Source organism: Paraburkholderia sp. WS6 (genome assembly GCF_030464835.1).
Classification (GTDB): Bacteria; Pseudomonadota; Gammaproteobacteria; order Burkholderiales; family Burkholderiaceae; genus Paraburkholderia; species Paraburkholderia madseniana.
Map to the genome: position 1 here is coordinate 1 of NZ_JALQCK010000031.1, position 113,218 is coordinate 113,218.

Consider the following 113,218-nt stretch of genomic DNA (forward strand, 5'->3'; position numbering starts at 1 on the left):
CGGTGGCGCACTCACATTCCTGCGGACGATGGCAGGCGTCGAACAACCCTTAACGGAGAACAACCCTTAACGGACCCGGAAGTTCGAAGCGAGGCAGCGAATCAGCGCTACTGAGTCGATTCGGATTTCCGTGATCGACCCTAAGCGGGCATCCATTCTAAGCGGCTTCCAATGGCCGCAATTCGACCAGAAACAGCCATTCTGATCGAGAGCGAAGCTGTCCCAAGCCATTGACGGGCTGGAGCATAGCTTGGCTTGACTATGTCGAGGCTAATCAATCTCGGGCCTACGCACGCGAGATTTTGTACCGGAACTGCGCCGGTCATTCGACGCGTCACTGCCCGGCCGTCTGAGGGAATTTCAAACCGCGTGGGCTCAATTTCAAGCCTGCGTTACAGGCGTCGAGCAACTGAGCCCTCGACAGGGCGTGGAAATCGGTACGGCCGGAGCTGAGGTCCAGCCTACTACTACGCCGCCCAGTTGCCCCGTTACTCCACCGAAGCCCGCCTTGGTATGTCGCTCCGTGTGCAACACGTCTGCTCCCGCCTGGCAATCGCCAGGCTCATTCAGTTTCCAGGCGCCGTGGTCCCAACCAGCAACCCGATGCAAATCAGCACCATCCTTCGTTGGATGCTGCGTGTTTTTTCCGTGTTTGTTGTCGGAGCCAAAACTGTAAGCCAGTCGGCAATATCCTCCATTATCAGGCTTAGGCGCAGAGCTCCTCCGCCCTAGCGTTGCGCCGTGATGAGGCGCTACCAATCCAACAAGCGGCTCGTCTGTCTGGCTGGCATCGATATACGGGTAATCGCAGTCGCCGGTAAGAAGCCATCTCTTGCTCGGGAACATGGATTTATCTTCAGCCATTAAAATAATGCCCGTGTTGTTTCTATCTCCGCCATTACCAAGAGTGACGGTCAGCTGTCGAGATGACGCAATATTCACGCTTACAGGAGATCTGGTTGACGGCTTATAGATGAATACGTCACCGCCGTTTGCCACAATGTCATATGCGAACGCTAAATGCACCGGACCCGCTTTCTGTTCCGGAGCTAACCAGGTTTTGGATAGGGCGGGGTAAGTGCCGGCTCCAGGTGCACCCGTCGAGGTGGGTACCATCATTGCATATGCACCCGCCCAGTGGTCTGCATCCCAATGCGAGAGGATGACTGTATCCACTTGGCTGAAACAAAAAATAAGATTAGCGGGTGTCGTAAAACTGTTTCGATATACCCCTGCACCCAGGTCGTAGTACAGCGTCGCGAACGCTGATGGTGCAAGGTCGCGCAGGAACGAATTGCAGTTCCCTTGGCCGACGTCGTAAACGGCGAGCAGGTCTGCGCAAACTCTTCGCAGACGAGAAGTAAGAAAACCTTCACTCTTTGTAGGAAGGTGTGCGAAAGAAAAGGTCTGAGCCAGCAACTTGCCTGCTTTCGGAGAAGGCATAGTACCTTGTACATAGACCGTCGTCGGTGGCCCGAACAGATTGGAGTACACGCTCGCAGGCATTGCGCCGGGCACTGGTGTCTTCGAGAAACTCAAGTGAAACCACGCTCTTTCGAAACTTTGATACCAGCCATTTGGTTCGCCCTTAGACTCGTAATCAGCTGCGTGCGGATATCCGAAGGGATGGCTGTAGGCTGTGCCGTCCGTGGGGGACAGCGTGACCTCGACTCGATACAAGGATGCGTCTTCGAACGGATTCGCCCTGCGCGAAGGCGTCAGTATCTGCTCTAACACCCTCTGGTGCCGATAGTCACTTGAACCATCCTGTTGCCAGAAAGAACTGCTCTCGAACCAATCGCTACCAACTGCATCTAGGGCAATGATGACATCGCCTCTCGGAGATACCTCGACGTGGTCTACCGTGGCGTAGCCAGCCGGAGGCAAGTCCGAGTTCATCTCCTCAAATTTTCTGAAGTGCCTGTTCATCGCTTTGTTCAGTCTCTGTATCGTCGGGCGTCAAATTCGAAAAATTTCACGTTATTTTGGGCAAGTTCTTTGAAGTACTTTTCTGACTGCACAACGGGCAGGGCAGGCTTCAACCTGAACCGCGCCGGGAATCGTGGAGGCCGGTTGGTTTAAGTTAATGCAGGCACGTCAGCGGTATTTCTGAGTTGCCTGTAGTAGTTTGCCTCAGCCTCAGCGGGCGGGATATAGCCGAGCGGTTCCATCAGCCGATGATGGTTGTACCAGGCCACCCATTCCAGCGTTGCCAGTTCGACGGATTCCCTCGATTTCCAAGGGGCGCGGCGATGAATCAGTCCGTCTTGTATAGGCCGTTGATCGTTTCAGTCAGCGCGTTGTCGTAGCTGTCGCCCCGGCTGCCGACAGAAGTCTCGATGCCCGCTTCGGCAAGCCGCTCGCTGTAGCGAATGCTAACGTACTGCAAACCCCTGTCTTCGCAAGTCGAATGGCTACTAACTGAGAGGAAGAGATGTCTGAACGTCCGCGTAGCACCAAGTGCGAACGACGCTTCATGGCCGGGTACAGCCTAATGCAATTCGCATACGCAGCCTGAGCCTCGCAAGACTGCGATCGGGAGCACGCATCCCAAAGCGGCCACCCAATCGACATCTCAGGTTGCAGTCTCTGGCTGCCGTTGGGAACGGCACCGTAGTAAGGTGTCGTGTCAGTCGCATCGCACGTCGTCAGCCCTTCGTCAGGGTGACTGACGGCATCGACCTCGCGGGGTCCCCCCGCGCGTGTCGCATGCTGATGACGATCGGCGACAGGCCCATCGAGGCCACCACGACAACATATTGAGCCATACGGGGTCCCACAACCATGAAGTTCGTTCACGGCAGCGACATTCAGCGCGGGCTGCGCGAGATTTCACCGAGCCAGATTGCAGTCGCCTACGTCGGCATCGATTGGAAAACCTATATCGTTCCCGAGAAGCTCCAAGACATCGTACTGTCGCCGACTGTCGGCACCAATCCTGCCGCGATCGTCGAGATCGCCGAGGCGATCGGCTGGGAACACGTCCATTTCCTCGACAACTTGCATGCCAAGATTTACCTCGGAGAGCGCGGCGCGGCGGTCGGCAGCTTCAACCTGACGGCTAACGGCCTGAGCGCCGAAGGCCTCCAGGAAGCCGGGTTCCTCGTCGATGATGCGCGGGCGCTAGCCGAGCTGCGCGCGCGGCTGGATGACTACCTGCGGCAGGCGGCCATGGCCTATCCGACCACTGCGACCAAACTAGCGCGCCTGGCTGAACTGCGCGCGATTTGGGATCGCGCGATCAAGCAGGGTGTGATTCGCAACGATGCGCAGGCCATGGCTCTGGACGCTTACCGACCGGTGTCCGCCGATGAAATTTACGTGTGCTGGGTGCTCGGCGACATCACTTACACCGATCAGATCGTCTCGCCCAGGACGGTCAACAACACGCTGTCGTTCCTCGAATCCGATATGGTGCGGCCCGACCGCTGGATTCTCTGCTGGACGCCGCGCGGCGACGGGCACCCGGACGAACGCTACCGCCCATACTGGCTGCATGTCGACGAGGTGGTCGAGGGGGGCGCGCAGGAAGCGCCCTATACGAAGGTCGCTGTCGAGCGAACCGGCCGGGCCGAGCTCCCTCCGCCGTTCGAGATCACCGACGCGGCGGTGCATGCGCTGTATGCCGTGCTGAACTCGGGCGAATTCCCGGAATTTCTCGACAATCATGAAACCTGGTCGGTCGATCGCACGCTGCCGCGCCTACCCGCGTTCCTGCGTGCGCTGAGCGAGGCCGCTCGGCAAGCCGCCACCGCCGCCCGCACACCCGAATCGGCTGAGGCGCCCGGCACGGCCACCGTCTCGCCCGACGCGCTGGTCCGTGAATTCGGCGCGCGCATCCGTGAGGCGATGAACATTTCGCTTTCGAAGAAGTACGTGAAGACAACGATTGAGGGCCTGCTAGAGACGTATCCGCCCGTCACTCTGGCCAAGCGGCTCGTGAAGCCCGGCTCCGACATCAAGAGCGGCCTGAAAAGCCTCGCGAAGCACGGTGCGCTGCGCCTGTCGTTCGAAAGCATCATGCTCGAACCGTGTTTCGCACCCCTGTTCAACAAGAACGACCTCGACTGCGCGCGCTTCAACCTGTTAGAGGCCGATCCGTCCTACCGACCGCCATCGGCGTAACATGGCCGGGCTGGGGCGGTTCCCACAGCTGGCCCCAGCCTTCGCCGGCGCTCCTGCGATTCCCGTGTATTGACGGTCGTCAATACCGACCAGCAAAACAATGTCATGTGGCCGCTGCACTCCGATCACTGCCTGATGGCGATCGGCAGCACGCGCCCCCTTCACGGCCACTGGATTTTTCACTACTTTAGTGGCAGCTTGCTAGGGTAAACGGCCATCGCTCGAGCCACGCGAACACGAAGCCTATATGTTGTCCCACGATGTCACCGCGTCATCAAGCGGCACCTCGAGGGTTTCGAGGAAACGGGCCGTCATCATGTAGTGGCCGATCAGGAGCGTTAGCTCTGCCATCTGTGTCTCAGAGAAAAATGCACGGACGGCGGCAAAAGTCTGTGTTCCAACCTTGATGTCGCGCACGCACTCGTCGACGAATCGTAGAATCGCCAGGGACCGTGCGTCTGAACTGTTTCCCGCTTCGATCGCCGCGATTTCGGCATCACTCCAACCGGCCTGACGTGCAAGTGGCAGGTGCTGCATCCGCTCGTATGGGCTGCGGCTGAGCGCGCCCACCCGAAGGATGATCATCTCGCGGTCCTTGTTGCCTATCGCGCCACGCGGGAACGAGCCGCCGAGCGACAGGTAACCAGACGTAGAGCCAGTCGTGCGCAGTAATGCCAGCGTCAGGTTCGCGGGGAAACGGTAATATTGCCGCTTCTGATCTTCCGAAAGGGAGGAAACTGCGGGTAATTCAATCCGAGACATTTGGTTTCCCCTGTTCCCGTTGAAACAGAACCAATGACTTCCGGTGTCGCACCTTATTCGGGCAGGCCTACGATATAACTCACACAAGCGATACGCGAATGACCGAAATTTTAGTATATGCGACGCCCGAAGATCTTCATCGATACACGTACAAACGACCGTTGTTGGCCGCCTGCTGCCTGTCGCCCATGCGGCCCGTTCTCAAAACTAACGCCTTCGAATAGCGGCGGGCGACTTGCCATTTCGAGGTCTAATGTGACGCCATGCATTGCATCGGTGATGTCGGGCGCAGCTAGGTGAGAACGCTGAATTGCTGCTGTTCAAGCGAAACCGTCTCGACAATCGTTTCGAACTCTGCCAGCAGGTCTGGTTGACGCTGCCGCAGGTATTGAGCTACCAGTTCATTCTCCAGGAGCCTGGCAAGATATCCCTTTGCGAGCACCAGGTTCAGCACATCCTGTCCGTAGGTCTGCTCGACAAGTTTGTATTGGCCCTGGAGGTTGCTCATCTCCCGCTCCATCTTCGCCATCTGTTCAGGTGTCACGCCGGTCAGCTTCGGCGGCTTCTTTCCGTCAACCAGGCGTGCTGCGGGTGTTGCGACAAGCAGCGCTTCGGCATAAGGCACCGTCACGTTGTTCGCCGCTATCATCAGCTCGACGCATTCGACCTGCCGCGTCGGCTTCATTTTTCGAATTGCGCGAGCAAGGTCTACTGAGAACTGGCGATCTCCCAGAAGTTCGGCGGCTTCAGGACATATGCCGTCCAGCAGCGAAAGCTTCTTGAGGATCATGGACACGTCCATAGCGAGGGCCTTTGCCAGCCTCCCCGGCGACACGCCCCGTTCGACGACGCGCCGGATCATATAGTGCTCCTGGATTGTGGACAGCCGATTGACACGATTGTTGTACGTGTAGCTTTCGTCGTCGGTTGCAACCAGGCACGATACCTCGACAAGTCCGAGCTTCTGCATCGCAATGAGGCGTAGGTGGCCATCAAGCAGCACATGTTGACCCGTACTCTGGTGTACTGCGGTAACCGACAGTGGCTCAATCAGGCCGATCTCCTCGATTGAGGCCTTGATCTGTTTGAACTTGCGGGAATCGATGATCGTCGCCGGCGTCTTGCGCGACGGCAAGATGCACACTACTGGAACGGATAGAGGTTCGGGAATGAAACCGAGCGTCACGCCTGTCATGCGACGCTCCCGCCAGACCACACGCGCTCGGCGAGATATTTCGGCAATGTTGCAAGTCCTTCTGCGCGCAACAGATTGACGAAGTTCTCATCGGCGAACATTTGCCGGAGCGCACCCACGACGAACAGGAGCCGCTGCTGCGCAAATTCGGCCTTACGCACCATCGACTTCTGGCGTTCGACTTCATGTTGGTAGGTCCGCACCAGGCTCGATGTCGTCACATCTGCGAGCTTGCCCGACATGTTGCGGGCAGCGGAGCGCCCAAGCGTTTTACGTCGCTCGATAATCCGGCGGGCATCCATCAATTGCTTGCCACGTAACTTGCCGGATTCGTAAGCTTCCTGCAGAGCAGCCTGCATTGCCGTGTCGTCGTCACCAGCGCTGACAATAGACAGTGCGGCGTTGAGTGGAATTCGTCCCTTCTCTACTGCTATGACCAGGCGCTCCTCACCGTGATGCAGTAGCATCAGGATACCTTGGACATATGATTGCGTGAGCCCCGTCTTTTCCGCGATCACCTTCGACGTATATCCCTGCTCCTGCAATTGCCGGATGCCAGCGAGGAGTTCGAGCGGCCTGCACTGACGACGCGCAATGTTCTCCGCGAGACTCATGATGAATGCGTCTTCGTCGCTGACATTCACAACCATCGCAGGAATGGTCGTCTCGCCGAGTGAACGGAAAGCCTTCAGGCGACCTTCGCCACACACAAGCAGATACTTCTCGATGCCATCCGCTGTAGCACGCGGCGTAACCTTGATCGGTTTTTTCAGGCCGATCGCCCTGATGTTGCCGACGATTTCGTTGAAGACGCGGTTGTTACGCTCGCGAGGATTAATGACCTCGATCTGGTCGACCGGAATCATCCGTACCTCGCCCGCCTGTTGCTGCTGGTTCATGCCACCCTCCGGAGGCGGGCCCGCTCAGCCATGCCATAGAGATAGTCAAGCGTGTCAAAACGGTAGCTCTCGAACTCAATCCTGTTCTGGTCGGCAAGGCTGATACGCGGCTGGCCGAAATCCAGGCGCGGCAGGAGGTAATAATCGAGCGCCGCGGAATTCGCGTGGTCGAGCCTAACGGCTACCGTAATGTCCGGCAGCAGGCTCGTGTCAAACCGGACCTTCCAGCGATGCCGCCCATTTTCGTGTGTCTGGCAACGCGCGAGAACGAGGCAGGTAGTGAACTCATGGTTGACGGTGAGCATATCTGTGGCTGGATCGCGCAGTACCGTGCCACCGAGATCGGCGATCTTCTTCTCCGTCTGCGCAATGATTTCCGGGTGAAGCTGACGGAGGAACCGGTTGGTTTCGAGATAGCGGTAGTCGCGACCAGGCGTGAAACCCACGGTCTGGTATGCGCGGATCAGGCTGCCGAATCGGTACATGTAAACGGAGCTTGATGGCATGCCATCAGTTTCGTCGATAACAAGGCCGGACAGGAAACCACGGTTGCGGTAGAGGTTGCGCAGACGCTCGATGAGCTCCTCATTCGAATAGCGCCGGGCGCGCGCCCGCATGACGCCCTGTGCTGTGTAAAACGTCTCACCTGGTACGATAGACTGGAATGCTCCTTCCTTCCGGATCCACATGTCCGGTGTATTGACGACGCGCATTTTCTTGAGTTTGAACGACACGCGGTTGTAGACGTTATTGCCGATGTATTTCTCGTTGGTCAGTACCTCCCGTACAGTCGCCCGTGTCCATTCCCGGTCGAGATTTGTGCGAACACGCATACCATTTAACCGGGCTGCAATCTCATATTCATTTAATGACCCGTCGATAAACCAGTTGTAGATGAGATTGATAATGCGGATTTCGCTCTCGGGCCCTGGCATAAGGATCACCCGATCGGTCTGCAGGCTCTTGTGCTCGCCTCGCTGAAGTTCTCCTTTCATGATTCCGTGCTGATCGATGAGGACGCGGCGTAAACCGTAGCCAGCCGGTCCACCCTGCCGGAAGCCGAGCTCGATCAGCCGGCACTGGCCGGCAAACACCTTGGCCGACAATTCCCGGCTGTATTCGCCGGCCATTGCCCGCTTCACTCCTTTCACGATGGTGGAAACCGGCGAGCCGTCGTTTTCGAACTGTTCGGCGCAGTAGGCAACCTGGATGCCGACGCGCCGGCAGACATACTCGTAGTACGCACTTTCGTCCGCGTCCTGGAATCTCCCCCAGCGACTCACGTCATAGACGAGGATCACCTGAAAATCCGCGTGGCCGCTTTCCACGTCCTTGATCAGTTGCTGCAGCGCCTGCCGTCCGTCGATGCGCAGACCGCTTTTACCCTCGTCAGCGTAGGTGCGAACGATTTCGAGACCGCGCCGCACGGCGTACTCCCGGATCCTGTCGCGTTGGTTCTCAGTCGAGTACTGCTGGTGCTCAGTCGACATCCGAACGTATTCGGCCGCCCGTACCGAGGGGGTCTGCGCGACGACGGTATCGCCTATGTGATCGAGTGACACGGTCCTGCTCCCGCTGCTTCGAATCCTCGCTCCCCTGAGCTCGCGTGTCCGGCATCGCGTCGGACACGTAGATCGTCACGTTCGAAACGCAACCGCGTCGCAACTGCGGTGGCGTCTGATTCAGAGCGGGTACAAGGCAAAGGTAGCAGGCCTAGCGCGGAAGTCGATCACGTCATCTCTTTGCAATCACGTATGCGTGGCCCGTTTGGTGCCGACAGCACGGCGATATGGACGGTGCACGCGTTCATCTTTGCAATGCCCGTTTCGACGGCACGACGCAGTATGTAGAAGCCCGACGCGAGCGGGTGTAAAGGCGGTGACGCGTCCATGTTTGCAACTGGACTGGAACTTCGTCGCGCATTCCGCTCCCGTTGCATCGCGCAATTGCGCTCCCGATAGGCCGGGTGCGTCGCGCGGTATTGACGCCAGTAGTCCGGGCGACGAGCGCGCCATTTGGCCTGCGCCCGCGCCTGGTTGTCGCGGTAGTCGGGATCACTTCGAAGTCGCTGCTGTTGCCAGCGTCGGCGTCGCTCTCGCTGACAGCCCAGGGCAGAACAGAATCGTTGATCTGGGATGTGAGAAAAAGGATGGAAGAGGCTGCCACAGGCAACGCAACGGCGAGCGTTATTCATCACGCGCTCCATACGTAAGGTAGCAATCTGGAGCACGTTGGCAGCCGGGCATCCAACCCGCCTGAGAAACGCTGATGTGCAATCGGCGAAGGCTGCGAGCGCTCAATCAGCGTGTTTTTTGGGTGGGCGACTCAGTCTAACGAATTCGCGACACAAATCCGGGTAGTCCAACTAATTCGGTTCGGGTGCTGAAAACAATTGGACGGAAAAAGTTAGCAAGTTATTGATTAATAAGGGATGCCAGTCTAACGAATTCTGTCTCCCTTCATCTCGTAGGGCGCCAAAGTAATTGCTGCTGGCACCACAGTTCTGCTACTGGGAGACAAAATTAGTGCTACTGCCCTACGAGGGGGTGTCTGGGGCGCAAAGAGACTGAGCGACAAAGTCGATGGAACCAGCCTCCCTGTTGAGGGCAACCGGCCGATCAATCGCATGCACAGGGCACTAGCGCCAAACCGCAGACAACAGTCACCGCTGCCAAACCGACTACAGGCTCTGCCACGCACGCTAGCGGTACGGCGGTGAACAGCGCCACGGGAAGTAATCTGCCTGCGGCAACGCCGCAGGTGGCGGCGCCGGCCAGCACCGGTAGCGCGGCGAGTAGTGGATCGAGTGCGACTCCGCATCCGTCAGCCAGCGCAGCGCCTTCCAGTTCGGCCGCCACCGGCGCTTCCGCTGCCGCTCCTGCGGGCGTTGTACATCAGCACGCTCCAAACGGCCATCCCCAGACCGTAGTGAGCTCCCCCACGCTTGAGCCAAGTGGCGTGGCGTGGTGCAGCAAGTTTCCAGGCAGTGCGTCGCTCAGTTCACTGAACGACTCTTTCAAGGCCAGCGCCAGCGCGTTTATCGGCGCAATGCGCGATGCGAACATCTCAGTGAGGATCAATGCCGCGCTTCGACCCATCCAGCGCTCATACCTGATGTTCCATGCCTTTGAAATTGCCAAAGGGCGCGAGCGTCCGGACCGGGTGCCGCCATATTCGGGTGTTAACATAGATTGGGTGCACCGCAATGCCGACGGCAGCATGGATCTGGACGCGTCGGTTAAGGCCGCAAAGGAGATGTGCCGGGGCTATGGCATCAATGTCAATTCGGCGATGCAAGCCGTTGGGAGGCCTGGTCGGTCTCGCCATAATTACGGCGCGGCAGTCGATCTGAATATCACCGGGTACGCGGGCAAGCGGGTCAAAGATGCGGCAGGCCATGACGTCGAGGTTAGGTCATTTGCCGACCTGAAGCACGTTGGCGACGGCTATGGGGTGACTTATTATCCCCACGAAAACATGCATTGGTCTGACACGGGTCATTAATAGGGAAAATTATGCGAAGGATCGCAGTATCAGTTTTTGTCGCTTTGATTTGCAATTTTGCGAATGCCCAACAAGCCCCGATCGTTGGCGTGTGGGAGCAACTTCCTGTTGCCGATGCTAACGGCGGAGCCAATGCGGCGCGCCACAATATTGTTTTCGTCGATCAAAAAATTGCCGACGATACGGTGTTCAGCGGGCTGGTTGATGCCGGCACAAAGAACAGCGTGCTTTGTTGCGTGAAAGTCAGCAGGAATTCGTCTATCACGCTGGCGGAGTTGCTGAAAAAATATCAGTGGGATGACGACATCGCGGATCATCTCAAGAAGATCACCGGCTGGAAATATATCTACGAAGCGAGCCTTGTCGATCAGTCCGCGCAGAATCCGAAGATGCGCAAATTGGTGAAAGACTTGAGCATGCCCCCTGCTCTGTCGCCGTATTCTGCCGCTATTGTTTCGGGAAAAATCGCAGGCGAAGAGGTCGATAAGAAATTTTCGACCGGAGGCGCCGCAATCTCTTTTTCCACGTTGGAGAACAAGAACGTCATGCAGTACAAGTTTTCTGTCAATGGCGAGCCGGTAAAACTGACGGAAGGGATGTTTGCCGATTGATTGGTGAAACTGATTCAGCGCGCGAGGATGGTAGTCGATGACATCGGATAAAGGCATCTGAAATGCACGATTGGATATCGCGCTGCAAATTCAGCACCGAGAAACATTACGATTCGCTAGAGGCTGAGTTGAAGGCATTCAACTCAGCAGCAGGAGGCTAAGGCGTGGACGAGCGCTTGATGAAGAGGTGTATTGGGAGTCCGGTGCCAGAGTGGGATATGGCTCACCGTTTGTCCATCGAGGGTGCGGTTGGCCCTAATATTCAGGATTTTGGAACGATTTTCAAAATCAATAGTACTTATATGGACGTGACCGAGCCGTCGCTTCTGGAGAAGCAGTGGTCTGCTGCTGCGATTCTAATTGGTATAGCAGGCATTTGTATCGGACCATATATGTATTGGCTCACGGAGGTGCGTTATCCGTATGCGGCGAGTACGGTGGGAGATTTATTTGCACTGGCTATCTCGCTGATATTCGTATTTATTGTGTGGAAATTTGGGCGAGATCTGTTTTTTGCTCTTCGTCGCCGCCCGATTCGTTTCCAGAGAGGCGAGCGCAAACTCTACGCCATCCGCAAGCGGCGATTCTTTGCCAAACCCGGGCAAGGTGATGTCGTCTGGGAGATTCCCTGGTCGAAGGATTCGATCTTTTGCCTGCACCGCGAGAGGTCGACGTTCGGGGAACTATTCCACATCCGCCATTACACCGTCGACGATCGAGGCAACGTGACGCAGGTCTTTTCGATCGGCCGCGAATGGATGCCTGAGGCTGAAGTGGAACTGGCGCTGGCGCAGTGGAACTACTGGTGTTACTACATGAACGACGGACCGAACGGCCTGCCCAAGCCAATGCTGTTCCACACCGAGGACGAAACACCGCGTGAATCGTTTCTGTTCTCGCTTTATGGCGTGGGGATGGATGCACCCGCGATCTGGCGGATCATCATGATGCCGTTTGTGCTTGTCTTTACGGTGATGCGGATTCTCACGAATGCGACCTGTCGGGACCCGGTGTGGCCGGACGCTATCCAGCGGGTCAGTGCGGTGGTACCAGACGATCCGTATGCGGAACCACGCACGGGTACCCCTGTTGGTTGGGGGGAAACTGTGTTGGCGAGACGGCGGGGCGACTACCCGATCAATCCGAAGGCGCGGGTCGATGGCTGGACTGGAGAGCAGGACGGCGAGCGCCATGCGGCAGTCTGGCTTGAGAAGCCTGGCATCGAATCGCGCTCAGCGGCGCGAGTCTGAAGATGAAGAACGAAAACGGACGAAGCATGATGCAAACAAGCGTTAAGCCGATACGCAGTAGCTTTGCAACTGACGCTATCGCGGCCCTATTTATTGCATTTGCTTTGCTCGCCGGCTGCACGCGAAGCAACGCCTCGACAGACGACGTTGTGGAGACAGCAGTCAGATCAGCGTTGTCCAATGAAAAGGATATCAAGTTTGACGGATTGTATGAAACCACTCCCGATTTGCACGGATCCAGCGAAACGCCGAACTACAAACGCAGGTTCACCTGCGGGTATGTTACCTATAGGAATGAGGCAGGGAAATCCATCAGGGCGCGCTTCATTTATCTTTCTCATTCGGACGATCCATCGCAGGCCGGTCAAAATTTTCTCAGCGTGGAGAACCGTCTATCTGAATCACAGCCCGTACCTGACGCTCATAAGGAGCGAATACACATTGAGCTGGCGCTTGCTCGCGCTGCTGTCCCTCGTGCTGGCTTTTTTCGCGGGACGTTGCGTCTGGTACGGCGACTTTCGCGGAGCGTTCACGCAGCGTGCGCGCTGGCTAATGGTTGGCTGGATGCTGGGCCTCGGCTTGCTGATCGTCGAGATCGAACTGGCGTTGAGAGGCGATATGCCACTGGTCACGCGCATTTCCGGGTGGAAGTTGTATGTGTTCTTGTTCGCGTGGATGATTTCCGGCAACTATTTCTGTGTATTTTGGAGCTGGCTGATGCGTCGTTGGGGTGTTCCTAAAGAAGACGAGTTCACCAGCGATACGCGGTGACGAGTAGTGTCATATCTCCGATTGAAAAAACGGCGGCTTTAATAGATGAATGCGCGGCTAAGCTGTGTGAAGGGGCAAGTTTCCAGCCTGAGATATTCGCTGGAGGAGCGCCAATCGAAGGCCGGGGAGTTCGAGCGGAAACCCGATCGAGCAAACCGTGAAGCACTTTCCTCTGCAAGGCCCGCAAACGCGATTTAGGCACTTCGATAATCCGACACCGACCGTCGCGCTTTTCAATCACCTTGTACGAATAATGATGAAGCGGCGTCACCGCACTCTGCGCCGACACACGCCAGCGATCGGCAAACCAGTCCAGCTCGTCCGGCTCAACTTCGAGCCATGCAGCCAGATCACCAAGCGTCGGCAACTGCGGCAACACCACGTCGTGCAACCAGGGCGGAGGCGGCCGCTGAACAGGCGGGCGAGGCAGTACACGCACAACCCTCGGCTGATTCTCACCCCTCCAGGCCGCGACAAACCCTGTGTTCTCAGCAACAACCTTCGACAACTCTTTACTGTCGACACTGTCCCACCGCGCGCCAAATCGCTTCGCAATCCCGCGCGCCAATCCATTCATCCAATCCGCGCGTTCGCCCAACACAAGCGTCATCCGCTCGACCATCGAGGCGGCCTCGGGCGGCCCCGCCAGCATGGCATCGGCGATCGCGTAGGTGACAAATTGCGGGGAAAATTGCGGCATAGGGCAGAGATAGGGGCGGGCCAGCCAGTCAACGCGTCTTGTGCTGCGCGAGCCGGTTTGCGCAACGCGCAAGTGACGCTCATGCGACGAACTGCGGAGGTCATTCTGATCCACGGGGTAGCCCCGTAGTGCCCGGAACGAATACTGCCCGTAACTTGGCAAGCTTGACCAGCCGACCCGCGAACCGAAGATAAGCGACGCGCCCAAGTCTTGTCAACGCATTGGCAGTGCGAATTAATTTTGCGACAAGGTGCCGCCGAAGCGCCTGATCGAGAAATCAGTCACTCGCGAGGGACCCCACGGTCCGAGCGGAGAATAGCGCCACTATTCTCCGCATTTTCTGCGGAGAATAATTTGCGTCCGCAGGGAAAATAGCCCGGATCAACGTCGGATCCGGCGTGTTGAAAAAATCAGCAGCAGGTGGCCGCAGCACGTCCTACGAGTTAGCGGATTGAGCGCTCCATAAGTAGCCGCACTTATCCACAACCCCCTCTGGACAACTTTTGTACAAACCACCTGATACGTTGTGGGCGAAACTTTGATAAACCAGCAACCTCGCCAGGTCAGCCAAAAGTTTTCCCTGGCTCCTCCGTCCTGTCCGCCCACCCCCCGCAGGGTTATCGATTCCGTATCCCCTTGATCCGTAAGCGAAGATCCAAGTTATCCACAGAAACGCGAGGTGCTTGTTAACTATTACTACGTATACATATACAAAGACTATAAAAAACAGAGAAGCATCCCCGAACCCCGCTGCGTAAACATGCACAACGCACGCACAACAACCAAACCAGAACCAAACCCATCAAACCAACGGCAAACAAATCTCCGTCAGCAGCTCAGCAGGCGCAGTCTCCTTCGGACTATTCAAATACTCCTCAAACACCGGCGCATCCGCAGCCTCACGCCCCGACTGCACAAGCCACGTCCCATACAACCACTCATAAGCCGCCCGCATATCGCTATACGGCCCCTTATGCCGCAACACCGCGTACTCCCCACCTTTCACACGCGCCACCGAAACCGGCGGACTCACCGTCACCGAAGTCTGCACCGGATGCGGCAGCAACACCCCAGCCTTCGACCTCAACTCATCCTCCGCAACAACACCAGGATCGTCGTAGTAAATCCCGATCATGCGCATCTGTCCTGCCAGCAAATTGTGTTTCGCCAACCAGCCGAACAACCCATCGAACGCCTTGCCGATCTGCATATACGGCCCAACGTGATCCACCGACAAAACCTCCATCGGCTCCACGTTACGAATCACCACTTCACGCATCGTCATTTGATCGTCTCCTGAAAGTGCCGGACGAAACCGGCTATGCGTACCCTGCTTGCGGTACTGCGCCGGCGGAATGCCGAACACCGCGCGAAAGGTGCGAGAGAAAGACTGCAAACTGCTATAGCCCGAGCGTTCGGCAATCTCAGCGATCGGCATCGAACCATTCGCCAGATATCCCGCGGCGCGATGCAACCGCAAACGCCGCACAGTCGTCGCCACCGTCTCGCCATACATCGCCTGAAAGATGCGATGCCAGTGATACGGCGACATGCAGGCGATTTGCGCGAGACGATCGATATCCAGCGGTTCGTCGAGATGATCGTAAATATGGTCCAACACGCGGCCCAGCCGCGTTTCGTAGCGCGCCCGATTGTCCGATTGGTTCATAACTAAGTGACCAACAAAGAGAAGATTGCCGAAGGGATGCGAATCAAAGTACCACGTCCCCATTTACCAAATCCTGCGAACTTCGCCAAAGCACCCGTGAACAGAATTAAGCGTCCACTGACACAATCGCGCCCGAACTTTGCCGAATTTCGATAACACGTTGAATAATGGCTTACTACCATCGGCTGAAGCCTGTCCGCCCATGCACCGCAAAGCCTTGCGGCGTCGAGCAAGCGAAAACATCAGGAGCACCCGATGAAATCAGAGTCAAAAAGTCAGCACGTCGGTAAAGTCACGCATCACGAGTTGAAGCAGACGCTCGGCACGTGGCAACTGTGGGGGATCGCGGTCGGTCTGGTCATTTCCGGCGAGTATTTCGGCTGGAGCTATGGCTGGGCGAGCGCCGGCACGCTCGGCTTCGTCATCACGGCGGTTTTTATTGCCGCGATGTACACCACCTTCATTTTCAGTTTCACCGAACTCACCACGTCGATTCCGCATGCAGGCGGCCCGTTCGCCTACGCGCGCCACGCTTTTGGCCCGACCGGTGGTTATCTGGCGGGCGCGGCGACGTTAGTCGAATTCGTGTTCGCACCACCGGCGATTGCACTCGCGATCGGCGCTTATCTGCACGTGCAGTTTCCGGGGCTCGAACCGAAACACGCGGCAATGGGCGCGTATCTCGTCTTCATGGCGCTGAATATCGTCGGTGTGCAGATCGCCGCGGCTTTCGAGTTGTGTGTAACGCTGCTCGCGATCTTCGAATTGCTGGTGTTCATGGGCGTCGTGTCGCCGGGATTCCAGTGGTCGAATTTCACGAAGGGTGGCTGGTCTGGTGCGGACACCTTCAGCATGGGCTCGTTCCACGGCATGTTCGCGGCGATTCCCTTCGCGATCTGGTTTTTCCTCGCGATTGAAGGCGTGGCGATGGCTGCTGAAGAAGCCAAGAATCCCAAGCGTTCGATTCCGATTGCTTACGTCGCCGGTATTCTGACCTTGGTCGTGCTCGCCATCGGCGTGATGGTGTTCGCAGGCGCCGCCGGCGACTGGACCAAGCTGTCGAACATCAACGATCCGCTGCCGCAGGCCATGAAATTCATCGTCGGTGAACATAGCGGCTGGATGCATATGCTGGTGTGGCTTGGCCTGTTCGGGCTCGTCGCGTCGTTTCACGGCATCATCCTCGGATACTCGCGGCAGATCTTCGCGCTGGCTCGCGCCGGTTATCTGCCGGAGTGGCTCTCCAAGGTGCATCCGCGCTTCAAGACGCCGCATCGCGCGATCATCGCGGGTGGCGTGGTCGGTATCGCCGCGATCTATAGCGACGAGCTGATCCAGTTCGGCGGCCAGACGCTGACGGCGAACATCGTGACGATGTCCGTATTTGGCGCTATCGTGATGTATATCATCAGCATGTTGTCGCTGTTCAAGCTGCGCCGCTCGGAGCCGAACATGGAGCGCCCGTTCCGCGCGCCGCTGTTTCCGTTCTTTCCGGCGTTCGCGCTGGTGGCCGCGGTGATTTGTCTGGCTACAATGGTCTACTTCAATTTCCTGGTGGCCATCGTGTTCGCGATCTTCCTCGCGCTCGGCTACGTCTACTTCCTGTTGACGCGCCATCAACGCGAAGCAGCACCGTCGGACGCTTTGCTCGAAGAGTGACGGATCGAGCCGCTGCGCAAGCAGCGGCGATGGAGTCGTAAACATGAGCTACACCGAGACAATCGGCAGCCGCACGTATCGCTTTGCCGACCTGAAAACCTTGATGGCGAAAGCCAGTCCGCTGCGTTCCGGCGACCAGCTCGCGGGCGTCGCGGCGGCAAGCGAAGAAGAGCGCGTCGCGGCCAAGATGGCGCTCGCGCAGGTGCCGTTGCGCACGTTTCTCAACGAAGCGCTGATCCCGTACGAAAGCGACGAGGTCACGCGTCTCGTGATCGACGATCATTCGCCGCAAGCGTTCGCTGAGATATCGCATCTGACGGTCGGCGATTTCCGCAACTGGCTGTTGAGCAGCACGACCAATGGCGACGCGCTCACGCGCATCACCGCCGGACTCACGCCGGAGATGATTGCGGCTGTCTCGAAGCTGATGCGCAATCAGGATTTGATCGCGGCGGCGCGCAAGCGTCCGGTGATTACGCGCTTTCGCAATACGATCGGCTTGCCCGGTCACATGTCGGTGCGACTGCAACCGAATCATCCGACCGACGACGTCAAAGGCATCGCCGCGTCGATGCTCGATGGCCTGATGTACGGCTGCGGCGACGCGATGATCGGCATCAATCCCGCCAGCGACAATCTTGCCGCGATCACCAAGCTGCTGCTGATGATCGACGACTTCCGCCAACGCTATCAGGTACCCACGCAATCGTGCGTGCTGACCCACGTCACTAACACCATCGCTGCGATCGAAAAAGGCGCGCCGGTCGATCTCGTGTTTCAATCGATTGCCGGGACAGAGAAAGCGAACTCGGGTTTCGGTATTTCGCTTGCGCTGTTGCAGGAAGCATATGAAGCGGGGTTGTCGCTGAATCGCGGCACTGTCGGCAATAACCTGATGTATTTCGAAACCGGGCAGGGTAGCGCCTTGTCGGCCGATGCCCATTTCGGTGTCGATCAGCAGACATGCGAAGTGCGCGCCTATGCAGTCGCGCGCAAGTTCAATCCGTTTCTGGTGAACACGGTGGTTGGCTTCATCGGACCGGAGTATCTGTACGACGGCAAGCAGATCACGCGCGCGGGCCTTGAAGACCACTTCTGCGGCAAGCTGCTCGGCGTGCCGATGGGTTGCGACATCTGCTACACGAATCACGCCGAAGCCGATCAGGACGATATGGATAACCTGCTCACGCTACTCGGCGTGGCGGGTATCAATTTCATCATGGGCATTCCGGGTGCGGACGACGTGATGCTCAACTATCAAAGCACGTCCTTCCACGATGCCCTTTACGTGCGCGACGTACTTGGTCTGCGCCGCGCACCGGAATTCGAAGAATGGCTGGAGTCCATGCAGATCACTGACTCTCGCGGCGCTTTGCTGAGTGCATCGTCACAGCAACCTCTGCTGGCAGGCGCGAATGACTGGATGGGCATCGCATGAGCGACTTCCTCGAAAAGAATCCATGGAACGCATTGCGGCAGTTCACCAACGCACGCATCGCGTTGGGCCGCGCGGGCAACAGTTTGCCGACTGCACCGTTGCTGGCGTTCAACCTGTCGCATGCGCAGGCGCGCGACGCGGTGCATCATCCGCTCGATACGGACGTGCTGCACGAACAGTTGCGCGCGCAAAGTTTCAGCACACTGGATGTGCATAGTGCCGCGCCCGATCGCGAGCATTATTTGCGGCGTCCGGATCTCGGCAGGCGCTTGAGCGATGAGAGCCGCGCAGCGCTTGGACAACTCAAGGTGGATTCACCCGAAGTGGTCTTCGTCATCGCAGATGGTCTCTCCGCATTCGCTGCATCGAAGCAATCGATTCCGCTGCTGCAAGCCGTTTGCACGAAACTCACGGATTGGAAGATCGGCCCGGTAGTAGTCGCACGTCAGGCCCGCGTCGCGCTCGGTGACGAAATCGGAGAACTGCTCGATGCCAAACTGGTTGTGATGCTGATCGGCGAACGACCAGGTTTGAGTTCGCCCGATAGTCTCGGCATCTATTTGACTTACGCGCCGAAAGTGGGCTGCAGCGATGCGCAACGCAACTGCATTTCCAACGTGCGTCCCGAAGGTCTTAACTACGAATCAGCCGCGCACAAGTTGCACTATCTGCTGACGCACGCAAGACGTTTGGGCATCACGGGCGTTGGTTTGAAAGACGATAGCGATGCGCTGCTAGCGAGTACGCCGACAACACCCGCAGTCGGCGACGACTCAAACTAGACACGACATAGAGACACTAAGCATCCGCCCGTTCCACCGGATGCGTCTCCAACCACGCGTTCTCCTCGTCCTCGAAAAGTCGCGAGCGCGTCAAAAACCGCAACCCGCTCGGTCGCTCCAGAGAAAACATCCCGCCATTCCCCGGCACCACATCGATGATCAGTTGCGTGTGCTGCCAGTATTCGAACTGCGATTCGCTCATATAAAACGGCACGCCGGCAATCGTGCCGAGTTTCACGTCGGACGAGCCGACCATGAACTCATTCTGAGGGAACATCATCGGCGCGCTGCCGTCGCAGCATCCACCGGATTGATGAAACAACACGGCCCCGTGTTCGGCGCATAGCTTGTCGATCAAATCGACCGCAGCAGGCGTCGCGATCACACGGGCTACTTCCTTCTCATCAGCCATCACATGCCCTCGTTGAAAAAGAGCGAGCCGCGTAATGCGGCTCGCTCGTACAGGGTCGTTACACTCAGAAGAAACCGAGCGGCTTATCGCTATAGCTGACGAGCAGGTTCTTGGTCTGCTGATAGTGATCGAGCATCATCTTGTGATTTTCGCGGCCGATACCCGATTGCTTGTAGCCACCGAACGCAGCATGTGCCGGATACGCGTGATAGCAGTTGGTCCACACGCGGCCCGCCTGGATTTGCCGGCCGAAGCGATAGGCGCGCGTACCGTCGCGTGTCCATACACCGGCGCCCAGACCGTAGAGCGTATCGTTGGCGATTTCGAGCGCTTCGTCTTCGTTCTTGAAGGTCGTCACGGAAACGACCGGCCCGAAGATTTCTTCCTGGAAGATGCGCATCTTGTTGTGGCCGCGGAACACGGTCGGCTTCACATAGTAGCCCTTGCTCAGTTCGCCGCCGAGCGTATTGCGCTCACCGCCGATGAGACATTCCGCACCTTCCTGCTTGCCGAGATCGACATACGAGAGGATTTTTTCAAGCTGCTCCTGCGAGGCTTGTGCGCCGATCATCGTCTTCGTGTCGAGCGGATGGCCTTGCGTGATCGCCGCCACACGCTTCAACGCGCGCTCCATGAAGCGGTCGTAAATCTTTTCGTCGATCAGCACACGCGACGGACACGTGCACACTTCGCCCTGATTCAGCGCGAACATCGTGAAGCCTTCGAGCGCCTTGTCGAAGTAGCTGTCGTCCTCGTTCATCACGTCGGCGAAGAAAATGTTCGGACTCTTGCCGCCGAGTTCGAGCGTCACCGGAATGATGTTCTGGCTTGCGTACTGCATGATCAGGCGGCCGGTCGTCGTCTCGCCCGTGAAGGCGATCTTCGCGATGCGCTTGCTCGACGCGAGCGGCTTGCCGGCTTCGAGGCCGAACCCGTTCACCACGTTCAGCACGCCCGGCGGCAGCAGATCGTGGATCAGTTCGAGCAGCACGAGAATCGATGCAGGCGTTTGCTCGGCCGGCTTCAGCACGACGCAATTGCCGGCGGCCAACGCAGGCGCGAGCTTCCACACGGCCATCAGGATCGGGAAGTTCCACGGAATGATCTGGCCGACCACGCCGAGCGGCTCATGGAAGTGATACGCGACGGTGTCGTCGTCGATCTGGGAGAGCGAGCCTTCCTGCGCGCGCACGGCGCCGGCGAAATAGCGGAAATGATCGATGGCTAGCGGGATATCGGCCGCCATCGTTTCGCGTAGCGGCTTGCCGTTGTCGATCGTTTCAGCCACGGCAATGCGCTGCAGATTCGCTTCCATCCGGTCGGCGATACGGTTCAGGATGTTCGCGCGATCGGTGGTCGACGTCTTGCCCCATGCTGCCTTCGCACGATGCGCGGCGTCGAGGGCGAGTTCGATATCGGCTTCGCGTGAACGCGGGATCGACGTGAACGGCTCACCGGTGATCGGCGACACGTTGTCGAAGTACTCACCGCCTACGGGCTTCACCCATTCACCGCCGATAAAATTCCCATACTGCTTTTTGTACGGGAATTCGGTAGTCAGAAACTGCATCTCTGCGTGATTCATCTGTGTGCTCCTCACATGTTTGAATGGGCTATATTCGGCGCGATATTTCGCTGGCCGCGACAGACTAGAGCCAGAATTGTGCCAATGCACCGCGCTGGTGAGCTGTGCACGCGCAGCAGGCACGCCAGCAGGCTTGGGGCGCAGACCTGTTCACCTTGTCAAACGATGAGCGTCTCGTTTCTGATCAGTGTGCGCAGCCCTGTTCATGAATTGAACAGGGCGTGAGCATGTGCTGTCGCGATCAAAGCAAGGTAAGCGGAGAATCCGTTCGGCATGAGAATTGCGTTCCAGATCTCCTCAATACTTCGATTTCGTAGATCCGGTATGACGATTGAACCCCGAAGCGACAGCCTGACAGCACCGACACACGCGCAGCAGCCGAGCTTTTGCGTGCAGACCTGTGTCGCCTACGACGCCGACGAGCAGGCGCGCAACCTCCACGGCTGGAGCCAGACCTACGACCAACTGACCGCGGGCCGCTTCGTCGGCGGTTTGACGGAGTTGTGCCTCGACCACATGCAGGTGTTCGTCGAAACCACCAGCCACACGCTGCGACAGACCTGCGAAGTGCAGGAGGACGCGTACTGGTTCGGCATTCCGACTTGCCCCGAGGGTTCCGGTCGTATCGATACACAGGTGATCGCGGGCGATGCGCTCGCATTTCGTCCGGGCGGGATCGAGTTCGAATTGCTGACTTCGGCGGGCTACGAGATTTTCGGTGTGGTGGTGAAGGGTGAAGTGCTGCGCCGCTATGCGGCCGAAGTGGAGCGGGTCGGTCTGGCCGACCATCTGCCGAACACGGAAGTCGTGTCGATCGGTACGGCTCGCAAGGAGCGCTTGTGCGGATCGCTGCGCCAGCTTCTCGACGACGGGGCGGCGAACGGCGCGCCGCTGTCCTCGTTCGCACGGAACAATTTGCAGGCGTCGGTGCTGGCGTCGCTATTCGATGTGGGCGCGTTGCCCGCCGCTGAGCAGGTTGCGATGCCTGCGCGTGGGCGGCGTCAGTCGATCGTGTCGGAAGCGCGCGAGTATGTTCTGGCCCATCGCGACCGAGCGATCAATGTGCCGGAGTTGTGCGAGCGCTTGCATGTGAGCCGACGCACGTTGCAATACTGCTTTCAGGACGTGTTGGGCATGGCGCCCGCCACGTATCTGCGCACGATCCGCCTGAATGGCGCGCGGCGCGATCTTTGCAACGCGTCGCGCGAATCGCGTTCAGTTCAGGATGTCGCCGCGGCGTGGGGTTTCTGGCATTTGAGCCAGTTTGCGACCGACTACCGGAAGCTGTTCGGCATGCGGCCTTCCGATACGTTAAAGGCCGCCCTTGGCGCTCATCAGGTAACGGGTCGCCGTTCGTTCGCTCATTAGCGCTGCGCCGCCGCGCCGCATTGCTGGCAAAAAGGTGCGCCGGCTGGCAGCAAGGCTTGGCACCCTTTGCATGCGGCCAGCGCCAGTGACGCGCCGCATTGCTGACAGAAGCGGGCACTTGTCGCGTTGACGGCTTGGCAACCTGGACAGGTTGCGCCGGTCGTCAAGGTCGATGCGGGCGGCGGCCTGCCGCCACTACCATCGTCCCGCAAGCCGTAGCCGTCTCCGCGCCCCCAGTCGCCATGTCCGCCACTCCGATGTCCACCGCCGTGGTGACCGCCGCCGCGATGCCCGCCCAACATCTTTTCCCAGAATCCCATGTCAACCTCCCATTTCCAGCAATTGAATCGGGCCTGCTGCCGCACACTTAACTGCGCAACAGCCGCAAGCCATTCGCCACCACTAGCAGGCTTGCGCCCACATCGGCGAATACGGCCATCCACATCGTGCCCAGACCCATCATCGTCAGCACGAGGGAGACGCTCTTGATGCCCAGCGCCAGCGTGATGTTCTGCACCAGCACCGAATGCGTCGCCTTCGACAGGCGGATGAACTGCGGAATTTTGCGCAGATCGTCGTCCATCAGGGCGACGTCGGCGGTTTCGATCGCGGTGTCGGTGCCCATCGCGCCCATCGCAAAGCCGATGTCGGCGCGCGCCAGGGCGGGGGCGTCGTTGATGCCGTCACCGACCATGCCCACCGTCGCGCCTTCCTGCGACCACTGCGTCACTGCGTTCAGCTTGTCTTCGGGCAACTGATTGCCGCGTGCTTCGTCGATACCGACTTGCTGCGCGATCGCGGCGGCCGTGTGCGGGTTGTCGCCGGTGAGCATGGCGGCCCGCACGCCAAGGCGCTGCAACTCGGCGATGGCGGCGCGGCTCGTGTCCTTCACCGTATCGGCGACGGCGAACAGTGCGAGCACGCGTTCGGCATCCACCAGCATCACGACGGTTTTGCCTTGTCCCTCGAGCGTATCCAGCCGCGCTTCGAGCGATGCCGAGCAGCGCCCGAGCTCTTCGACCAGCCGATGATTGCCGAGCCAATACGGCAAGCCGTCGATGTCGCCGCGCACGCCGCGACCCGCCAGTGCCTCGAACGCATCGACCGTGGTGCTGGCGCTAACGATGCCGTCGTTTTTCGCCGCCGCCGCGATCGCCATCGACACCGGATGATCCGAGCGGCCCGCAAGGCTCGCCGCGAGCGTCCTGCAACGAACGACGTCGACGTCGGCCAGCATCTCGAACTCGGTTTGCACCGGCTTGCCGTGCGTGATCGTGCCGGTTTTGTCGAGCGCGACCCGGCTCAGCTTGCGGCCCTGTTCGAGATAGGCGCCACCTTTGATCAGGATGCCTTTGCGGGCGGCAGCAGCGAGGCCGCTGACGATCGTTACCGGCGTCGAGATCACCAGTGCGCAGGGACAGGCGATCACCAGCATCACCAGCGCCTTGTAGACCCATTCGTGCCACTGTCCGCCGAACAGCAGCGGCGGCAGCACCGCCACGGCGAGTGCGGCGGCGAACACGATCGGCGTATAGACGCGCGCGAACTGATCGACGAAACGCTGCGTCGGCGCTTTGGTGCCTTGCGCTTCCTCGACCGCGTGGATGATGCGCGCGAGCGTCGTGTTGCTGGCCGCGGCCGTGACGCGATAGTCAAACGATCCGGCCTGATTGATCGTGCCGGCGAACACCGCGTCGCCCATGGTCTTGTCGACGGGCAGGCTTTCACCGGTGATCGGCGCCTGATCGACGCTCGAGCGGCCCGCGACGATTTCGCCATCGAGCGCGATCCGCTCGCCGGGCTTTACGCGTACCAACGCGCCGAGCGCGATTGTCTTGAGGTCCATGAGACGCCAACTGCCGTCCGCTTGCTGCACGCTCGCCTGTTCGGGCGTGAGCTGCATCAAGCCTTGGATAGCATTGCGGGCGCGGTCGAGCGACTTCGCTTCGATCAGTTCGGCAATCGTGAAGAGCACCATCACCATCGCCGCTTCCGGCCACTGCTGCAGGATCAGCGCGCCGGTTACGGCAATGCTCATCAGCGCGTTGATGTTGAGGTTGCCGTTGCGGATCGCGAGCCAGCCCTTCTTGTACGTCGTGAGGCCGCAGGAGGCGATCGCGAGGAGCGCCAGACCCGCTGCCAGCCAGACGGGAGCGCCAAGCCAGCCGGCAGCCTCTGAGCCCACCGCAGCGATGCCTGCGAGCGCCAGCGGCCACCACGGCTTGGACGGCGCACGAGGAGCGGCAGTTGCCGTGTCCGGGTTCGCGTCTGCCAGTTCAGGCGTGAAGTCGAGCGAGCGGATCGCGGCGAGGATCGTTTCGAGGGCGTCCGGCGCGTGGACGACGGTTAGCACGCGCTGCATCAAGTTGAAGTCCATGCTGCGCACGGACGGCATGCGGCTGAATTTCTTGCGGATCAGCGCTTCTTCGGTCGGACAGTCCATCTGCATGATGCGAATTGCGGTGCGCAGGTCGCTGCCGACGGCTTCCGATTGCGGGAGCTTGACCGGCGCGGCTGCAGCGTGCGCCGTTCCGCAGCAGGCTGCCTCGGCGTGGCTGTGGGCGTGACCGTGCCCGTCAGCGTGTTCGTGCGCGTGGTCAGAGCCATGCGCTTGATGGTCATGACCGCAGCTTTCACCGTGCTCGTGGGCATCTTCACGAGCACCCGCTTCGTGGCCGTGACCGCAGCTTTCGCTATGACCGTGACCCTCCGCGTTTTCATCCGGATGGCCATGGACATGCCCTTCATGCCCATGGGCACAGGCTCTGGCCCGTTCCGGACGGTCGGCTTCGGCAAGGTTGGCGTGAGGCATGGGTGGCTTCCTGGTTCGATTTGTGGTCTAGTAAACACCTTGAAGCCACTACAAGGTCAAGGCCGTATTCCGGAGGGACCATGAAAATTGGCGAACTGGCGAAAATCGCCCATTGCACGACCGAAACCATCCGTTTCTACGAAAAAGAGGGCCTGTTGCCCGAAGCGGAGCGCACCGAAGCCAATTACCGCAGCTATTCGGCCCGACACGTCGAGCGGCTGCGCTTCATCCGCAACTGCCGCGCGCTCGACATGACCCACGACGAAATCCGTGCGTTGCTGCGTCTAACAGACGCACCGGCAGATGGCTGCGGCGGCATCAATACCCTGATCGACGAGCACATTGCGCACGTCGACACGCGTATCGACGAATTGAAGCAACTGAAAGCGCAACTGACCACGTTGCGCGAGCAATGCCACGGCGAGCAGGCCGTTGAAGACTGCGGCATCGTCCAGGGCCTCACCGAAATGGACGTGAGCGCAACGCGCGCGCGGCATACGCATCTGGGTTGAAGCGCTCTGCCCATGCTGCCGGCGCCGCCGGCCATGGCAGTGACAGCATTCCCGGCTGGGCCATTTATCCGGCCCACCCAATAAACAATCGAATCCAGTTGGAGAATCAACGTGTTTACCTGTAGAAACCAGCCCTGCGGCGAGCAGTGGGAAATGTCGGACGTCGTCATCAAGAATGAAGGGCAGGGACTCCTGTTCCGTTGCCCGATGTGCGGCGCGCGTAATTACGTCGAACGTTTCGACGGGGAAGATGGCTCGGTGCTGTACGAGCAGATCGAAGGCCGTCCCGCCACCGGCCCCATGGCCGAATAGTCCCTGGCCTTCAGTCTGTTCAGCCTCTTCCGTCGATAGCGAGCCCTCACCCTATGAACACTCCCACTCAAGCCGGCGCGCCGTTTAGCCAGCTACCGCTTCCGCCCGCCACGCTCGCCAATCTGACGCAGCTCGGCTATGTCGAGATGACGCCGATTCAGGCCGCGAGCCTGCCGATCGCGCTGGCCGGCAACGATCTGATCGCCCAGGCGAAAACCGGCAGCGGCAAGACCGCGGCGTTTTCGCTGGCGCTGCTCAACCGCCTCGACGTGCGCAACTTCGCTGTGCAGGCGATGGTGCTGTGCCCGACGCGCGAACTCGCCGACCAGGTCACGCAGGAAATCCGCCGTCTCGCGCGTGCCGAAGAAAACATCAAGGTGCTGACGCTGTGCGGCGGCACGCCGATGCGTCCGCAAACGGCCAGCCTCGAACACGGTGCGCACATCGTCGTCGGTACGCCGGGCCGGATCATGGATCACCTCGAGCGCGGCAGCCTGCCGTTGCAGTCGCTCAACACGCTGGTGCTCGACGAAGCCGACCGCATGCTCGACATGGGTTTCTTCGACGATATCGCGACCGTCGTGAAGCAATGCCCGAAAGAGCGGCAAACGCTGCTGTTTTCCGCGACGTACCCCGAAGGCATCGTCAAACTCAGCCAGCAATTCCTGCGTAATCCGAAGGAAGTGAAGCTCGCCGAGCGGCACGACAACACCAAGATTCGTCAGCGCTTCTATGAAGTGACCGAAGACCAGCGTCTGCATGCCGTCGGTCTGCTGCTGAACCACTATCGTCCGGTGAGCACGCTGGCGTTCTGCAATACCAAGCAGCAGTGCCGTGATCTGCTCGACGTGCTGCGCGCGCAAGGTTTTCATGCGCTCGCGCTGCACGGCGAACTCGATCAGCGTGAACGCGATCAGGTGCTGATCCAGTTCGCAAACCGCAGTTGCTCGGTGCTGGTTGCCACCGACGTTGCCTCGCGCGGTCTCGACATCGCAGAGCTAGAAGCGGTGATCAACGTCGACGTGACGCCGGACCCGGAAGTGCACGTGCACCGCATCGGCCGCACGGGTCGTGCCGATCAGGAAGGCTGGGCGCTGAGTCTCGCCAGCATGAACGAGATGGGCCGTGTGGGCAGTCTCGAACAGGCGCAAAAGCGTGAGGTCGAGTGGCACAAGCTGGCCGATCTCAAGCCGGCGAGCAACGAGCGGCTGCTGCCGCCGATGGAAACGCTGCAGATTCTCGGCGGCCGCAAGGAAAAGATCCGTCCGGGCGATGTGCTCGGCGCGCTGACCGGTGAAGCAGGTTTCGCTGGTTCGCAGATCGGCAAGATTAATGTGACCGAAATGTCGACTTATGTGGCCGTGGAGCGCAGCGTCGCGCGCGAGGCACTGCGCAAGCTCAGCGGGGGCAAGGTGAAGGGCAAGAAGGTCAAAGTCCGCATGATGGACGACGCCTGATCGTCGATTAGTTTGCTTTGGACGGCTGCGACCGCCCGGTCGCAGCCGGGTTGTTCTGCAGCACTACTGCGCGCCGTCGTAGCAAATAGCAACAAATCGCAACTTCGCATCACCGCCCCGCATCACATTACGTCATACCTCTGCGGTTTTCGGCGCTCCCCGCGCGGCCGCATTTCCCCCGCTAACCCCCCGATTTCATTGCCTTAGCCTGCCCCAGCACGGCATTGCGCGAGCCATGACGTAAACGCATGCCGCGCATGACAAAGTTTCGATTGTGACCGTTCTTTGGCTGATGCCTAATCATCGAACCGGATGGGACCGCCGCGCTGTGGGCAGTCCGCGAATCCGCTGCCGGATGGAGAAAGGGAGAAAGCCTTATGCAGAGCGCCATGCAAGCCCGCTCGAAACTGCCTGATGTAGGCACGACGATTTTTACCGTGATCGGCCAACTGGCCGCGCAACACGATGCGCTGAACCTGTCGCAAGGTGCGCCGAATTTCGCGCCCGACGCGAAGCTGATCGACGGTGTCGCGCAAGCCATGCGCGCCGGTCATAACCAGTACGCGCCAATGGCCGGCATCGGCGCCCTGCGCGAAGCACTCGCCGACAAGGTCGAGACGCTGTACGGCGTGCGTTACGACCCGTCGAGCGAAGTCACGGTGATCGCCAGCGCCAGCGAAGGCCTGTATTCGACGATCAGCGCCTTGGTGCATCCGGGCGATGAAGTGATTTACTTCGAGCCGTCATTCGATAGTTACGGCCCGATCGTTCGCCTGCAAGGCGCAACGCCGATCGCGATCAAACTGTCGCTCACCGATTTCCGCGTGGACTGGGACGAGGTCGCCGCCGCGATCACGCCGAAGACGCGCATGATCATCATCAACACGCCGCACAACCCGACCGCGACTGTGTTTAGCGAGGCGGACATTGCGCGTCTGAAGGCCGTGACGCGTAACACCGACATCGTGATTCTTGCCGACGAAGTCTACGAACACGTGGTGTTCGACGGCGCTAAACATCAAAGCATGGCCTGCGATTCTGAACTCGCTGAACGTAGCGTGATCGTGTCGTCGTTCGGCAAGTCGTATCACGTGACCGGTTGGCGCGTCGGCTATTGCCTTGCCCCCGCCGCGCTCATGGACGAGATCCGCAAAGTCCATCAGTTCATGGTGTTTTCTGCCGATACACCGATGCAGTACGCGTTTGTCGATGCGCTGGCCAATCGCGAGAGCTATCTAGGCCTGTCCGCGTTCTATCAGAAGAAGCGCGATCTGCTCGCCCATGCGCTGCGCGAGTCGCGCTTCGAGTTGCTGCCGAGCGAAGGCAGCTTCTTCATGCTCGCGCGTTTCCGCGGTTTCTCCGAGGAAAGCGATAGCGACTTCGTGCTGCGCCTGATTCGCGATGCACGTGTCGCGACGATTCCGCTGTCGGCGTTTTATACCGACGGCACGGATTCCGGCTTGATCCGCCTGAGCTTCTCGAAGGACGACGCGACCTTGATCGAAGGCGCACGACGTTTGTGTGAAATCTGATTCACCGCTTGTGCGAGGCTGTCACGGCGAGCGCATGAAGACCTGATCGGATCGCAGAAGAACGCAATGAGATCAACGGCCGCGTGAACCGGCAGCATTTTTGACAGCAGTATGATCGTCGCGCGATCACGTCGTTACGCATCGGCGCGCAGCATGCTGCGTTACAACAATATCGAAGGAAAAGGGACCCGTTATGAAATTGCTCAAGCCTCTATTGGCGCTGGCCTGCGCATTCGCGTCGATTGCTGCATCGTCAGCCGCGATCGCCGCCGATACCTCGACGCTGCGTTTCGGACTCGAGGCGCAGTATCCGCCGTTCGAATCGAAAGGGCCGAACGGTGAGTTGCAAGGTCTGGACATCGACGTCGGCAATGCCGTGTGCGTCGCTGCGCACATGACATGCAAATGGGTCGAAACCTCGTTCGACGGCTTGATTCCCGCGCTGCAAGGCCGCAAGTTCGACGCGATCAACTCAGCGATGAACGCCACCGAGCAACGCCGTCAGGCGATCGATTTCACGACGGTCGTGTATCGCGTGCCGACACAACTGATCGCGAAGCGCGACAGCGGTTTGCTGCCGACGCCGGAATCGTTGAAGGGCAAACGTGTCGGCGTGTTGCAGGCGTCGATTCAGGAAACCTTCGCGAAGGCGCATTGGGAACCGGCGGGTGTCACCGTCGTGCCGTATCAGGATCAGAACCAGGTCTATACGGATCTGCTGGCGGGCCGACTCGATGCGACGCTCGTTCTCGCGCCGGCCGGCCAGACGGGATTTCTGTCGAAGCCAACCGGCAAGGACTACGCGTTCGTCGGGCAGCCGGTGCGCGATGACAAGATTCTCGGCAGCGGCATCGCCTACGGGATTCGCAAGGGCGACACCGCGTTACGTGATCAGTTGAACGCAGCGATCGCGAAGGTTCAGGCCGATGGCACCGTGAAGACGCTGGCGGCGAAGTATCTCGGCAATATCGACATCACGCCGAAGTAACTTGTTGGCCGTATTGTTGACCGTGCGCGGCGGGTGCCGCGTGACGATCGGCGCCGCGAAATTCGTTTTCGGCGTCGATCATGCGGCGCTTGAGCATTGGCACGTTGTTCACTACGCGCAAGCTCGTGCGCATGGCGCTCAACGCCATTCTTCCGACCACCGGCCGATGCAGCGCGCCGCGCGCGTCGAACTGCTTGCGCGATTCCGCGACCGCATGAAAACCGTAGCGGCGCATCTCCTCCTCGTAACCCGCGACGGCGTCGTAGCCCGACAGCTTGCCCTGTTGTGCGTCGGCTAGACGCGCAGCGAGTAGTGCGGCATCGCGCAACGCGGTGTTCGCACCGACGCCGCGTCCCGGCGTCATCAGATGCACAGCGTCACCCAGGACCGTGACGTTGGTGGTCGGCCATGCATCGACAGGAACCGACGTGCGCACGTCGACGCTGAAGGTGGTGGAAGGATCCGATGCGCGAATCAGGGCGCGCAGATTAGGATGCCAGCCATCGGTGATCTGCGTCGCGAGCGCGAGTAACGCGGCCGGTCCGAGCGATTTGGGATCGGCCGGCAAGTTGTGCAGTGCGCCCCAGACACCCCACATCAGATAGTCGCGCGTGTTGTCGTAGAGCAATCCGGGCCAGCCCGAGAGCAACTCGGCGTCGTTGCTGCCGATGCCTTCCTTCATTCCGCCGCCGTCCGCGCGCCACGGAAATTCCATCACATGGATGATGCCGCCATAGCCCTTCGGCGCGTTGATCAGCGTAATGCCGTCGAGCACCTTGGGCGGCAGCAGCGCGCGTGATGTTTCGTCCATCGGCACCTTCGCGCCGATGCTGACGATGCCGGTGTTTTCAAGCTTCGCGTGCGGCAGGAGTTGGCGGCGCACCTTCGAACGCGCGCCGTCCGCACCGATCAGCAGATCGGCGCTCACGTGCGTGCCGTCCGCGAAATGCGCGGTGACGCTGCCGTCGTCGTTCTGCTCGTACGACGTGAATGTCTTGTCGAAGTGCACTTGCGCTTCGAGACCTGTCAGCAGGACTTGCCTGAGCGTCATCCGGCTGACCGATTTGCCGCCGCTCATCGATTCGTCTTCAAGCGGCACGGTGAGCAATTCGGTCATGCGCTCGGTCAGGATGTTGAAGCGGCCGGGTGTACGCGCGCAGGTCGCGAGAAAGGTCGCATAGAGCTCGGGCGGAAGACACGCTGCCAGCGACGCGAGCCCGTGCGGATTGATGCCGACGCGATAGCCCTGCAAACCGTCCGCACGTGTGCGGTCGCGTTCGTAGACATTTACGTTGATGCCGGCGCGCTTCAACCCGTGCGCCAGACAGAGGCCGCCCGTACCGGCACCGATCACGATCACCTCCATGGGTTCACGACTCATGACTTCGCCTCCTTCTTTGCGGCAGGTTGGGCAAGCCGGTACTTGTATTCGCCGGCTGGCAGCGTGAAACGTTGAGCGATTTCTTCGATCCATTCCTGGCTCCAGGTCAGCGTGCCAGCTTTCAGATCGGTCACCACGCTGCGAACCCACTCCAGCTCGACAACGAGTTGCGCGCGCACCAGTTCGCCTTCGAGCAGGAACAGCCGCGGCACTTCCATCTGGGTGGCTTGTGCGGTGGCTTCATCGAGCCGGGCCAATTCCCGCTCGAGCGCGCCGATGCGGGTATCGAGCTGACGGCACACGTCTTCGGGCGAGAGCAGCGGCAGGAGCGAGAGCGCGGCCGGAAAGGCCGGGAAATCGCGGGTGCGCTGCGCAAGCTGTTCGCGCAGCCACAGGCGGCCGGTGTCGCGGCCGGCTTCGGTGATTTCATAGACCGTGCGTTCGGGGAACGCGCCGTCGCGCTCCGTCTCGCGGATGGCGATCAGGTCGCCGCGCACCAGGCGGTCGATGGTTTGATACAGGCTATTGCGCTGACCGACGTTGATGACCTCGTCTTTGCCGCGTGCCTTGATAAGTTGCTGCATCCGGTACGGATGCATCGGGGTTTCAGTCAGCATGGCGAGGACAGCGAGGGCGAGCGGAGAGTGGCGGACCATAGTTAAAGTGGCTGCAGGCTAGTCTTTGTTGATCTAGTCATAATATAACTATGTGTTTTGAGATTGGCAAGCGTGAAATGTCGGGGGTTCCTGCGGGTGCGATGCTTTCGACGCTGGTCCGTGGCGGACATCACCGTTACGATGTGGTTCGCGCCGACTGTGCACAGCCGACGAAGTTGCGATGAAATAAAGCGCTTGATCGAGGAGCACGAGATGAGCGGGACGAATGACCGGAGTGATTCAGCGGTGATGGCGGCGGCGCCGAAATTCTGGCGTGATGACGCGTTGCCATTCATCGAGGCGCGTTCCATCGAAGACGGCCGCGAGGTCTGCTATGCCAAACATTCGCACGAGACGTTCTCGATCGGCGCCGTCACCGGCGGCCGTAGCGTGTACGTGAATCGTCACGCGAGTGAATGGATCGGCGCCGGTGCGGTCGTGATGATGAATCCGGACGACGTGCACGCGTGTAACCCGGTTGCCGACGAACGCTGGTCGTATCGGATGCTGCATGTGGATATCGATTGGTTCACGGGTCTGCAACACGACCTGGGTTTCAGCGACAACCACGCGTTTCGCGCTTTCTCGCAGACCATGGCGACGGATCCGGCGTTGTTCGACGGTTTGAACCGTCTCTACGCGATTCTCGTCGACGACGACAGCGCGCTCATGCGCAAGGAAATCGCTGCGCTCACGTTCTTCTCGGAAGTACAGCAGAAGTTGAATCCGGCGCCCTTGCCGGATCACGATGCGAGCGGGCAACTCGCGCGAGCCGCGGAATTCATCGCCGAAAATTGCACCCGTGCGCTGAAGCTGGAGGATGTTTGCGAAGCGGCTGAGCTTTCCGCTTCGCACCTGATCCGCGCGTTCAAACAGCGTTACGGCATGACGCCGCACGCGTATCTGATCAACCGACGCATCCAGTTCAGCCGCGCGCAACTCCGGCGCGGCTGTCCGATCGCGGACGTCGCCCTCGATGCCGGCTTTGCCGATCAGGCGCATTTGCAGCGGACCTTCAAGCGGCTGGTTGCGGCAACGCCGGGGCAGTATCGCAGTTGAATTGCGGACGCGTGTTTCGCGTCACGCTATCAGCAGATACAACGCGCTAGCCGCGAGCAAAGCCGCCATCACACGATTGAAAAACCTCACGCGCTTCGGCTCCTGCAAGTATCGACGCAGGAACGTGCCGGCATACGCCCAACTGGCAATCGACAGATAGCAAAGCACGAAGTACACGACGGTGAATTGCCAGACGAGCCGGCCATCGCCATCGGCCGCGTAGGCGCCCATGCCGGCTAGCGACGCGAGCCACGCCTTCGGATTGAGCCATTGCATCGCAGCGCCGTAGGCGAAGGATGGCCCGCGAGTGGGCTTGTCGGCGCCAAGCTTGCCGTCGTCGACGGCGAGTTTGTAGGCCATGTAAAGCAGGAACCCGACGCCGGCCCATTTGACGATGTCGATCAGATTGGGGAAATGCGCGAGCAATTCATGCAGACCCAGACCGATGAGCAACAACAGCAGCGTGAACCCGACAGTCGCACCGGTCACGTGCCGCATGCTCGCGGCGAACCCATGCTGTGCGCCGGCGCTCAGCGCGACGACATTGACCGGCCCAGGAGAAATCGACGAGGCCAGCGCAAAGGCGGCCATGGAGAGTAAGACGGTCATCTGATGCCTCGATACGTGAGTGCGCAGGATTTGCGACGCTCAACGGTATCGGGCAGCGGGGTGGGGTGTATTGAAGGAAATTGCTTTCAGTGCAGCGTAGCCGCAGCGCCGCAGCATTTCTTGAATTTCTTGCCGCTGCCGCAAGGGCAGGGATCGTTGCGGCCGACTTTGGGTTCGGTGCGTTGCGTCGCGGCGGCGAGCTTTCGCTCATGGACTGCCTGACGGTGGGGCTGCCAGAAACGATAGATCGCGGCGACGCTGGCGGGAATCTGTTTGGTGAGGGCTTCACGCTGTTCTGGCGTGTCGATCAACTGCTGCTCTTCCGGCGTAAGCTCCTCTGAGCCCATCAGGTGTAGCGGATTCAGCCATTCCCGAGCCTGCTCGCTATCGAACAGCGCTTGCCAGTCCGCCCGAACAACGGACAGGCCCTGCATGAAGCCGAAAGCCCACGCTTCGCCGTCGATGTATTCGCGTTCACTGTCGTCAACGCGGCTGAAGCCGAACACCGGTTCGAACTCATCGGGGTCATCTTCCAGGCTGATGATGATGCCGTTCATGTTCCGCAAGATCAGCCCAAGAATGCGTTGCGCCTGATCCATTGTTTCGAATGCGGGAGCGTCATTCTCGCTCGGCCCCCAGACACCCGGCAGCCAGTAACTGGGCGGTACGGTAGTCGGTCCGATGGCCATCGCAGTCAGATACCCGTCGAGCCCCTCGATCGTCAGCGTCTCTTCCGACGTTACGTCGGAAACCAGAAACTCATCGAGTTCGTCGAACTCTTCTTCGGAGAGCGGCGTAGCCAGATCGGCAGGGTTGAGTTTTGATTTGGACATAGCGAGGCTCCGGCGCTTCGAATCTTGGGTCACGATGGCAGGTCGGGCAATGCGGAGTCGGCTTGCTCGCACGGCACCCGTACCGCAGACCGCAAAGCAAAAAGCCCAGTCGCAAGGACCGGGCTTTTTGTTGAATGCTTTGGTGGGGCGTGAGTGACTCGAACACTCGACCTACGGATTAAGAGTCCGCTGCTCTACCAACTGAGCTAACGCCCCCAACAGAAGCGAAATTATGCCGAAACTTTCCGAGATTGCCAAGCCCCTTTAGCAGATTTCTTAAAAAATCTGGAAGGGCGGCGACCCGGCACCTGCGCTGCCGGCCGTTACGCACCGGGAAGGCGCGCGGCTCACCGTCCCGGTATCATGTCGCGGACACCTGCCGCTCGAAGCCTCGCGCGGCTTTCGACCGGGGACCACCATGGATGACAAAGAGATTATCGAGCTGCTCGACCGCATCCTCGCGCCCTGGGTCCGCGCGCTCACGCTGACCCCGGTCAAGGTCGACGAAGAAAGTGCGACGTTGCGCCTGCCGTTTTCCGGCGGACTGCGCCATTCCGGCGGCGTGATCTGCGGCCAGGTCTTCATGGCGGCGGCCGACACGGCAATGATCGTCGCGATTTCGGCCGCGCTCGGCGGCTTCAAGCCGATGAGCACCGTCTCGCTCAACATCAGTTTCATGCGCGCGGTCCGCAACGGCGACGTGCTGATCACCGCGCGCGTGCTGCGCATGGGCCGCAATCTCGTGTTCGGCGAAGTCGAGTTATTCGACGAAGCCGGCAACATGGCCGTCCACGCCACCACCACCTACGCGCTGCTCGACTGACACCTGAAACGGGCCAGCAAGCTGTATTAGAGGAAAAAGCCAAGATGTTCGATCAGGTCGTATTCGCTGGCGGCGGCAATCGCTGCTGGTGGCAGGCGGGATTCTGGGACGTGGTGCAGCCGGAGCTGGATATCCGTCCGCGTGTCATCGCTGGCATTTCGGCCGGCGCCGCCACCGCGTGCATGCTCTACACGCGCGATTCCGACTGGGTCATGCGCTATTACGAAGACGCGCTGCGCCACAACACCCGCAATGCCTACTGGGGCAATCTGCTGCGTGGCGAATCGGTGTTTCCGCATTACCGGATCTACCGGCAGGCGTTGCTCGATATCTACCGCGACAAATTTTCCACGCTCGCCGACGCGCCTGAAATCCGCATCGGCGTGTCGCACCTGCCGCGCTGGCTTGGCGCGCGCAGTGCAGTTGCCGCAGGCCTGATCGCGTACAACATCGAGAAATACGTGCGTAAGACGCTGCATCCGACATTGGGTCAGACGCTCGGCTTTCATCCGGAATTCGTGCGCGCGCAAGATTGCGCGACCGTCGAGGATCTCGCCGATCTGATCCTGCAATCGTCGAGTACGCCGCCGTTCACGCCGGTTTTACGGCGCAATGGCCGGCCGGTGCTCGACGGCGGGATGGTCGACAACGTGCCGGTCGGCGCGCTCGACGCCGATGCGCCCGGCAACGTGCTGGTGATGGTCACGCGCCTTTATCCGCGGCCGCAGATGTTCGTGGTGCCGCACGGCGTGCAGCAACGGCTCTATGTGCAGCCGTCGCGCAAGGTGCCCATTTCGAGTTGGGATTACACGAGCCCTTCGCAGATGGTGCACGCGTACAACCTCGGTCGCACCGACGGCGAGGCCTTTCTGGAACGCATGCCCGATCTGCTGGAAGCCGCCGCGCACGAAGTGCGCTGAGGTGAGCAACGGCGCCGCCGATCCTCAAGGCGTTGCGTGGCTCGCGGCCTCGTGCCAGAGGAATTGGCGCGCAGATCGAAGCCTGACGCAATCGCGAGCGGTTAGCGCGGGTGCTTCATCGAAAATTGCAGCCGGAGTCTAGCGCAGACGCTTAACGCCGGCGCCCGCCCTGCAACGCTTCCGGATTCGCCACGCTGGCCGTGTCGCCGGCGTCGAAAGCCAGAATGTTCTGGAATGCAGCGGTGAAATACAACTCATAGCTCTCGCGCTCCACGTAGCCGATGTGCGGCGTGCAGATCACGTTTTCCATGCGCAGCAAGCTGTAACCCTGCAGAATCGGCTCGCTTTCGTAGACGTCGATCGCGACCATCCCCGGACGATTGTGCGACAACGCACTGACGAGTGCGTTGTCGTCGAGCAGTTCGGCCCGGCTCGTGTTCACGAGCAACGCGGTCGGCTTCATCCGCATCAGGTCTTCCTGCTTGACGATACCGCGCGTGTCGTCATGCAGTCGCAGGTGCAACGACAGCACATCGCTTTGCTCGAACAACGCCTCGCGGCTCTCGGCCACGCCATAGCCGTCCGCGCGCGCCGCTTCGCGCGAATGCTCGCGACCCCAGATCAGCACGTTCATGCCGAACGCCTTGCCGTATCCGGCAACCAGCCGGCCGACCTTGCCGTAACCCCAAATCCCCAGCGTCTGACCGCGTAACACCTGGCCCAAACCGAAGTTCGGCGGCAGCACCGATGTCTTCAGGCCGGACTGCTGCCAGGCCCCTTGCTTAAGGTTTGCTACGTATTGCGGAATCCGCCGTTGAGCGGCCATGATGAGGGCCCACGTCAGTTCGGCCGGCGCGATCGGTGAGCCGCTGCCTTCCAGCACGGCAATGCCGCGCTCGGTACAGGCTGCGAGATCGATATGGCTGGAGACTTTGCCGGTTTGGCTGATCATGCGCAAACGCGGCAACTTGTCGAGTAGTTGCGAGCTGATGCGGGTGCGTTCGCGGATCAGGACGAGTGCGTCGACTTCGGAAAGACGGCTCGCCAGTTGGCCGAGACCGCGGACTGTGTTGTTGAAAACCTTGACCTCATGGTCGGCCAGCAGTTGAAAGCAGTCGAGCTTGCGGACGGCGTCCTGGTAATCGTCGAGGATGGCAATCTTCATGGTATGTGTCTTGCGGCGCACCATAGCGGTGCGGAACGGAGTGTTATGCTGACTGTCCCACCATGTGACCCAGGTCACATGCCGGTCTGGCTGGATGCCTTACCGTAGAAGTTGCCGCGTAGAACGGCAGCACCACGGCAAGGCCGATTGACATCGTTTTTAACAGTTTGTTGCGTGTTGAGGCAAGTTGCTTTACAGACGGTTGCAGACGACCGTCGACGGGAACCTCCGTGCAACAGGCTGTGTGGCCCATGATGACCTGCACAAATTGCGCGTCGGCTTGTAGAAATGTCGTCGCGATGAATTGAACGCCTCTCGCATGCAGCGTCACTGGGCTTGTACCGTTTTTCTATTGCTTTCAAAACGGAGACAGGTCGATGAATCATCCCTCATTCGAAGGACAGCCCACTATCGAGGCGTCCGCAGGGGCGCCCGAGTGGGTCAAACACCGAAAACTGATCGACTGGGTCCAGCGCGTTGCCGCCGTGACCCGACCCGATCGAATCGTCTGGTGCGACGGTTCACAGGAAGAGTACGACCGCCTGTGTGTCCAGATGGTCGAAGCCGGCACCCTCAAGAAACTCAATCCCGCCAAACGTCCCAATTCCTATCTCGCGTGGTCCGATCCGTCGGACGTGGCGCGTGTCGAAGACCGTACCTTCATCTGCTCGCGGCGTCGTGAAGATGCCGGGCCAACCAACAACTGGATCGAACCGGCTGAGATGCGCTCGACGCTCAACGGCCTCTTCGACGGCGCCATGCGCGGCCGCACCATGTATGTGGTGCCGTTCTCGATGGGGCCTCTCGGTTCGCCGATCGCGCACGTCGGCGTCGAGTTGAGCGACAGCCCGTACGTGGTGACCAACATGCGCATCATGACGCGCATGGGTCGCAAGGTGTACGAGGTGCTGGGCGAAGACGGCGAGTTCGTGCCGTGCGTGCACTCGGTCGGCGCGCCGCTTGCGGCGGGCGCGAAAGACGTGCCGTGGCCGTGCAACGAGACCAAATACATCGTCCATTTCCCCGAATCGCGCGAGATCTGGAGCTACGGCTCGGGCTACGGCGGCAATGCGCTGCTCGGCAAGAAGTGCTTCGCGCTGCGCATCGCCTCCACGATGGGCCGCGACGAAGGCTGGCTCGCCGAACACATGCTGATTCTCGGCGTGACGTCGCCGCAAGGACATAAGCATCATGTCGCGGCGGCGTTTCCGTCGGCTTGCGGCAAGACCAACTTCGCGATGCTGATTCCGCCGGAAGGTCTGAATGGCTGGAAAATCTCCACGATCGGCGACGATATTGCGTGGATCAAGCCGGGTAAGGACGGCCGTCTGTACGCGATCAACCCGGAGGCGGGGTATTTCGGCGTCGCGCCGGGCACGAGCGAAAAGACCAACTTCAACGCAATGGCCACGTTGAAGGAAAACGTCATCTTCACGAACGTCGCGCTGACCGACGACGGCGACGTCTGGTGGGAGGGCATGACCGACGAGCCGCCCGCGCACCTGATCGACTGGCAGGGCAAGGACTGGACGCCGGCGAGCGCGAAGGAGAGCGGGCGCAAGGCCGCGCACCCGAACGCACGGTTCACGGCGCCGGCTTCGCAATGTCCGTCGATCGATGCCGACTGGGAGAACCCGGCAGGTGTTGCGATTGACGCGTTCATTTTCGGCGGCCGCCGTTCCACCACCGTGCCGCTCGTCACGGAAGCGCGCAACTGGGTCGAAGGCGTCTACATGGCGGCCACCATGGGCTCGGAAACGACCGCGGCGGCGGCGGGGCAGCAGGGCGTGGTGCGCCGCGACCCGTTCGCAATGCTGCCGTTCTGCGGCTACAACATGAGCGACTACTTCGGGCACTGGCTGAAAACCGGCGAGCGTCTCGAGAAACTGAACGCGAAGCTGCCGAAGATCTTCTGCGTCAACTGGTTCCGCAAGGGCACGGACGGCAAGTTCGTCTGGCCGGGCTTCGGCGAGAACATGCGCGTGTTGAGCTGGATGGTCGGACGGATCGAAGGCAAGGCGCAAGGTGAAGAACATGCGTTCGGCGTGTCGCCGCATTATGAGGATATCGACTGGCGCGGCCTGGATTTCAGCCGCGAGCAATTCCAGCAGGTGATCTCGGTCGACAACGCAGCTTGGCGCGCCGAACTCGCGCTCCATACCGAGCTATTTGACACGTTGCAGCAAGGCCTGCCGCCGGCTTTGACGCAGACCAAGCTCACACTCGAAGGAAAGCTCGCTGCCTGACTAGGTGAGCGGTCACTTCGCACAGAAGCCGCCTTCGGGCGGTTTTTCTTTGCCGGTCCGACGCCGCATCGGGATTTTTTCTGATTTCACAATGCCGAGACGACCGTTGCATCTGTTCGAACAAAAAAGACAGTGCAAGCTGCGGTGCAGCAGATTGTTGCTCTCGTCGGAACAATCGGGATGCGTGCCCTACATTGAGGGACACAGTCGCACAAATATCGACAATATTTCGGCTTTCGCGGGCAACTTCTGCACGATTTCGCGAGTCGTAGGAGAATTCCAAGTTCGCTTCACTGGTTTTCACTAATTGTCAGGAAGCAGTAACACGGCAGGAGTTGTCTTATGGATCATTTGCAGTCGATGCGAGTTTTCGTCAAAGTGGCGGATCTCGGCAGTTTTGCCCGCGCTGCGAGCGCGATGGATATTTCCAACGCAGTTGCCACCCGTCACGTTGCCGATCTCGAAGGCCGTCTTGGTACGCGGCTGCTCAATCGCACAACCCGCAGCTTGTCTCTGACCGAATCCGGCCAGGTTTATCTCGAGCGCGCGCGCCAGATTCTCGACGAACTGGAAGACGTCGAGCAGATGGTGGTCGCGCGCAATCACGAACCCGTCGGCACGCTGCGCATAGTCGCACCGGTCGTGTTTGGGTTGCATAACCTTGCGCCCGTGCTGCAAACCTACGCGGAGCGCTATCCGAAAGTCATTCCCGATGTCACGCTGGTCGACCGTCAGGTTGATCTGGTCGAAGAAGGTTTCGACGTCGGTGTGGTGGTCACGCGGCAGATGCGCAGCGCGAGCATTGTCACGCGGCGCTTGACCACCGGTTGCATGACGGTATGCGCGACGCCCGCGTATCTGGAAAAGCACGGCACGCCCACGCGTCCCGAGCATCTGCTCGAGCACCCGTGCCTGAGCTTGCCGTCCGAGTATTGGGGCGACGAGCGGGTGTTCACGGGTTCGGAAGGCGAAGTGCGCGTGCGGCCGGTCAACGTCATCGTGGCGAACAACACGGAGATGCTGCGGCAGTTCGCGCTGCTCGGCATGGGCATCGCGATTCTGCCGAGCTACCTGATCGGCCGTGACATGACGCGCGGCAGGCTCGTGCGTTTGCTCGGCGATTTCCGTTTGCCGCAGGTCGAGATCAACATCGCGTATCCGAGCCGCCGTCACTTGCCGGCGAAGGTGCGAACGTTTATCGATCATCTGGTCGAGCATTTCAGCCAGACGCCGAATAGTCTGCTCGGTGAGCAGTGGATCAAGGACGGGCTTGGCAGGCCCGCTACGTCCGCCGCGCTCGATTCAGCGGACCCCATGCCGCCGGAAGCGTTCGATGGCGCTGAGCCACTGTCACGGCTGCTGGATAGCGAGTTGTCGCCGCTGCCGAAGACTTTGGCAAAGACGACGAATCGTCCGCGGCCTACCGCTCTGTCGCCGCTGTAACTAGTCGGGCGATGGCGCCGGCAGCGCTTGAGGCAAGCGCTGCCGGGCCGACAAATAAAAAGGCGCAGTCACGGAAGTGACTGCGCCTTTTTTATCGGCAAGTTCGAAGCTGGCTGGAAGCAGAATACCCTCCAGCCTCCGCCCGAATTACGAGCCCGTCTTGCGTGCTACTGCTTTCTTAGCCGGCGCCTTCTTGGCAGCGGCGGTCTTTTTCGCAGCCGCCGTCTTCGTAGCGGGCACTTTCTTCGCTGCGGCCTTTTTGGCGGGCACTGCCTTCACTGCGACCGGTGCGTCTTCGTCATCAGACTCCGGCGCTGCCTTCGCTGCAGTCTTGGCCGCCGCGGTTTTCGCTGCGGTCTTGGCCGACGGCTCTTTCTTCTCGAATTCGAAGCCGATCTTGCCGTCGTTCTGCTTGACGAGGAACGCCTTGAAGTTGCGGCCGGTGCGCGACGACTTGAAGTTCGTCAGCAGATCGGTGCGTCCTTCCTCGAGCAACTTCGCCATCTGCTCACGCGCGATTTCCTGCTGCAGAATCACCTTGCCCGAGCGGAAGTCGCAAGTCTTCGGATTGGCAACCGAGTTCTCGCAGACATAGCTCATGCCGTGTTCGAACACGCGGCCCTTGCACTTCGGGCACGCGCCAACCGCCTCTTGATCGGAGAAGTCAGGCGGTTCGCCGTCTTCGCCGCCGGAATCCTGACCGAAGTCGAATTCGAGCTTGTAGTTCTTGATCTCGTCATCGAGCGAGAGCTTGAGGATCGCGGAGAACGGGCGGCCCATCTTGCTGCGGAAACCCGACAGCGGTCCGATCGTCTTGTTCTGCAACAGCTCTTCAACTTCCGGGATTTCGAACTGACGGCCGCCCGGAATCTTCGAGATCGAGAACTCGCACTTCGAGCACGCAAAGCGCCGGTAGTTTTCCTTCACCTGACCGCCGCAATTCGGACACGGCGTTTGCAACGTCGCGTAATCGCCCGGGATCGTATCGGAATCGTACTCTTTCGCGCGCTTGACGATGGTTTGCGTCATGCGGGCGATTTCCTGCATGAACGCGTCGCGCGGCAGGTTGCCACGCTCCATCTGCGAGAGCTTGTATTCCCACTCGCCGGTCAATTCCGGCGCGGTCAGTTCCTTCACGCCGAGACCGCGCAGCAGCGTCATCAACTGGAATGCTTTGGCGGTCGGAATCAGATCGCGGCCTTCGCGGATCAGATACTTTTCGCCGAGCAGCCCTTCGATGATAGCGGCGCGTGTGGCCGGCGTGCCGAGCCCCTTGGCCGCCATGGCTTCGCGCAATTCGTCGTCTTCGACCAGCTTGCCCGCGCCTTCCATAGCCGAGAGCAAGGTCGCTTCGTTGTAGCGTGCGGGCGGTTTCGTCACCAGTTGCTGGGCGGCGATCTTGTCCGTCTTGACCTTCTCGTCGTTCTGCACCGGCACGAGGTTCGCGTCTTCGCCGCTGATTTCGCGGCCATAGACCTGCAACCAGCCCGGTTCGACCAGTACCTTGCCTTCAGTCTTGAAGTGATGACCGACCACTTCCGTGATCCGCGTCGTCACCCGGTATTCAGCAGCCGGGAAGAACACCGACAGGAAGCGCTTCACGACCAGGTCATAGAGCTTCTGTTCCGGCTCGGACAGATTCTTTGGCGCCTGCGCCGTCGGGATGATTGCGAAGTGGTCGCTGATCTTCGAGTTATCGAAGATGCGCTTGTTCGGCTTCACCCAGCCCTTGTCGAGCACCTGCTTGGCGTACGGGAGATAGTTGTTGCTCTCCTTGAGCATGCCAAGCGTTTCCTTGACCGTATCCATATAGTCTTCCGGCAACGCGCGCGCGTCGGTCCGGGGATAGGTCAGCACCTTGTGCTTTTCGTACAGCGCCTGAGCGAGGCCCAACGTGTTCTTCGCCGAGAAGCCGAAGCGGCCGTTGGCCTCACGCTGCAAGCTGGTCAGGTCGAACAGCGCCGGCGACAGTTGCGTGGACGGCTTTGATTCTTCGGTTACCTTGCCGATCTGGCCGCGGCAGGCGGCGACGATCGTTTCGGCCGCGGGCAGTGCCCACAGGCGCGAATCGCGTTTTTCCGGATCGAACTCGTCGCGCTTGAATTGCGGATCGAACCAGCGGCCTTCGTAGAAACCGGCCGCGCAGACGAACTCCGCCTTCACTTCCCAATAATCGCGCGGCACGAAGCGGCGAATCTTTTCTTCGCGCTCGACAACGATCGACAGCGTCGGCGTCTGCACCCGCCCGACCGTGGTCAGGAAGAAGCCGCCGCCCTTGCTGTTGAACGCCGTCATGGCGCGCGTTCCGTTGATGCCGACCAGCCAGTCCGCTTCCGAGCGGCAGCGCGCCGCATCGGCGAGCGGCTGCATTTCTTCGTCGCTACGCAGGCGGGCAAAGCCGTCGCGAATCGAGCCCGCTGTCATCGACTGAAGCCACAGGCGCTGTACCGGTTGCTTCGCTTTCGCGTGTTGCGCGATCAGGCGGAAAATCAGCTCGCCCTCGCGCCCCGCGTCACATGCGTTGATCAGACGATCGACGTCTTTACGCTTGAGCAGCTTGGTCAGTACCTTCAGGCGCGACTCGCTCTTGGCGATCGGATTCAGATCGAAATGCGGCGGAATGACGGGCAAGTTGGCGAAACTCCACTTGCCGCGTTTGACTTCATAGTCTTCGGGCGCGGCGATTTCCAGCAAGTGGCCGACTGCCGAGGAAAGGACGTAGTCGTCGCTTTCGTAGTATTCGTCATGCTTGGTAAAGCCGCCCAAAGCGCGCGCGATGTCGTTCGCGACGGAAGGCTTTTCGGCGATGATCAGTGCTTTGGACATGACTCGATGTGAGGTTGGTAGATCCGGGTTGATGGCCTTGAGTGCGCATTTATTAGCGCGACCCTCGTTTGCGACCTTTGCGACCCAATAACGACCGCTTTATAGCACACGGCGCCAGCGCGGCGTGTCAAGTGCCATAAAAAGCGCGCCATGATAATTGCGCGCTCAGTAACTGGGCAAGCTGCGGAAAACGCGCTGTGTGTCGCTCGCAATGGCCGTGCCACAAGGTTCAGCGGCCGGCGACCACATTCACGCGACGGCGAGCGCGGGCCGCAGTTTGGGCGCGCCGCTGACGCCGGGCACGGCCGTCAGATCGGACAACATCCGCTCCACAATCGCCGCCTGCGGCAAAACCGTGCCAAAAAAACGTGTCGTTACTGAGTCTTCGATCAGGATGGTCGGAAAATTTTCGACATCCAGATCGTCGAAGCGGTCGGCATGGGTTTCGATGTCGATCCATGCGAAACAGATCTCCGGATGCTTATCGGCCAGCCGGTCGAAGGCGTCCCGATACTCACGACAGGTCCCGCACCACTCCGCGCACAGGCAGGCCACGAACAGCGTGTCGGGTTCGTTGACGCGCTCGGCGATCCGGTCTTGGTCGGTGTCGAGATTCAGCGCGGGCATGGTGGTTCCTTGCGTACTTTTGTCAGGTGCTTTGGCGCGAATGTAGCATGGCCGATCCCGAATGGTGGTCAACCCTGGTCGATGCGGGGTCAGCCGTGGGTGGCTCGCGTGAAGCGGCCGCCGGGCAGCGCGGTCACCTGGCCGGCGAGTTCGAGCTGCAGCAGCGTGTTTTGCAATGCCGCGTCCCCCATCTCGGTGCGGGTGGCAAGAATTTCAAGCGTGGCGGGGGCGTGACCGAGTGCGTCGAGGAGTTGCAACGCCTCTGCGCTCATGGCCGGCGGGGCCGCGGATGCTGCCGGCGCAGCCGTCAATTCCGGCTGAGTCGCGGCTGAGGCTGGCGCGGCTGCCGAATCCGGTTGATCTGCCACCGACGCCAGCCCCGTTGAGGAATTTCGCCAGCCCGCCTCGCCGTCCCAAAGAACGGCTTGCCCGCCGGCGGCCTTCGTTGCCACGGGCCTCGAGACGCCCAGTTCCTCCAACACCTCATCGGGCGTTTCCACCAGCTTGGCGCCCTGCTTGATGATCCGATGACAACCGCGCGACAACGGTGCATGGATCGAGCCGGGCAACGCGAAGATATCGCGCCCCATTTCATTGGCGAGCCGCGCCGTGATCAGCGAGCCCGAGCGCATGGCGGCCTCGACGATCACAACCCCGCTGACGAGGCCGGCGATCAAGCGGTTACGCTGTGGAAAATTGGCGGCGCGCGCCGGTGTGCCGAGCGGCCATTCCGACAGGATCGCGCCTTGCATTGCAATCTGCCGCGCAAGTGCATGATGCGCGGCGGGATACACGAGGTCCGCGCCGGTGCCGATTACGGCCACCGTGCTACCGACGCCTTCCAGGCCGCCCCGATGCGCGGCACCGTCGATGCCCAGCGCGAGCCCCGATACGATCGTGACACCGGCCTGCGAAAGCTCGCGCGCGAAGCGCTCCGCGTCTTCAGCGCCTTGCGGTGTCGCGCTGCGGCTGCCCACCAGGGCGACCGCCCTCGTATGCAGCAGATCCAGCCGGCCCTTTATATATAGTAGTGGCGGCGGATCGGGCATGGTCAGCAGCGCGGGCGGGTAGGCAGGATCGTCGAGTGTCACCACGTGGTTGCCGGGCAGTTCGCGCCATGCGATTACCGCGTCGAGTTGCGCGTCGAAATCTGGGCTGGACGGCGCCAGCACGGCGCGCGTCGCGGCCTCACCCGCGATCCCGGCAAGTGCCTCGGGCGATTGATTGAAGATCGCTTCCGGCAGTCCGAAAGCGCCCAGCAGTAGACGCAGGGCAGCGGGCTTCAGCCCCGGTGCGAGCGAAAGCCGCAGCCAGGCGGCGAGTTCAATATCGGTTGCGGGCAAGGTATGCATTGACGGTCGATCCTCTTACGGAGCCAGCGGGCAGGCGGGCGCCATGCTAAAATTTTCATCATCCGAAATAACTGCAGCGCCGCGCCCACCCGCGCGGGCTCGTCGTTTGGCGCACGTGGCGCGTTGAATCGAACCGGTTCGACAGCCTCTATCCTCTGCGTAACGCGATGTGCCCACAACCTGGCCGAATGGCCAACGCTAGCCTTCCACCGGCAGCGGCGCCGAAAAAACACACTCAAGATCATGGCTTTACTGAACATTCTCAATTACCCGGACAAGCGGTTGCACAAGATTGCGAAGCCGGTCGAAGCGGTCAACGACCGCATCCGCCGGCTCGTCGCCGACATGGCCGAAACGATGTATGGCGCGCCCGGCGTCGGCCTCGCGGCGACCCAGGTGGACGTGCATGAACGCGTGATCGTGATCGACGTGTCGGAAACGCACGACGAGCTGCTCGCCTTCATCAATCCGGAAATCATCTGGTCGAGCGACGAGAAGAAGTTGTCGGAAGAGGGCTGCCTCTCGGTACCGGGCATTTACGACAACGTCGAGCGCGCCGAGAAAGTGCGCGTGCGGGCGCTGAACGAGAAGGGCGAAACCTTCGAGCTGGATTGCGAAGGCTTGCTGGCCGTGTGCATCCAGCACGAAATGGATCACCTGATGGGCCGCGTGTTCGTCGAGTACCTGTCGTCGCTCAAACAGACGCGCATCAAGAGCAAGATGAAGAAGCTCGCCCACGCGATGTAACGCGCGTCCACCTCGCCTACTGCCCCCTTCATGAGTCATTCGTTGCGCGTCATCTTTGCCGGTACGCCGGAGTTCGCCGCGGCCGCGCTGGCCGCGATTCACAGCGCCGGTTTTCCGGTGCCGCTCGTGCTGACTCAGCCCGACCGGCCCGCGGGACGCGGGATGAAATTGCAGGCGAGTCCGGTCAAACGCTACGCGCAGGAACACGGGCTTGCTGTGGCGCAGCCGCCTTCGCTGCGCCGCGCCGGCAAATATCCGGCCGAGGCCACCGCCGCGATCGATCAACTGCGCGCCACGCCGCACGACGTGATGGTGGTGGCCGCATATGGTCTGATCCTGCCTCAGGAAGTGCTCGATATTCCGCCGCTGGGTTGCATCAACATTCACGGGTCGCTGTTGCCGCGCTGGCGCGGCGCCGCGCCGATCCACCGTGCGATCGAGGCGGGCGACACGGAAACCGGTATCACGCTGATGCAGATGGACGTCGGCCTCGATACCGGCGCGATGGTTTCCGAAGTGCGCACACCGATTTCCGCCGACGACACGACGGCCACGCTCCACGACCGCCTCGCACAGGACGGCGCGAAGCTGATCGTCGAAGCACTGATCGAACTCGAGCGTAGCGGCAAGCTGGCGGCAACGCCGCAACCCGCGGACGGCGTGACTTACGCGGAAAAGATCGGCAAGCACGAGGCTGCACTCGACTGGAGTAAGCCAGCCACGGTCCTTGCGCGTCAGGTGCGCGCGTTCGACCCGTTCCCCGGCGGCGTGGGCACGCTGGAAGACGGTACGTCGATCAAGATCTGGGCGGCGGTCCCGGTCGAGGCGCAAGGCAACACAGCGCCCGGCACGATCGCCGACGTTTCTCCGGAAGGCGTCGTGGTTGCCTGTGGCGAAGGCGCCCTGCGTCTCACGCAATTGCAAAAACCCGGCGGCAAGCGCTTGCCGGTGCGCGAATTCCTGGCCGGCGCCACGCTGGCCGCGGGTCAGCGTTTCCAGCTTCCCGAAACAAAATAACCGCCTTGCGCATAGCTTGAACATCGTCCATTCGGCCGATGTTCAAGAGCCCCGCTGCAAGTCTGCAGCGCGTTAGAATCCTCTATGCAACAGCCCGCGTTTAGAGGATCTCCATGTTTGGCATCACCCATTTCGAGTTTTTCGTCGTCGCGGTCTTTCTGCTGAATGTGACGCCCGGTCCCGATACGGCTTACATCGTCGGGCGCAGCGTCGCACAGGGTCGTGGCGCAGGGCTGATGTCCGCGCTCGGCATCTCCGCCGGTTGCTGCGTTCATTCGCTTGCCTGCGCGTTCGGCCTGACGGCGCTGCTGGCCGCTTCGGCCACCGCATTCACCGTTATCAAGTTCGTCGGTGCTATTTATCTGATGTATCTCGGCCTGCGCCTGATTTTCGCGAAGCCGGCGGCAGACCAGGCGGTGGGTGAAGCGCGCGCGGCCGGCGCGCCGAAATCATTGCGTCAGTTGTTCCTGCAAGGCTTCTGGACCAATGTGCTGAATCCCAAGGTCGTGCTGTTCTTCGTGTCGTTCTTTCCGCAATTCGTCACAACGGGCAGCGACCATAAAGCGCTGGCGTTCCTCACGCTCGGCGGAGTGTTCGTCGTGATGAGCATGATCTGGAACAGTTTTGTCGCGTGGGTTGCCGGCAGCGTGACCCAGCGCTTCTCCGGCCAGCCCTTGATGAAGCGGTGGCTGGATCGCGGCGTCGGCAGCGCATTCGTCGGCTTGGGCATCAAGCTCGCCACCGCATCAAGATGATTGAATTTTCCTCACGCGCCCATATCTAACATTTCGCTTACAATCAGCCGCCGCGATCACGCGGCGCAGATATGAACCCGCGTTAGGGCAAGGAGTAGCAGACATGTTCAATTGGGTCAAAACCGCGATGTTGATGGCCGCGATCACGGCCCTTTTCATCGTGATCGGCGGGATGATCGGCGGGTCGCGCGGCATGACGATCGCGCTCGTGATCGCCCTTGGGATGAATTTCTTTTCGTACTGGTTCTCGGACAAGATGGTCCTGCGCATGTACAACGCGCAGGAAGTCGACGAAAACAGTGCGCCGCAGTTCTATCGCATGGTGCGCGAGCTTTCCACGCGTGCCGGCCTGCCAATGCCGCGCGTCTACCTGATCAACGAAGACGCGCCGAACGCGTTTGCTACCGGCCGCAATCCGGAGCATGCGGCTGTCGCCGCCACCACGGGCATCCTGCGCGTGTTGTCTGAGCGCGAAATGCGCGGCGTGATGGCGCACGAACTGGCGCACGTGAAGCACCGCGACATTCTGATCTCCACGGTTTCGGCGACCATGGCCGGCGCCATTTCCGCACTGGCGAACTTCGCGATGTTCTTCGGCAGCCGTGACGAAAACGGCCGTCCGACGAACCCGATCGCGGGCATCGCTGTCGCGTTGCTCGCGCCGATCGCCGGCGCGCTGATTCAGATGGCGATTTCGCGTGCGCGTGAATTCGAAGCGGACCGCGGCGGCGCGCAGATTTCCGGCGATCCGCAGGCGCTCGCCTCGGCGCTCGACAAGATCCATCGCTACGCGAGCGGCATTCCGTTCCCCACGGCCGAGCAGCATCCGGCCACCGCGCAGATGATGATCATGAATCCGCTGTCGGGCGGCGGCATCGCGAATCTGTTCTCGACGCACCCGGCCACCGAGGAACGCATCGCGCGTTTGATGGAAATGGCGCGCACGGGGCGCTTCGAGTAACGGTGCACTGATCCGGCGATCCGGCAATCCGGCGTGACGAAAGGCGAGTCTGCGGGCTCGCCTTTTTGCTTATGCGGCCGGAACCGCAGATTAGTAGCGGCACGACCGGATCCGGCCAATGCGGAGCACTTTCGCTCCGGGCGCAGCGTCGCTTGCCCTCCGCTGCGAGGCCTTGCCCTATTGCTCGCGCCTCGGCTGGCGCGGCTACGCGCCACCCTCGGCGGCCTTCGCCACGCGCCACGCTACAATGTGTGCTGTTTGCGCCGCGCGTACCGCACGGCCTGCCTTTGCCTTTTTCATGACTCCAAAGCCTTCTTCGCGTTCTGCTTCCCCATCGACGCGTCCGCGCGAATCCCGTTTGACGATGCTGCATCTCGCGCCCGAATCGCTCGGTTTCGTGCTCGACTGCGCGGGCCAGGCCGTCGGCGCCGTGCGCCTCGGCGCGGCGTTGCCGGCCGCGTTGCAATCCGTATTCGTCTCCGCGCCTGAAGGCAGCGCCGCCGCTGCGCGCGGCGCGGTGCAGGACATCGCGTACCGCACCATGCGGCGTCTGGCGACCGCCGAGTGGCTGATCGCGAAGCTGGTGAAGAAGGCGCCGCCGCCGCACGTCGGTCATGTGCTCGCCTGCGCGCTCGCTTTGCTCGTCGACGATGAAGAGAACGCCGCCTATGCGCCGTTCACGGTTGTCGATCAGGCGGTGAGCGCCATCGCCGCGCGTCGTGAATTCGCGTTCGCAAAGGGTCTCGTCAACGCCGTGCTGCGTAATTTCCTGCGCGAGCGTGAGGCGCTGCTGAGCGCAGCGCAAGCTGACGAAGTTGCGCGCTGGAACTACCCGGCGTGGTGGATCGATGCTGTGAAGCGCGCGTGGCCCGACGCATGGCAAGCCGTGCTCGCCTCCGGCAACACGCAGGGTCCGCTGACATTGCGCGTCAACGCGCGCCGCTCGACAGTCGACGCCTATCTGCAGGTACTGCAGGACCATCACATTCCCGCGAGCAGGGCCGGCGAATACGCCGTCAAGCTCACCACGCCGATGTCCGTCGACCGGATCCCCGGCTTCAACGACGGAGTGGTGTCGGTGCAAGACGCCGGCGCGCAACTCGCTGCGCAACTGCTCGGCGTGCGTGACGGCATGCGAGTGCTCGACGCGTGCGCGGCGCCTGGCGGCAAAACCGGCCATCTGCTCGAACTTGCCAACTTGCAGCTCGTGGCGCTCGAAAGCGACGCATCGCGCGCGCGTCGCATCGGTGAAAACTTGCAGCGGCTCAAGCTCGAAGCGGAAGTGCGTATCGGCGACGCGGGTGCGCCCGCAAAATGGCACGACGACATCGACCAGCCGTTCGACCGCATTCTGGCCGACGTGCCGTGTTCGGCCTCGGGCATCGTGCGGCGTCACCCGGATATTCGCTGGCTGCGTCGCGCGTCGGATATTCCCGCGCTGGTCGCCGAGCAGCGCCGTATTCTCGAGGCGCTATGGCCACTCGTGAAGCCAGGCGGCGAGTTGCTCTACGTTACGTGTTCGATCTTCCCCGAAGAAGGCGAGTTGCAGGCGCAGTGGTTTGGAAACAAGTACCAGGATGCGGTACGATTGGACGCGCCGGGGCAACTTTTACCCTCAGTTGCCCGCGCGCCCGCCGGCACATCGGCCGGGTCCCATGCCGGACATGCCGCTGAAGACAGCGCCGGCTCGAACTCAGACCACGACGGATTTTTCTACGCGCGCTTTCAGAAACGGTGACCATCAAACGCTTCTTCCCGCTTCGGCTCGCTGCCGTGCTCTGGATCGTGCTGGCCGTGTGGCTCGCCGTACCGGGCGCGGCGTACGCCGATTCGATCGCGGTGCAGCGCGCGTCGCTGCAATCGGACAACACCGGCTGGAGCATCGACGCGCGTTTCGACTTCGACCTGAACAGCAATCTCGAAGACGCCGTCAACAAAGGCATTCCGCTGTACTTCACGACAGACTTCGAGCTGAGCCGGCCGCGCTGGTACTGGTTCGACGAACAGCCGGTGAGCGTATCGCAGAGCATTCGCCTGTCGTTCCAGCCGCTCACGCGTGAGTATCGTGTGTCGAGCGTGTCGTCGGGTGGCTTGCAGCTCGGCTTCACGACGCTGAAAGATGCGCTCGCGGTGATCAAGCACATCACGTCGTGGCACGTGATCGACCGCAATCAGGTGCATGTCGGGGAGACGTACAACGCGTCGGTGCGCATGCAACTCGACATCGCGCTAATGCCCAAGCCGTTCCAGATCGACGCGGTGAACAACCGCGACTGGAGCCTCTCGTCGGAGTGGAAACGCTTTACCTTCACGGTGACCGAACGTGCTAAATAGAGTGCGCCAAGCCACCAGCGTCAGCAGCATCGTCGTGCGCGTGCTGGTGTCCACGGTCGCCGTGACGGCCGTGCTGCTGCTCGTGCTGCTTGCAGCGGCGAGCGCGAATACCGAATTTTTCGACCGCTATTACCAGTGGCTGTACGCGGCCAATCTCGTGGTCGCGATGATCTTTTTGCTGGTGGTGGCGACGCTCGTCATCATTATCATTGCGCGGCTTAGAAAAGGTAAGTTCGGCACCCGGCTGTTAGCGAAACTCGCGTTCTTCATGGCGCTGGTCGGCGTGGTGCCGGGCGGCATCATTTACGTGGTCTCGTATCAGTTCGTATCGCGCAGTATCGAGTCGTGGTTCGACGTGAACGTCGAAACCGCGTTGACCTCGGGCCTGAATCTCGGCCGCGGCATGCTCGACGCGTCGCTATCCGATCTGCAGACCAAGGGCCGCCTGATGTCCGAGCAGCTGGCGAGCGCGGACGCCGCCGGCACCACGCTCACGCTGCTGCGCTTGCGCGATCAGTTCGGCGTGCAGGACGCGACGATCGTCGAACCCACGCGCAGCATGTCGGGCGCGACGCCGGACATGCACGTGGTCGCGCAGGCGTCCGGCAATTACGCGACACTCGTGTCGAACGACTTACCCACGCCATTGATGATCGATCAGGCGCGTGGCCGCGGCTATGCGGCGATCGAAGGGGAAGTCGACGGCGATCCGCGCGCGCACGGCAGCAAGGGCGCGTTGCGGCTGCGCGTCGTGCAGCGCATTCCCGATTCGAACGCGTCGCTGCTGCAGCCCACCGAGCGCTTCCTGCAGCTCACGCAGCCGGTGTCGCCGTCGCTCGCGCGTAACGCCGACGCAGTGCAGCGGGCTTATCGCGAATATCAGGAGAAGGCGCTGGGCCGTACCGGCTTGCGCAAGATGTACATCGGCACGCTGACGCTCGCGCTGTTCCTTGCCACCTTCATCGCGATGATGCTGGCGCTTGCGCTCGGCAATCAGCTTGCGCGACCGTTGTTCCTGCTCGCGCAGGGCACCAAGGAAGTGACCGAGGGCGACTACACGCCAAAGCGCGAAATCAAATCGCGTGACGAACTGGGCTTCCTCACGCAGTCGTTCAACGCGATGACGCGGCAGCTCTCCGAAGCGCGCGCGGCGGTCGAGAACAACCGGATCGCGCTCGAGCATTCGAAAGCCTATCTGGAAAGCATTCTCGCGAACCTGACCGCGGGTGTGTTCGTGTTCGACCGGCAGTTCCGTCTCACGACCGCAAACCGCGGCGCCGAGCGGATTTTCCGTCAGCAGTTCCAGGAGGTGCTGGGTTCGGCGCTCGAGCAGATTGGCGTGTTGAGCGAATTCGGCGGCATGGTGCGCAAGGCCTTCGCCGATCGCGAGGCCGCAAGCGGCGACGGTCACGACGACCGCGGCCACTGGCAGCAGCAGTTCTCGGTGCAGGTGCCGGGCGAAACCGAGCCGCTCACCTTGCTCGTGCGCGGCGCGCGTCTTGTGTCCGCCACCGATCGCGATGCGGAAGACATGCAGACCTCCGGCTACGTCGTCGTGTTCGACGATATTTCGGATGTGATCTCCGCGCAGCGTTCGATCGCCTGGGGCGAAGTCGCGCGGCGTCTCGCGCACGAGATCAAGAACCCGCTCACGCCGATCCAGTTGTCCGCCGAGCGTTTGCAGATGAAACTCGCCGACAAGCTGTCGCCCTCGGATGCCGATGTGCTGAAGCGCGGCGCGACCACTATCGTCAATCAGGTCGCGGCGATGAAGCAGATGGTCGACAATTTCCGCGACTATGCACGCACGCCCCCTGCAGTGCTCGCGCATCTGCAACTGAACGAACTGGTCAGCGAGGTGCTCACGCTGTACGGTATCGAAGAAGGCAAGGGCGCAATTCAGGTAGAGCTCGCGGATTTGCCGGCGATTCGCGGCGACGCGACACAATTGCGACAGGTAATTCACAACCTGCTGCAGAATGCACAGGATGCCGTGGCCGACGTCGAACAACCGCGTGTGTTGCTCGAGACGAGGACAGTAGAATACGGAGACCCCGACGCGGAAGGCAAAGTACACGTCGCGGTGCGTCTGACAGTGTCGGATAACGGACCGGGCTTCCCCGCGCGTATCCTGACACGTGCATTCGAACCTTACGTGACGACCAAGGCCAAAGGTACGGGCCTCGGTCTTGCGATGGTCAAGAAGATCGTCGACGAACACGGCGCGCGCATCGACATTCGCAACCGCATGAAAGCGGGCGATGTGATTGAAGGCGCGCAGATATCGATCCTCTTCCTTCAACTGGCAGACGATGCCGCGGCACCTGGAGCAGGGTCGCGGCCGGCGCATGGCAATGCGTCGCAGGGAACGACAAAAGCAACAGTGCAGACAAGGGCAGCGTAAATGGCAACCATCCTGGTGGTAGATGATGAAATGGGCATCCGGGAATTGCTCTCGGAGATCCTGAGCGACGAGGGGCATGTCGTGGAGGCCGCGGAAAACGCGCAGGAAGCGCGCGAATTCCGCTTGCGCCAGGCGCCGGACCTGGTGCTGCTCGACATCTGGATGCCCGATACGGACGGCGTCACCTTGCTCAAAGAATGGGCCGCGCAGGGGCAGCTGACCATGCCGGTGATCATGATGTCCGGTCACGCAACCATCGATACGGCGGTTGAAGCAACCAAGATCGGCGCACTCAATTTCCTCGAGAAGCCGATTGCGTTGCAGAAGCTGCTGAAGGCAGTCGAGCAGGGCCTCGCCCGCGGCAATGCGGTCGGTGCACCGGGCGGCGCGGTCGCCAAGCCGGCGTTGCCGGTCAGCGCTTCGGCCGTGGCTTCGGCGGCTGCGTTGCCGATGCTGTCGTCGGATGGCATGGGCAGCGGCGCGTTGGCTGCGCAAACGGCGTCGATCTCGTTCGACATCCCGTTGCGCGATGCGCGCGATGCGTTCGAGCGTGCTTACTTCGAATATCACCTCGCGCGCGAGAATGGCAGCATGACGCGCGTCGCGGAAAAGACGGGTCTCGAACGCACGCACTTGTATCGCAAGCTCAAGCAGCTCGGTGTCGATCTCGGCAAGAACAAAGGGGAGTGAAGGGCCTGCGCAATGCGCGCAGATTCGGGCGCGGCAGATTTTTTCGAGAGGGGGCTTGCCGTGCTGCTGACCCTTTGATATCATTTCGTTCTTCGTTGGCCCGGTAGCTCAGTTGGTAGAGCAGCGGATTGAAAATCCGCGTGTCGATGGTTCGATTCCGTCCCAGGCCACCAGGATTCAGCCCCAGGAAATCGCAAGATTCCTGGGGCTTTTCCTTTTCTGACGGGCATGGCCAGCGTGCCTCCGCGGCGGGTGCGCTCGGCGGCATTGGGCGTCGCGTGATAAAATTGCGCCAGTTCAAGGACTTGCATGCGAGGGTGCTGTAGGCGTTCCACTTGCGCGCCACCGCAGCAAACGCGTCTTTTCGTATCCTGAAGCGGCGCCTTTTGCGCACTCTGCCGCAACACGGCAAGGCCGCGACAGGTGCCAAACCCTTCGCCCGACGATTAACGGTATAAGCGCCCAGCGACTCTGCATGCGGAAGGCGCGGCCTATACTGCTTTGGGCCGGCAGCAGTGCCGGCACGCGTCGCGCCGCGTTGCTTGCATGGCGCACCTCGCGCAGCGCGACGTGGCACTCATCATTCACGGAGTTTCACGGTGATCCGCAAAGACGCTAAACGTAGCGCTCTGGTGCTGTTTTCCGGCGGCCAGGATTCCGCCACATGCCTCGCCTGGGCCCTCGAACGTTATGAAACGGTCGAGACGCTGGGCTTCGATTATGGCCAGCGGCACCGAGTCGAACTCGAATGCCGCGAAGGGTTTCGTAACGCGGTGACGCGGACATTTCCGGCGTGGGCCGACCGCCTCGGCGAAGATCACATGATCGATCTGTCGGTGCTCGGCTCGATCAGCGATACCGCGATGACGCGCGAAATCGAGATTCACGCCACGGCGAACGGTTTGCCGAATACGTTCGTGCCGGGCCGCAATCTGATGTTCATGACGATCGCCGCGGCCATCGCCTATCGGCGTGGTTTGCAGGTGCTGGTCGGCGGCATGTGCGAGACGGACTTCTCGGGCTACCCCGATTGCCGCGACGACACGATGAAGGCATTGCAGGTCGCGCTGAACCTCGGCATGGATACGCGCTTTCTGCTCGAAACGCCGCTGATGTGGCTCGATAAGGCCGATACGTGGCGCCTCGCGCACGAGTTGGGCGGCGACGAACTGGTCGAACTGGTGCGCGTCGAAACGCACACCTGCTATGTCGGCGAGCGCGCGGAACTGCATGCATGGGGTTTCGGCTGCGGCGAATGCCCGGCGTGCCGCTTGCGCAAGCGCGGTTACGAAGCGTATCTGGCCGGTGAGAAGGTGACCGAGCCGGTCTGACGCTCACCGAAGTTTTACGCTGGCGCACCGTGCGAACGGGCGCGGCGCAGGCAATTATTTTCAGGAACACAAGGCAGAAAGCAGCATGACTTACGCGGTCAAGGAAATCTTCTACACATTGCAGGGCGAGGGTGCGAATGCCGGGCGTCCGGCCGTGTTCTGCCGGTTCGCCGGTTGCAATCTGTGGTCGGGCCGCGAAGAAGATCGTGCGGATGCGGTCTGCCGTTTCTGCGATACGGACTTCGTCGGGACCGATGGTGAGAACGGCGGCAAGTACCGTACGCCGGAAGATCTGGTGCAGATGATCGCGTCGCAATGGCCGGAAGGCGAGGGCGAACGCTTCGTGGTCTGCACGGGCGGTGAGCCGATGTTGCAGATCGATCAGCCGTTTGTCGACGCGCTGCATGCCGCCGGCTTCGAAATCGCCATCGAAACCAACGGCTCGCTGCCGGTGCTCGAGACGATCGACTGGATCTGCGTGAGCCCGAAGGCCGATGCGCCGCTCGTCGTCACCAAGGGCAACGAACTGAAGGTCGTGATTCCGCAGGACAACCAGCGTTTGTCCGAGTATGCGAAGCTCGACTTCGAGTATTTCCTCGTCCAGCCGATGGACGGCCCGTCGCGCGACCTCAACACCAAGCTCGCGATCGACTGGTGCAAACGCCATCCGCAATGGCGCCTGTCGATGCAGACCCACAAGTATCTGAACATTCCCTGATTTGCCGTGCTGACGATTACACGAAAACTCGAATTCGACGCGGGCCACCGCATCCCCGATCACCGCAGCCAGTGCCGTAATCTGCACGGCCATCGCTATGTGCTCGAAATCACGCTGCAAGGCGACCTGGTCGATACCGAAGGCGCGCCGGATCGCGGCATGGTGATGGACTTCGCCGACGTGAAGTCGCTCGCGGTCGAGCATCTGGTCGACAAGTGGGACCATGCGTTCCTCGTCTACGAAGGCGATACACAGGTGCGCGGTTTTCTGGAAACCATGGCGGGACACAAGACGGTCGTGCTCGATCGCATCCCGACCGTTGAAAATCTCGCCGCCGTCGCGTTCGATATCCTCGCGAACGTCTACGACGCGCATTACGGCGTGAATCTGCGTTTGCATAAGGTGCGTCTGTTCGAGACGCCGAATTGCTGGGCCGACGTGGTCCGCGATTAAGTTCAGGGCCGCGCGACTCGAGCCCGCGGCCCAACCCCCGCGTTATTGTCACGGTATGATCGCTCCGATAACCACATGGAGCGAGACATGCCGGTCACCGCATTGCGTCGCAGCAGGCATTCAGGCCGTCACGGCCCGGGCGTTGGCCTGTTCGGCTGCGCCATCCTCACCCGCGTTTCAGGCGATGTGTCCCATCGCCAGGGAGCGCGGCAATGAGCACCTTCACAAATCCCCTCAAGCAACGTCTTAAAGAAGCCGATACGCAGTTCGGGCTGTGGCTTTCGCTCGGTAGCGATTCTGCAGCCGAGGCGCTCGCGCACGCCGGTTTCGACTGGTTGCTGATCGACATGGAGCATGCGCCGAACGATAGCGGTGACGTTACGTCGCAATTGCGCGCGATCGCCGCGGCGCATCTGCCGAGCGAGCCCGTTGTACGCGTGCCTGCCAGCGAGGCGTGGCTCGTCAAGCGCGTGCTCGACGCCGGCGCCCGCACGCTGATGTTCCCGAATATCGAAACCGCGGAAGAGGCGGCACAGGCCGTGCGTCTGACGCAGTATCCGACCGCCGATGCACTCGACGGTCAGCGCGGTGTGGCCGGCGCGGTGCGGGCGGCTGCGTATGGCATGCGGCGCGACTACGTGCAATCCGCCAACGCGCAGATCGCGACCATCGTGCAGATCGAGTCGGCGCGCGGCCTGCAGGAAGTGGAGAAGATCGCGGCTACGCCGGGCGTCGATTGCCTGTTCGTCGGACCGGCCGATCTCGCCGCGAGCCTCGGCCACCTCGGCGATTCGAAGCATGCCGACGTGCAGGCGGCGATGGCGCGCATTGTCAGCGCCGCCGACAAGGCTGGCATCGCCGCGGGAATTTTTGCTATGGATGTCGCGAGCGCAAAGCAGCATCGCGATGCCGGTTTTCGTTTTATCGCCCTGGCCGCCGACGTCATGTGGATGTTGCGCGCGACCCGCCAGGCGTTGCAGGAGGTGAGGACATGAAGGGGATGGTGCAGTGCGTCGTGGTGCGTCTGGCGGTTACCGCGGCGTTGATGGCGAATGTGACGGCGTTTGCGCAGGACAATCGCGTCGCGAAGTCGAGCGATCCGGAGACGCAAACCGCGGTCGCCGATTACAACGCGGGCAATATGGGCGCGGCGCTTGCTGAGTTCCGTAAAGCGGCGGAGCACGGCAGCCGGCTGGCCGAGTTCAACTACGCGATGATGTTGCTCAACGGTGAAGGCACCAAAGCCAATGTCGACGAAGGCAAGAAGTGGTTGCGCAAAGCCGCCGACGCCAACATGTCGCACGCGCAGTACGTGTACGGCAAGATGTACGACGACGGCGAGTTCGTCGGGCGTGATCCGGTCGAAGCGCACCGGTGGTTCCTGAGGGCCGCGCAGCAGGGGCACGTGCAGGCGGAACTCGCGTTGGCCAACCAGTTTCTCGATGGCCGTGGCACGACTCGCGATAACCAGCAGGCGTTTGTCTGGTACAAGAAGGCCGCGCAAGGCGGTGATATGACTGCGCAGTACGTGACGGGCTCGTTCTATGAGCGTGGGGGCGATGGCGTGGACAAGAACCTGAACGTGGCGCGTGCGTACTACGCGGCTGCGGCGGCACAGGGCGATCCGGCGGCGAAACTCAAGTATCAGCAACTCAGCGCGCAGTTGCGGGATCAGAAGGAAGTGAAACCGCAGTAAACGAGACCGCATTAAATGAAAAAGGGGCGCTCCTCACGGTGCGCCCCTTTTCTTTATCAGGTCTGCTGTGGCCTGCTTCGACTTTGCTGCCATTGGCTCCGCAGTCTGGGACCTACGCCCAGCCCCGCTCTAACTCTGCATCAACCGCTTCTGCCGCGCGACGCTCATGATGAGCCCGATCGCGACCCCCAGCGTAGTCAGCGCAGTGCCGCCGTAACTCATGAACGGCAAGGGCACGCCCACCACCGGCAAGATCCCGCTCACCATACCGATGTTGACAAACGCATAGGTGAAGAACGCCATCGTCAGCGATCCGGCCAGCAGCCGCCCAAACAGCGTCGCCCCATTGGCGGCGATGTACAAACCGCGCGCGATCAGCAGCATATAAAGCGTGAGCAGCACGATCCCGCCCGCCAGCCCGAACTCCTCGGAAAACACCGCGAAGATGAAGTCGGTGTGCTTCTCGGGGATGAACTCCAGATGCGCCTGGGTACCCTTCAGCCAGCCCTTGCCGAGCGGGCCGCCCGAGCCGATTGCAATCACCGCCTGGATCGTGTGGAAACCCTTGCCAAGCGGATCGGACGTCGGATCCAGCAGCGTACAGATACGGTGCTTCTGATAATCGTGCATCAGCGGCCACTGCACTTCCGGCTGACAGATCTTGTCCTGGAACGCCGCGATCGAGCCGACCGCGATCACGCCGGCAATCAGCACCGGCACGATCAGCTTGAAACTCAGCCCCGCGAAGTAAATCACGAAGAGGCCGGCCGCGAACACCAGCACGGCGGTGCCCAGGTCAGGCTGCTTGGCGATCAAACCGACCGGCACGATCAGGATCAGGAAGCCGACCAGAAAGTCGTACCAGCGCATCACGCCTTCGCGGCGCTGGTAGTACCAGGCGAGCATCAGCGGCGTGGCGATCTTCAGAATTTCCGATGGCTGGATCACCACGCCGACGTTGATCCAGCGCTTCGCGCCCTTGCGCGTGAGGCCGAACAGCGCCACGGCCACCAGTAACGCGATCCCGAACGTATAAAGCGGAACCGCGAAGCGCATCAGTGTGGTGGGCGGCACATTGGCCAGCGCCCACATCAGCACGAACGTCAGCATGATGTTGCGCAGTTGGTCTTCCACGCGGCCGGGCATGTCCAGCGTCGCGCTGTAAAGCGTGATGATGCCGACGCACAGCAGCAGAAACACGATCAGGGCGAGCGGACGGTCGAAGCCCACGAACATCCGCTTGATGCGGTCGAGCCAGGCGCGCTTGTCGAATTGCATGCCTTTCTCCTTACTCGTCGATGCCGCCGGAAACCGGCTGGCGTGGCGACGTAGGCTGAATGCTGTCATCCCGCGACGGGGCGGCGGCAGTCGGTACCGACTCGCTGCTCGGGCGGGGTTTGTGCGGGACGCCGGATTTACGCGGCGCCGGAATCTTTGCGGCGGCGGACGCGGATGCAGCGACGGCCGCCGACGCGCTGGTTGCACCGGATGCGGAAGCAGTCGCCTTAGCCGGCGATGTCGCAGCCGAAGGCGCCGAAGCCGATGCAGCAGCCGAAGCCGAAGCCGAAGCCGAAGCCGAAGCCGAAGCCGAAGCCGAAGCCGAAGCAGCCGCCGCTGCAGAAGCTGCCGCCGCGGCCGAAGCCGCACCCGGCATCGGCAGTGCCGTGAAGCCCGCCGCGATCTTGACCGGCTGCGCCGCGTCCTGCGGCGTCGGTGCGTCACCCACTTCTGGTGCGGACGCATCCTCCGTCGCCGAGGCCGCTGCTGCGACAGCCGCCGCTTCAGCGCCTGGCTTGTTCTTGCCGACCAGGTAGTAATCGAGCACACGACGTGCGATCGGACCGGCCGCTTCCGCGCCCCAGCCGCCGTTTTCGACGATCAGCGCGAGTGCGATCTTCGGTTGCTCGGCCGGCGCGAACGCGATGAAGAGCGCGTGGTCGCGCAGATGCTCGGCGATCGCGTGGCCCTTGTAGTTCGCGCCTTGCAGCGAGTAGACCTGCGCCGTACCGGTCTTGCCGGCGGCCAGATAGGGTGCGCCGATGAACAGCTTCGACGCCGTACCGTTGGTCACGACGCCTTCCATCGCGCGCTTGATGATGTCGATGTCCGATTGCTTCACCGCGATCTTGTCGCTCGGATCGCGCACGACCGGGCGCGTATCTTTGGTGATCGGATTTTCGATGTCGCGCACGAGGTGCGGCTTCATCACGACGCCGTTGTTCGCGAGCGTGGCCGTGGCGTGGGCGAGTTGGAGAATGGTGAACGAGTTATAGCCTTGGCCGATGCCCAGACTGATCGTTTCGCCTTCATACCAGCGCTGCTGCTCGGGCTTGCGGTACGCCTTGCGCTTCCAGTCCGTCGACGGCAGGATGCCGCGCGCTTCGCCTGAAATGTCGATGCCGGTGATCTGGCCGAAGCCCCACGGCTTCATGAAGCCGGCGATCGCATTGACGCCGAGATCGTGCGCGAGCATGTAGAAATACGTGTCGTTCGACACCACGATCGCGCGGTTCATGTCGACCCAGCCCTGGCCCGAGCGCACGTCGTTGCGGAAGGTATGGCCGCCGAATGTGTACGAGCCCGGATCCTGGAAGCCCCAGCCCGGCGTGCGCTTATGCAGCGTCAGCGCGGCGAGCGCCATGAACGGCTTGTAGGTCGAGCCCGGCGGGTAGGTGCCGTGCAGCGGACGGTTCAGCAGCGGATGGTCCGGCGAGTTGTTGAGCTCGTCCCAGGTCTGCTGATCGATGCCGTCGACAAACGAATTCGGATCGAAGCTCGGCGCCGAGACGAACGCGAGCACATCGCCGGTTGCCGGTTCGATCGCGACCAGTGCCCCGCGGCGGCCCGCGAAGGCTTGCTCGGCGACCTGCTGCAGGCCGATGTCGATCGACAGTTCGAGGTTGTTGCCCGGCGTTGCCTGAGTACGCGACAGCGTGCGCACAGGTCGGCCACCGGCGGTGACTTCGACTTCCTCAAAACCGGTCTGGCCGTGCAGTTCCGTCTCGTAGCTCTGCTCGACGCCGATCTTGCCGATGTAGTCGGTGCCCTTGTAGTTGTTCGCGTCGAGGCGCGGATCGTAGTGATCCGGATCGCTGTCGTTCTGATCGCTGGCGTCGTCGATGCGGTCCTGATCGCGCTGCGAAATCCGGCCGATATAGCCGATCACGTGGGCCGCAGTCGGCCCGAGCGGATATTGGCGGAACAGGCGCGCGCGCACTTCCACGCCCGGAAAGCGGAAGCGTTGCGCGGTGAAGCGCGCGACTTCGTCGTCGGTGAGGCGGGTGCGGATCGGCAGGCTCTCGAAGTTTTTCGAATCTTCCTGCAGTTTCTTGAAGCGGCGCCGGTCGCGTGCGTCGATCGAGACCACGGTGGCCAGGTTGTCGATTACGTTTTCGAGCGTGTCGTTCAGCTTCGACGGGGTGATTTCGAGCGTATAAGCCGAGTAGTTCTTGGCCAGCACCACGCCGTTACGGTCGGTGATGATGCCCCGGTTCGGCACGATCGGCGCGACCGAGATGCGGTTTTCGTCGGCTTGCAGCGAGTACTTGCTGTAGTGCCAGACCTGCAGGACCAGGAAACGGAAACCGATCAGCCCGAAGCAGACGAACACGAACACGCCCGCCGCCGCGACGCGCAGGCGGAACTTCGAGAGCTGTTGCTGAGTGTCCTTGAATTCGGTCATGCGATTCTGCAAAAGGCCGCGTGACGGCCATCATGAGTGTGCGCCCAAACCGGCCGGAACCGGGAGGCATGAACAGCGATGCGCGTCGAGCGGGCCGGGGGCGTGGATTCCATCGGAACGGCCGGCGGGCTCGATGCGTGATTAAATCGGCCGCGTATCGTCCGGATCGGCCGGGCGACGCTGCGGCATCAGCAGCAGCATGCTGGCGACCGGCCACAGCGCGGCTTCGACGAAGCCGTCGATCAGGTAACTCCAGCCCGGAAACGCCGCGCCCGTCAGCAGACGGATCACGAACGGCACCAGTTGCGCGACGACCAGCAGCGGCATCACCGCAAAAGTCTGCACGCCGAGCGACATCCACAGCACCCGGCGATGGATCGTAATCGCGCCATACGACAACAACGTATACGCCAGCGCGTGCTCACCGAGCAGGCTGGCGTTGTGTACGTCCATCAACAAGCCGAGAAAGAACGCGATGCCCATACCGACTTTGCGCGGCTGGTGCACGTTCCAGAACAGCAGCACGAGCGCTACGAAGTCCGGCACACCGGCGAGGCGCCCCCACGGCATCAGGTTCAGCAGGAACGCCGCGGCGAGGCTGAACGAGATGAAGTACGGATTGACCGGCTGCAGGATGTATTGCGGACGGTTCATGGCTGGGCCCCCGGCGTGGCTTGCGGCTTCGCGCTCTTGTCAGCGGCCGGTTTCTTTTCGGTGGCGGTTTTCTTCTCAGCGGCCGTGGCTTTGGCCGACGGCTTTTCAGCGGGCTTGGCAGCGGCGACGGCGGGCTTTTCGGCAGGCTTGGCAGCGGATTTATCCGCTGCGGCCTTGTTGTCCGCTGGCTTGCCGCCCTTCTTCGCTTTCGCGTCCTTGGCGGTCGTGGCCGCATCGGGCTCTTCCGCCGGACGCGGCGGCACGTTGTTCAGATAGTGCAGCACGAGCAACTGACGTGCGCCGCGCACAGGCGCCACCGGCAAGCAGATCACGCGCGCGAACGCCGTATCGGCCTGTTTGTCGACCCGCACGACCTTCGCGACCGGCAGCCCCGGCGGATAAACGCCGTCGAGCCCGCTGGTCACGAGTTCGTCGCCGGTTTGCACGTCGGCGCTGATCGGCACGAAGCGCAGGTCGAGCGTATCGCCCTTCGGTGTGCCGTAAATCACGCTGCGCAAGCCGGTGCGCACGATCTGCACGGGCACGGCCTGATCCTTGTCGGTGAGCAGCGTCACTTCGGCTTGCAGCGGGAACACGCGTGTCACCTGACCTATCACGCCGTCTTCGTTGACGACCGGCGAACCGTTCTGGACGCCTTGCTGGGCGCCGCGGCCAATCACGACCTTCTGCGTGAACGGGTCGCGCGTGTCGTACTGGATTTCAGCCGGCAGCGATTGCGTGGTCGAGCGCTGCGAGAGTTGCAGCAGCGCGCGCAAATGCGTGTTTTCGGCGGCCAGTTCGGCGGCCGTATTGGCTTGTTGCGAGAGCTGAAGATCTTTGGTGCGCAGTTTGTCGTTCTCGCTGCGCAATGTGGCGCTGGTCACGGCCAGGTCGGCAGCGCCCATGAACACGTCGCGCGGCACGAGGGCTGCGCGTTGCAACGGATAAAGACCCGCGCCGAGCACGCCGCGAACGATTTCGAGCGTTCTGAAGCGTGCATCGGAGATCAGCAGGGCGAGCGCCAGCACGACGAAAAACACCAGCCGTGCGAGGGCGGACGGGCCTTGCTTGAACAGGGGCGGCGGACTGTATTCCATGGTCGGCGCCGGGGGCGTGAGCGGTTGGGTGAGACGGCGGCGCGCGAGGGACGCGCGTTCAGCGCGCGGAGGCTGGCAGGCCCAGCCAACGGCAAACCGGCCCGCAAGGGGCCGTTTGCCAGATCCGCGCTACTGACATGGAGACGGGCTCGCTTACTCGTACGAGAAGATGCTGCCGAGCTTGTCCATGCGTTCGAGCGCCATGCCCGAGCCGCGCACAACACAGGTCAGCGGGTCTTCGGCAACGAGCACCGGCAGGCCGGTTTCTTCGGCGAGCAGGCGGTCCAGATCGCGCAGCAGTGCGCCACCGCCGGTGAGCATCATGCCGCGCTCGGCGATGTCGGCGCCCAGTTCCGGCGGTGTTTGTTCGAGCGCGATCTTCACCGACGACACGATCTGGTTCAGCGGATCGGTGAGGGCTTCGAGGATTTCGTTGCTGGAGATCGTGAAGCTGCGCGGAATGCCTTCCGACAGATTGCGGCCCTTCACTTCCATTTCCTTGACTTCGGAACCCGGGAACGCGGAGCCGATTTCTTTCTTGATGGCTTCGGCGGTTTGTTCGCCGATCAGCATGCCGTAGTTGCGACGGATGTAGTTGACGATGGCTTCGTCGAATTTGTCGCCGCCTACGCGGACCGAACCCTTGTACACGATGCCGCCGAGCGAGATCACGCCGACTTCGGTCGTGCCGCCGCCGATATCGACGACCATCGAGCCGGTTGCTTCCGACACCGGCAGGCCCGCGCCGATTGCAGCTGCCATGGGTTCTTCAATGAGGTAAACCTGCGAAGCGCCCGCACCGTGAGCGGCTTCTTTAATGGCGCGACGCTCGACCTGGGTCGAACCGCACGGCACGCAGATGATGATGCGCGGCGACGGCGAGAACATGCGCGATTCGTGAGCAGTTTTGATGAACTGCTTGATCATCTGTTCGGTGACGGTGAAGTCGGCGATCACGCCGTCTTTCATCGGGCGGATCGCCTCGATGTTGCCCGGCACCTTGCCAAGCATCTGCTTGGCTTCCTTGCCGACTGCCTGAATGGTTTTCTTACCGTTGGGACCGCCTTCCTGGCGGATCGAGACCACCGACGGTTCATCAAGAACGATACCCTTGCCACGCATGTAAATGAGCGTGTTGGCAGTGCCAAGGTCAATCGCCAGGTCGTTGGAGAAGTAGCTGCGCAGAAAACCGAACATTCAAAATCCTGTCTCGCTTGGGGCCAGCCCTCGCGACGGTTGCGCAGGGCGGCAGCGGAAAAAATAACAGCTTCAACCGGGCGGAAGCGGCGCCACAGGAACTTGAAGCTGCGAGGGAGTCTACCGGAGGCCGGTGCAAGGCCCAGTCAGAAAAATCCGAACTATCTTTGGGAATTGTTCAGAAAGGCCTTGGTAAGTCGGTCCGGGTTTGGGTCGAACGCGTAATGATACCTTATAATTTTGGATGTTTTGAAGGAAACGGACGGCACTTTTTGCCGCCGCTGGCCCCTTTTTCGAGGTCTTCCTCCAGTGTCGTAACCCGCTGTCGCAGCATCGTTTTTCCCGCGCTGCGGCGGTCCACCACATTTTCCGGTGACTGCATGGCTCTGACCCTGACCGATGTTAAACGCATCGCGCACCTCGCGCGGCTCGAACTGGCTGATGCCGACGCTGAGCACACGCTTGCCCAGCTCAATGATTTCTTTGGCCTCGTCGAGCAAATGCAGGCGGTCGATACCACCGGCATCGCCCCGCTTGCCCATCCGATCGAGCAGATCGAAGACGTCGCGCTGCGTCTGCGTAACGACGCGGTGACCGAAACGGTCGACCGTGAAGCCTTCCAGCGCCCGGCGCCGGCCGTTCAGGACGGCCTGTACCTCGTGCCGAAGGTGATCGAGTAAGTGATCGACCAAGACTCGCGAATCAAGCCCAGGATAAAACGCAATGCATGAAAAAAGCTTGACCGAACTGCGCGCCGCACTGGCAGCCAAGGAATGCTCCGCAGTCGAACTGGCGCAGCTCTATCTGAAGCGGATCGACGCGGCCAACAGCCTGAACGCCTTCATTCAGGTCGACGCCGACCTGACGCTCGCGCAGGCGAAAGCGGCCGACGCGCTGCTTCACACCGGCCACGCCGGCCCGCTGGTCGGCCTGCCGATCGCCCACAAGGACGTGTTCGTCACCAAGGGCTGGCGCTCCACGGCCGGTTCGAAGATGCTGTCGAACTACGAAAGCCCGTTCGACGCGACGGTGGTCGCGCGTCTGCAGAACGCCGGCATGGTGTGCGTGGGCAAAACCAACATGGACGAGTTCGCGATGGGCTCGTCCAACGAGAATTCGTATTTTGGCCCCGTGAAGAATCCGTGGGATCGTCTGGCTGTGCCGGGCGGTTCGTCGGGCGGTTCGGCTGCTGCTGTGGCGGCGCGCCTCGCGCCCGCTGCCACCGGCACGGATACCGGCGGCTCGATTCGTCAGCCGGCGTCGTTCTCGGGCATCACCGGCATCAAGCCGACGTATGGCCGCGTATCGCGTTACGGGATGATCGCGTTCGCATCGTCGCTGGATCAGGGCGGTCCGATGGCCCAAACGGCCGCGGATTGCGCCACGCTGCTCAATGCCATGGCCGGTTTCGACGAGCGCGATTCGACCAGCCTCACGCGCGAAGACGAAGACTTCACGCGCTACATCGGCAAGACGTGGAAGGAAGACGGTGCGGACAAACCGCTTGCCGGCCTGCGCATCGGCCTGCCGAAAGAGTATTTCGGCGCTGGCCTTGCCGACGACGTGCGCGCATCGATCGACGCTGCATTGAAGCAATACGAAGCTTTGGGCGCCACGCTGGTGGAAGTCTCGCTGCCGAAAACTGAACTGTCGATCCCGGTGTACTACGTGATCGCGCCGGCGGAAGCTTCGTCGAACCTGTCGCGGTTCGACGGCGTGCGCTTTGGTCATCGCGCGGGGGAATACCGCGATCTGCTCGACATGTACAAGAAGTCGCGTGCGGAAGGCTTCGGTCCGGAAGTGAAGCGCCGCATTCTGGTGGGTGCGTACGTGCTGTCGCACGGCTATTACGACGCGTACTACCTGCAGGCGCAAAAGATCCGCCGCATCATCGCGCAGGACTTCCAGGAAGCGTTCAAGCAGTGCGACGTGATCATGGGCCCGGTGGCGCCGTCGGTAGCGTGGGACCTCGGCGCGAAGGGCGACGATCCGGTGCAGATGTATCTGGCCGACATCTACACGCTGTCGGTGAGCCTCGCCGGTCTGCCGGGCATGAGCGTGCCGTGTGGCTTCGGCGCGGGCGCGAATGCGCAGCGCCCGGTGGGTCTGCAGATCATCGGCAACTATTTCAATGAAGCCCGGATGCTGCAAGTGGCCGACGCGTTCCAGCGCGCGACCGACTGGCACCGTAAAGCACCGGCAGGAGTGTGAGCACCATGGCCAAGCAATGGGAAGTCGTGATCGGTCTGGAGACCCACGCGCAACTGTCGACCCAATCGAAGATTTTCTCGGGCACCGCCACGCAATTCGGCGCTGCGCCGAACACGCAGGCCAGCCCCGTTGATCTGGCATTGCCGGGCACGCTGCCGGTGATGAACCGCGGCGCCGTGGAGCGTGCGATTCAGTTCGGTCTCGCGATCGGCTCGACGATCGCGCCGCGCAGCATTTTCGCGCGCAAGAATTACTTTTACCCCGATCTGCCGAAGGGCTATCAGATCAGCCAATACGAAATCCCCGTCGTGCAGGGCGGCCAGGTGACGATCCAGGTCCCGGCTAACGAAAAGGCGGGCAAGGAAGCGTACGAGAAGGTCGTCAACCTGACGCGCGCTCACCTCGAAGAAGACGCGGGCAAGTCGCTGCACGAAGACTTCGCGGGCATGACCGGCATCGACCTGAATCGCGCCGGCACGCCGCTGCTCGAAATCGTCACCGAGCCGGAAATGCGCAGCGCGGCTGAAGCGGTCGCGTATGCCAAGACGCTGCACACGCTGGTCACATGGCTCGGCATCTGCGACGGCAACATGCAGGAAGGCTCGTTCCGTTGCGACGCGAACGTGTCGGTGCGGCCGGTCGGTCAGGCGGAATTTGGCACGCGTGCCGAGATCAAGAACCTGAACTCGTTCCGCTTCCTCGAAGAAGCGATCCAGTACGAAGTGCGCCGTCAGATCGAATTGATCGAAGACGGCGGCACGGTGGTGCAGGAAACGCGTCTGTACGATCCGGACAAGCGCGAAACGCGGTCGATGCGCAGCAAGGAAGACGCGCACGACTACCGCTATTTCCCGGATCCCGATCTGATGCCGCTGGTGATCGACGCGGCGTGGGTCGAGCGCGTGAAGGGCGAAATGCCGGAACTGCCGGTTGCGATTCAACAGCGCTTCGTCACGCAATACGGCCTGACGCCGTACGACGCTAACGTGCTGACGTCGAGCAAGGCCATGGCTGCCTACTACGAAGCGGTCGTCCTCAAGGTCGGTCCGTCGAACGCGAAGGTCGCGGCGAACTGGCTGATGGGCGAGGTGTCGTCGCAACTGAATCGCGAAGACCTGGACATCGCTGACAGCCCGGTTTCGTCCGCGCAACTCTCGTTGCTGCTGCAACGTATCGCCGACGGCACGATCTCGAACAAGATCGCCAAGGAAATTTTCCTCGCGATCTGGGAAGAGAAGGCCACCGACGAAGCCGCTGCCGATCGCATCATCGAAGCGAAGGGTTTGAAGCAGATTTCGGATACCGGCGCGCTGGAAGCGATCATCGACGAAGTGCTCGCCGCGAACCAGAAGTCGGTTGAGGAATTCCGCGCCGGCAAGGAAAAAGCGTTCAACGCGCTGATCGGTCAGGCGATGAAGGCGACCAAGGGCAAAGCCAATCCGGCGCAGGTGAACGAACTGCTGAAGAAGAAGCTGTCCTGAGTTGAAGTCATGTGACCGGTGCGAGTGCGCCGGTCATCACGGGCTGTTGCCGGAAACGAAACTGGGGCAACGGCCCGTTTCATTTTGCGGGCAATGTTTTAACGCAGATCACGGAGTGTGAATGGCGAAGCAACCCGAACTCGACGATTTCCGCGTACCGTATTTCGACGACGGCAAGAAGAGCAGCAAATTCTCACTCGACGCTTTCGACCCGGCCGCGAAGCCTTTTTCGAGCGGTTCGAAAGATGCCGACCGTGTGCGATTGTCGGAGATCGGCGCGATCCTCGACACGCAGCAGGAGTGCCTGCACGCGCAGCAGAAACGCCGGGTATTGCTGGTGTTGCAAGGCATGGACACGAGCGGCAAGGACGGCACGATCCGCGCGGTGTTTCATGAGGTCGATCCGCTTGGTTTGCGCATCGTGCCGTTCAAGGCGCCTACGCCTGTGGAGCTGGCGCACGATTTTCTCTGGCGCGTGCATGCGCAGGCGCCCGCTGCCGGTGAGTTGACCATCTTCAACCGTAGCCACTACGAAGATCTGCTGGTGCCGACCGTGCTCGGCAATCTGGACGCCGAAGCATTTGAGCAGCGCTGTGGCCACATTCGCCAGTTCGAAAAGCTGCTGGCCGACAGCGGTACGGCCATCGTCAAGTGCATGCTGCATATTTCTAAAGATGAGCAGCGTGAGCGTTTGCAAGCGCGCATCGACGATCCGAGCAAGCACTGGAAATTCGACGTCTCCGATCTCGAAGCCCGCAAGCAGTGGGACAAATATCAGGCGGTGTACCGCGATACGCTGGCCGTGACGTCGACCGAATACGCACCGTGGTACGTGGTCCCGGCAGACTCGAAGACCCATCGCAATGTGATGGTCGCCGAGTTGTTGCTACGCACGTTCGAAGCATTAAAGCTCGAATATCCGCCTGCCAAGGAATCGCTGAAGGGCATCAAGGTCGAATGACCCTGCGCCTTCGGTCATGTGCTCCAGAAACGAATTGAACATAAAGGAAACGACATGTTGCGTGTGATTACCGCCAACCTGAACGGCATCCGCTCAGCGGCGAAGAAGGGTTTTTTCGACTGGTTCGGCGAACAGAAAGCCGACGTGCTGTGCGTGCAGGAAATCAAATGTTCGCAAGACGACATGACGCCCGAATTCATGGCGCCGCACGATTACACCGGCTATTTCCAGCATGCGGTGAAGAAGGGTTATAGCGGCGCGGGCGTGTACACGCGCCATGAACCGGATGAAGTGGTGATCGGATTCGGCAGCGAAGAATTCGATCCGGAAGGGCGCTATGTCGAATTGCGCTTCGGCAAACTTTCGGTGATTTCTGTGTATGTACCGTCGGGATCGAGCGGTGAAGATCGCCAGCAGGCCAAGTTCCGCTTCATGGACGAGTTCATGCCGCATCTCGCGGAACTGGCCCAGGAACGGGAAGTGATCGTGTGCGGCGACGTGAACATCGTCCACAAAGAGATCGACATCAAGAACTGGAAGAGCAACCAGAAGAATTCAGGCTGCCTGCCGGAAGAGCGCGAGTGGCTCACCAAGCTGTTTGACGAAGTGGGTTACGTCGACGTATTTCGCACGCTCGATCAACGGCCCGAGCAATACACGTGGTGGAGCAATCGCGGTCAGGCGTATGCGAAGAACGTGGGGTGGCGGATCGATTACCAGATCGCGACGCAGGGCATCGCCGGCAAGGCGAAACGCACCGACGTGTTCCGCGATATCAAGTTCAGCGACCATGCGCCGCTGACGGTCGACTACGATCACAAGGTCAAGAAGTAAGCACGGCCGGCCCGAGCCGCAAGGGAACTGCGCAAGCCGCAAGCCAAGCGCTGCGGCTCGCGCAACTCACTCGCTGACCGGTTTGCGGCGCGGGCGGCCCATGCCGGCATAGTCCGGCAGCGCATCGACGGTCTTGCCGATTGCCTTCGCATAGAGCGGCAACATATCCGGCAAACGCTTAATGATGTCCTGACGCCGCGCCGGCGTGTACGGGTGCACGTAGATATAGCCCTGCTCGCGATTGCTGCGAGTCGCCGTGGCCAGCTTGTCCCACAGCGTGACCGCCGCGCGCGGATCGAAGCCGGCGCGCGAGGCGATATCGCTGCCGATCACATCGGCCTCGGTTTCGTCGGTGCCCTCGTACTTCATCTCCAGCAAGCGCGAACCGATGCCGAGCGGCGCGGCACCCAGATCGGCGAGCCCGAAGAGCTGCGGGATCGTGCCGGACGAGTCGAGCTGGCTCGACTGCAGTTCGCCGAGCCGCTCACGTGCATGTTCGCGCAGTGCGTGCGCGATCTCGTGACCGATCAGCATGCCGAGTTCGTTGTCGTTCAAACGCGTGCGGTCGAGTAGGCCGCTATACACCACGATCTTGCCGCCCGGCAGGCAGTACATGCGGATATCGGGCGAGCGCACCACCGCCACATCCCACTTCCAGCCCTTGGCCCGCTCGTTCCATTTCAACGAGTAGGGAATCATCTTGTCGACGATCGAACGCACGCGCGCGACGTGGGCGTCGGTATCGCCGTACAGGCGGTTTGCGTGCTCCGCGCCGTACGTGATCTGGCTGAACTCTTCGGCCGCTTGCGCCTCGAGCATCGGTGACGGGATCAGGTTGCGAAACACGAGGTAGCCGCCGTAGCGCAACTGCGTGTTCGGCGCACTGTAAGTCGGCGGCGTGGGGGTGTTGGCGGCTGCGGCGGGCGACGACGTTGCGGCAGGCGCTTTTGCGGCCGTAGCCGGCGTCGAGGTGGCGGCCGGCGTTTTAGCCGTTACTGGCGTCGGTGGCGCCTGTGTTGAAGCGGGCGGCGTGGCGGCTGCAGGTGCGCTGCCGGCGTTCGTGGCGCTGGTCGCGCCGGCCGCAGCCGGTGTCGCGTTTTCGGGATTTGAAGTGTTCGGTGCCGATTTCGCCGCCGGTGCCGGCGTCGGCGCCGCTGCCGGAGCCGGTGTGGTGGTGGCCGCCGCTGTTGCACTGGAGCCGACCGCAGGCATCGCTGTCGCGTAGGCGCTCAACGGCGCCGCCAACGTCATCAGGCTCGCACAACCGAGCGCCAGCACCGCACGCCGCCCCGCGCGTCCGGCCTTCAGCGAAGACATCCCGAAGGTGTCCGAAACCGGGCGCGCCCCGCGCTTTGACTGACGCACCGTCACGACCGGGTTCTCCAGGGCGCGATGCGCAGCAGAAGCAGCATGCCGGGCAGCCCCAGCGCGGTACACACAATGAAATAGTCGAACCAGCCGATCTTTGCGACCACATAGCCGCTTGCCGCCGATGCCAACGTGCGCGGCACGGAAGCCAAACTCGTGAAAAGTGCGAACTGCGTGGCCGTGTAGCGCGGATCAGTGGTGCTGGCGATATAGGCGACGAAGGCAGACATCGTCAGGCCGGTCGCAAAGGTTTCAAGGCCGTAGACGAGCGCGAGCGCCACCGAGCGCGGATCGAGTTGGACGGTCCAGTCGATGCCGAACACCGAAAGCAGTTTCGTCGTACCCTGGCTCAGCCCAACCGCGATGTCATAGACGACAGCCAATCCAGGCGAGGTTGGGCCAATATGCGCGAGCCACGCGAAGCCGAGCGTCGACACCATCTGCAGGACGCCAAAAATCCACAGTCCACGGCCGATGCCAATACGCATCAGCCAGATCCCGCCGACGATCCCACCCGCGAGACTCGCGCCGAACGCGGTAGTCTTGGCGATCACGCCGATTTGCGTGCGCGAGAAACCGATGTCGAGAAAGAATGACGTCGATAGCGTGGTGGCCATCGTGTCGCCGAGTTTGTACAGAAAGATGAACGCCAGTACAAAGAGCGCGCCGCGCCAACCGTCGCGCTGGATAAATTCGCGGAACGGCAGCACGATCGCATCACGCAGGTTTTTCGGCGGCGCGCCGTGTATCTCAGGCTCGCGCACCACCAGCGTCATGATCATGCCGGGCAGCATGAAGGCGGCGGTGACGATGAAAACGGTGGTCCACGGCAGATGGTCAGACAGAATCAGCGCCAGCGAACCCGGCACCAGTGCGGCAATCTTGTACGCGTTCACATGCACCGCATTGCCGAGACCCTGCTGCGTGTCGCTCAGCAACTCACGCCGGTAGGCGTCGATCACAACGTCCTGGCTCGCGCCGAAGAACGCGACCAGCGCCGTCAAAGCCGCTACCGTCCAGATCGAATCCTTCGGCGACACGAAACCGAGCGTGGCAATCGCACCTGCCACCAGAATCTGCGTGACCAGCATCCAGCCGCGCCGTCTGCCCGGACGCCAGCCCGGAAAACGCGGCACGTAGCGGTCCATCAGGGGCGCCCAGATGAATTTCCAGGTGTACGGGAACTGGATCAGCGCAAAAAGGCCGATTTCCTTCAGATTGACGCCTTCGGAGCGTAGCCACGCCTGCACCAGATAGACGAGCGTGAACAGCGGCAGTCCCGACGTAAAGCCGAGAAAGACGCAGATCAGCATGCGCGTATTCAGGAACGCGCGCCAGCCGGGATGTTCTTCGTGAGCGGTAAGTGCAGGCGCCTCGTGCGGCGGGTTCGACATGTGGATAAGTGGCGTTAGCTTTTCTTGACGCGATAGACCGCAAGACTACCACGCCAGTTCACGCCCCATCGCACCACCTGGCCTTCGTGCAGCACCACGCGGTCGAGTATCTCGATGCCGACTTCCGGCGCCAGCGCCTCGAAATCCTTGATCGTCAGCACCCGCACGTTCGGCGTGTTGTGCCACTGGAAAGGCAGCGACTTCGACACCGGCATGCGGCCCTGCAGCACGGACAGCCGATGCGCCCAGTAGCCGAAATTCGGGAACGAGACGATGCATTCCTTGCCCACCCGCACCGTCTCGCGCAGGATCGCGGCCGTCTGATGAATGGTTTGCAGCGTCTGCGACAGAACCGCAAAATCGAAGCTGCCGTCCTCGAACAGGCGCAGGCCGTCTTCCAGATTCTGCTGGATCACGTTGACGCCGTTCTGCGTCGACGCCAGCACGCCGGCGTCGTTGATTTCGATGCCGTAGCCCTGCACGTCCAGTTCTTCGGTCAGGAGCGACAGCAGTGAGCCGTCGCCGCAACCCAGATCGAGCACGGTGGCGCGCGGTTCAACCCAACGGGCGATCGCGCGGAAGTCCGGGCGCAGCGCCAGATAATCGAGTGCTCGCTGGTTCATGCGTTCACCTCGTTCGCAATACGTTCGTAATAGGCGCGCATCAGGTTGTGATAGCGCGCGTCGTCGAGCAGGAAGGCGTCGTGGCCGTGCGGCGCGTCGATTTCCGCGTACGTCACCGTGCGCTTGTGGTCGAGCAGCGCCTTCACCAGTTCGCGCGAGCGGGCCGGCGCGAAACGCCAGTCGGTCGAGAAACTGGCGATCAGGTACTTCGCCGTGGTGTGCGCGACGGCGGCGGTCAGATCGCCGTCGAAGGCCTTGGCGGGATCGAAATAGTCGAGCGCGCGGGTGATCAGCAGGTACGTGTTCGCGTCGAAGTAGTCGGCGAACTTGTCGCCTTGGTAGCGCAGGTACGACTCCACTTCGAATTCCACGTCGAAGTTGAAGTTGTACGCGTCCACCGCGCCTTCCGCGCGGCGCAACGAGCGGCCGAATTTCTCGGCCATGTCGTCGTCCGACAGATACGTGATGTGGCCGATCATGCGCGCGACGCGCAAGCCCCGCTTCGGCTTCACGTTGTGCGCGTAGTAGTTGCCGCCGTGGAAGTCGGGGTCCGACAGGATCGCCGAGCGTGCTACCTCGTTGAATGCGATGTTCTGCGCGGAGAGCTTCGGTGTGGATGCGACCACGATGCAATGGCCCACGCGCTCCGGATACATCATGCTCCACGCGAGCGCCTGCATTCCGCCGAGGCTGCCGCCCATGACCGCCGCGAAACGCGTGATGCCGAACTCATCGGCGACGCGCGCCTGGGCGTTCACCCAGTCTTCAACCGTGACGACTGGAAAGGTCGCGCCGTACGGATTGCCGGTCGCCGGATCGAGGCTCATCGGCCCGGTCGAGCCGAAGCACGAACCCAGGTTGTTCACGCCGATCACGAAGAACCTGTTGGTGTCGAGCGGCTTGCCCGGGCCAACCATGTTGTCCCACCAGCCGATGTCCTTCAGATTGTCGGCGTACACGCCCGCCACGTGGTGCGACGCGTTGAGCGCGTGGCATACCAGCACGGCATTGCTACGCGCGGCGTTGAGCGTGCCGTAGGTCTCGACCATCAGGTCGTAACCGGCCAGCGAGCTGCCGTTCTGCAGCAGCAGCGGCTCGGTGAAATGCATTTTTTGGGGAGCGACGATACCGATCGATTCCATTCATTCCGCCATTTAACAAATACAGGGCGGCTAGATTGGCGTCGGCGAAGCACGGAGGAGAAACTGTGTGCGCGGCTGACGACCTCTTTAGCCGCATTTATAGTGAACCGCGGGATCGTATGTTCCCGCTGGCTCGCGCGCCCGCAATCGAGTCAGCAAATCGGCGCGTAATAGGTGTTCAGGGTGCTTCGGACAGCGGTCTCAGGTAGTTCGGCGAGCCGCAGTCAGGCGCAAAGTATAGCGGAAAATTTCACGCGGCAGCGTCGCGGGCGGCGCCTTGCCGCTGCGCCTGCCGCGCTGACTACTGAAGAATCAGCAGCAGTTGCGCGTCGGCGTGTTCGGCGGGCGGCCGCGCAAAGCCGCTGCGTACATACCGATGCCAGCGGCCGATGATGTAGCTCAGCAGCAGGCTCGCGCGGATCGCGGGATCGTAGCCGGCGGGCAGCGGGGCAGCGTGTGCATTGGCGCTCAAGCCGGCGTTTTCCGCCGTGCTTGCGTTTGCCTCCATCTGGGCCAGCCGCAAACACTGCTTCAACGACGCCTCGACTCGTTCCAGCATCTGATTGACCCGCTCGGTCAGCCGTTCGTGCTCGCCGACCAGCGCCTCGCAGGTCAGCACGCGCGTCATGCCGGGATTCTTCGCGGGGAAGTTGAGCAGCATCAGGGCGATCGCGCGGGCTTGCAGCACGCCGTTGCTTTCCTTGTCGGCGATCTGGTTGATCAGGCCGAAAATGGTCTGCTCGATGAACTCGATGAGCCCTTCGAACATTTGCGCCTTGCTGGCAAAATGGCGGTACAGCGCGGCTTCCGAGACGCCGAGCCGGGCGGCGAGCGCCGCCGTGGTGATCTTTTCGCTCTTCGGCGCCTCCAGCATCGCGGCAAGCGTCTGCAGGATATGCACGCGGCGCTCGCCCGGCTTCAGGCGCGGCGCACGCGGGGCGCCCGACGGGGCGGGTTCGTGTTCGGCTATGGCTTCGTCCGGCTTGTCGATCGGCTGCATGGCTGTCGCCCCGTCTGCTATCTCTTCAAACGAACCGAGCGGCTGCCCAGTCGTAGCGATTTTAACGAACGAATGCATCGATCGACATAGTGCGGCCGACCGGTGCCCGGCAGACGCGTCGGCACGCCGTCCGCGTGCGGCTTGCGCGGCAGATGGCCGGTGATCCACACGGTGCGGATGCCGAGCCGCCGGTAGTTCTTCAGATGCGAGCGCGTGTCTTCCACGAGGATCACGTCTTTGAGCGAGACGTGCGCGTCGCGCATCGCCTTGCGCAGCATCGAATGGTCGGGTTTGGCGCGCCAGCTGCGGCGATCGCGCATATGCTCGATCGCAATCACCTGTTCGAACAGACGCTCGATGCGCAGTTCCGAGAGCACCGCGCGCGCATAGGCCTCGGGGGCATTGGTCAGCACGATCTTGCGGCCGGGCAGCGATGCGACGAGGCGCGCGACGCCGCGTTCGTGACGGATCATCGAGCCGAGATCGGGAAACGTGTGGACGACTTTCAGGAAGTCGTTCGGGTCAAGGGGATGATGGCGTGCCAGACCGAGCAGCGCCGCGCCATAGCGTTGTGTGTAACCGGTGCGCAGACGGTTGGCCTCGTCGATGTCGACTCCCAGCGAGTCGATGATGTACTGCGTCATGCCCTGATTGATCGCCGGAAAGATCGCGTGCGAGGCGTGGTGCAGCGTGTTGTCGAGATCGAACAGCCAGACCGGACTGCCGCCTGCGATGTGCGGACGACGGCGTCGGGAAGTGGGGGTGCGCATGATGGAGGACGCCGTTCAGGCGCGGACAGTCGCTTCACGCAGCAAACGCGGACGACGCTTCGCGATGCGGAAGGCGATAAAAGAAGGGAGAGCGTTTTTGCGCCAGAGGGCGGCGCGTTGTGTATCGCTTGAAGCAGCGGCAGTGCAACTGCACGGCCCACATGGCACGCCTGATTGGCGTACCGTGTGGGCCGGGTTTGAGGCAGGAATCAATGCGAGCGGATCATCGTGCCGAACGGCTGTTCGGTGAGAATTTCCAGCAGCACCGAGTGCTCGATGCGGCCGTCGATGATGTGTACCGAACGTACACCGCTCTTCGCAGCATCCAGCGCCGACGAGATTTTCGGCAGCATGCCGCCGGAGATCGTGCCGTCTGCGAACAGGCCGTCGATTTCGCGCGCCGACAGATCGGTCAGCAGATTGCCTTCCTTATCCATCACGCCCGGGATGTTGGTCATGATGACCAGCTTTTCGGCGTTCAGCACAACCGCCAGTTTGCCCGCGACCAGATCCGCATTGATGTTGTACGACAGGCCGTCTTCACCGAAGCCGATCGGCGAGATCACCGGAATGAAGGCGTCGTCCTGCAGCGCTTTCACGACCGCGGGATTGATTGCCTCGACTTCGCCGACCTGGCCGATATCCACGTACTGGCCCGGATTGTCGCGATCCGGCATCTGCATCTTGCGCGCGTGGATCAGGCCGCCGTCTTTACCCGTCAGGCCGACCGCGTGGCCGCCGAAATGGTTGATCAGCGTGACGATGTCCTGCTGCACTTCGCCGCCGAGCACCCATTCGACGACTTCCATCGTCTCTTCGTCGGTGACGCGCATGCCCTGAATGAACGTGCCCTGCTTGCCGATTTTTTTCAGCGCCTGGTCGATTTGCGGACCGCCGCCGTGCACGATGACCGGATTGATACCGACCAGTTTCAGCAGAATGACGTCGCGCGCGAAGCCTTGCTTGAGTCGTTCCTCGGTCATGGCGTTGCCGCCGTATTTGATGACCACGGTCTTACCGTGATACTGGCGAATGTAAGGCAGCGCCTCGGCCAGGATTTCAGCCTTCAGGGTGGGCGCGATCTGCGAAAGGTCAGGGATCTCGGACATGGCGGCAGGCTCAGGCACGGAACAGTTAAAACACGGCGAATTGTACAGGACTGGCGCGCTGCAACAGGGTTTTCGATAGCGGCGCCGGTGACGGGCGGCGCCGGCTTTGCGCACTGCGCAATGAGCGGCCCGAAGCGGCGGGCGACAATCAAGCTTACCGCCGTTCAGAACTGCCTGTGAATTGGCCGAACGGCCGACTCACGGCGGCGCGCGAGTCGTGGCATCATTTCCTGATCCAGGCTGAAGCGAGATCATCCGGCACCTCATGAAACCGTCAGCTTCCCGCTCCGCAAGCAGCGCGCTTTGCCCGCGCTGCGGTCATGCATTCGATTGCGCCATGCATGGGGTGCCATTCGACTGCTGGTGCCGTGAGATGCCGGCCCTTCCGGCAGACCGGCTCGATCCATCTGGCCGCTGTCTGTGTCCTGAATGCCTTGCGGCGGAGATTGCGCGAGCCGTGCAGCCGGGTCCGGGAGCCGCTTCAGTTTGAACGCGGCGCGGCCCTGATGGCCGCTTTGCAGTCCATGGCGGCCTATGCCGCGTGGTGCCGGGCCGCAAGCGCGCTCAGATCACGTGCAACAGCTTCCAGCGCCGGATCCCATTGGCTGAACTGCGGCTGCCTGTAGAGCATCGCACTCGGATACCACGGGCTGTCGGGCCGGTCGAGCAGCCAGACCCAATGCGGATTGACGTCGAGCAGCACCCATGTGCGCTGGCCGAGCGCGCCGCTCAGATGCGCCACGGACGTGCAAACCGTGATGACGAGATCGAGCGCGCTGACAAATGCGGCTGTGTCGTCGAAGTTGGAGAATTCGGCGGTGTGGTCCGACATTGGCAGGCCCGCCGCCCGGGCGGCCGCGACATCCGCCCCGGCACCCGGCTGCAGCGAATAGAACGCCACGCCCTGCATGCCGCCGAAATGTTTTGCATAGCGCTCCCAACCTACCCGTCGGAATGGGTTGCGCTGATGGCCAAGGCTGCCGGTCCATGCCAGCCCGACTTTGAGCCTTGTTTCGCCGGCAAGTCTCTGTTGCCACGACGCACGCGCTGCAGCGTCCGCACGCAAATACGGAGTCGCAGCGGGGATCGTCTCCTCGCGCGTGTCGAATATCAAAGGCAGGCTGAGTAACGGGATTTCGTAGTCGAACGGCGGTAAAGATTCGACGCCACCGCCGGCCGAAAAATCGTCCACATGATCGCCGAGGCTGCGGGCGAGCAACGCACCCATCTGCGGAAATGAATTCCAGACGAGACGGCCGCCCTCGCGATGAACGCGCTCGGCCAGCAGCGGGATATAGCGGCTGAACTGCAAGACGTCGCCCATGCCCTGCTCGCCCCACACCAGCAGCGTTCTTCCGGCAAGCGGTTCACCTCGCCAGGTCGGCGCCGGCATTGCCGGACGGTTGCCGCCCAATTCCAACGAGCCATCCCAACGCGCTTCGTGGGCTTGCCAGCCGTGCGCGTAATCGCCGCGCATGAGCTGCAGCATGCTGAGATTGGAGCGCATAGCGGCGTCGTTGGGCGCTAACGCGCAGGCGGTTCTTTCGGCGTGCTCCGCTTCGTCCCAGCGTTGCGCTTCACGCAGCGCCAGCGCATAGTTGTTGTGCGCCAGCGGGCTATGCGGCGCGCATTGCACGGCTTTTGCGCCGGATTCGAGCGCGCGCAGGAGATTCAAATTGGCGCGGCTCGCCTGAGTGAGATTGGTCCATGCGTCGCCGTTGCCGGGTTCGTCATGAACTGCGCTTTCCAGTAGTGCAAGTTGCTCGTTGAGGTCGCCGCCAGTGAGCGCGAGGGCGCCAGCGAGATTGTTGCGCAGCCGCGGCAGTTTCGGATCGATGGCGAGTGCGCGACGATAGGGCTCGATTGCCTCGCTATGCCGGTTTGCCATTTGCAGCGCGTAGCCGAAACGGAAGTGCGCAAGCGCGCGGTGCGGATCGAGTTGGGCAATAATGGCGGCGAGTTCGATCGCGTCGTCATGACGATGTTCTGCGAGCAAAGTGATGACGAGCGAATCGATGGACTCGTCGTCGAGCGGGTGGCGTTGTGCAGCGGCATCGAGCCATCTGGCCTCTGCTTCTGCGGTGCCGGTTTGCCGGGCTGCGGCGGCATGTCGCAGGAAAGTCAGGAAAGCTGATGAGGCAGGGATCTCGCAATCAGAGATTGGCAGCATGGATGAGTTTGGGTGGCGCGAGAACCGATGATGAGCAACCGGCTCGCACAACGCTGTCGCAAAATTCCATGTTACCGACGCAAGACCGTGAGGTAAGTCAGACTAGTCCGAACAGTCAAACTAAAGTCATGCATCGTATAACTAACACCGGCCGCGTCAACCTCGGTCATCTGTTCTGGCTGCGCAGCCTCGCCATCATTGGCCAACTGGTGACGATTGCGTTTGTGCAGACCTTCTTCGGCGTGCACTTGCCGTTGCCCGCGATGTTGCTCGTGATCGCTCTCGAAGTGATCTTCAATGGCCTCACATGGTGGCGTGTCTCGCAGCAGCGGCCTGAGTCCAATCTCGAACTGTTCGGCCAGATCTGGGTCGATCTCGGCGCGTTGTCGGCGCTGCTGTTTCTTTCCGGTGGCACTACCAATCCATTCGTTTCGCTGTACCTGCCATCGCTCGCCATTGCTGCCGCCGTGTTGCCATGGCATCTGATGGCGTGGCTCGCCGCGTTCGCCGTGGCCTGCTACGCCGTGCTTGGCTTCGATTCCGTACCGCTCAATCTCGACAACCCGGCGAACCTGTTCGACTACTTTCGCGCCGGCATGTGGGTGAACTTCATGGTCAGCGTCGGCCTGATTGCGTGGTTCGTCGCACGCATGTCGCGCGCTCTGCGACTACGTGACGCAGCGCTCGGAGATGCGCAGCAGCGTTTGCTTCACGATGAACGCGCCGTCGCGCTCGGTGTGCAGGCCGCCACTGTCGCGCACGAAATCGGCACGCCGCTGTCTACAATTGCAATGTTGTCCGAAGAATTGCGCGACGCCGCGCGAACCGACAAGGGGCTCGCGCCATACAGCGCCGACCTGGATCTGCTCGAACAGCAAATGACGCTGTGTACTTCGGCGCTTGCACGGCTGCGCAGCCGTGCATCGACCGCGACCAACCGGCAAACGGTCAGCGAATGGCTCGAGTCGTTTGGCGAACAATGGCGCTTGCGTCATCCGCATGTGAAGTTCGAACGGATCGGTGTGCCGCCTGAGGGTGTCAGTCTTGACGATACGGTTGCCGTCAGTCAGATTCTTACGATTCTGCTCGACAACGCCGCGCGTGCGAGCCGCGATCACGTCACGCTGTCGTGCACGCTCGCGGCGCGCGGCGACCAGATCGCATTCGAAGTATGCGACGCAGGCCCTGGTATTCCGGCCGCGTTGCGCGGGTCGCTCGGCACGATGCCGGTCGACAGCACACAGGGTGGACACGGCGTGGGCCTGTATCTGGCGTTTTCAGCGGCGGCACGTCTGAAGGGATCGATCGAGCTGGCCGATGTCAGTGAGATCAAGCCGCGTGGCACGCGCGCAGTGTTGAGACTGCCGCTTGCGGCGCGCAAATTATCAGGTGCGGGCCGTCAAGGCACTACGCCATCCAACACGGAGAAACAGGCATGAGCGATATGAATTTTCTGGTGATCGACGACGATGAGGTGTTCTCCGGCATCCTCGCGCGCGGTTTGACGCGGCGCGGTTATACGGTGGCCGAAGCGCACAACGCGGATGAGGCGATCAAGTTGGCGAACCAGCAGAAGTTCAGCCAGATCACGGTAGACCTGCATCTGGGCAATGATTCCGGTCTCACGCTCGTCGCTCCCCTGCGTGATTTGCAGCCTGACGCGCGCATGCTGGTGTTGACCGGTTATGCCAGCATCGCCACGGCGGTGCAGGCTGTGAAGGACGGCGCCGATAACTACCTGGCGAAACCCGCTAACGTGGAGACGATCTTGTCGGCGCTGCAAAGCGAAGCGAGCGCGCTGCAAGCTGAAGAGGCGATTGAGCATCCCACGCCGTTGTCGGTTGCGCGTCTGGAGTGGGAACATATTCAACGCGTGCTCGCGGAGCACGGCGGCAATATTTCGGCTACTGCGCGCGCGTTGAACATGCATCGTCGAACGCTGCAGCGGAAATTGGCGAAGCGGCCGGTCAAGCAGTAAGTGCTGGGGCCTGCTCGCGTTTGCGGGCCGGAAAACAAAACGGGCTGCCTTTCACAAGACAGCCCGTTTTTTTACGCCTCACACATGATCGGCTGCGCGCGAGGCGCGCGGCTTTGACGCGGCGTTAGTATCGACATCGACATCGACATCGACGTCTACATCAGCATCACAGCACGTAGCGCGACAGATCCTCATCTTCCGCCACTTCGTTCAGCGCGCGATCGACATACGCCGCGTCGATCTGCACCGTCTTGCCCGAATGATTGCCGGCTGCGAACGAGACATCTTCAAGCAGTTTTTCGATCACCGTATACAGACGGCGTGCGCCGATGTTTTCGGTCTTCTCGTTGACCGAGTACGCGATTTCGGCCATGCGGCGAATGCCGTCGTCGGCGAATTCGAGGTGCACGTCTTCGGTGGCCAGCAATGCCTGGTATTGCTTCACGAGGCTCGCGTCGGTCGACACCAGAATCGATTCGAAATCGCCCACCGACAGCGAATCCAGTTCGACCCGAATCGGGAAGCGGCCTTGCAGTTCCGGAATCAGATCGCTCGGCTTGGCCAGATGAAACGCGCCACTCGCGATGAACAGAATGTGGTCGGTCTTCACCATGCCGTACTTGGTGTTGATCGTGGTGCCTTCGACGAGCGGCAGCAGATCGCGCTGCACGCCCTGACGCGACACTTCGCCACCGCCTGCTTCATTGCGCGATGCGATCTTGTCGATTTCGTCGAGGAACACGATACCGTTCTGCTCGACGTTCTGCACCGCTTTGGCTTTCACCTCTTCGTCGTTGAGCATCTTGCCGGCTTCTTCGTCGGTGAGGACCTTCAGCGCTTCCTTCACCTTCAGCTTGCGGCGCGTTTTCTTGCCGCCGCCGATGTTCGCGAACATCGAACGGATCTGCTCGGTCATGTCTTCCATGCCCGGCGGCCCCATGATGTCCATGCCGACTTGCGGTTGTTCGACGTCGAGTTCGATTTCCTTATCGTCGAGCAGACCTTCGCGCAGGCGCTTGCGGAAGGTCTGGCGCGTGGTGCTGCCTTCGTCGGCGGTATCCGCCGCGCTCGAACTCGCACCGAAACCGACCGGGCGGGCGCTCGGCAACAGAATGTCCAGAATGCGATCTTCAGCCTGATCTTCAGCCTTGGTCCGCACTTTGCGCATTTCCGTTTCGCGCGTCTGCTTGATTGAGATCTCCATCAGATCGCGCACGATGCTGTCGACGTCGCGGCCTACGTAACCGACTTCGGTGAATTTGGTGGCTTCGATCTTGATGAACGGTGCGTCGGCCAGTTTCGCCAGACGTCGCGCGATTTCGGTTTTACCGACGCCAGTCGGTCCGATCATCAAAATGTTCTTCGGCGTGATTTCCTGACGCAGCGGGTCTTCAACCTGCTGACGGCGCCAGCGGTTGCGCAACGCCACGGCAACCGCTTTCTTCGCGCGGCCTTGGCCGATGATGTGTTTGTCGAGTTCCGAGACGATCTCGGCAGGGGTCATAGTGCTCATCGTGGGTCCTTACTCGATCGTCTCGATGACGCGGTTATGGTTCGTATAGATGCACATGTCGCCGGCAATCTCCAGCGACTTCTCCACGATCTCGCGGGGCGACAGCTCGGTGTTGTCAACGAGCGCCTTGGCCGCGGCTTGCGCGTAAGCGCCGCCCGAACCGATCGCGCAGATGCCGCCTTCCGGATCGAGCACGTCGCCGTTACCGGTAATGACGAGGGTGGTGGTGGCGTCCGCCGCGATCAGCATCGCTTCAAGGCGGCGCAGCATGCGGTCGGTGCGCCAGTCTTTGGCGAGTTCGACGGCGGCGCGGGTCAGATTGCCCTGATGTTTTTCCAGCTTCGCTTCGAAGCGGTCGAGCAGCGAGAAAGCGTCGGCCGTGCCGCCGGCGAAGCCGACCATCACCTTGCCGTTATAGATGCGCCGGACTTTCTTCGCACCGCCTTTCATGACGATGTTGCCCAGTGTCACCTGGCCGTCGCCGCCAAGCGCGACCTTGTCGCCGCGGCGCACGGAAACGATCGTTGTGCCGTGAAATTGCTCCATATGCGTTCCTCTTTGCAAAACGGGTAGGACACGGCAGCACAAGGTAATGCACCACCGCATGAATCCTGGAAGCGGACGGCGCGCAACGCTGAAACGATCAACCGGCCGGCGCGCGCTCGTGCAACGCATGTTCGACTTATTTTAGGGCGTGCGCGGTCATATCAAGAGCCGGCAAACGGCATAAGACAAAAACACGGGGTTCAGAGCGGGGGATTGTGCGGAGGCGCACACAAAAGAAAAAAGGCGCACAGATCACCGTGCGCCTCTCGACGAAGCAGCTTAAAAGGGCGCGGAGCCGAAGCCGCGCCGTTGGCGTTCAGTCGCCGAACAGCTTCTGGCGCAGTTCGCGGCGTTCCTGCGCTTCGAGCGACAGGGTTGCCGTGGGCCGTGCGAGCAGACGCGGAACACCAATCGGCTCACCGGTTTCTTCGCACCAGCCGTAGTCACCCGAATCGATGCGCGCGATCGATTGCTGCACCTTCTTCAGCAGCTTGCGCTCGCGGTCGCGCGTGCGCAGTTCCAGCGCATGCTCTTCTTCGATCGTTGCACGGTCGGCCGGGTCCGGCACGATTACTGTTTCGCGCAGGTTCTCGGTCGTCTGGCCGGCATTGCGGAGAATGTCCGCCTGCAGCTGTTCGAGCTTGTTCTTGAAGAAAGCGAGCTGATCCTCATTCATGTAATCCTTGTCGCTCATCTTCAGGATTTCGGCTTCAGTCAAGAGTCGTTTCGTCGTCATCTGGCTTGCTTCTTCAATGTGAGGCAAAACTCTTACATAGTGCCCGCACTTTCGTATTGCCCGCAAAGGCGCCACGAGGACGCTGAGCGCTGGGCGGGCACGGACGATGGGCTGTCGGTGACGCCGAAGCGCCTTGCGCCCACGCGCCGGGCGTCGCTACGCCAATGCGGGGCCGAACTCCTCTGGAAACCGTTTCTCAAATGCTCCTGAGGCATTGCTTGCCGGCAGCGAGCATTGTCTGCTGTGCCAGCCGGCATTGTCGGCGTGAGTTCCGGATAAGATTTTCCGGCGCCGTTTCAGGCCCGGCGCGGAATACGCGCTGACCGGGCAATTCGTTGTCATTCTCCAGTGGGCACGTATTGTAACTGAATCACAATCCAGCACCGCAACTGGTGAAAATACCCCGGCGGCGCACTGATATCCCGAAAATATAACGCGCGCACGGTCAAAAAGCGATGGTCGTGCACGCTTTAATACAGCAGGGTTTTCACGTGCTTTTCACACAGCCGACATTTCAGCAGGCTTTCGGGGCGCTCCTCTCGGTATTCTGCAGACGATTACCGCGATGCCCGCCGGACACACGCTCATGATTAGCGCGCTCCAGCATGCCGCGTGCCGTGCCATTTGCCTGACCCAGTAAGGCGCGGCACACGTGACGCTTACGCCAGACAGGCGTCCAGGCCATCGGTGATCAGGTCTTGCGGCAGTTCGATGCCGATGAACACCATCTTGTTGGTCTTCTTCTCGATCGGCTGCCATTTCGCGGCCAGATCGCTGCCCATCATCTGGTGCACACCCTGGAACACCACCTTGCGGTCGACGCCCTTCATATACAGCACACCCTTGTAGCGCAGCAGGCGCTCGCCGTAGATCTGCAGGATGCCGCCGAGGAAGTCCTCGAGTTTGTTCGGATCGAACGGACGGTCGCTGCGGTAGACGAACGATTTGATCTTGTCGTCATGGTGCGCGTGATGGTGATGCGCGTGATCGTGGCCTTCGTGGTCGCACTTGCCGTGATCATGATCGCAGTTTTCGTGATCGTGATCGTCGTGATCGGCATGGGTGTGGCCGTGCTCGTCATGCGCGTGAGCGTGGCTGTGAGCATGTTCGTCTTCAGCGAGGAAGTCCGGGTCGATTTCGAGCTTCGAATTGAGGTTGAAGCCGCGCAGATCGAAGATTTCCTTGATGTCCGCTTCGCCGAAGTTGACGACCTTGATCGCCGCACGCGGGTTCATGTGCAGCAGGCGATGGCGCAGATCGTCCAGGTGCTTTTCGTCGACCAGATCCGACTTGGTGATGAACAGGCGATCGGCGAAGCCGACCTGGCGTTGCACCACTTCGTGCTCGTCCAGTTGATGGTTCGCGTGCTTCGCGTCGACCAGCGTGATGATCGCGTCGAGCAGGAATTCGTTGGCGATCTGGTCGTCCATGAAGAACGTCTGCGCGACCGGGCCCGGATTGGCGAGACCGGTGGTTTCGATCACGACACGGTCGAAATCCAGTTCGCCGGACTGCTTCTTCGCCGCCAGATCGCCGAGTACGCGCGACAGGTCGCCACGGATCGTGCAGCAGATGCAGCCGTTGCTCATCTGGATGATCTGCTCGCTCGTGTCTTGCACGAGAATTTCGTTATCGATGTTCTCTTCGCCGAACTCGTTTTCGATCACGGCGATCTTCATGCCGTGCTTTTCGTTCAGGATGCGCTTGAGCAGGGTGGTTTTGCCGCTGCCGAGAAAGCCGGTCAGGATGGTGACTGGGATCATATTGGTCGCCTTGTACGTGAGTCTGTGCGTAATCGAATTTACAGCGCGAATGTGCAACAGCCGCGCAAGCTGCGGCGAATGCGTCTGCGAATCCGGTTTGCCGGGCGCGGCAGCCTGACGGCGCGCGACCCGATCTAGCCGGATATTGAAACATATCTGTCAAGCCGGCGCTGGCAGCGGGGGCGAACCCCTTCGCGGCACGTGGGAAATAACCCTGAAGCTATGGGCGATCAGGCAATTTGCAACAGCAGGCCTTTCAGGTATTCGCCTTCGGGGAAGGCGGTGAGCAGCGGATGGTCGACCCCGGCGCCGAGGCGCTTGAGAATCCGCGCATCGACACGCGCATCGGCCGCCGCGCCTGACACGATCTTCTGGAACAATTCGGAGTCGATCGCGCCGGAGCAAGAGTAGGTGAACAGCAGGCCGCCCGGGCGCAGCAGCTTCAGGCCGGTCAGGTTGATGTCCTTATAGGCGCGCGAGGCGCGGTCCACGTGTTCACGCGACGGCGCGAATTTCGGCGGATCGAGCACGACCAGGTCGAAGCGTTCGCCTTCGTCGTACAGGCGGCGCAGGGTTTTGAACGCGTCGGCGTCGAGCCAGGTGGCGCGTTCGGCGTCGAAACCGTTGGCGGCCACGTTCTGCTGTGCGATCGCGAGCGCGTCGCCGGACGAATCGATCGACACCACGCGCTTTGCCCCGCCTTTCAAGGCCGCCAGCGAAAAGCCGCCGGTGTAGCAGAAGCAGTTCAGCACGTCGCGATCCTTCGCCAGCTCCTGCACCAGCAGGCGGTTGTCGCGCTGGTCGACGTAGAAGCCGGTTTTGTGGCCGTTGCGCACGTCGACGTGATAACGCACGCCGTTTTCGCTCGCGATCAGCGCTTCCGACGGGGCTTCTCCGGCCAGTACGCCGGTGATCTGCTCGAGCCCTTCTTTCTGGCGAATCGACACGTCCGAGCGCTCGTAGACGTTCGGGCAGCCGGTCGCGTCGGTCAGCGCCGCGACGATCGCTTCCTTCCATGCTTCGACGCCCGCCGCCATGAACTGGCACACCAGCTGGCTGCGCTGGCCTGCGTCCTCAGCGACGTAGTGATCGACGATCAGGCCAGGCAGGCCGTCCGCTTCGCCGAAAATCAGCCGCACCGCGCCGGTGTTGTGCACCATCGTTTGACGATGCGCGAGCGCGCGTTGCACGCGGCGCTTGAAGAACGCGTGGTCGATCGGCTCCATTTCGTCGAAGCTCCACACGCGTGCGCGAATCTGCGAATGCGGGCTGTAGGCCGCGCGGGCGAGGAAGCGGCCGTCGTGCGCGCGCACCAGCACGGTCGCGCCGGGCGCGGGATTGCCGTCGACGCGATCGATCACGTTGGCGTAGACCCACGGATGGCGGCGCAGCAGCGATTTTTCTTTCGACGGTTTGAGCGTAACGGTATTCATCAGGGTGTCAGCAGGAGCAGTAGGCCGCGTGGACAAAGAGGCACACGGCAGGTGAAGCGAAGGCGGAGACCGCAAGCCGCAAAAAGCAAAGAGCGGAATCAGTCGCGTTTTTTGGCGCGCGGATGCGCCTGATCGTAGACGTGCGCGAGATGCTGGAAATCGAGCGCGGTGTAGACCTGCGTGGCGGTGATGCTGGCGTGCCCGAGCAGTTCCTGCACGGCCCGCAGATCGCCGCTCGATTGCAGCACGTGCGTGGCGAACGAATGCCGCAGCACGTGCGGGTGCACATTGGCGGGAATGCCGGCGACCAGCGCCGCGCGCTTCACGCGATCACGCACGACATTCGGCGACAGCCGATTACCGCGCGCCGAGAGAAACAGCGGATGCGGATCGTGTTTCACCATCTGATCGCGCACCGCGAGCCACGCGTTCAAGGCGTCGATCGCTTTGCGGCCGACCGGCACGATGCGGCGCCGGTTGCCTTTGCCCAGCACTTCGACTTCGGCGGAGTCGAGCTTGAGCCAGCCCGCGGAGCGGTAGCCGTCGGCGTCAGCAAAGCGGGCGTCGAGGCCGACCAGTTCGGACAAACGCAGGCCTGACGAGTAGAACAGTTCGAGCATCGCGTGGTCGCGCAAACCTTCGGGCGTCGCAGCGGGCGGGCTTTCCATCAGGCGTGTGGCGTCGTCGACGGAAAGCGCTTTCGGCAGTGCTTTGGCCTGCTTCGGCGCCCGCACGGTGGCGACCGGGTTAGCCGGCAGATCGACGCGACCCGCGAACCAGCGGTAAAACGCTCGCCAGCACGACAGCCGATGGCTGATCGAGCGCGCCGTCAGGCCGCCGGCATGCGCCCGTGAAACCGCGCCGCGAATATCGACAGCGGTGAGGCTTTCGAGCGGCCGGCCTTTGGCCAGCAGCTTGAGCTCTTCGAGTTCGTGCGTGTAGCCGCGCAGCGTATGCGCCGACAGTCGCCGCTCATGTTCGAGATTCGACAGATAGGCGGCGATCGGGTCGGCTTCGGTCACGATGGCCTTTGGCGGGATCGGCGGACCAGCGGCTTTAGCGCGGCAGCAGACGGCTCAGCGCCGCGCTTGCCAACGCGCCGATCTGCGTCAGGAAATCGGTCGCCATGCCGTCGTGGAAGCGGCGGGCGTCGGCCGAACCCATAACCAGCAGGCCGAAGGTGGACGCTTCTTCCTTGCCTTCGGGGTCGCGCAGTGCAAGCAGCGCAATCGACTCAGTGGCGTGCGCGGACTCGCCTGTACCGCCTGCGGACCCGTCGTCGCTCACCGCCGACACCGCCGGCACCAGCCACTGCGCCGCTTCGAAGCCGGTGTTCGCGCCACAGTACGGCGTGGTGAGGCTATTCGCGAAGATTCGCACTTCCTCGCCGACATGGCGCGCGAACTCAGCCTGCGCATACGGCTCGGAGACATCCCACACGCGCAGTGCGGCTTGCGGCACGTCGAAAATATCGCGCAAGCCGTTGGAGATCGTGCGCGGCAAGGCGTACGGATCGCGCTCGGCCATCACGCGGATGGTCCAGCGATTGAATTTCGAGGCGATGCTGTCGTTTTCGTGACCGTAGCGCAGCAGTTCGGCCAGACGCCGTTCGAGATGCTTGTTCTTGTCGCGCAGCATTTCCATCTGCCGCTCCTGCAGCGACACCGCGGCTTTGCCGTGCGGGTTCGCAAGCCGGATGGTCGCGAGCATTTCCGCGTGTTCGGCGAAGAATTCGGGGTTGGCGAGCAGATATTCGGCGACTTCGCGATCGTTCATGGTTTCGGCTAAAGGACTACGGGACGACGCCTTCGGGCGGCGCATCGGTCATGAGTTCGGTCGGCCGGTGAAAGCGCTGTTTCGTCCGGCCTTTCATCGGCTTCTTCATAGGCCTGTTCGAGGCCACGTGTCTGGTACTTCCTGGGCCGATCGCTCGGCCGCTGAATCGGGTAGTGCGCTGGCGCGGGTCAATCGGCCAGTTCGATCTCGCCTTCAAAAACGGTTGCTGCGGGGCCGGCCATCAGCAGCGGCGCGCCGTCTTGCGTGCTGTCCCACGTGATGGTCAGCTTGCCGCCGTGCGTGTGCACCTGCACCGGCGCGTCCAGCAGCCCGCGGCGAATGCCGGCAGCGACTGCCGCGCACGCGCCCGTGCCGCACGCCAGCGTTTCGCCGGCGCCGCGTTCGTAGACCCGCAGCTTGATCTCGCTACGGCCGACGATCTGCATGAAACCCGCGTTCACTCGCTGCGGGAAACGTGCATGCCGTTCGATCACCGGACCCTCGACGAGGACCGGAAAATCTTCAACATCGTCGACCACTTGCACCGCGTGTGGATTGCCCATCGACACCACCGAAATCCAGCGCGTCACGCCGTTCACGTCGAGCGGCCAGAGCGTGTCCGCACCCTCGCGGCGGCCTTCGAGGCCTTTGGTGGCGAACGGTACGCGCTCCGGTTCGAACACGGGGGCACCCATGTCCACCAGCACCTCGCCGTTTTCCTGCATGGTCAGCAGGATGGTGCCGTTCTGCACTTGCACGCGCACGCTGCGCTTGTCGGTCAGGCCGTTGTCGCGCACGAACTTGACGAAGCAGCGCGCGCCATTGCCGCAATGCTCGACCTCGCCGCCGTCGCAATTGAAGATGCGATATCTGAAATCGACGCCGTCCACGGTGGGCTTCTCGACCAGCAGCAACTGGTCGGCGCCGACGCCGAAATGCCGGTCCGCGAGCGCGCGCACCTGCACCGGCGTCAGATTGACCGGTTGGGTGTAGCCGTCTAGCACGACGAAGTCGTTACCCGCGCCGTGCATTTTGGTGAATTTCAGTTTCATCGCGCTATTGTAAGTGACGCGCCCGCAGGTGCGGCCGAACGCCGTTTTATTTAAGCGTTCGGGCGCTTTTTTCGAAGGCCGCTCAGTAGACGCTCGGCTCGCCCGGCGGCCGGGTCTTGAAGCGCTTGTGCACCCAGTAGTACTGCTCGGGGATCAGCGGAATCTGCTCTTCGAGGAAGGCGTTCATGCGGCGCGCGTCGGCGTCGTCGTCGCCGGTGGGATAGTTGTCCCAAGGCTTGAAGACCTTCAGCCGGTAGCCCTTGTAGTTCGGCAGCACCTCGCCGATGAACGGTACGACTTGCGCATGGCCGACCCCGGCGAGCCGCCCGACGGCCGTCAGCGTGCAGGTCGGTACGCCAAAGAATGGCACGAACGTCGAATTGCGTGCGCCGTAGTCCATATCGGCGCCGAGCATGACCGGCTTGCGGTCGCGCAACCAGCGCAGAACGATGCGCGCACTGTCGGCGCGGCTTGCCATGTCTGCGCCGAAGCGGCCGCGCGCGGCGATCGCCACGTCGTCGAGCACCTTGTTGGACATCGGCTGGTAGAGCGCGCCACACTGCCGGCGCAGCGCGTGATTGATGAACACGGAGCCCGCCTCAATGCCGACGAAATGCGCGCCGAGCAACAGGGTGGGCGGCATGTCGGGGTCCAGCAGATCGATCTCGCTATCCACCTGCACGAGCTTCTCCAGCTTCTTTGCGGACCCGAACCACTGAACGCTGCGTTCGACATAGCTGCGGATCGCGTGGCGGAAGTGTTTCTGCGCGATCTCTTCGCGATGCTCGGCGCTCCACTCCGGGAAACACAAGCTCAGATTGATGTGGACGATGCGCTTACGGTTGCTGGGGATCTGATAAAGCAGCCAGCCCAGCCCGTCGCCCAGTCGCGCAACGAAACCGTACGGCAATAACGCCAGAAATTTCAGCAGTCCAATGGCCAGGTAGGCACCAACACGACTTAGCATGCCTCCCCTCCGTGTAGGGCGTCGAGCGACGCTTTGCTCAAGAAACCTGAAGACGGGTCGAAATACACCACGGGTGATCACTCTGTGACAATCGAAGGAAGTCGCTATAATAATGGCTTCGCCGAGTTAATAGACAACTTGCGGGGCGAAGCTGGCGGGTGCGATCCATGGGATAGGCCCCCTGCCGGTAAGGTAATCCGCTAAAGCGTCGCCGCTTCAAGGCTCCCGAAGCTGGCTACGTGAAACTCAACCGTAACCACACAACAGGAGTCTGCAACGTGGCAAACGACTATCTCTTCACCTCCGAATCCGTCTCCGAAGGCCATCCCGACAAAGTCGCGGACCAGATCTCGGACGCAATCCTCGACGCCATCCTGACCCAGGACAAGTACTCGCGTGTCGCAGCCGAAACGCTGTGCAACACGGGTCTCGTCGTGCTGGCCGGTGAAATCACCACCACCGCGAACGTCGATTACATCCAGGTCGCGCGCAACACGATCAAGCGCATCGGCTACGACAACACCGATTATGGTATCGACTACCGCGGCTGCGCGGTGCTGGTGGCTTACGACAAGCAATCGCCGGACATCGCCCAGGGCGTGGACCGCGCGCACGACAACAACCTCGATCAAGGCGCCGGCGACCAGGGCCTGATGTTCGGTTATGCGTGTGAAGAAACGCCGGAACTGATGCCGCTGCCGATCCACCTGTCGCACCGTCTGGTGGAGCGTCAGGCGAATTTGCGCCGCGACGGCCGTCTGCCCTGGCTGCGTCCGGATGCGAAGTCGCAGGTTACCGTGCGTTATGTCGACGGCAAGCCGCATGCGATCGACACGGTCGTTCTGTCCACGCAACACTCGCCGGACATCGATCTGGCCACGCTGCGAGAAGCCGTGATCGAAGAAGTCATCAAGCCGACGCTGCCGGCTGACCTGATCAAGGGCGACATCAAGTTCCTGGTGAACCCGACCGGCCGGTTCGTGATTGGCGGCCCGCAAGGCGATTGCGGTCTGACGGGCCGCAAGATCATCGTCGATACGTACGGCGGCGCGGCTCCGCACGGCGGCGGTGCGTTCTCGGGCAAGGATCCGTCGAAGGTCGACCGTTCGGCGGCTTATGCCGGCCGTTATGTCGCGAAGAACATCGTGGCGGCTGGTTTGGCGTCGCGCTGCCTGATTCAGGTGTCGTACGCGATCGGCGTTGCCCAGCCGACGTCGGTCATGGTCAACACGTTCGGCACGGGCCGCGTGTCGGATGCAACGATCACGCGTCTGGTGCTGGAGCATTTCGACCTGCGTCCGAAGGGCATCATCCAGATGCTCGACCTGCTGCGCCCGATCTACGAGAAGAGCGCGGCTTACGGTCACTTCGGCCGCGAAGAGCCGGAATTCACGTGGGAAGCCACGGATAAGGCTCTGGTGCTCGCCGAAGCAGCAGGCACCGAACCGGTTGTCGCGCTCGCCGAATAAGCGCACGCAGTCCGCTTCAGCAAAAAACCCCGCCGGCGCAAAGCCGGGCGGGGTTTTTTTATTGCCTTCGAATACGCTGTACGGTGGGGCGATGACGGCGTCAACGCCGCAACGGGATGTGCTCGCTGTAGCTGGAATGCGGACGTGGGGCCATTCGAGGCTGAATTGGCGCCTCGCTCAACGGCTCATTCATCTGCTGATTCAGCGGCTCGCAAACGCGAACGCAAACCAGCCGGTGCTACCACTCGTCGACATCCGGCGCGGGCGGCGGCTCGTACTTTGCGGGGCGACGACTGGCGCATTGCGCGTGGCGGTGAGACGCAGCGGCGTCGGTTTGCGCAGCAGCGTGCGCAGCGAAAAGCGGCGCGAACTGCCTTGCAGGCGCAGTGCGGAGAAGAAGGTGTGGAACCACGTGCGAATGCCGTCGACCGCTTTGGCTTCGCGCCATTGTTCGCCTAAGGCGCGAGTGCGGGTGGCATGGTGACGCAGTGCACGCACGACATGGCGGCGCGCCGGACGCGCCGCTTTCAATGCGGCGCGGGTAAGACGGGTGCTCAGAAGAGTATGCATGGCTTCACAAGTAGGCAACGTGTCGCGCGACGGAGTGTGCGCCAGAAGGAGCAGCAAATGTGCCAACGGCGGTGTCGCGATGGACGGCGCGAAAGCCCGGAATTCGACTGGAAAGGACACGGAGGACGGCGGAGTCGGCCCTGGCGGCCTGTGCGTGCCGTAAAAGTGCGGGAGGAACGATCAACATTTGTGCAGGCTACACGCGATTCATGACGTCAGAAAGTCGGTTTTTACCCTGCGAATACGGGTTTTTACGGGGTGAACGCGACGTGCGTGTTTGCGCGGTCGCGCCCTTTGCGATCGATTTTCGTGCGTGCGTGCCCTGACAGCGTGCCATGCAAACCGCCCATTCGCGTGAAAGTAGTGCGTAAGGTCATGGCTTCCCGACAGGTGAAACAGCGCACGGTCCGATCGCGCCCGTTTTACAATCGAGCATCAGTCAGTCGAAAGTAACGGAACACCATGTCACTTCACTCGAAGAAAGAGCAGATTCAAACGTTGCGGGAGCAGGGATTTGTCGTCGTGCCGGGACTGGTTTCGCCCGAGCGTTGCGCTGAACTGAAGCAGATTGCGGAGCGCCAGTTGCAGGAAGCGGCGGCGCCGATCGAGTTCGAAGCGGATCTGCGGTATCCGGGCGCACCGGAATCCAAACACGCGCCGGGCGGACATACGGTTCGCCGCCTGCTGGATGCGTACGGGCGCCATCCGCATTTTGCGCAATGGGCGACCGCGCCGGAAATTCGCGGCTGGATGGAGTTGTACTTCGGTGAGGAGCCGCGCCTATCGCGGGCGCATCACAATTGCATGATGACCAAGCACCCTGCCTATGGCAGCTTGACCGGCTGGCATCGTGACGTGAGGTATTGGTCGTTCGAGCGTGACGACCTGGTGTCGGTGTGGCTTGCGGTCGGGTCGGAGACGGTAGATAACGGCGCGTTGTGGTTGGTTCCGAAATCGCACAGCGCAGTCTTCACGTCCGACCGCTTCGACGAGGCGAAGTTTTTCCGCTCCGATCTGGAAGAGAATCAGGCGTTGATTCGCACCGCGGTTTCGCCGGAACTCAAGGCCGGCGACGTGGTGTTCTTTCATTGCAACACACTGCATTCGGCTGGCAAGAATCTCAGCGATCAGGTGAAATTTTCTTTGGTGTTCACCTATCACGGGGCGAGCAATGTGCCCCTGCCGGGATCTCGCTCGGCGGCCAAGCCCGAAATTGCCTTTTAGGTTTTTTGCCTTGCGCGGCGCGGATGTCCGTTGGTCCCGCGCCGCGCAGGCAATGAACGCTCTACCGCTTGCGTCCGGAAATAGCCACCCCGGTCAGGCCGGCAATCGTCGCGATAACGCCGCCCACAATCAGCATGATCGCCTTGTTGGTCGGAGATCCGGTGAACACGCGGGACACTTCGCTGCTGACCGAGTTGAACGCCTGCCCGCCGAAATACAACAACACGATACCGCCGACAATCAGCGCGATTGAAATCGCTTTCGTCATGAATCCATCCCTCCGCTAAGCTTTGATCGGCCAAAGTGTAGGGGAGCCGCAAGCCGCCGTCCATCCCGCATAGTGGGCGCCTGCACGCATCACGGCGATTGGCTACCATAGCGGTCTGGCCTCACCCATACCTGAATATAAAACCTGCACGCCTCCCGCAGCATGTGATTTCCTCACGCCCGTGATCGCCGGGCGACTTCAACATCAAGGACACTAGCAATGGCTTACGAAGCAGCTTCAGAACGCTATTCGGACATGCAATACCGCGTCTGCGGCAAGTCAGGTCTCAAACTGCCGGCGCTGTCGCTGGGCCTGTGGCACAACTTCGGCGATACCACGCCGATCTCCACGCAGCGCGACATTCTGCGCACGGCCTTCGATCTGGGCATCACGCACTTCGACCTCGCCAACAACTACGGCCCTCCGTACGGCAGCGCCGAAACCAATTTCGGTCGGCTTTTCAAGGATGACTTCAAGCCGTATCGCGACGAACTGCTGATTTCGTCGAAGGCAGGTTGGGACATGTGGCCGGGTCCGTACGGGCAAGGCGGTGGCTCGCGTAAATACGTACTCGCGAGTCTCGATCAGAGCCTGCAGCGCATGGGCCTCGATTACGTCGATATCTTCTATTCGCATCGTTTCGATGCCGATACGCCGCTCGAAGAAACCGCCGGTGCATTGGCGACCGCGGTGCAGCAGGGCAAGGCACTATACATCGGGATTTCGTCATACTCGGCCACCAAGACGCTCGAAATGGCGAAGCTGCTCGCTGAGTACAAGGTGCCGCTCCTGATTCATCAGCCGGCGTACAACATGCTCAACCGCTGGATCGAACAGGAATTGCTGGACACGCTCGAGAAAGTCGGCGCGGGCGCCATCGCGTTCACGCCGCTCGCGCAGGGCTTGCTCACCGGCAAATATCTGAACGGCGTGCCGGAAGACGCGCGCGTCAACAAGCCGGGCGGCGGTTCGTTGAAGCAGGAGCATTTGAGCCCGCAAAACATCGAGCACGTGCGCAAGCTCAGCGACATCGCGCAGCGTCGCGGACAAAGCCTCGCGCAGATGGCGCTCGCCTGGGCGCTGCGCGATCCGCGCGTCACGTCGGTGCTGATCGGTGCAAGCCGCGCGGAACAGGTGCGTGAGAACGTTGGCGCGCTGAAGAACCTCGCGTTCTCGAAGGAGGAGCTGGCGGAGATCGATCGCTACGCGACCGAAGGCGGCATTAACCTGTGGGAAAAACCGTCGACGGATCAGGCGATCTGATCCCGTGGCGTTTCAGGTCGTAGTTAGAGACACGCCTTAGAAACGAAGAAAGCCGCCCGTGAGGCGGCTTTTTTTCAACGCAGTTCAAGCGCACACGCTTCCCGCGCAATGGCCGAAGCGACTGCGTTCAGTCGACCGAACCATCGGCGAAGCGCACAGACCGCCTTCGCCGGACCCCGTTACACTAGCGCAGGCAAGCCTTCGACCAGCACGACCGCGAACACCACGCCGATTAGCGCGCCAAGCACGCGTAACGCGTTGTGCCGAAATTCCGTCTTGCAGGGGAGCGCGCCGACAAACAGGGCACCGGCCAGCGCCATCGGAATGACCAGGATTAAATCGCCAATCGTGAAGTAGGTCGTCATACCCGTCTCCTTATGTAATTCCAACGCGGGCAGCGGCTCGATTTCTGGAGTCATGCACTGCCAACGGTCGATTCGAGTATAGGCGACGGTTAGATCAACATAACAACGTCTTGCGGCGCTGCAGCGCGTCTTCGCAGACTGCTGAACCCAGTACCGCAAGGGCCGCCGCGATTGGCGCGTTGCAGCAAAAACCCCGTAAAAAGTGAAGTGTTTGCTTACACAGGCCTTACTTTCCAGGCTTGTTCGATGCGCTGCGGATAGTTCTCGCCTGACTGGGGTACACCCCATGCAGGCCACGTTTCACGCTGCGTCCAGGCCATGTTTCCCCAAAGCCGATTAGCAGCGTTCCCTCATACCGTGATCCGTTCGCGTTGACGCAGGCGCGTGGCCGCAACGAGGCCTACGACAAGCAGCACGCCGACCAGTCCGGCGACACCGTTCCAGCCATCACTTGCCCATACGCGCCCGCCATAAGAACCGACCACGCTCGAACCGATGTAATACGCGAGCAGATACAGCGCGGCCGCCTGGCCTTTGGCTTCCTTGGCGAGGCGTCCGACCCAGCCGCTCGCCACCGAGTGTCCGGCGAAAAAGCCGAACGTCACGAAAGCAATGCCGGTCGCAATGGCTGCCAGCGGATGCAGCATCGTGAGCACGAGTCCACATGCCATCAGCAGCAAGCTGGCGGTCAGCACGCGCGCCCGGCCGAAGGTGTCGGCCATGCGGCCCGACCACGGCGAGGCAACCACGCCCGTCAGATAGACGACGAAAATCGCACCGATCTCCGTCTGACTCAGCAGATACGGCGGCGCGAGCAGCCGGTAACCGATGTAGTTGTAGAGCGTGACGAAGCTGCCCATCAGCACGAAGCCGAGCAGAAACAGCAACGGCAAGCCGGGTCGCGTGAATTGTTTGAGCAGGGCGGTGCGGTGATGGGAAAAGCCGAGCCCGCGACGCGGTACGAAATGGTGCGACGGCGGCAGCAAAGCGCGAAACGCGAGCATCGACAAAATGCCGAGTACGCCGATCGTACCGATTGCCACGCGCCACGAAAACAGATCCGCGACCACGCCGGTGATCACACGCCCAGCCATCCCGCCGATCGCTGTGCCACCGACATACAGCCCCATCGCCAGACCGAGTCCATCCGGGTGTACTTCTTCCGCGAGGTACGCCATCGCGACGGCGGGCACGCCACCGAGCGCGAGGCCCTCGAGCGTGCGCAACACGAGCAATTGATGCCAGTGCGGCGCGATCGACACGCCGATCGTCAGCAGCGCCGACAGCGTGAGCGATGCCGTCATCAGCTTGTGACGGCTCCAGCCTTCCGAGACGAAACCGGCGATAAATATGGCGAGCGCGAGCGCGGCTGTCGTCAGTGACAGCGACAAGCTGCTTTGTGCCGGCGTTACGTTGAACGCCGTAGATAATGCAGGCAGCAATGGCTGTACGCAATACAGCAGTGAGAAGGTGGCGTAACCCGCGAACAGTAGTGCGATGCTGGCGCGCCAATAGGCATGCGTGCCGCGTTCGAGATAGGGAATGTCAGGGACGGCAGGCACAGCAGCGGAAGTGAAAGAAGCAGACGAAACAGGAACAGCCGAAGCAGCAGTCCGGTGGGAATCCGGCGATGCGGTCACGAAAAAATCTCCTTTGGGTGCGCAAAGTACTCGAAGAGGCCAAGGATACGCTGGAGAGACTGAACGGGTGCGCGCGCCGCGAGGTCAGCGGACCTGAATACGCTCCTTTCGCGCTGACGGCATGATTTTGATATATCGCCCCGGCTGGGTTTATGATGATCTCGTTACGACGCTTTACGCCCAGATCATCGGCCCGGCGCGCTGTAATGGGAATAGGGCGAAACGACGGGTGAAGAGCCCCGAGTTCGCGCTTTCCATGGCCCCGCAAAACGGGAACAATGACTCGAACCTCTCACGCGTCTTACGCGCAGCAGATTGGGTGCGTACGCAACGTTATCGGCGAAGCGGCGCTTTTATCATCACCTTGACCGGCGCGGAAACCATAAAGCCGGCTATGGGAGAAACGGGGAAACATCATGCAAATCGGTTCCATTGTCCGATCGGTGCATATCGCGGTGCCGCAGGGCGCACGCGGGATTGTCATGCGCATTCTCGGCGACATGGCTATGGTGGCCTGGTATGCCGGCGAACCCGGCACATCGGAGCATCTCAATACTGAACCCTTTTTCCTTGAAGATCTGATCGATACGGGCGAGCAGGTTCGCCCGTCTAGCGCACAGGTGCATTGAAGCTGGTTTGAGTCCGATTCATGGTGGTTGCAGGTGGCTGTAAGCCGCAAGGTGAGCCGACGTCCTCGTCTTTGACGGCGGCGCGGCGCACAATGCGGACATGAACGACGACAATTTCGACCCACAGGACGGCGCCGATAGCGCCGTACCTTTCGCCCGGCTCAAGCCGGAAATCGTGCTCGACGCGCTCGACAGCGTGCTCAGCAGCGTCGGTGTGTACACCGACGGCCGCATGCTGCCGCTCAACAGCTACGAGAACCGCGTGTACCAGGTCGGCGTGGAAGACGGGCCGCCCGTGGTCGCCAAGTTCTATCGTCCCGAGCGTTGGACCGACGCCGCCATTCTCGAAGAACACGCCTTTGTCGCCGATCTCGCCGCGCGTGAGATTCCGGCCGTGCCCGCGCGTGTTTTCGAAGGCCGCACGCTGCATACCTTCGACGGTTTCCGTTTCTCGATCTTCGAACGCCGCGGCGGCCGTGCGCCCGATCTGGACCGGCGCGATACGCTCGAATGGCTGGGGCGTTTCATCGGTCGCATCCATGCGGTTGGACAGACGCAGAACTACACCGAACGCCCTACGCTCGACATCAACACGTTCGGCTACGAGCCGCGCGACTTCCTGCTGTCGCACGACTTTGTGCCTGACGATGTACGCACCGCCTGGCAGACCGTGGTGAATCTCGCGCTTGAAGGCGTCGAGCGCGCCTTCGAGCGTGCCGGCGATATTCGCATGCTGCGAATGCACGGCGATTGTCATCCGAGCAATGTGTTGTGGACCGACGCGGGTCCGCATTTCGTCGACTTCGACGATAGCCGCATGGGTCCGGCAGTGCAGGATTTATGGCTGCTGTTGCCCGGCGATCGCGTCGAGGCTTCGCGTGCGCTGGCTGATCTGCTCGCCGGTTACGAAGACTTCTGCGATTTCGAGCCGCGCGAACTGTATCTCGTCGAAGCGTTGCGTACGTTGCGGCTGATTCACTACCAGGCGTGGCTCGCGCGCCGTTGGGACGACCCGGCGTTTCCGGCGGCGTTTCCGTGGTTCAACACGCAGCGCTATTGGGAAGACCGCATCCTCGAACTGCGCGAGCAGCTCGGCGCGATGGAGGAAGGGCCGCTCTGGCCGGTTTGAGCGGTAGCTGTTCTACGGCGCCTGCGACGCCACGCTCGACGATTCCACCAGCGTCGATTTGACGATTACTTCGGCGCGTACGTCGCGCCCGATCGCTTCGATCGCGGGACGCATCTGCGCGAAGTCGTCGGGCGTGCAAACTTCGCTATCGAAATGGGTGGCGCCGTCGCGCGTCATCGTCACCACGTTGCTGAGCGGATCGAACGTGTACTGCGACTGGAAATCGACGAAGCGGTCCTGGGTTCGCTTCGCTTCCGGCATCTCGAGCACGTGAAAATTCGCAGGCAATGTAATGCGCGCGCGTTCGTGCAGCGCCAGGTTGTGGCAGATGAATGGCTGCGTGCGCTGCCGTTCGCCGAGCCAGTAGCGGGTGCCCGCCTCGAAGCCGCCGGCCAGACTGGTCAGCGCCGGAATCGATGCCGCGGCGCCCGGCACCACCAGACTTTCGAGCGTGCCTTTCATCGTGATCGTCAGCGGGCCGTCGCCAACGCTGAGGTCGCTGGTGGTCAGCGTCGCGGTGCCGCGCAGGTTGGCGCTGCGCAGTTCCGCCTGGATCGAGTCCTCACGTTGCGCGGGCGTCTGCGTGCGCAACATCGCGCGCGCCTGTTCGGCTGTGGCGCCCGATGCTTCCAGCCGATAGGTGAAACTCGCCGAGCCATCCGGTTCGACCTTGATCGACAGGTCGGTGCTGCGCGTTATCAGCTCGGAGGCCGGCGTTTGCGCGACCACCCCCTGATTGACGAGGACGGTAGGCCGGTTCATATCGGACGACGGCAAAAAGCCGAATTCGACATTCGATGCGGTCGAGTCCGCGTATTGCTGCAAATCCGGCAGCCAGGTGATTACGTGATTGATGACGCCGTAGCCCGGCACGCTGGGCAGCGTATAGATCGAGCCGCTGCTGATCAGGGCCGGCTCGTTGCGAACGCCGACGGCGTCGAGCATCGCGCCGTACAGCGCCACGTGATCCTTGCAGTCGCCATAACGGTTCGCGAGGATCGCGCTTGCACTGTGCGGCACCACCGAGTCGCGCCCAACATAGATCGCTACATAGCGGACGTTCCGGCGCACCCAGTCGTACAGCGTTTTGGCCTTGTCGTGCGGGGTGTGGTCGCGTGTGGTGAGGTTTTGCGCAAGGCGCGTGACGGCTGAGTCGCGCGCGCTCGGGTCGGCGGCGGACGCCCTGTAACTCGCGGCGAAAGCGGCGTAGTCCGGAAAGGTCGAGACCATTAGCCGGTCGCCGTACGACACGTACGCGATCGAGCCGCGCTCCAGCCGGCTGAAATGCGCCTTGTCGTAACGGTATTCGTAGCGTGTGCGGCCGTCGCGCGTAACCGGTTGAAGCGCGGTGAAGCCGCGTGCATCGGCATAAAGCGGCTTGCCGGCGGGCAGGTCGTAGATGAGGTGAAAGTTGTGGGTCGGCGCGAGATCGGGCGGCGTGAAGTCGCTGAATTCGCCCGGCTCGATCGGCTGCTTTTGCGTCTTGCGATAGGTGAGGTGCACGCGCGCGCCGGGTTCGACAGCGGGGAACACGATCACCTTTTCCTGGATGTCCTGAAACATCGGTGCGTCGAACGAGCGGGCTTCCTGCACGTCGCGGATCTGCTCGGGCTGCACGTCGTGACGCACGCCGTCGGCGGTGGTCGTGTAGGCCTCGATGATCTGCACGTCCGCCATATTGCGGTTGAACCAGACGTATTGCTGCGCCACTCGCGCGACGCCTGCTTCGTTGTTCACGCGCAGCGTCATCGAATCGAGCTTCGAGAAGGAGCCGTCGGCGTTGACGGTGAAGGTCTGCGTTTCACCTTCGTTGGTATAGGGATCGTCCAGTTTGGCCGCGATGCTCGCGCTCGCGCCATGAACACCGGCAAGCCAGCCGAGAGAGGCAAGACAGACCAAAGAGGTGAGGCGCATGGCTGGCAGGTATCCGGAACGGCAACGTTGACAGGATCGCCAGCTAGAGTCGGTTTGCGCCGCCTGGATGTCAAGCGGATACCAAGCATTGCGATTGAGCAAATGCCCTAATTGTGTAATGATATCCATTCTCAATTGAAAGGCGCCGCCAGCTTTCTGTCACATTTCTCCTCCTCTGTGACTGCCAGCCAGCCTCTCAGCCGGACGGCCTGGACCGCAAGCCGGGTCTGTCTGGCCTTTCTTCTCGAACTTTCCTTTACCGCTGGTGAGAGCGAGCGCTTCGTCGCCGCCCGTCGGCGAGGGTTTAACTTGCTGCGCCTGGAGCATGGATGTGAACGCGCCTGATTCGATCGATATGAAACCTGCTGCTGGTGGCGGCACGCAATACACGGCACATAGGCCGGAGCGCGGCCATCCTCTGATGGACGACGCCGAGCAGGCGGCGCGGCGCCAGCGTTCGCGGCGGGCGAATTTCATCAAGTGGTTGCGCAAGGTGCACGGCTGGGTTGGCCTGTGGGGCGCGGTGTTGGGGCTGATGTTCGGCGCGACGGGTTTTCTGCTGAATCATCGGGGCGGACCGTTGAAGGTGTCGTCCGGTGAGCCGCAGGTCGAGGAGATGCAGATTCCCGTACCGCAGAAGAAACTGGGTTCGCCGATGGAGATGGCGAAGTGGCTCAAGGGAGAGTTGAAGATCGACGGCAAGCCGGGGCGGGTGAAACGCGAGCCGGCGCATCCGGTGGCGTGGGGCGATCGCAGCACGATGCAGCCGGAGTTCTGGCAAGTCGGGATTTTTGGGCCTGCTCAGAATGTGCAGGCTGAGTATTGGGTTGGGAATGGGTTTGTGGCGGTGAAACGCACGCAGAATTCGTTTCTTACTACGATGAATAATTTGCATCGTGGTGTGGGGTTGAGTGTTGGGTGGGTTTTGTTGATCGATACGATTGCGGGGGGGATGATTTTGCTTTCTCTGACCGGTGTCTTGCTGTGGACTGAGTTGAATAAGCGGCGCGTGGTGGGTGTCGTGCTGATTGGCGGCTCGGTGGTTGCCGCTGTGGTTTGTGGGTTAATGTGAGTTGGGTTTTTTCCTTGCCTGCGCGGCGCTTTTGTCCGTGTTCTTGGGGCGTTGGCCTTTCCTTGAATTGTTAGTGGTCTATTAGCGTTGCCCCTGTGCGGGGCGGCACCTACTTCTCTTTGCATGCCGCAAAGAAAAGTAGGCAAAAGAAAGCGGCTCAAACCGCTACTGCTAAGTGGGCACCGTGGTCTGCTGCGGGTAGTGGTGCATCTGGAATCTGGGTTCGTGCACCTGCATGCGCTTGTGACAAGGGCGTCATACTTCCGGCGGCGCTGCGCGCGCCGACGAGTACTTCTTCAAACCACCCCCTACGTTGTGACGCTCACGCCTCGCCACCGACCGTGGCTCATCATTGCACCGCCGCCACCACCGCGATTGCGATTGGAGCGGCAACTGCAACCGCCCATCGCAGCCGCGACTGTGATCGTGACCAGGACGGTGATTGCGGTACGCGACATATCATTGAGGCGGGGTTCCCGGCGACGTGCAGGAGCGCGTCGCCGAGGCGAAGCCGATGGCTCCGACCGCGCTCAACCGAAGCCGGTGGTTTCCCATGCAGACCCGTCCGCGACGCACGTAGTGCGGAGTGGGAGCTGATGAGTCCTTTGTCACTAACGCGGAATGTGCGAGAACACGGATTCCAGATGCACCACTACCCTGTGCGAGCCACGGTGCCCACTTAGCAGTAGCGGTTTGAGCTGCTTTCTCTTGCCTACTTCTCTTTGCAGCCGGCAAAGAGAAGTAGGTGCCGCCCCGCACAGGGGCAACGCTAATAGACCACTAACAATTCAAGGAAAGGCCAACACCCTAAGAACACTGACAAAAAGCGCCGAGCAGGCAAAAAAAGCAACTAAACACTACAAGCAGCCCCACCCCCAGAGGCCGCAATCTCCCGCGCGGCCTTAGCCCCCTCAACCTGCAACAAAGTCGGCAACGAAACCCCATTCTTAGCCGCAGTAACCTCAGCAAGAATAGAAACAGCAATCTCAGGCGGCGTCCGGCTGCCAATATAAATCCCAACCGGCCCATGCAGCCGGGCCAACTCGGCATCGTTCAGATCGAACTCCTTCAACCGCTCGCGCCGCGCCTGATTATTCCTTCTCGACCCCAAAGCACCCACATAAAAAGCCGGCGTCTTCAACGCCTCCATCAGCGCGAGATCATCCAGCTTGGGATCATGCGTCAGTGCAATCACCGCACACCGCTCGTCGAGCTTCATGTCGATCACCGTATCGTCCGGCATCGTCCGCACGATCTTCGTGCCGGGAATGCTCCACTCTTCGGTGTACTCCTCGCGCGGATCGCATACGGTGACCTGATAGTCGAGCCCAACCGCGATGTTGCACAAATAGCGCGACAACTGCCCCGCACCGATCACCAGCATCCGGTAACGCGGGCCGTGAATCGTCAGCAAACGCTCGCCGTCGAAATGCACGCCGTCGGTTGCCAGCGCCGCATCGAGCCGTACCGCGCCCGTCACCATGTCGACTTCACGCGCCACCAGACGGCCGTCCTCCACCGCATGGCACAGATCGGCAATGCCGCTTTGCGGCGTCAAAGGCTCCAGCACCAGTTGGATCGTGCCGCCGCAAGGCAGGCCGAAGCGATGCGCTTCTTCCGCGGTAATGCCGTACTTCACCGCCTCCGGGCGTGTCTGCTCAATACCCCTTTGCCGCACGCGGTCGATCAGGTCGTCTTCGATGCAGCCGCCCGATACCGAACCCACCACGAGGCCATCGTCACGCACCGCGAGCATCGCGCCCTCGGGACGCGGCGACGAGCCCCACGTCTTCACCACCGTCACCAGCAGCGCGCGATGTCCCTCTTCCAGCCAACGTGCACTGGACTTCAGAACTTCGAGATCCACGCTCTCCATGATTTCTTCCTTTTGGTTCCGTCGCTGCCGGACTCAGTGTCCGCAGCGTCATCCGATTCCGTATTTTGCGCCGCTGCTTCAGTTACTGCAGTGACGCCGTCATCCGGAGCCGTCGTACCGTCAGCATCGCCACCGACCTGCGCGCCGAAGCGCTTGAAAAATTCGCCCGCGAGCTTACGCGCTGCGCCGTCGACCAGCCGCGAACCGATCTGGGCGAGCTTGCCGCCGACCTGTGCAGTCGCCGTGTACGTGAGCTTCGTCGCGGCGTCGCCCTCGGGTTCGAGCGTGACGCGCGTATTGCCCTTGCCGAAGCCCGCCGCACCACCCTGACCTTCGAAAACGATGGTGTAGCTGTTCGGCGCCTCGATGTCGGTCAGCAGCATACGCCCTTTGAAGCGCGCCTTCACCGGACCGACCGAAGCGCTCAACACCACCGCATACGCATTTTCGCCATCCGGGTCGATGCTTTCGCAGCCGGGAATGCACGCGCGCAGGATTTCGGTATCGTTTAGCGCATCCCACGCGCGCTGCTGGGAAACCGGCAGCATATGGGTCTCATTTAATTCCATGGCGTTGCTCCTGCAGTTGTCGTGGCGCAGACGCTCAAACGAGGCGCGCGCGTGAGTTGCGCGAGGTCGCGGCCGAACGCCGTCAGACTGTCCAGATTGTGAACCGGGCGATGTGCGTCGACGTACGGCAGGATCGCCTGCACGCCGCGCGCTTTCGGTGAAAAACCGCTGAAACGCAGCAGCGGGTTGAGCCACACGATACGGTGTGCGAAGCGGCGCAGGCGGGCCATTTCGGTGTCGAGCACGTCGATCGCTTCGTGATCCAGGCCGTCGGTGACGAGCAGCACCGTGGCTCTGCCGGTCAGCACGCGACGTGCCCAGCGCCGGTTGAATTCGGCAAGCGCCGCGCCGATCCGCGTGCCACCCGACCAGTCGACCACCTGATCGGTGAGCATCGCGATCGCCACGTCGGGATCGCGCTCGCGCAGCGCGCGCGTCGCGTTGGTCAGGCGGGTGCCGAAAAGAAACACCTGCAGGCGCTCACGCGATTGCAGAAGCGCGTGGCAGAAGTACAGGACCGCGCGCGGATAGCTGCTCATCGAGCCGGAGATATCCAGCAGCAACACGAGCGGCGGTTTGCGTTCCACTACCGCGCGATACTTCCACACCGTCCAGTCGCCACCGGCGCGTACCGCTTGCCGTGCGCTCGCGCGCAAATCGGCATGCGTGCCGTGCGACGCGGCCTTCAGGCGGCGCGTCGGTTCGGTGGCAAGCGGCAGACGTTGGCCGCGGATCAGATGCCGCAACGTCCGCCATTCGTCAGCGGAAAGCGTCTCGAAATCGCGATGACGTAGCCGCTCATCAGCACTGAACGTGACGTGCGCGCGTAGTTCGTGTTGTTCGGTCTCCTGTGGCGCCTTGCTGTGCGGCGACGGTGGCGTGCGCACGGCAAGCGCGTCGGCGAGACGGTTGTTGCGTTTGGGTGGCGGCAACCCATCGCGGACTTTCGGCAACAGCAGCGCGCGCAGCTTGCCTTCCCAATCCGGGTCGCGCCAGAACAGATCGAAGGCGGCGTTGAAGAGGTCGCGTTCGTCTGGCGCGGAGACGAGGAGCGTGGCGAGCGCGGCGCGCACATCGTCGCGCCGGCCGAGGTCGATCCAGTGCAACGCGGCGAGTGCGTCGACCGCTTGCGCCGGCGACATCGGCAAGCCCGCGCCGCGCAGCACACGCACAAAGTGGACGACGTTGTGGGCGAGCGTGGGCGTATCGATCGGTGCGGCCGACGCGCTCGAAGTATCGGCGGAGGCGGTCATCACCGTCATCCCGGAGTCGCGAGGCATTGCGCGATCTGCGCGGCGTCGATGCGCGCCAGATCGTCCTGATACTTGAGCAGCACACCCAGGGTGTTCTGCACCGATTGCGGATCGAGTTCCGTTACCGACAACGCTTCCAAAGCGCGGCACCAGTCGATCGTTTCGGCGATACCAGGCGCCTTGAACAGATCCATGCCGCGCAGTCGATGCACGAAATCGACCGCACGCCGTTGCAATTCAACCGACGTCTGCGGCGCGCGCGCGGCGACGATCTCCAGTTCACGATCGCGCTCGGGATAGCCGATCCATTGATACAGGCAACGGCGTTTCAACGCGTCGTGCACTTCGCGCGTGCGGTTCGACGTCATCACGACGAGCGGCGGCTGCTCTGCGCGCACCGTGCCATATTCGGGAATCGATACCTGGAAGTCCGACAGCAGCTCCAGCAGAAACGCTTCGAACGGTTCGTCGGCGCGGTCGATCTCGTCGATAAGCAGCACACGCCGCGCGCCCGGATGATTTTCGTCGGGCATCAGCGCCTGCAGAAGCGGACGCTTCAACAGGAATTCGCTGCGATAGAGCGTGTCGTTGCCGGGCCGCTCGCCGGCAGCTTCGGCCAGACGCAGCGCCATGATCTGGCGCGGGTAGTCCCATTCATAGAGCGCGCTGGCGGTGTCGAGTCCTTCGTAGCATTGCAGCCGCAGCATCGAGGTCCCGAGCATCCCCGCCGCGGCTTTGGCGAGTTCGGTCTTGCCGACGCCTGGCTCGCCTTCGACGAACAACGGCCGCTCCATGCGCAGGGCGAGATACAACGCGGTCGCGAGTTCGCGGCTGGCGAAGTAGTTTTGGGCGGCGAGTTGTGCAAGCGTGTCGTCGATTGAAGCAGGCTGCATGGTGCTCCTGACTCTGCATGGTGAAGAGCAAAACGGCGCGTTCGCTCGTGTCACTCATACCGTCGGCGGAACGGAGCGGATGAGCGCGAGCGTCGAGCCACACCGCGTGCGTGATCGAACACGGCTGACGCACTCCGCCGAGGCGCCAGCCGCGAACTGCAAGGATCGCTAACCGTTTGCCTTCACCACCGCTCGCCCGGCTAACACCGGAATCAGATGCGCGCGGTATTCGGCGCTCGCGTGCATGTCGGTGTTCAGGTCGGCTTCGGATACGGTTACCGCTCGCGCGGCCTCGGGTGTGAAATTCGCCGATAACGCGCTTTCCAGGTCCGGCACGCGAAATACCGAAGACGCCGCTCCTGTCACCGCAACGCGTACACCGTTTGCGAACTTCGCGACGAACACGCCGACCAGCGCAAAGTGCGACGCCGGATTCTCGAATTTCACGTAGGCCGCGCGCTCGGGCACTGGAAACTCGACGGCCACGATCAACTCGTCGGGCGCCAACGCGGTCTCATACATGCCGACGAAGAAATCGCTCGACGAAATCCGTCGCCGATCGGTGACGATGGTCGCGTCCAAGGCCATCGCAGCAGCCGGATAGCAGGCGGCCGGATCGTTGTTCGCGAGCGAACCGCCGATGGTGCCGAGCGCGCGCACCTGGCGATCGCCGATGTGCCCGGCGAGGTCCGCGAGCGCCGGCAGCACGCGCCGAAGCTCGCCGTGATCCGCGACGTCCGCATGGCATACGGCTGCGCCGATCGTCGCCTTGCCGGCATCGACGGTGATCGATTTGAGCGCGGGAATTCGCGTCACGTCGATCAGTTGCGACGGCTGCGCGAGCCGCAGACGCATGGTGGGCAACAGGCTTTGTCCGCCGGCGATGAACTTTGCCTCACTGTCGGCGGCGATGGCTGCGGCGGCCGCTTTCGGATCCGTCGCGCGTTGATACTCGAATGAATACATGTCGAATGCTCCGCTCAGGATCTTAGTGGGGTTGCTTGGCAGCCTGGATCGCAGACCATACGCGATGCGGCGTCGCCGGCATTTGCAGGTCGGTCACGCCGAGCGGCGCGAGCGCGTCGAGGATCGCGTTGATGACCGCCGGTGGCGAGCCGATCGCGCCCGCCTCGCCGCAGCCTTTCACGCCGAGCGGATTGTGCGTGCACGGTGTGCCCTTCGCGGTTTCGACGGTGAAGTTCGGCAGATCGGACGCATGCGGCATCGCGTAGTCCATATAGGAGCCGGACAGCAACTGGCCGCTCTCCTTGTCGTACACGCAGCGCTCCAGCATCGCCTGCCCGATACCCTGAGCGAGCCCGCCATGCACCTGGCCTTCGACTATCATCGGATTGATCACGTTGCCGAAATCGTCGACCGCGGTGAACTGCTGGATGCGGCAGACGCCGGTCTCCGGATCGAGCTCGATTTCGCAGATGTAGGAGCCGGCCGGATATGTGAAGTTGCTCGGATCGTAGAACGCGCTTTCCTCAAGACCCGGTTCGAGCACGTTGAGCGGATAGTTGTGCGGCACGTAGGCGGCGAGCGATATCTCGGCGAATGCTTTGGTGCGATCGGTGCCCGCGACGCGAAACACGCCGTCCTTGAACTCGATGTCTTCTGCTGCGGCTTCCAGCAGATGCGCGGCGATTTTCTTCGCCTTGGTTTCGATCTTGTCGAGCGCCTTCATGATCGCCGAGCCGCCGACCGCGATCGAGCGCGAACCGTACGTGCCCATGCCGAACGGAATGCGGCCCGTGTCGCCGTGAACGATCTCCACGCTTTCCAGCGCGATGCCGAGCCGGTCCGCGACCACTTGCGCGAAGGTTGTCTCATGCCCCTGGCCATGGCTGTGGGAGCCGGTGAACACGGTGACCGAGCCTGTCGGATGCACGCGAATCTGGCCGACTTCGAAGAGCCCGGCGCGTGCGCCCAATGCCCCGGCGATATTCGACGGCGCCAGACCGCAGGCTTCGATGTAGCACGAGTAGCCGAGGCCGCGCAGCTTGCCGTTCTTTTCGGATTCCTGCTTGCGCGCGGCGAAGCCTTTCACGTCCGCGAGTTCGAGTGCACGGTTTAGCGTGGTGTCGTAGTCGCCGGTATCGTAGGTGAGGCCGACCGGCGTCGCGTACGGAAACTCGCGGATGAAGTTGCGACGGCGGATTTCGGCCGGATCGAGCTTCATCTCACGTGCGGCGGTTTCGACCAGACGCTCGACCACGTACGTTGCTTCCGGACGGCCGGCGCCGCGGTAGGCGTCGACCGGGACGGTGTTGGTGAAGACCGCTTTCACTTCGGCGTAGATGGCGGGCGTCGCATACTGGCCGGCGAGCAGTGTCGCGTACAGAATGGTCGGCACACTCGACGCGAAGGTCGACAGATACGCGCCCATGTTGGCGATCGTGTGGATGCGCATTGCGAGGAACTTGCCGTCGGCGTCCATCGCCAGTTCGGCTTTGGTCACGTGATCGCGGCCGTGCGCGTCGGATACGAAGGCTTCCGAGCGCTCGGCGGTCCATTTGATCGGACGGCGAATTTTCTTCGATGCCCACGTCAGCGCGACATCTTCGGCGTACAGGAAAATCTTCGACCCGAAGCCGCCGCCGACATCCGGCGCGATGACGCGCAGTTTCGATTCCGGCAGCGACAGCACGAATGCGGCCATCAACAGGCGTTCCACGTGCGGATTCTGATTCGCGACGTAGAGCGTGTAGCTGTCGTCCTGCACCGAGTAGCTTGCGTTGACCGCGCGCGGTTCGATCGCATTCGGGATCAGGCGGTTGTTGACGATGTCGAGCGTGGTGACGTGCGCGGCTTTCGCGAAGGCGGCGTCGGTCGCGGCTTTGTCGCCGTGGCCCCAGTTGTAGCAGACGTTGTCCGGAACTTCGTCGTGAACCGCGGCCTGGCCCGGATCGGACGCGTGCGCGGTATCGACTACGGCCGGCAGCACGTCGTAATCGACCTCGATCAGTTCGGCGGCGTCTTTCGCGGCATTGATCGAGTCGGCGATGACGAGCGCGACCTGATCGCCGACGTGGCGCGCTTTCGTGTGCGCGATGATTGGATGTGGCGGCTCGTTCATCGGCTTGCCGTCGGTGCTGTGAATCAGCCAGCCGCACGGTAGTCCGCCGACGTTGTCCGCGGCCATGTCCGCGCCGGTGAAGATCGCGACGACGCCGGGCGACTGTTTGGCGGCGGTGGTGTCGATGCTGTTGATTTTTGCGTGTGCGTGCGGCGAGCGCAGGAATACCGCATAGGTTTGCTGCGGCAGGACGATGTCGTCGGTGTACTGACCGTTGCCGGTGAGGAAACGATAGTCTTCCTTACGTTCGACGGAAGTACCGATGAGGTGGGTGTCGGGTGCGTTCATCGTCGGCTCCTCAGGCGGTGGCTGGCGCAGTGGCCGCGGCGTTGGTGTTGACCGTGCCGGCGGACTTCATGCCTTCGGCGCCTTCGAGCACTGCTTTGACGATGTTGTGATAGCCCGTACAGCGGCAGAGATTGCCGTCGAGCTGGGCGCGCACGTCGTCGCCGGTGAGATTGGGTTGGCGCTCGACGAGCGAGACCGCGCTCATCACCATGCCGGGCGTACAGAAACCGCACTGCAGGCCGTGGCAGTGTTTGAAGGCGGCTTGCATCGGGTGCAGGGCGCCATCTTTGGCGAGTCCTTCGATGGTGGTGATGGTTGCGCCTTCGGCCTGGACCGCGAGGATGTTGCAGGATTTGATTGCGCGGCCGTTCAGGTGGACCGTGCATGCGCCGCACTGGGCGGTGTCGCAGCCGACGTGCGTTCCTGTTAGGCGAAGTTGATCGCGCAGGAACTGGACAAGCAGGGTGTTGGGGTCGATTGAGGCGCTGATGGGCGCGCCGTTCACCGTCAGACTGATGCTGATCGCCATGAAGTTGTCTCCTTATGGGGTGAAACCGGACCTTTGTTTTTTCCTGCCTTCAGCTGCCTGCTCGTGGGGTCCGATTAGGGTGCTGCGGGTTTGCTGTTTTTTTATGGGTCTGCCGAAAAGTAAAGCACAAATTGGGTGGGGGCGCTATTGGGTTGTGTGCCTGCTCGGCGGGGTATGGTTTGTTTTTTGCCCGGTCGGGCTGGGGATTGCCTGGCGGCGCCGGTTTTAGTTTCTTTGCCTTCGGTGGGGGGTGGTTGCCTGCGCGGCGCTTTTGTCCGTGTTCTTGGGGCGTTGGCCTTTCCTTGAATTGTTAGTGGTCTATTAGCGTTGCCCCTGTGC

At 61.6% G+C, this 113,218-nt stretch carries 100 protein-coding genes, 2 tRNA genes and 1 pseudogene; 47 read left to right on the top strand and 56 right to left on the bottom strand.

Going from position 1 to position 113,218, the window contains the following annotated elements:
* Positions 1-381: 381 nt before the first annotated feature.
* Positions 382-1,929 carry a hypothetical protein gene (locus M0D64_RS29870; RefSeq protein WP_266260439.1) on the bottom strand — a complete coding sequence of 516 codons (1,548 nt, stop codon included), beginning with the start codon at positions 1,927-1,929 and terminating at the stop codon, positions 382-384.
* Positions 1,930-2,078: 149 nt separating this feature from the next.
* Positions 2,079-2,398 (bottom strand): annotated as a pseudogene (locus tag M0D64_RS29875) (integrase core domain-containing protein); the annotation flags it as partial.
* Between the two features lie 386 nt (positions 2,399-2,784).
* Here M0D64_RS29875 and M0D64_RS29880 point away from each other — a divergent pair.
* A complete protein-coding gene (locus M0D64_RS29880) occupies positions 2,785-4,125 on the top strand; it encodes a phospholipase D family protein (RefSeq protein WP_266260440.1) in 1,341 nt (446 codons plus the stop codon).
* Positions 4,126-4,368: 243 nt separating this feature from the next.
* Here the strand turns inward: M0D64_RS29880 and M0D64_RS29885 are convergent, their stop codons facing one another.
* From M0D64_RS29885 to M0D64_RS29905, 5 genes are all read right to left on the bottom strand, one after another.
* Positions 4,369-4,887 (bottom strand): carboxymuconolactone decarboxylase family protein, encoded by a 519-nt coding sequence (locus M0D64_RS29885; RefSeq protein WP_266260441.1) that lies wholly within the window; start codon positions 4,885-4,887, stop codon positions 4,369-4,371.
* A 292-nt stretch (positions 4,888-5,179) separates the two neighbouring features.
* Entirely contained in the window at positions 5,180-6,082 is a 903-nt protein-coding gene (locus tag M0D64_RS29890; RefSeq protein ID WP_266260442.1) for a plasmid partitioning protein RepB C-terminal domain-containing protein, read from the bottom strand.
* Positions 6,079-6,981: a ParB/RepB/Spo0J family partition protein gene (locus M0D64_RS29895; RefSeq protein ID WP_266260443.1), complete on the bottom strand. Its 903-nt coding sequence runs from the start codon at positions 6,979-6,981 to the stop codon at positions 6,079-6,081. Before M0D64_RS29895 ends, M0D64_RS29890 begins: the two co-directional genes overlap by 4 nt.
* A complete protein-coding gene (locus M0D64_RS29900; protein ID WP_266260444.1) occupies positions 6,978-8,543 on the bottom strand; it encodes a recombinase family protein in 1,566 nt (521 codons plus the stop codon). The genes M0D64_RS29895 and M0D64_RS29900 overlap by 4 nt, the downstream gene beginning before the upstream one ends.
* Positions 8,544-8,710: 167 nt before the next feature.
* The gene (locus M0D64_RS29905) at positions 8,711-9,175 is read right to left on the bottom strand and encodes a hypothetical protein (RefSeq protein WP_266260445.1); all 465 of its coding nucleotides are present in this window, start codon (positions 9,173-9,175) and stop codon (positions 8,711-8,713) included.
* A gap of 734 nt (positions 9,176-9,909) precedes the next feature.
* Between M0D64_RS29905 and M0D64_RS29910 the strand changes: the two genes are divergently transcribed.
* The 4 genes from M0D64_RS29910 to M0D64_RS29925 all read left to right on the top strand — a co-directional run bounded on the left by M0D64_RS29910 (position 9,910) and on the right by M0D64_RS29925 (position 13,117).
* The gene (locus tag M0D64_RS29910; RefSeq protein WP_266260446.1) at positions 9,910-10,485 is read left to right on the top strand and encodes a D-alanyl-D-alanine carboxypeptidase family protein; all 576 of its coding nucleotides are present in this window, start codon (positions 9,910-9,912) and stop codon (positions 10,483-10,485) included.
* Positions 10,486-10,496: 11 nt separating this feature from the next.
* The gene (locus tag M0D64_RS29915; protein ID WP_266260447.1) at positions 10,497-11,096 is read left to right on the top strand and encodes a hypothetical protein; all 600 of its coding nucleotides are present in this window, start codon (positions 10,497-10,499) and stop codon (positions 11,094-11,096) included.
* A 164-nt stretch (positions 11,097-11,260) separates the two neighbouring features.
* Positions 11,261-12,346 (top strand): DUF6708 domain-containing protein, encoded by a 1,086-nt coding sequence (locus tag M0D64_RS29920; RefSeq protein ID WP_266260448.1) that lies wholly within the window; start codon positions 11,261-11,263, stop codon positions 12,344-12,346.
* A 453-nt stretch (positions 12,347-12,799) separates the two neighbouring features.
* Complete coding sequence (locus tag M0D64_RS29925) at positions 12,800-13,117, top strand: hypothetical protein (protein WP_266260449.1); 318 nt, start codon at positions 12,800-12,802, stop codon at positions 13,115-13,117.
* On the opposite strand, the gene M0D64_RS29930 is transcribed toward M0D64_RS29925, so the two are convergent.
* Together M0D64_RS29930 and M0D64_RS29935 are read right to left on the bottom strand one after the other, a co-directional pair.
* Positions 13,098-13,931, bottom strand: coding sequence for a hypothetical protein (locus tag M0D64_RS29930; RefSeq protein WP_266260450.1), 834 nt, complete (start codon positions 13,929-13,931; stop codon positions 13,098-13,100). The genes M0D64_RS29925 and M0D64_RS29930 overlap by 20 nt on opposite strands.
* A 688-nt stretch (positions 13,932-14,619) precedes the next feature.
* On the bottom strand, positions 14,620-15,486 hold the full coding sequence (locus tag M0D64_RS29935) for a GyrI-like domain-containing protein (protein ID WP_266240734.1): 867 nt from the start codon (positions 15,484-15,486) through the stop codon (positions 14,620-14,622).
* A gap of 255 nt (positions 15,487-15,741) precedes the next feature.
* Here M0D64_RS29935 and eat point away from each other — a divergent pair, with 255 nt between their 5' ends.
* Genes eat through eutC form a run of 3 tightly spaced genes read left to right on the top strand, consistent with a single transcriptional unit; the run spans position 15,742 to position 19,365 of the window.
* On the top strand, positions 15,742-17,145 hold the full coding sequence (gene eat / locus M0D64_RS29940) for an ethanolamine permease (RefSeq protein WP_171925244.1): 1,404 nt from the start codon (positions 15,742-15,744) through the stop codon (positions 17,143-17,145).
* Between the two features lie 43 nt (positions 17,146-17,188).
* Positions 17,189-18,583, top strand: a complete 1,395-nt coding sequence (locus M0D64_RS29945; RefSeq protein WP_266240732.1) for an ethanolamine ammonia-lyase subunit EutB — start codon at positions 17,189-17,191, stop codon at positions 18,581-18,583.
* On the top strand, positions 18,580-19,365 hold the full coding sequence (gene eutC, locus M0D64_RS29950; protein ID WP_266240731.1) for an ethanolamine ammonia-lyase subunit EutC: 786 nt from the start codon (positions 18,580-18,582) through the stop codon (positions 19,363-19,365). The genes M0D64_RS29945 and eutC overlap by 4 nt, the downstream gene beginning before the upstream one ends.
* Before the next feature lie 16 nt (positions 19,366-19,381).
* Here eutC and M0D64_RS29955 read toward each other — a convergent pair whose 3' ends face one another.
* On the bottom strand, positions 19,382-19,777 hold the full coding sequence (locus tag M0D64_RS29955) for a DUF779 domain-containing protein (protein WP_266240730.1): 396 nt from the start codon (positions 19,775-19,777) through the stop codon (positions 19,382-19,384).
* A gap of 64 nt (positions 19,778-19,841) precedes the next feature.
* On the bottom strand, positions 19,842-21,362 hold the full coding sequence (adh, locus tag M0D64_RS29960; protein WP_171925240.1) for an aldehyde dehydrogenase: 1,521 nt from the start codon (positions 21,360-21,362) through the stop codon (positions 19,842-19,844).
* A 324-nt stretch (positions 21,363-21,686) separates the two neighbouring features.
* Between adh and M0D64_RS29965 the strand changes: the two genes are divergently transcribed.
* The gene (locus tag M0D64_RS29965; RefSeq protein WP_266260451.1) at positions 21,687-22,730 is read left to right on the top strand and encodes a helix-turn-helix domain-containing protein; all 1,044 of its coding nucleotides are present in this window, start codon (positions 21,687-21,689) and stop codon (positions 22,728-22,730) included.
* Here M0D64_RS29965 and M0D64_RS29970 read toward each other — a convergent pair.
* Positions 22,727-23,050, bottom strand: a complete 324-nt coding sequence (locus M0D64_RS29970; protein ID WP_266260452.1) for a zinc ribbon domain-containing protein — start codon at positions 23,048-23,050, stop codon at positions 22,727-22,729. The two genes, M0D64_RS29965 and M0D64_RS29970, sit on opposite strands and share 4 nt — an antisense overlap.
* Positions 23,051-23,097: 47 nt before the next feature.
* Positions 23,098-25,179 carry a heavy metal translocating P-type ATPase gene (locus tag M0D64_RS29975; RefSeq protein ID WP_308102519.1) on the bottom strand — a complete coding sequence of 694 codons (2,082 nt, stop codon included), beginning with the start codon at positions 25,177-25,179 and terminating at the stop codon, positions 23,098-23,100.
* 443 nt (positions 25,180-25,622) lie between these two features.
* Between M0D64_RS29975 and cadR the strand changes: the two genes are divergently transcribed.
* The 5 genes from cadR (at position 25,623) to M0D64_RS30000 (ending at position 30,343) form a co-directional block, all read left to right on the top strand.
* Positions 25,623-26,054 (top strand): Cd(II)/Pb(II)-responsive transcriptional regulator, encoded by a 432-nt coding sequence (cadR, locus tag M0D64_RS29980; protein ID WP_054037094.1) that lies wholly within the window; start codon positions 25,623-25,625, stop codon positions 26,052-26,054.
* A 111-nt stretch (positions 26,055-26,165) separates the two neighbouring features.
* Positions 26,166-26,366 (top strand): hypothetical protein, encoded by a 201-nt coding sequence (locus M0D64_RS29985; RefSeq protein WP_028197690.1) that lies wholly within the window; start codon positions 26,166-26,168, stop codon positions 26,364-26,366.
* Positions 26,367-26,419: 53 nt separating this feature from the next.
* Positions 26,420-27,823, top strand: coding sequence for an ATP-dependent RNA helicase DbpA (gene dbpA / locus M0D64_RS29990; protein ID WP_093634610.1), 1,404 nt, complete (start codon positions 26,420-26,422; stop codon positions 27,821-27,823).
* 377 nt (positions 27,824-28,200) lie between these two features.
* Positions 28,201-29,355: a pyridoxal phosphate-dependent aminotransferase gene (locus tag M0D64_RS29995; RefSeq protein WP_093634611.1), complete on the top strand. Its 1,155-nt coding sequence runs from the start codon at positions 28,201-28,203 to the stop codon at positions 29,353-29,355.
* A gap of 193 nt (positions 29,356-29,548) precedes the next feature.
* Positions 29,549-30,343 (top strand): ABC transporter substrate-binding protein, encoded by a 795-nt coding sequence (locus M0D64_RS30000; protein ID WP_093634612.1) that lies wholly within the window; start codon positions 29,549-29,551, stop codon positions 30,341-30,343.
* Here the strand turns inward: M0D64_RS30000 and M0D64_RS30005 are convergent.
* Positions 30,330-31,724, bottom strand: coding sequence for an NAD(P)/FAD-dependent oxidoreductase (locus M0D64_RS30005; protein ID WP_171925238.1), 1,395 nt, complete (start codon positions 31,722-31,724; stop codon positions 30,330-30,332). The two genes, M0D64_RS30000 and M0D64_RS30005, sit on opposite strands and share 14 nt — an antisense overlap.
* Positions 31,721-32,380, bottom strand: a complete 660-nt coding sequence (locus tag M0D64_RS30010) for a PadR family transcriptional regulator (protein ID WP_171925237.1) — start codon at positions 32,378-32,380, stop codon at positions 31,721-31,723. Before M0D64_RS30010 ends, M0D64_RS30005 begins: the two co-directional genes overlap by 4 nt.
* 213 nt (positions 32,381-32,593) lie before the next feature.
* Between M0D64_RS30010 and M0D64_RS30015 the strand changes: the two genes are divergently transcribed.
* On the top strand, positions 32,594-33,439 hold the full coding sequence (locus tag M0D64_RS30015; protein ID WP_266260454.1) for an AraC family transcriptional regulator: 846 nt from the start codon (positions 32,594-32,596) through the stop codon (positions 33,437-33,439).
* 21 nt (positions 33,440-33,460) lie between these two features.
* Here M0D64_RS30015 and M0D64_RS30020 read toward each other — a convergent pair whose 3' ends face one another.
* From M0D64_RS30020 to M0D64_RS30030, 3 genes are all read right to left on the bottom strand, one after another.
* Positions 33,461-34,048 carry a LysE family translocator gene (locus tag M0D64_RS30020; protein ID WP_171925235.1) on the bottom strand — a complete coding sequence of 196 codons (588 nt, stop codon included), beginning with the start codon at positions 34,046-34,048 and terminating at the stop codon, positions 33,461-33,463.
* Positions 34,049-34,134: 86 nt separating this feature from the next.
* The gene (locus M0D64_RS30025; RefSeq protein WP_266260455.1) at positions 34,135-34,881 is read right to left on the bottom strand and encodes a UPF0149 family protein; all 747 of its coding nucleotides are present in this window, start codon (positions 34,879-34,881) and stop codon (positions 34,135-34,137) included.
* A gap of 140 nt (positions 34,882-35,021) precedes the next feature.
* Positions 35,022-35,097 (bottom strand) — tRNA-Lys (locus tag M0D64_RS30030).
* 202 nt (positions 35,098-35,299) lie between these two features.
* Between M0D64_RS30030 and M0D64_RS30035 the strand changes: the two genes are divergently transcribed.
* Positions 35,300-35,704: a PaaI family thioesterase gene (locus M0D64_RS30035; RefSeq protein WP_097390878.1), complete on the top strand. Its 405-nt coding sequence runs from the start codon at positions 35,300-35,302 to the stop codon at positions 35,702-35,704.
* 44 nt (positions 35,705-35,748) lie between these two features.
* The gene (locus M0D64_RS30040) at positions 35,749-36,624 is read left to right on the top strand and encodes a patatin-like phospholipase family protein (RefSeq protein WP_266260456.1); all 876 of its coding nucleotides are present in this window, start codon (positions 35,749-35,751) and stop codon (positions 36,622-36,624) included.
* Between the two features lie 151 nt (positions 36,625-36,775).
* Here M0D64_RS30040 and M0D64_RS30045 read toward each other — a convergent pair whose 3' ends face one another.
* A complete protein-coding gene (locus tag M0D64_RS30045) occupies positions 36,776-37,789 on the bottom strand; it encodes a D-2-hydroxyacid dehydrogenase family protein (RefSeq protein ID WP_154559662.1) in 1,014 nt (337 codons plus the stop codon).
* A 377-nt stretch (positions 37,790-38,166) separates the two neighbouring features.
* Between M0D64_RS30045 and M0D64_RS30050 the strand changes: the two genes are divergently transcribed.
* Positions 38,167-40,035: a phosphoenolpyruvate carboxykinase (GTP) gene (locus M0D64_RS30050; protein ID WP_266260457.1), complete on the top strand. Its 1,869-nt coding sequence runs from the start codon at positions 38,167-38,169 to the stop codon at positions 40,033-40,035.
* A gap of 342 nt (positions 40,036-40,377) precedes the next feature.
* On the top strand, positions 40,378-41,478 hold the full coding sequence (locus M0D64_RS30055; RefSeq protein ID WP_097390881.1) for a LysR family transcriptional regulator: 1,101 nt from the start codon (positions 40,378-40,380) through the stop codon (positions 41,476-41,478).
* Positions 41,479-41,625: 147 nt separating this feature from the next.
* Here the strand turns inward: M0D64_RS30055 and M0D64_RS30060 are convergent, their stop codons facing one another.
* From M0D64_RS30060 to dprA, 3 genes are all read right to left on the bottom strand, one after another.
* Positions 41,626-44,304, bottom strand: a complete 2,679-nt coding sequence (locus tag M0D64_RS30060) for a DNA topoisomerase III (protein WP_266260458.1) — start codon at positions 44,302-44,304, stop codon at positions 41,626-41,628.
* A gap of 249 nt (positions 44,305-44,553) precedes the next feature.
* Positions 44,554-44,931 (bottom strand): thioredoxin family protein, encoded by a 378-nt coding sequence (locus M0D64_RS30065; protein WP_097390883.1) that lies wholly within the window; start codon positions 44,929-44,931, stop codon positions 44,554-44,556.
* Positions 44,932-45,020: 89 nt separating this feature from the next.
* Positions 45,021-46,283: a DNA-processing protein DprA gene (gene dprA, locus M0D64_RS30070; protein ID WP_266260460.1), complete on the bottom strand. Its 1,263-nt coding sequence runs from the start codon at positions 46,281-46,283 to the stop codon at positions 45,021-45,023.
* 243 nt (positions 46,284-46,526) lie between these two features.
* Here dprA and def point away from each other — a divergent pair, with 243 nt between their 5' ends.
* The 14 genes from def to M0D64_RS30140 all read left to right on the top strand — a co-directional run bounded on the left by def (position 46,527) and on the right by M0D64_RS30140 (position 59,389).
* Positions 46,527-47,030, top strand: coding sequence for a peptide deformylase (gene def / locus M0D64_RS30075; protein ID WP_154559666.1), 504 nt, complete (start codon positions 46,527-46,529; stop codon positions 47,028-47,030).
* 30 nt (positions 47,031-47,060) lie between these two features.
* Positions 47,061-48,047, top strand: a complete 987-nt coding sequence (fmt, locus tag M0D64_RS30080) for a methionyl-tRNA formyltransferase (RefSeq protein ID WP_266260461.1) — start codon at positions 47,061-47,063, stop codon at positions 48,045-48,047.
* A 113-nt stretch (positions 48,048-48,160) separates the two neighbouring features.
* Positions 48,161-48,802, top strand: coding sequence for a LysE family translocator (locus M0D64_RS30085; protein WP_266240714.1), 642 nt, complete (start codon positions 48,161-48,163; stop codon positions 48,800-48,802).
* A 103-nt stretch (positions 48,803-48,905) separates the two neighbouring features.
* Positions 48,906-49,763: a zinc metalloprotease HtpX gene (htpX, locus tag M0D64_RS30090; protein WP_054037107.1), complete on the top strand. Its 858-nt coding sequence runs from the start codon at positions 48,906-48,908 to the stop codon at positions 49,761-49,763.
* Positions 49,764-50,061: 298 nt separating this feature from the next.
* The gene (gene rsmB, locus M0D64_RS30095) at positions 50,062-51,501 is read left to right on the top strand and encodes a 16S rRNA (cytosine(967)-C(5))-methyltransferase RsmB (protein WP_171925226.1); all 1,440 of its coding nucleotides are present in this window, start codon (positions 50,062-50,064) and stop codon (positions 51,499-51,501) included.
* Complete coding sequence (locus M0D64_RS30100; protein ID WP_054037187.1) at positions 51,498-52,097, top strand: DUF4390 domain-containing protein; 600 nt, start codon at positions 51,498-51,500, stop codon at positions 52,095-52,097. Before rsmB ends, M0D64_RS30100 begins: the two co-directional genes overlap by 4 nt.
* Positions 52,087-54,501: a PAS domain-containing sensor histidine kinase gene (locus M0D64_RS30105; RefSeq protein ID WP_171925225.1), complete on the top strand. Its 2,415-nt coding sequence runs from the start codon at positions 52,087-52,089 to the stop codon at positions 54,499-54,501. The genes M0D64_RS30100 and M0D64_RS30105 overlap by 11 nt, the downstream gene beginning before the upstream one ends.
* The gene (gene esaR, locus M0D64_RS30110) at positions 54,502-55,191 is read left to right on the top strand and encodes a response regulator transcription factor EsaR (RefSeq protein ID WP_054037109.1); all 690 of its coding nucleotides are present in this window, start codon (positions 54,502-54,504) and stop codon (positions 55,189-55,191) included.
* Between the two features lie 97 nt (positions 55,192-55,288).
* Positions 55,289-55,364, top strand: a tRNA-Phe gene (locus tag M0D64_RS30115).
* A gap of 426 nt (positions 55,365-55,790) precedes the next feature.
* Positions 55,791-56,522, top strand: a complete 732-nt coding sequence (gene queC, locus M0D64_RS30120) for a 7-cyano-7-deazaguanine synthase QueC (protein WP_054037110.1) — start codon at positions 55,791-55,793, stop codon at positions 56,520-56,522.
* Between the two features lie 85 nt (positions 56,523-56,607).
* Positions 56,608-57,240 carry a 7-carboxy-7-deazaguanine synthase gene (gene queE, locus M0D64_RS30125; RefSeq protein WP_154559671.1) on the top strand — a complete coding sequence of 211 codons (633 nt, stop codon included), beginning with the start codon at positions 56,608-56,610 and terminating at the stop codon, positions 57,238-57,240.
* A gap of 9 nt (positions 57,241-57,249) precedes the next feature.
* Positions 57,250-57,693, top strand: coding sequence for a 6-carboxytetrahydropterin synthase QueD (gene queD / locus M0D64_RS30130; RefSeq protein WP_093634683.1), 444 nt, complete (start codon positions 57,250-57,252; stop codon positions 57,691-57,693).
* Positions 57,694-57,905: 212 nt separating this feature from the next.
* The gene (locus M0D64_RS30135) at positions 57,906-58,688 is read left to right on the top strand and encodes an HpcH/HpaI aldolase/citrate lyase family protein (RefSeq protein ID WP_171925224.1); all 783 of its coding nucleotides are present in this window, start codon (positions 57,906-57,908) and stop codon (positions 58,686-58,688) included.
* 50 nt (positions 58,689-58,738) lie between these two features.
* Positions 58,739-59,389: a tetratricopeptide repeat protein gene (locus tag M0D64_RS30140; protein ID WP_266260478.1), complete on the top strand. Its 651-nt coding sequence runs from the start codon at positions 58,739-58,741 to the stop codon at positions 59,387-59,389.
* 129 nt (positions 59,390-59,518) lie between these two features.
* Here M0D64_RS30140 and rodA read toward each other — a convergent pair whose 3' ends face one another.
* The 5 genes from rodA to M0D64_RS30165 form a co-directional block, all read right to left on the bottom strand.
* Positions 59,519-60,667 carry a rod shape-determining protein RodA gene (gene rodA, locus M0D64_RS30145; RefSeq protein WP_054037121.1) on the bottom strand — a complete coding sequence of 383 codons (1,149 nt, stop codon included), beginning with the start codon at positions 60,665-60,667 and terminating at the stop codon, positions 59,519-59,521.
* Positions 60,668-60,677: 10 nt separating this feature from the next.
* Positions 60,678-63,071: a penicillin-binding protein 2 gene (gene mrdA / locus M0D64_RS30150; RefSeq protein WP_266260462.1), complete on the bottom strand. Its 2,394-nt coding sequence runs from the start codon at positions 63,069-63,071 to the stop codon at positions 60,678-60,680.
* A 141-nt stretch (positions 63,072-63,212) separates the two neighbouring features.
* Positions 63,213-63,725, bottom strand: a complete 513-nt coding sequence (mreD, locus tag M0D64_RS30155; protein WP_054037125.1) for a rod shape-determining protein MreD — start codon at positions 63,723-63,725, stop codon at positions 63,213-63,215.
* Positions 63,722-64,822: a rod shape-determining protein MreC gene (gene mreC, locus M0D64_RS30160; protein ID WP_154559675.1), complete on the bottom strand. Its 1,101-nt coding sequence runs from the start codon at positions 64,820-64,822 to the stop codon at positions 63,722-63,724. The genes mreD and mreC overlap by 4 nt, the downstream gene beginning before the upstream one ends.
* Positions 64,823-64,975: 153 nt before the next feature.
* Positions 64,976-66,019, bottom strand: a complete 1,044-nt coding sequence (locus tag M0D64_RS30165; protein WP_004189550.1) for a rod shape-determining protein — start codon at positions 66,017-66,019, stop codon at positions 64,976-64,978.
* A gap of 380 nt (positions 66,020-66,399) precedes the next feature.
* Between M0D64_RS30165 and gatC the strand changes: the two genes are divergently transcribed.
* From gatC to M0D64_RS30190, 5 genes are all read left to right on the top strand, one after another.
* Positions 66,400-66,699 (top strand): Asp-tRNA(Asn)/Glu-tRNA(Gln) amidotransferase subunit GatC, encoded by a 300-nt coding sequence (gene gatC / locus M0D64_RS30170; protein ID WP_171925220.1) that lies wholly within the window; start codon positions 66,400-66,402, stop codon positions 66,697-66,699.
* 43 nt (positions 66,700-66,742) lie between these two features.
* Entirely contained in the window at positions 66,743-68,230 is a 1,488-nt protein-coding gene (gene gatA / locus M0D64_RS30175; RefSeq protein ID WP_266260463.1) for an Asp-tRNA(Asn)/Glu-tRNA(Gln) amidotransferase subunit GatA, read from the top strand.
* 5 nt (positions 68,231-68,235) lie between these two features.
* Positions 68,236-69,711 (top strand): Asp-tRNA(Asn)/Glu-tRNA(Gln) amidotransferase subunit GatB, encoded by a 1,476-nt coding sequence (gatB, locus tag M0D64_RS30180; RefSeq protein WP_154559677.1) that lies wholly within the window; start codon positions 68,236-68,238, stop codon positions 69,709-69,711.
* A 121-nt stretch (positions 69,712-69,832) separates the two neighbouring features.
* Positions 69,833-70,672 carry a PPK2 family polyphosphate kinase gene (locus tag M0D64_RS30185; RefSeq protein ID WP_154559678.1) on the top strand — a complete coding sequence of 280 codons (840 nt, stop codon included), beginning with the start codon at positions 69,833-69,835 and terminating at the stop codon, positions 70,670-70,672.
* Between the two features lie 54 nt (positions 70,673-70,726).
* Complete coding sequence (locus tag M0D64_RS30190) at positions 70,727-71,506, top strand: exodeoxyribonuclease III (protein ID WP_154559679.1); 780 nt, start codon at positions 70,727-70,729, stop codon at positions 71,504-71,506.
* 66 nt (positions 71,507-71,572) lie between these two features.
* On the opposite strand, the gene M0D64_RS30195 is transcribed toward M0D64_RS30190, so the two are convergent.
* The 7 genes from M0D64_RS30195 to argB form a co-directional block, all read right to left on the bottom strand.
* On the bottom strand, positions 71,573-72,823 hold the full coding sequence (locus M0D64_RS30195; protein WP_171925215.1) for a M48 family metallopeptidase: 1,251 nt from the start codon (positions 72,821-72,823) through the stop codon (positions 71,573-71,575).
* Between the two features lie 50 nt (positions 72,824-72,873).
* Positions 72,874-74,268 (bottom strand): AmpG family muropeptide MFS transporter, encoded by a 1,395-nt coding sequence (locus tag M0D64_RS30200; RefSeq protein WP_266260464.1) that lies wholly within the window; start codon positions 74,266-74,268, stop codon positions 72,874-72,876.
* Between the two features lie 14 nt (positions 74,269-74,282).
* Entirely contained in the window at positions 74,283-74,891 is a 609-nt protein-coding gene (metW, locus tag M0D64_RS30205) for a methionine biosynthesis protein MetW (RefSeq protein ID WP_054037137.1), read from the bottom strand.
* Positions 74,888-76,033 carry a homoserine O-acetyltransferase gene (locus M0D64_RS30210; RefSeq protein WP_171925213.1) on the bottom strand — a complete coding sequence of 382 codons (1,146 nt, stop codon included), beginning with the start codon at positions 76,031-76,033 and terminating at the stop codon, positions 74,888-74,890. The genes metW and M0D64_RS30210 overlap by 4 nt, the downstream gene beginning before the upstream one ends.
* Positions 76,034-76,334: 301 nt before the next feature.
* Positions 76,335-77,033, bottom strand: coding sequence for a nucleoid occlusion factor SlmA (gene slmA, locus M0D64_RS30215; RefSeq protein WP_266260465.1), 699 nt, complete (start codon positions 77,031-77,033; stop codon positions 76,335-76,337).
* A gap of 17 nt (positions 77,034-77,050) precedes the next feature.
* The gene (locus M0D64_RS30220; protein ID WP_266260466.1) at positions 77,051-77,803 is read right to left on the bottom strand and encodes a pyrimidine 5'-nucleotidase; all 753 of its coding nucleotides are present in this window, start codon (positions 77,801-77,803) and stop codon (positions 77,051-77,053) included.
* Between the two features lie 209 nt (positions 77,804-78,012).
* Positions 78,013-78,912 (bottom strand): acetylglutamate kinase, encoded by a 900-nt coding sequence (argB, locus tag M0D64_RS30225; RefSeq protein WP_063494482.1) that lies wholly within the window; start codon positions 78,910-78,912, stop codon positions 78,013-78,015.
* Positions 78,913-79,177: 265 nt separating this feature from the next.
* On the opposite strand from argB, the gene M0D64_RS30230 reads away from it, so the two are divergent.
* A complete protein-coding gene (locus M0D64_RS30230) occupies positions 79,178-79,402 on the top strand; it encodes a cysteine-rich CWC family protein (RefSeq protein WP_266260467.1) in 225 nt (74 codons plus the stop codon).
* 42 nt (positions 79,403-79,444) lie between these two features.
* Here the strand turns inward: M0D64_RS30230 and M0D64_RS30235 are convergent, their stop codons facing one another.
* Complete coding sequence (locus tag M0D64_RS30235; RefSeq protein WP_266260468.1) at positions 79,445-81,082, bottom strand: tetratricopeptide repeat protein; 1,638 nt, start codon at positions 81,080-81,082, stop codon at positions 79,445-79,447.
* A gap of 128 nt (positions 81,083-81,210) precedes the next feature.
* Between M0D64_RS30235 and M0D64_RS30240 the strand changes: the two genes are divergently transcribed.
* Both M0D64_RS30240 and M0D64_RS30245 read left to right on the top strand, forming a co-directional pair.
* Positions 81,211-82,521 carry an ATP-binding protein gene (locus M0D64_RS30240; RefSeq protein ID WP_266260469.1) on the top strand — a complete coding sequence of 437 codons (1,311 nt, stop codon included), beginning with the start codon at positions 81,211-81,213 and terminating at the stop codon, positions 82,519-82,521.
* Positions 82,518-83,060, top strand: coding sequence for a response regulator transcription factor (locus M0D64_RS30245; protein ID WP_028197735.1), 543 nt, complete (start codon positions 82,518-82,520; stop codon positions 83,058-83,060). Before M0D64_RS30240 ends, M0D64_RS30245 begins: the two co-directional genes overlap by 4 nt.
* Before the next feature lie 166 nt (positions 83,061-83,226).
* On the opposite strand, the gene hslU is transcribed toward M0D64_RS30245, so the two are convergent.
* The 9 genes from hslU to M0D64_RS30290 all read right to left on the bottom strand — a co-directional run bounded on the left by hslU (position 83,227) and on the right by M0D64_RS30290 (position 92,846).
* Entirely contained in the window at positions 83,227-84,573 is a 1,347-nt protein-coding gene (gene hslU, locus M0D64_RS30250) for an ATP-dependent protease ATPase subunit HslU (protein WP_154559686.1), read from the bottom strand.
* Between the two features lie 9 nt (positions 84,574-84,582).
* Positions 84,583-85,119, bottom strand: coding sequence for an ATP-dependent protease subunit HslV (hslV, locus tag M0D64_RS30255; RefSeq protein WP_028197737.1), 537 nt, complete (start codon positions 85,117-85,119; stop codon positions 84,583-84,585).
* 316 nt (positions 85,120-85,435) lie between these two features.
* On the bottom strand, positions 85,436-85,855 hold the full coding sequence (gene dksA, locus M0D64_RS30260) for an RNA polymerase-binding protein DksA (protein ID WP_054037155.1): 420 nt from the start codon (positions 85,853-85,855) through the stop codon (positions 85,436-85,438).
* A 659-nt stretch (positions 85,856-86,514) separates the two neighbouring features.
* Entirely contained in the window at positions 86,515-87,618 is a 1,104-nt protein-coding gene (locus M0D64_RS30265) for a GTP-binding protein (protein ID WP_153134252.1), read from the bottom strand.
* Between the two features lie 230 nt (positions 87,619-87,848).
* Positions 87,849-89,051 carry a class I SAM-dependent rRNA methyltransferase gene (locus tag M0D64_RS30270; protein ID WP_154559687.1) on the bottom strand — a complete coding sequence of 401 codons (1,203 nt, stop codon included), beginning with the start codon at positions 89,049-89,051 and terminating at the stop codon, positions 87,849-87,851.
* Positions 89,052-89,149: 98 nt separating this feature from the next.
* Entirely contained in the window at positions 89,150-90,073 is a 924-nt protein-coding gene (xerC, locus tag M0D64_RS30275; protein WP_171925206.1) for a tyrosine recombinase XerC, read from the bottom strand.
* 34 nt (positions 90,074-90,107) lie between these two features.
* Positions 90,108-90,827, bottom strand: a complete 720-nt coding sequence (locus tag M0D64_RS30280; RefSeq protein WP_171925205.1) for a DUF484 family protein — start codon at positions 90,825-90,827, stop codon at positions 90,108-90,110.
* A 188-nt stretch (positions 90,828-91,015) separates the two neighbouring features.
* A complete protein-coding gene (dapF, locus tag M0D64_RS30285) occupies positions 91,016-91,879 on the bottom strand; it encodes a diaminopimelate epimerase (protein WP_171925204.1) in 864 nt (287 codons plus the stop codon).
* Between the two features lie 82 nt (positions 91,880-91,961).
* Positions 91,962-92,846, bottom strand: a complete 885-nt coding sequence (locus M0D64_RS30290; RefSeq protein WP_171925203.1) for a lipid A biosynthesis lauroyl acyltransferase — start codon at positions 92,844-92,846, stop codon at positions 91,962-91,964.
* Between the two features lie 278 nt (positions 92,847-93,124).
* On the opposite strand from M0D64_RS30290, the gene metK reads away from it, so the two are divergent.
* Positions 93,125-94,315, top strand: a complete 1,191-nt coding sequence (gene metK, locus M0D64_RS30295; protein ID WP_168435638.1) for a methionine adenosyltransferase — start codon at positions 93,125-93,127, stop codon at positions 94,313-94,315.
* Positions 94,316-94,516: 201 nt separating this feature from the next.
* On the opposite strand, the gene M0D64_RS30300 is transcribed toward metK, so the two are convergent.
* Positions 94,517-94,885: a hypothetical protein gene (locus tag M0D64_RS30300; protein WP_266240704.1), complete on the bottom strand. Its 369-nt coding sequence runs from the start codon at positions 94,883-94,885 to the stop codon at positions 94,517-94,519.
* Between the two features lie 462 nt (positions 94,886-95,347).
* On the opposite strand from M0D64_RS30300, the gene M0D64_RS30305 reads away from it, so the two are divergent.
* Complete coding sequence (locus M0D64_RS30305) at positions 95,348-96,109, top strand: phytanoyl-CoA dioxygenase family protein (protein WP_154559692.1); 762 nt, start codon at positions 95,348-95,350, stop codon at positions 96,107-96,109.
* 61 nt (positions 96,110-96,170) lie between these two features.
* Here the strand turns inward: M0D64_RS30305 and M0D64_RS30310 are convergent, their stop codons facing one another.
* Positions 96,171-96,377 (bottom strand): DUF3185 family protein, encoded by a 207-nt coding sequence (locus tag M0D64_RS30310; protein ID WP_154559693.1) that lies wholly within the window; start codon positions 96,375-96,377, stop codon positions 96,171-96,173.
* A 219-nt stretch (positions 96,378-96,596) separates the two neighbouring features.
* Between M0D64_RS30310 and mgrA the strand changes: the two genes are divergently transcribed.
* Positions 96,597-97,640, top strand: coding sequence for an L-glyceraldehyde 3-phosphate reductase (gene mgrA, locus M0D64_RS30315; protein ID WP_154559694.1), 1,044 nt, complete (start codon positions 96,597-96,599; stop codon positions 97,638-97,640).
* A gap of 179 nt (positions 97,641-97,819) precedes the next feature.
* Here the strand turns inward: mgrA and M0D64_RS30320 are convergent, their stop codons facing one another.
* Together M0D64_RS30320 and M0D64_RS30325 are read right to left on the bottom strand one after the other, a co-directional pair.
* Positions 97,820-98,005: a hypothetical protein gene (locus tag M0D64_RS30320; RefSeq protein ID WP_097390922.1), complete on the bottom strand. Its 186-nt coding sequence runs from the start codon at positions 98,003-98,005 to the stop codon at positions 97,820-97,822.
* Positions 98,006-98,355: 350 nt separating this feature from the next.
* Positions 98,356-99,567, bottom strand: a complete 1,212-nt coding sequence (locus M0D64_RS30325) for an MFS transporter (RefSeq protein ID WP_168435642.1) — start codon at positions 99,565-99,567, stop codon at positions 98,356-98,358.
* Between the two features lie 494 nt (positions 99,568-100,061).
* Between M0D64_RS30325 and M0D64_RS30330 the strand changes: the two genes are divergently transcribed.
* Both M0D64_RS30330 and M0D64_RS30335 read left to right on the top strand, forming a co-directional pair.
* Positions 100,062-100,274, top strand: a complete 213-nt coding sequence (locus M0D64_RS30330) for a hypothetical protein (RefSeq protein ID WP_035554043.1) — start codon at positions 100,062-100,064, stop codon at positions 100,272-100,274.
* A 100-nt stretch (positions 100,275-100,374) separates the two neighbouring features.
* Positions 100,375-101,403, top strand: coding sequence for a serine/threonine protein kinase (locus M0D64_RS30335; protein ID WP_154559695.1), 1,029 nt, complete (start codon positions 100,375-100,377; stop codon positions 101,401-101,403).
* A gap of 12 nt (positions 101,404-101,415) precedes the next feature.
* Here the strand turns inward: M0D64_RS30335 and M0D64_RS30340 are convergent, their stop codons facing one another.
* Positions 101,416-103,317, bottom strand: a complete 1,902-nt coding sequence (locus tag M0D64_RS30340) for a DUF3857 and transglutaminase domain-containing protein (protein ID WP_266260470.1) — start codon at positions 103,315-103,317, stop codon at positions 101,416-101,418.
* Between the two features lie 331 nt (positions 103,318-103,648).
* On the opposite strand from M0D64_RS30340, the gene M0D64_RS30345 reads away from it, so the two are divergent.
* On the top strand, positions 103,649-104,389 hold the full coding sequence (locus M0D64_RS30345; RefSeq protein WP_266260471.1) for a PepSY-associated TM helix domain-containing protein: 741 nt from the start codon (positions 103,649-103,651) through the stop codon (positions 104,387-104,389).
* A gap of 850 nt (positions 104,390-105,239) precedes the next feature.
* On the opposite strand, the gene M0D64_RS30350 is transcribed toward M0D64_RS30345, so the two are convergent.
* The 7 genes from M0D64_RS30350 to M0D64_RS30380 all read right to left on the bottom strand — a co-directional run bounded on the left by M0D64_RS30350 (position 105,240) and on the right by M0D64_RS30380 (position 112,879).
* A complete protein-coding gene (locus M0D64_RS30350) occupies positions 105,240-106,265 on the bottom strand; it encodes an XdhC family protein (protein ID WP_266260472.1) in 1,026 nt (341 codons plus the stop codon).
* On the bottom strand, positions 106,238-106,834 hold the full coding sequence (locus tag M0D64_RS30355) for a CoxG family protein (RefSeq protein WP_266260473.1): 597 nt from the start codon (positions 106,832-106,834) through the stop codon (positions 106,238-106,240). The genes M0D64_RS30350 and M0D64_RS30355 overlap by 28 nt, the downstream gene beginning before the upstream one ends.
* Positions 106,825-108,087 carry a VWA domain-containing protein gene (locus M0D64_RS30360; protein ID WP_266260479.1) on the bottom strand — a complete coding sequence of 421 codons (1,263 nt, stop codon included), beginning with the start codon at positions 108,085-108,087 and terminating at the stop codon, positions 106,825-106,827. Before M0D64_RS30360 ends, M0D64_RS30355 begins: the two co-directional genes overlap by 10 nt.
* Positions 108,088-108,092: 5 nt before the next feature.
* Positions 108,093-108,980: a MoxR family ATPase gene (locus M0D64_RS30365; RefSeq protein ID WP_054037965.1), complete on the bottom strand. Its 888-nt coding sequence runs from the start codon at positions 108,978-108,980 to the stop codon at positions 108,093-108,095.
* Positions 108,981-109,148: 168 nt separating this feature from the next.
* A complete protein-coding gene (locus M0D64_RS30370) occupies positions 109,149-109,946 on the bottom strand; it encodes a xanthine dehydrogenase family protein subunit M (protein ID WP_266260474.1) in 798 nt (265 codons plus the stop codon).
* 22 nt (positions 109,947-109,968) lie between these two features.
* Positions 109,969-112,350: a xanthine dehydrogenase family protein molybdopterin-binding subunit gene (locus M0D64_RS30375; protein ID WP_266260475.1), complete on the bottom strand. Its 2,382-nt coding sequence runs from the start codon at positions 112,348-112,350 to the stop codon at positions 109,969-109,971.
* A gap of 10 nt (positions 112,351-112,360) precedes the next feature.
* On the bottom strand, positions 112,361-112,879 hold the full coding sequence (locus M0D64_RS30380; protein WP_266260476.1) for a (2Fe-2S)-binding protein: 519 nt from the start codon (positions 112,877-112,879) through the stop codon (positions 112,361-112,363).
* Positions 112,880-113,218: the final 339 nt, after the last annotated feature.

Excerpts from the sequence above, each read along its gene's own strand:
- M0D64_RS30050 (WP_266260457.1), top strand. The coding sequence starts at position 38,167 with ATGAATCATCCCTCATTCGAAGGACAGCCCACTATCGAGGCGTCCGCA.
- M0D64_RS30010 (WP_171925237.1), bottom strand. The coding sequence starts at position 32,380 with ATGGTCCGCCACTCTCCGCTCGCCCTCGCTGTCCTCGCCATGCTGACT.
- gatA (WP_266260463.1), top strand. The coding sequence starts at position 66,743 with ATGCATGAAAAAAGCTTGACCGAACTGCGCGCCGCACTGGCAGCCAAG.
- M0D64_RS30055 (WP_097390881.1), top strand. The coding sequence starts at position 40,378 with ATGGATCATTTGCAGTCGATGCGAGTTTTCGTCAAAGTGGCGGATCTC.
- gatB (WP_154559677.1), top strand. The coding sequence starts at position 68,236 with ATGGCCAAGCAATGGGAAGTCGTGATCGGTCTGGAGACCCACGCGCAA.
- M0D64_RS30190 (WP_154559679.1), top strand. The coding sequence starts at position 70,727 with ATGTTGCGTGTGATTACCGCCAACCTGAACGGCATCCGCTCAGCGGCG.
- dksA (WP_054037155.1), bottom strand. The coding sequence starts at position 85,855 with ATGACGACGAAACGACTCTTGACTGAAGCCGAAATCCTGAAGATGAGC.
- M0D64_RS29935 (WP_266240734.1), bottom strand. The coding sequence starts at position 15,486 with ATGAACCAATCGGACAATCGGGCGCGCTACGAAACGCGGCTGGGCCGC.
- M0D64_RS29975 (WP_308102519.1), bottom strand. The coding sequence starts at position 25,179 with ATGCAGATGGACTGTCCGACCGAAGAAGCGCTGATCCGCAAGAAATTC.
- M0D64_RS30085 (WP_266240714.1), top strand. The coding sequence starts at position 48,161 with ATGTTTGGCATCACCCATTTCGAGTTTTTCGTCGTCGCGGTCTTTCTG.
- M0D64_RS29965 (WP_266260451.1), top strand. The coding sequence starts at position 21,687 with ATGACGATTGAACCCCGAAGCGACAGCCTGACAGCACCGACACACGCG.
- M0D64_RS29870 (WP_266260439.1), bottom strand. The coding sequence starts at position 1,929 with ATGAACAGGCACTTCAGAAAATTTGAGGAGATGAACTCGGACTTGCCT.
- gatC (WP_171925220.1), top strand. The coding sequence starts at position 66,400 with ATGGCTCTGACCCTGACCGATGTTAAACGCATCGCGCACCTCGCGCGG.
- M0D64_RS29895 (WP_266260443.1), bottom strand. The coding sequence starts at position 6,981 with ATGAACCAGCAGCAACAGGCGGGCGAGGTACGGATGATTCCGGTCGAC.
- M0D64_RS30015 (WP_266260454.1), top strand. The coding sequence starts at position 32,594 with ATGAGCGGGACGAATGACCGGAGTGATTCAGCGGTGATGGCGGCGGCG.
- M0D64_RS30365 (WP_054037965.1), bottom strand. The coding sequence starts at position 108,980 with ATGCAGCCTGCTTCAATCGACGACACGCTTGCACAACTCGCCGCCCAA.
- M0D64_RS30380 (WP_266260476.1), bottom strand. The coding sequence starts at position 112,879 with ATGGCGATCAGCATCAGTCTGACGGTGAACGGCGCGCCCATCAGCGCC.
- M0D64_RS30350 (WP_266260472.1), bottom strand. The coding sequence starts at position 106,265 with ATGGAGAGCGTGGATCTCGAAGTTCTGAAGTCCAGTGCACGTTGGCTG.
- M0D64_RS29970 (WP_266260452.1), bottom strand. The coding sequence starts at position 23,050 with ATGGGATTCTGGGAAAAGATGTTGGGCGGGCATCGCGGCGGCGGTCAC.
- hslV (WP_028197737.1), bottom strand. The coding sequence starts at position 85,119 with ATGGAGCAATTTCACGGCACAACGATCGTTTCCGTGCGCCGCGGCGAC.
- M0D64_RS30025 (WP_266260455.1), bottom strand. The coding sequence starts at position 34,881 with ATGTCCAAATCAAAACTCAACCCTGCCGATCTGGCTACGCCGCTCTCC.
- M0D64_RS29945 (WP_266240732.1), top strand. The coding sequence starts at position 17,189 with ATGAGCTACACCGAGACAATCGGCAGCCGCACGTATCGCTTTGCCGAC.
- M0D64_RS30230 (WP_266260467.1), top strand. The coding sequence starts at position 79,178 with ATGAAACCGTCAGCTTCCCGCTCCGCAAGCAGCGCGCTTTGCCCGCGC.
- M0D64_RS29890 (WP_266260442.1), bottom strand. The coding sequence starts at position 6,082 with ATGACAGGCGTGACGCTCGGTTTCATTCCCGAACCTCTATCCGTTCCA.
- M0D64_RS30245 (WP_028197735.1), top strand. The coding sequence starts at position 82,518 with ATGAGCGATATGAATTTTCTGGTGATCGACGACGATGAGGTGTTCTCC.
- rodA (WP_054037121.1), bottom strand. The coding sequence starts at position 60,667 with ATGCAATTCGACAAGCGCGCCTGGCTCGACCGCATCAAGCGGATGTTC.
- M0D64_RS29880 (WP_266260440.1), top strand. The coding sequence starts at position 2,785 with ATGAAGTTCGTTCACGGCAGCGACATTCAGCGCGGGCTGCGCGAGATT.
- M0D64_RS30060 (WP_266260458.1), bottom strand. The coding sequence starts at position 44,304 with ATGTCCAAAGCACTGATCATCGCCGAAAAGCCTTCCGTCGCGAACGAC.
- M0D64_RS30355 (WP_266260473.1), bottom strand. The coding sequence starts at position 106,834 with ATGGAATTAAATGAGACCCATATGCTGCCGGTTTCCCAGCAGCGCGCG.
- hslU (WP_154559686.1), bottom strand. The coding sequence starts at position 84,573 with ATGAGCACTATGACCCCTGCCGAGATCGTCTCGGAACTCGACAAACAC.
- M0D64_RS30290 (WP_171925203.1), bottom strand. The coding sequence starts at position 92,846 with ATGCTAAGTCGTGTTGGTGCCTACCTGGCCATTGGACTGCTGAAATTT.
- M0D64_RS30335 (WP_154559695.1), top strand. The coding sequence starts at position 100,375 with ATGAACGACGACAATTTCGACCCACAGGACGGCGCCGATAGCGCCGTA.
- argB (WP_063494482.1), bottom strand. The coding sequence starts at position 78,912 with ATGTCCGAGATCCCTGACCTTTCGCAGATCGCGCCCACCCTGAAGGCT.
- mrdA (WP_266260462.1), bottom strand. The coding sequence starts at position 63,071 with ATGACCGAATTCAAGGACACTCAGCAACAGCTCTCGAAGTTCCGCCTG.
- M0D64_RS30020 (WP_171925235.1), bottom strand. The coding sequence starts at position 34,048 with ATGACCGTCTTACTCTCCATGGCCGCCTTTGCGCTGGCCTCGTCGATT.
- M0D64_RS30370 (WP_266260474.1), bottom strand. The coding sequence starts at position 109,946 with ATGTATTCATTCGAGTATCAACGCGCGACGGATCCGAAAGCGGCCGCC.
- M0D64_RS30310 (WP_154559693.1), bottom strand. The coding sequence starts at position 96,377 with ATGACGAAAGCGATTTCAATCGCGCTGATTGTCGGCGGTATCGTGTTG.
- M0D64_RS30065 (WP_097390883.1), bottom strand. The coding sequence starts at position 44,931 with ATGCCCGCGCTGAATCTCGACACCGACCAAGACCGGATCGCCGAGCGC.
- mreD (WP_054037125.1), bottom strand. The coding sequence starts at position 63,725 with ATGAACCGTCCGCAATACATCCTGCAGCCGGTCAATCCGTACTTCATC.
- M0D64_RS30165 (WP_004189550.1), bottom strand. The coding sequence starts at position 66,019 with ATGTTCGGTTTTCTGCGCAGCTACTTCTCCAACGACCTGGCGATTGAC.
- queE (WP_154559671.1), top strand. The coding sequence starts at position 56,608 with ATGACTTACGCGGTCAAGGAAATCTTCTACACATTGCAGGGCGAGGGT.
- dapF (WP_171925204.1), bottom strand. The coding sequence starts at position 91,879 with ATGAAACTGAAATTCACCAAAATGCACGGCGCGGGTAACGACTTCGTC.
- M0D64_RS30200 (WP_266260464.1), bottom strand. The coding sequence starts at position 74,268 with ATGTCGAACCCGCCGCACGAGGCGCCTGCACTTACCGCTCACGAAGAA.
- M0D64_RS30005 (WP_171925238.1), bottom strand. The coding sequence starts at position 31,724 with ATGAGTCGTGAACCCATGGAGGTGATCGTGATCGGTGCCGGTACGGGC.
- M0D64_RS29995 (WP_093634611.1), top strand. The coding sequence starts at position 28,201 with ATGCAGAGCGCCATGCAAGCCCGCTCGAAACTGCCTGATGTAGGCACG.
- mgrA (WP_154559694.1), top strand. The coding sequence starts at position 96,597 with ATGGCTTACGAAGCAGCTTCAGAACGCTATTCGGACATGCAATACCGC.
- rsmB (WP_171925226.1), top strand. The coding sequence starts at position 50,062 with ATGACTCCAAAGCCTTCTTCGCGTTCTGCTTCCCCATCGACGCGTCCG.
- metW (WP_054037137.1), bottom strand. The coding sequence starts at position 74,891 with ATGAACCAGCGAGCACTCGATTATCTGGCGCTGCGCCCGGACTTCCGC.
- M0D64_RS30240 (WP_266260469.1), top strand. The coding sequence starts at position 81,211 with ATGCATCGTATAACTAACACCGGCCGCGTCAACCTCGGTCATCTGTTC.
- eat (WP_171925244.1), top strand. The coding sequence starts at position 15,742 with ATGAAATCAGAGTCAAAAAGTCAGCACGTCGGTAAAGTCACGCATCAC.
- M0D64_RS29915 (WP_266260447.1), top strand. The coding sequence starts at position 10,497 with ATGCGAAGGATCGCAGTATCAGTTTTTGTCGCTTTGATTTGCAATTTT.
- esaR (WP_054037109.1), top strand. The coding sequence starts at position 54,502 with ATGGCAACCATCCTGGTGGTAGATGATGAAATGGGCATCCGGGAATTG.
- adh (WP_171925240.1), bottom strand. The coding sequence starts at position 21,362 with ATGAATCACGCAGAGATGCAGTTTCTGACTACCGAATTCCCGTACAAA.
- M0D64_RS30330 (WP_035554043.1), top strand. The coding sequence starts at position 100,062 with ATGCAAATCGGTTCCATTGTCCGATCGGTGCATATCGCGGTGCCGCAG.
- M0D64_RS30140 (WP_266260478.1), top strand. The coding sequence starts at position 58,739 with ATGGCGAATGTGACGGCGTTTGCGCAGGACAATCGCGTCGCGAAGTCG.
- M0D64_RS30375 (WP_266260475.1), bottom strand. The coding sequence starts at position 112,350 with ATGAACGCACCCGACACCCACCTCATCGGTACTTCCGTCGAACGTAAG.
- M0D64_RS30270 (WP_154559687.1), bottom strand. The coding sequence starts at position 89,051 with ATGAATACCGTTACGCTCAAACCGTCGAAAGAAAAATCGCTGCTGCGC.
- M0D64_RS30220 (WP_266260466.1), bottom strand. The coding sequence starts at position 77,803 with ATGCGCACCCCCACTTCCCGACGCCGTCGTCCGCACATCGCAGGCGGC.
- M0D64_RS30195 (WP_171925215.1), bottom strand. The coding sequence starts at position 72,823 with ATGTCTTCGCTGAAGGCCGGACGCGCGGGGCGGCGTGCGGTGCTGGCG.
- M0D64_RS30235 (WP_266260468.1), bottom strand. The coding sequence starts at position 81,082 with ATGCTGCCAATCTCTGATTGCGAGATCCCTGCCTCATCAGCTTTCCTG.
- M0D64_RS30045 (WP_154559662.1), bottom strand. The coding sequence starts at position 37,789 with ATGAAGATTGCCATCCTCGACGATTACCAGGACGCCGTCCGCAAGCTC.
- def (WP_154559666.1), top strand. The coding sequence starts at position 46,527 with ATGGCTTTACTGAACATTCTCAATTACCCGGACAAGCGGTTGCACAAG.
- slmA (WP_266260465.1), bottom strand. The coding sequence starts at position 77,033 with ATGCAGCCGATCGACAAGCCGGACGAAGCCATAGCCGAACACGAACCC.
- M0D64_RS30305 (WP_154559692.1), top strand. The coding sequence starts at position 95,348 with ATGTCACTTCACTCGAAGAAAGAGCAGATTCAAACGTTGCGGGAGCAG.
- M0D64_RS30300 (WP_266240704.1), bottom strand. The coding sequence starts at position 94,885 with ATGCATACTCTTCTGAGCACCCGTCTTACCCGCGCCGCATTGAAAGCG.
- M0D64_RS30265 (WP_153134252.1), bottom strand. The coding sequence starts at position 87,618 with ATGATCCCAGTCACCATCCTGACCGGCTTTCTCGGCAGCGGCAAAACC.
- M0D64_RS30210 (WP_171925213.1), bottom strand. The coding sequence starts at position 76,033 with ATGGAATCGATCGGTATCGTCGCTCCCCAAAAAATGCATTTCACCGAG.
- htpX (WP_054037107.1), top strand. The coding sequence starts at position 48,906 with ATGTTCAATTGGGTCAAAACCGCGATGTTGATGGCCGCGATCACGGCC.
- fmt (WP_266260461.1), top strand. The coding sequence starts at position 47,061 with ATGAGTCATTCGTTGCGCGTCATCTTTGCCGGTACGCCGGAGTTCGCC.
- cadR (WP_054037094.1), top strand. The coding sequence starts at position 25,623 with ATGAAAATTGGCGAACTGGCGAAAATCGCCCATTGCACGACCGAAACC.
- M0D64_RS29955 (WP_266240730.1), bottom strand. The coding sequence starts at position 19,777 with ATGGCTGATGAGAAGGAAGTAGCCCGTGTGATCGCGACGCCTGCTGCG.
- M0D64_RS30040 (WP_266260456.1), top strand. The coding sequence starts at position 35,749 with ATGTTCGATCAGGTCGTATTCGCTGGCGGCGGCAATCGCTGCTGGTGG.
- eutC (WP_266240731.1), top strand. The coding sequence starts at position 18,580 with ATGAGCGACTTCCTCGAAAAGAATCCATGGAACGCATTGCGGCAGTTC.
- M0D64_RS30340 (WP_266260470.1), bottom strand. The coding sequence starts at position 103,317 with ATGCGCCTCACCTCTTTGGTCTGTCTTGCCTCTCTCGGCTGGCTTGCC.
- dprA (WP_266260460.1), bottom strand. The coding sequence starts at position 46,283 with ATGCATACCTTGCCCGCAACCGATATTGAACTCGCCGCCTGGCTGCGG.
- mreC (WP_154559675.1), bottom strand. The coding sequence starts at position 64,822 with ATGGAATACAGTCCGCCGCCCCTGTTCAAGCAAGGCCCGTCCGCCCTC.
- M0D64_RS30135 (WP_171925224.1), top strand. The coding sequence starts at position 57,906 with ATGAGCACCTTCACAAATCCCCTCAAGCAACGTCTTAAAGAAGCCGAT.
- M0D64_RS30035 (WP_097390878.1), top strand. The coding sequence starts at position 35,300 with ATGGATGACAAAGAGATTATCGAGCTGCTCGACCGCATCCTCGCGCCC.
- M0D64_RS29885 (WP_266260441.1), bottom strand. The coding sequence starts at position 4,887 with ATGTCTCGGATTGAATTACCCGCAGTTTCCTCCCTTTCGGAAGATCAG.
- M0D64_RS30185 (WP_154559678.1), top strand. The coding sequence starts at position 69,833 with ATGGCGAAGCAACCCGAACTCGACGATTTCCGCGTACCGTATTTCGAC.
- M0D64_RS30280 (WP_171925205.1), bottom strand. The coding sequence starts at position 90,827 with ATGAACGATCGCGAAGTCGCCGAATATCTGCTCGCCAACCCCGAATTC.
- M0D64_RS30320 (WP_097390922.1), bottom strand. The coding sequence starts at position 98,005 with ATGACGACCTACTTCACGATTGGCGATTTAATCCTGGTCATTCCGATG.
- M0D64_RS29905 (WP_266260445.1), bottom strand. The coding sequence starts at position 9,175 with ATGAATAACGCTCGCCGTTGCGTTGCCTGTGGCAGCCTCTTCCATCCT.
- M0D64_RS30360 (WP_266260479.1), bottom strand. The coding sequence starts at position 108,087 with ATGACCGCCTCCGCCGATACTTCGAGCGCGTCGGCCGCACCGATCGAT.
- M0D64_RS30000 (WP_093634612.1), top strand. The coding sequence starts at position 29,549 with ATGAAATTGCTCAAGCCTCTATTGGCGCTGGCCTGCGCATTCGCGTCG.
- dbpA (WP_093634610.1), top strand. The coding sequence starts at position 26,420 with ATGAACACTCCCACTCAAGCCGGCGCGCCGTTTAGCCAGCTACCGCTT.